Raw genomic sequence first — 110818 nt, 5'->3', positions numbered from 1 at the left:
CGATGATGTTGATCTGGTTCTTGTTCCAGAAGCAGGTCACGGCGGCCGACGTGATCGTGATGCCGCGCTCCTTCTCCTGCTCCATCCAGTCCGTCGTCGACGCGCCGTCGTGGGTCTCGCCGAGCTTGTGGTTGACACCCGTGTAGAACAGGATGCGCTCGGTGGTGGTGGTCTTGCCGGCATCGATGTGCGCCATGATGCCGATGTTGCGGACCTTGCTCAGGTCGGTGAGCACTTCTTGTGCCACGGGGGTTCCTCCGGGATGGTTCAGGAACGAACAGAGAGTGGGAGCGGATGCCGATCGCTCGGCATCCGCTCAGCCCTTTACCAGCGGTAGTGGGCGAAGGCGCGGTTCGACTCGGCCATCTTGTGGGTGTCCTCGCGGCGCTTGACCGCGGCACCCAGGCCGTTCGATGCGTCGAGGATCTCGTTCTGCAGACGCTCGGTCATCGTCTTCTCACGACGGCCCTTCGCGTAGCTGACCAGCCAGCGCAGCGCGAGGGTGTTCGCGCGGTGCGGCTTGACCTCGACGGGAACCTGGTAGGTCGAGCCGCCGACGCGGCGGCTGCGGACCTCGAGGGTCGGGCGCACGTTGTCGAGCGCCTTCTTGAGCGTGGCGACGGCGTCCTGGCCGTTCTTCGCCTCGACACCACGGAGGGCGCCGTAGACGATGGACTCGGCGAGCGACTTCTTGCCGTCGACGAGGATCTTGTTCACCAGCGAGGTGACGATCGGGGCGCCGTAGACCGGGTCGTTGACGACGGGGCGCTTGGGTGCGGGTCCCTTACGAGGCATCTGACTCAGCCCTTCTTCGCGCCGTAGCGGGAACGAGCCTGCTTACGGTTCTTCACTGCCTGGGTGTCGAGCGCACCACGGACGATCTTGTAGCGGACACCGGGGAGGTCCTTCACACGACCGCCGCGGACGAGCACCAGCGAGTGCTCCTGCAGGTTGTGACCCTCACCGGGGATGTACGCGGTCACCTCGGTGCCGTTGCGCAGCTTCACACGAGCGACCTTGCGCATCGCCGAGTTCGGCTTCTTCGGGGTGGTGGTGTACACGCGGGTGCACACGCCGGCCTGCTGCGGGTTCGCCTTCAGGGCGGGCGCCTTGGTCTTCGAGACCTTGGGCGAGCGTCCCTTGCGAACCAACTGCTGAATAGTTGGCACGTTCTCTCCTCATAGTGCTGCACGGTGACAGCGTGATGGGTTTCACATCATGACCCACCGGCTCGACAGAGGAGTCGGGCTTTTGGTGTGATGGGTATGCCGTGGGGGCGAACCGACGGTGCCGGCGCCCTGCGTGCGCGCACAGTCGTGCACACACCCGATCAATTGTAAGGGCGACAGGCCGCGACGGTCAAATGAGCAGGGCGGATGCTGTGCTACGGGGTGTCGGGGTCGAACGGCGAGTCCAGCGCCTCGCTCAGCTCGGCCAGCATCGCCTCGATCTGGGGTTCGACGTACTGCGAGATCGCGGCCTGCACGTGCAGCCGGTGCCGGAGCAGCAGACCGCAGATCTCCCGTCCGACCATGTTCGCGTACTCGTCCGCGAGCGCGACCTCCTGGCGCAGGGCCGCCTTGGCGTCTTCGGTCAGGGGCGGCAGCGGCGGCAGCTCCGCCGCGGCCTCGTCGGCCATGCCCGCCACGGTGAAGAGGAAGGGCGCTCCTGGTACCGGGTCGGGATCGAGCGGCATCCCCTCGTACTCCGGATCCAGCCCCTCGGCCGGCCGATACGCGCGGGAGCGGTTGCGGGCGGCCTGGTGGTCGAGTTCGGACTGCAGCAGCGGCAGGTTGCGCGCCGTGTACTCGGCGACGGCCTGATCGACGATGGCCTTGATGCGCGTGGAGAGCCCGTGCTGCACGCCGTGCGGGACGTTTCCGCCGATGCCGACCGCCGACAGCACCGGCGAGCCGAGGCAGCGCCGACACGGGGCTACCCGCCCGCGGTGCGTGGCCGGCGCCCAGCGCGGCACCCAGCGCAGCCAGGCCTGGACGGCCTGGTCGACCTGGGATTGCAGCGACCTCTCCACGAGTACAGAGTAGGCCGCCACGACGCGAAGCGCTGCTTTCCGCCCGGCGGCGGCGCGTCAATCACTCGGTGTCGTCGCGCTCCCACGGCCAGCGCGGCGTACCAGATCGAGACCGCCGCAGCGCGACGGCGATCCATCCCGCGATGAGCGCCGCGGCGACCAGCACGACGCTGGAGCCCTGGACGACGATCTGGGATGCCGCGGCGACGGCGTGCGCAATGCCCGCTCCCCCGATCTGCGCCGACAGCCACACCGCTGCCAGGTGCGCGAGCGCGGTGCCGACGGCGATCAGCACGACCGCGGCGAACGAGGGGCGATCGCGTCGCAGCACCGGGGTGAGCAGCGCCGCGAACACCGCGATCGCGACGGCCATGCCGATGACTCCTGGCCAGAGCGTGAGCCCCTCGACCGAGATGATGTCGACATCGGCGAAGTACGACAGCATCCCGAGGCCGAGGATGCTGAACGCGCCGAAGCACACCGTGCCGATGACTGCGGCGAGAGACGCAGAGACCCCCTCCGGCGACGGGCCGTGGGGGTCTCTGGTGGTCATGCCGTCACCCTACGCTCAACGAAGGGCCGCGGGACCCGCTTCCAGGGTGCGCTCGTACTCGGCCTGCGCCTCGGCGTTGAGCGCCTTCTTCTTCGCGCCGCTGCGGGCGACCCATGCACCGAACCAGATGGTGAGCTCGCGCGCGAACACGAACGCGGCGATGGCCAGCGGGGCGAGCAGCTGCTCGTTGACCAGCTCGACCGACTCGGTGGCCGTGATGCGCCAGAACGGAGCCTGGAACAGCTGACCGAGGATGTACCCGCCGTACGTGGCGATGGCGACGAGCAGGCCGAGCGTGACCCACTTGCCCCAGCGGGCACGGTTGACGAACGCCCCGAGCAGCCAGAACGAGAGGAAGAACACGACGACCGGCACCCAGAAGGCCCAGGTGGTCAGAGGCTCGAGAGCGGCGGTGCCGATGTTCTCGACCGTCGCCTCGCCGCGCAGGGCGCCGAAGCCGAGGATCGCACCGAGGAAGAGCACGGCGAAGGCGAGTGCCGCCACGAGTCCGACAGCGCCGGCGGTGCCGCGGTTGCCCAGCTCGCGCGGCGGCTCGGGCGCCTGCACGAAGATCGGCTGCGGGGCCGCCGGAGGGGCTACCGGCTCGGCCGGAACGACCCGCGTCTCGGCGGGGGAGCCGGCAGGAGCCGCATACGCGGTGTCGGCGACGGTCGGGTGATGCTCGCGATCGGTGTGGATCACCCGGGTGGCGTCTGCATCGTGGTCGTGCCGGTCGCTGCCGGGCGCGTCGTGGACCGCTGCCGCGTCCCGGTGCGAGTCGTCGCGGTGCGAGTCGTCACGGTCGCGGTCGGCCGCGTCGGCGGCTGCCGCATCGGCGAGGTCGGCGCGACGATCGGCATCCGCGCGCGGGTCGGCGGGGGTGCCGGCCGCGGCGGGTTCGGAGGCGTCGAAGGTGCCGGGATAGTCGCGCTCGGCAGCCGCGAACGCCTCCATGTCGGGGTCGACGGGCTTCGCTGCGGCATCCGTGCTCGAGCCGCCCTCGCGCGCTGCGGCGGCGGCGTCGAGTCCCTCGTTGGCACGGCCGACGACGTGGTCCACGTCGTGGTGCTGCTCGTTCTTGGGAACCTCGGGGTCGCTCATGTGATCGCCTCTCGTGATAGATGCACACCGAGGCTAGCGCCGACGGTGATTCGCGCCGCGCAGGCGTGCCGATGTGTCCGGGATCTCGGTGACCGGTGGGTCCGCGTCATCGCGGTGGCCGGGTCACGGGGGAACCGTGCCGTCGAGCAGGTGACCGACCACGAAGAGCAGCCCGGGTCCCGCCGGAAGCGACAGCCAGAGCAGAGCGCCGACCACGCCCGCGCACAGCAGCCCGACGATCCAGCTGATCGCCAGATTGCGACCTCCCACGCGTGCGGCCATGCTCTCACCGTATGCCTCTCGAGCGCCCCGCCGTGGCATCCGGCCGTCGTGTCCCGCCGACCATCTGCACCCGACGGTGCGAGCCGGGTCGCGACCTACTTGACGGCGCCGGCGGTCAGGCCGCCGACGATGTACTTCTGCAGGCAGAGGAACAGGATCATCACCGGGATCGCCGCCATCACGGCCCCCGCCGAGAAGGCCGACCAGTCGGCGTAGCGCGGGTTCGCGACGAGCTTGGTGAGACCCACGACGAGCGTCTGCTTCTCGGGGTCGATGAGGATGACGCTGGCGATCACGTACTCGTTGACGATGCCGATGAACGAGAGAAGCCCGACCACCGAGAGGATGGGCGCTACCAGCCGCAGGATGATCGTGAAGAAGATCCGAGCGTGCCCTGCGCCGTCGATGCGGGCCGCCTCGTCGATCTCCTTCGGGATCGTGTTGAAGAAGCCGTACATGAGATAGGTGTTCACGCCCAGCGCGCCGCCGAGGTAGACGAGGATCAGGCCGGTGTGCGTGTTCAGCCCGATCGCCGGGAACCAGTCGCCGAGGGTCGACATGAGCATGAACAGCGCGACGACCGCGAGCAGCTGCGGGAACATCTGCACGACGACGACGGTGATCAGCCCGACCCGTCGGCCTGCGAATCGCATGCGCGAGAACGCGTAGGCGGCGCAGGCGCCGATGAACACAGTGAGCAGCCCGGTGACCGTGGCGATGATCAGGGTGTTCAGGAACCACAGCGCGTACGGATTCTGCGGATCGGTGAGGATGCGCACGTAGCTGTCGATGCCGATGGCCGAGAAGAGCTGGTTCGAGCCGGTCAGCGTGCCCTTCGGATTGAGCGATGCCGACAGCACGTACAGCAGCGGGAAGAGCGCGAACACGCTCACCACGATCGCGACGAGGTGGCGCCAGCCGGTGTCGGCGAACCATGCGCCGAAGGAGCGCTTGGACGGTGCGAGGGTCTGGGTGCTCATCAGTTCAGCTCCTCGAGTGCCTTGGTCTTGCGGAAGCTGACGATCGAGATCGTCGCCACCACGATGAAGATGAGGATCGTGAACGCCGAGGCGAGACCGTAGTCGCGCGTCTGCCCGGTGAACGCCACCTTGTACACCATCGAGATCAGGATGTCGGTGTGCCCGACCGGGATCGAGACGTCGGTGAACCGCGGCCCGCCCCTGGTCAGCATGTAGATCAGGTTGAAGTTGTTGAAGTTGAACGCGAACGACGAGATCAGCAGCGGCGCCACGGTCACCAGGAGAAGCGGCAGCTTGATGCGCCGGAAGATCTGCCAGGGGTTGGCGCCGTCCATCACGGCAGCCTCGTTGACGTCCTCCGGGATGCCCTGCAGCGCGCCCATGCAGACGAGGAACATGTACGGGAATCCGAGCCACAGGTTCACGATGAGGATCGACACCTTCGCCAGCGTCGGGTCGGTCAGCCACGGGATCTCGGCTCCGCCGAGGAGCACCTGGTTGATGAAGCCGAAGCTCTCGTTCATCATTCCGGCCCACACCAGCGCCGACAGGAACGCGGGGAAGGCGTACGGCAGGATCATGATGATCCGGTAGGTGTTGCGGAACCGCATGCGGGTGTTGTTGAACACCAGCGCCATCAGCAGCCCCAGGAAGAAGGTGGATGCCACCGAGACGATCGCGAAGACGAAGGTCCACACGGTGACCGAGATCAGCGGCCCGCGGATGGAGGCGTCGGTGACGGCCCGAACGAAGTTGTCGAACCCGACGTTGACCTGCCATCCGGGCAGCAGCTGCTCGCCGTCGTCGGCGGTGAAGGCGCCGGTGCCGGTGTCGGAGTAGACGACGCCGCTGCGCGTGTCGGTGATCGTGTCGGCTGCTGCGTCGTATTCGAGCTGCGAGATGTAGAGGTAGCCGCTCTGCCCGTCGGGGGTGCGCAGGCTGCCGTCGTTGGGGTCGTCGCTGAACGGCACCGAGAGCTTCTCGAGCTCGGATGACAGGCTGAAGACCTCGGCGAGCGGGAGGGTGCGCCAGCCGTCGGTCGCAGTGGCGATGCCGCCGTCGAACTGCGCATCGACCTCGCGCAGCGGCTCGTCGTTCGTGCCGAGCAGCGCGTCGCCGGTGGCGGGGTCGGTCACGAGCAGGCCGTAGACGCCTGCCTGCTCGACGATCTGCACCGGATAGACCGGCGAGTCCTCGACGCGCTCCTGGGCGGATGCGAGAAGCGCGGAGACCGCCTGGGGCTTCGAGCCGTTGTGCCCGGTGCCGTAGTTGGTGAAGCCGATGTAGCCCGTGTAGACCAGTGCGAAGACCTGGAAGACGACCAGGAAGATGATCCCGGGCGTGAGGTACTTCGCGGGCACGCGCCGACGCGAGAAGTAGATGTAGTTCACCGCGGCGGTGACGGCGATGACCACCGCGAGCACCAGCCACTCCTGATTGGCGAAGAGCACGAACGCCGCGTACACGGCGACCGCGTCGACGATCCCCAGCAGGAGGATCTTCAGCAGCATCCAGCCGACCGGCGTCGCGGCCGCCTCGGCGATCTGCGCGGCCTGTCGCTGGCGCTTGGTGGGAGGAGCGGTCTGCTCCATGGTCTCGGTCATCTCTGTTCCCGTTGTCGTCTCGCAGGCTCGATGATGGAGGCGCGCTCGGGGCGGGGCGGTATCCCCCGCCCCGAGCACGCCCGGGCGATCACTTGATCGCTGCGGAGACGTCGTCCGTGAGCTTCTGCCAGGTCGCCTTCGGGTCGGCGCCGTTGATCACGGCCGCCTCGGCGATGCCCCAGTACTGCCAGACCGATCCCATCGCGGGGATCGCGGGCATCGGCACCGCGTCGGCGCCGACGGTCTGGAACCCGGCGATGATCGGGTCGGATGCCGCGGTGTCGGCGGCGGCGGTCAGCGCGGGCAGCACGTTGCCTGCCTTGAACAGCTCGAGCTGCACGTCTTCGGTGCCGATGTAGTTGACGAGGAAGTCGTTCGCGGCGACCTTGTTCTTCGACTCCGAGCTGACGAAGAAGCCCTTGACGCCGGCGAACGGCGAGGCCGCCTCTGCGGTGGGGCTGGGGATCGGATCGATGGCGACGTCGATGCCGGCGTCGACGGCCGCGGCGACGTTCCAGGGCCCGGTCAGCCAGAAGGCTGCGGTGCCGTCGAGGAACTGCTGCTTGGCGATCTCGCCGTCGATGTCGGTGTTCAGCGTGCCGGCCTTGCCCTGTGCGGCCAGCCAGTCGGCGAAGGCGAAGCCGCCCTCGTTGCCGAGCTGGAGATCGGACGCGTCATAGCTTCCCGACGCGTCGGTGCCGAAGACGGGTGCGCCGAAGGCGGTCTGGAACGGGTACAGGTGATACGGGTTGCCCTCGGCACCCTGCTCGACGACGAAGGTGCCCTTCGAGACCATGTCGTCGAAGCTCTTCGGAGCCTCGGGGACGAGCTTCGTGTTGCGCAGCACGGCGATGTTCTCGACCGCGTACGGGAGCATGTAGACGGTGCCGTCGTAGGTGGCCGCCTGAGTCGCGACGGGCAGGTAGCCGTCGGCCGAGTCGCCGAGCTCGATCGGAGCGACGACGCCGTTGGTCGACAGCTCGCCGAGCCAGTCGTGTGCACCCATGACCACGTCGGGACCCTTGCCGGTCGGCGCCTGCTGGATGAAGTCGTCCTTGATGTCGTCGACCGACTTGCCGACGAGATCGACGGTGACGCCGGTCTTCTCCTCATAGGCGTCGGCCGCGCCCTTGAGCGCGTCGACGCGCTCCGCGTCGAGCCAGACGGTGAGCTTGCTGGCCGCGCCCTTGCCCGACGAGTCCTCATCGGCAGTGGGGGTGGACGATGCGCAGCCGCTCAGAGCGATTGCGGACGTGACGGCGAGTGCGCCGAACGCGAGGATGCTTCTCTTGGTCACCTTCATTGGTGCGTACCTCTCTGGATGCGAATGGCCTGCAGGAAACTGCAAGCGCTTACAGTATGCACTCCGTCGAGCACTTCTCGGTAGCGCTGACTGGAAGCGTTTCCAAATCGAGATCGTTCTGCACGCTTGTGGCCTCTTGCACGTCTGGGCGCGGACGTCAAGGCGGAAGACGATGCGGACTGGCGCCCCTAGCTTGGGCAGGGTCACGGCGCCCGAGCCGTGCCGGATTGCGGAGTTCCGATGGACACGATCGACGACGAGGCGACGGCCCCTCTTCTCGACGGACGGTACCGACTCGACGGCTGTGTCGGCCGAGGCGCGACATCAATGGTCTACCGCGCACACGACACGCTGCTGCGCCGCACGGTCGCCATCAAGCTGCTCCGCGCAGACGACGAGACGCCTCTGGAATCCGAGCGCGTCCACAGCGAGACGGCGCTTCTGGCATCCCTCTCCCACCCCTCTCTCGTGGCCCTGTACGACGCGAGTCTCGATCTTCCGCACCCGCGGTACCTGGTGATGGAGTTCGTCGACGGCCCCACGCTCGCCACGCATCTCACCCGGGGCACGCTCACTCGGGGCGAGGCCGCCGCGATCGGCCGCGATCTGGCAGACGCGCTGCGCGTCGTCCACGCCCGCGGCATCGTGCACCGCGACGTCAAGCCGTCGAACGTCCTTCTCGCTCGGGCCGAGGGAGACGCCGGCTGGAACGCGAAGCTCACCGATTTCGGGATCGCCTTCCACCCCGATGAGGCACGGCGCACGTCGCCGGGCATCGCGATCGGAACGGCGGCGTACATGGCTCCGGAGCAGGTCCGCGCCGACCCGATCACCCCGGCAGCGGACATCTACTCGCTCGGACTCGTGCTGCTCGAGTCGCTGACCGGCGAGCCGGCGTTCCCGCGCACCCGTGACGTGCAGACCGCACTGGCGCGACTGATCAGTGAGCCGAGCATCCCGGACGAGCTCGGCGTCGAATGGGTGCGGCTGCTGCGCCGGATGACCAGCAGCGACCCCGACCAGCGGCCGACGGCCGCGCAGGTGGTCGCGGAGGTCTCGGCGCTCTCGGCGGATGCCCGCGACGACACCACCGGCGCGACGCAGGCCCTCCCCGCCGTGTCGCCCCCCGGCGTCTCGATCGCGACCCCCGTCGCGCCGAAGATCGCCTCCGCGACGACCCCGCAGGTGCAGCCGCGCCGGCCCATGCGCCGACGGACGATGGGCGTCTTCGCCGCAGCAGCGGCGGCGGCCACCGTGCTCGCCGGAGCGTGGATGGCCTGGCCGGCCGGCTCCTCGCCCACGCCGAGCGGCACGCCGGCGGTGGTCGCCGAGACTTCCGCGACTCCGACCCCCGCCGCGCCGACCCCGGAGCAGACGACCGTCGCCGACCCGGCGCCCCAGCCCGAGGTGCAGACCGCACAGGTGCAGACAGCGCAGACCAGCACAGGAAACGCGGGGAAGCGCGAAGCGCCGACCGCGAAGAACGAGAACGCCGGTCCCGGCAGGAACTCGGGAAGCGGTCCCGAGACCAACTCCGGCAAGGGCTCCGACTCGAAGGGGAACTCCCAGGGCAAGGGGAAGAACGGGAAGTGATCGCCCCTCTTCCCTGCGCGCAGACGCTCTATGGTGGTAGTCATGGCTGACTCTTCGTTCGACATCGTCTCCAAGGTTGATCACCAGGAGGCGGACAACGCTCTCAACCAGGCGCGCAAAGAGATCGAGCAGCGCTACGACTTCAAGGGCACCGGCGCATCGATCTCGTGGAGTGGCGAGCAGATCGTCATCGTCGCGAACTCCGAGGAGCGCGTCAACGCCGTTCTCGATGTGTTCCAGTCGAAGCTGATCAAGCGCGGCATCTCGCTGAAGAGCCTCGAGTCGGGCGAGCCGGTCGCCAGCGGCAAGGAGTACCGCCTGACCTCGAGCCTGAAGGACGGCATCTCGAGCGAGAACGCGAAGAAGATCGGCAAGATCATCCGCGACGAGGGCCCGAAGGGCGTGAAGAGCCAGATCCAGGGCGACGAGCTGCGCGTGCAGTCGAAGAGCCGCGACGATTTGCAGTCCGTGATCGCGCTGCTCAAGAACAGCGACCTCGACATCGACCTGCAGTTCATCAACTACCGCTGACCGCTGCCGTGCGGCGATCGACGCGCCGCCGTGACGATGTCGGAGTGCGCGGGTAGAATACCGGTGTTACGGGCTGTATGGGGCAGCCGGGGGGCGCTGCGAGGCGCATGGGGAGTGACATCATGGTCGACGTCGAACGACCGTCGCGGAGCGATTCCGCGACGAAGAAGCATCTGCTGTCCGAGGGCCTGTTCCAGCTGATCGGCGAACGCATCGTCAGCGGCCGTCTCGCGCCGGGAACACGCATCCGCGACAGCGATCTGGCCGCCGAGCTGTCTGTCTCGCGCACGCCGGTGCGCGAGGCGCTGCAGCGGCTCGAGCGGATCGGGCTGGTGACGATGTATCCGAGCAGGTACACGGAGGTCTCGGCCGTCACGCCCGACCAGGTCGAGACTGCCCACGTCTTCGCGGGTCTGCAGGCCGGCGTCACCACGCGGCTGGCCTGCCCGCGTCTGACCGCCGATGAGGTCGAGACGGTGTGCGGCTTGATCAGGGCCGTTCCCGCCGAATTGTCCGACCCGGCCGCGACATCGCGCGCACGCCGAGAGGTGATCGTCTTCCTGGGCCGGCGCACAGACAACGCGCTGCAGCAGACGATCATCGACGAGGTCGATCTGGCCCTCGCGCGCGCCTTGTCGACCTACGAGGTGCCCCTCGAGCGGCGCTCCCTGGTCGCCGCCGCCTGCACGGACTTCGAGGACGCGGTGCGAAGCGGCGATCCGGATGCCGCCGAGCAGGCGTGCCGACGCATGTACGACGTCACCTGAGCCGCGCCGTTCAGCGGGTGGCGTGCGCCCATCCCCGCACCCACCGGTCGAGGCGCGCGTAGGCCTCGGTGCGCGCCTCACGCCGGGAGAGGAAGACGTCGTGCAGTGCTCCGTCGATGCGCTCGACGGTCACCGACGGGCCGAGCCGGAGAGCTGCCCGGGCGATGTCGTCGACCACGAGGACGCTGTCTGCCGAGGTCAGCTCGTCCGACCATCGGGTCGGCGGGGCCGAGCGCGCCGAGAGCAGCACGCACACCGGCGCATCGATGGCGAGGCCGCGCGAGACGGCCGCGTGTCCGGCGAGCACCGCGTGCAGCCACCCGGCATGGACGATCATGGCCTGCTCGGGACGCCACAGCGGGTTGATCTCGACCGGATCGTCGGGGTCGGCCGTCTCCCGCTGCGCGCGGCTGTAGAAGCCCAGGTCGATCTGCGGTGCGGCATCCATCGGGCGCAGCCGCGCCTGCAGCTCGACCATCGGCGCGATCGCCGCCCGCGCCGGGGCGAGCTGGAACTCCAGCCACGGCGCATTGAGGATCACGGCGTCGACCTGGCGGGGGTGCCGGGACGCCCAGAGGCTGAGGGTGAGTCCGCCCGTGGAATGGCCGAGCAGCACGAGTCGACGGCCGGTGGCATCGCCCCGCGCACTCAGCGCCGCCTGGATGTCCTCATCGTAAGTGGCGAGGTCCACCACGTATCCCGGCGTCTGCCCCGGCCGCAGGCTGCGGCCGTACTTGCGCAGGTCGAGGGCGAAGAATCGCGCACCCCGATCGGTCCAGTACCGCGCGAGACGCTTCTGGAAGAAGTAGTCCGACCAGCCGTGCACGTACAGCACGTCGACATCGGCCAGCGGGCGTCGATCGCCGCGCAGCGACCACCACGGCGCGGCCGATGGCAGGGCGCGCACCAGCGTCGCGACGACGTCGCCCTCGGCATCCTCCCCCAGCGGCAGCGTCAGCTGCTCGAAGCCCTCCCCGAGGATGTCGGGAACCCACGCGTCCATGCCTTCAACCTAGCGGGGCGGACCACCGCGCATCGCGGAGACCGGGAGCAGCGGGCGTCACTCCCCGCGTGAGACGCGCACCATCTCCTCGCGCGGCACGAGCTTCACGCGGGCGCGCTCCTGCGGCGCCCCGAGCTCGATCTCGTGCGCGTCGAGACGGTGCCAGCCGTCCAGGTCGGTCCACTGCACACCGCGCTCGGCGAGCAGAGCGGGGATCGCGTCGTCGGACGGGTCCTCGGGCTGCCACCACGACCCCTGGTCGTTGATCAGGTGCCGCACGGTCTCCATGGCATCCGACTTGGTGTGGCCGATCAGGCCGACCGGTCCGCGCTTGATCCAGCCGGTGGCGTAGATGCCGGGCACGCGCTGGTTCGACTTGGTCTCGAGCACCTGCCCCTCGCGGTTCGGGATGACGCCGTGCTTCTTGTCGAACGGCACGCCGGGCAGCGGCGAGCCGAAGTAGCCGATCGCACGGTACAGGCCCTGCATGGGCACCTCGCGCAGCTCGCCGGTGCCGACCGCGCCGCCGGCTCCGTCGGACTTCGTGCGCTCGTAGACGAGCGCGGCGACCCGGCCGTTCTCGTCCTTCTTCACCTCGACGGGGCGCGCCCAGAAGTGCAGGTGCAGGCGACGCGATGCGGTGCCGCCTGCGTTGTTCACCGAGTCGAGCTTGCGCCACGACTGCATGATGCGGTCCATCACCATGACCTGCTTGTTGCTCGCGACGGCCTGGCGCGACGCCTCGTCGTAGTCGAAGTCCTCGTCGTAGACGACCATGTCGACATCGCGCAGCTCGCCCAGCTCGCGCAGCTCGAGCGGGGTGAACTTCACCTGCGCGGGCCCGCGGCGGCCGAACACGTGCACGTCGGTGATGCGGCTGGCCTTCAGCCCCTGGTAGACGTTCTCGGGCACCTCGGTGACCAGCAGGTCGTCGGCGTGCTTGGCGAGCATGCGCGCGACGTCGAGGGCGACGTTGCCGTTGCCGATGACGCCGACGGACTCGGCATCCAGACTCCACTCCCGCGGCACATCCGGATGCCCGTCGAACCAGCTGACGTACTCCGCGGCGCCGAACGAGTGATCGGCGTCGATGCCGGGGATGTCGAGCGACGAGTCGCGCACGGCGCCGGTGGCGAAGATCACGGCGTTGTAGTGCCGCTTCAGATCGTCGAGGGTGATGTCGGTGCCGAAGCGCACGTTCCCGAACAGCCGGATGTCGCCGCGGTCGAGCACGTCGCGCAGCGCCGTAATGATGCCCTTGATGCGCGGGTGGTCGGGGGCCACGCCGTAGCGGACGAGGCCGTAGGGGGCGGGCAGCTGCTCGAACAGATCGATGGACACATCGAACTTGCGCTCGGCCTTGAGCAGGAGGTCGGCGGCGTAGATGCCTGCCGGTCCCGCCCCGACGATGGCCAGCTTGAGCTTCGTCATGGGGTTCCTTCCGTCAGCTGCTGCGATCAGCGAGAGTCTCCGCGAACCGGGTCAGCGCGTCGCGCACGGTGCCCTTGGGCAGCGGTTCCAGCGCGGCGATCGCGTCGGTGGTCCAGGTGCGGGCGAGGGTCATGGTCTGCGCGGTGGCCTCGTTGTCGCGCAGCTCGGCGAGCGGCCCGTCGAGCACCGCGGGGTCTGCGCCCTCGGCGATGCGAGCGACACCCTCGTCGATGCGCCGGGCGAGGTCGACGTCGCCGGCAGCGGTGCTCGTCTTCAGGAGCAGCGACGGCATCGTCGGCACGCCGGCGCGAAGGTCGGTGCCGGGCACCTTGCCGGTCTCGCCGGCATCTGCGGAGAGGTCGATCACGTCGTCGAGCAGCTGGAATGCCACGCCGACCTTCTCGCCGTACACCCGCAGCGGCTCTTCGAACTCGGCGGGGGCGTTCGAGAAGATCACGCCGCCCTGCGTGGCCGCCGCGATGAGCGACCCCGTCTTGTCGGCGAGCACCTGGATGTAGAAGTCGATCGGGTCATCGCCCGGCTGCGCGCCGACGGTCTCGTGCAGCTGACCGAGCACCAGGCGCTCGAACGTGTCGGCCTGCAGGCGCATCGCGCGGTCGCCGTAGCGCGACATGATCTGGCTGGCGCGCGAGAAGAGGATGTCGCCGGTGAGGATCGCGACGTTGTTGCCCCACACGGCGTGCGCTGCGGGCACCCCGCGACGGGTGTCGGCGCCGTCCATGACGTCGTCGTGGTAGAGCGAGCCGAGGTGGGTGAGCTCGAGCGCCTTGGCGACGTCGATCACGGCGTCGGTTCCCCCGTCGCCGAGCTGGGCGGTGAGCAGGGTGAGCACCGGGCGGATGCGCTTGCCACCGGCCTCGTAGAGGTAGCGTGCCGCGGCATCCGCGATCGAGTCGGCGACCTTGACCTCCTCGGCGATGCCGGCCTCGACCAGGTCGAGACCCGCCTCGATGCGCGACGCGATGCGGCGCGCGCCTGGACCGAGGAAGATGCGGTCGCTGAAGCCGAGTCGGCTCGCCAGTCGCGTGCCCGGGGTCGCGGGGCTCGAAGTCACGTAGTCAACCCTACCTTCGCGGCGGGGCACGACGGCGCGGGCGCGCGTCCGGATCCGCTCACGCGAGTGCGTCGACGAGGGGTCGGAACTTGACCCGGGTCTCGAGCAGCTCCGCCTCGGGCTCGCTGCCGGCCACGATGCCGGCGCCGGCATAGGCGGTGACCCGGCGGGCGGCGGATGCCCCCTGCGGGGCGTCGCCGAACTGCGCGCAGCGCAGCGCGATCGCCCACTCCCCGTCCCCTGCGGCGTCGATCCAGCCGACCGGCCCTGCGTAGCGGCCGCGGTCGAAGGGCTCGATGCGCCGGATCGCGGCGATGGCGGCATCCGTCGGCGTGCCGGCGACGGCTGCGGTGGGATGCAGTGCGCCGACGAGGTCGAGGGAGGAGGCGCCATCGCTCAGGCGGCCGGCGACGTCGGTGGCGAGATGGAAGAGGTTCGGCAGCTCGAGCACGAAAGGGTCGGCGTCGGCGTCGAGCCCGCTGGTGTGCGGTTCGAGGGCCGCGAGCACGCTCTGCACGGCGAAGCGGTGCTCGGCGAGGTCCTTCCCGCTGGCTGCGAGCGCCGCGGAGGCGGCATGATCCTCGGTCGGGTCGGCACCCCGCGCCGCTGTCCCAGCCAGCACCCGCGCGGTGACCACCCGTTCGTGCGCCGTGACCAGCGTCTCGGGACTCGCGCCGATCAGACCGTCGACAGCGAAGGTCCACGTGTCCGGGTATCCGGTCGCCAGAGCGCGCACGAGGCGGCGCAGGTCGGCGTCGCCCGGTACCGTGCCGGTGAGGTCCCGGGCGAGCACGACCTTCCGGTACGCGCCGTCGGCGATCTCGTCGAGCGCCCGGCGCACGGCATCCTGATAGCCCTGCGGCGTCTGCGCGCCCGGCCCGACGCGCCCTGCCCAGTGCGGGCCGTGAGCGGCAGGCTGCGGGATCGGCGCGAACTCGGCGTCGCCGGCCGGGCGGATGCGGGTGATCCAGCTGCGCCCGTCGCGCAGGCCGATGACGGTCTGCGGGATGACGAGGACGCTGTCCGCCGCCGAGCCCTCGTCGAAGGTCAGGGCGCCGAATCCGACGAGTCCCGTGCCGGGGACGCGCACGGCGTCGTCGATCTCGGCGTTCGCCGCGATCGCGCGCCATGCGTCGGCGATCGCAGCGCTGCGCACGCGCTCGGCCCCTGCCGGTATGCGGATGACGGCCGCGACCCCGTCGCCGGCGGCCACGATCCCCTCGCCGCGGCGCAGCCACGCGAGCGGACGTGCGGCGGAGGTGTGTGCCAGCAGATCCCCGACGGGCGGGATCTCACGGGTCTGCGCGACCAGGCGGGTGCTGCTCACGCATCCAGCCTACCGGCCGTCACCGGTCGAGGCCGAGGGCGATGAGCCGGTCGAGCCACGGATCGACCGTGGCGTCGTCGAACGGGGCGACCTGCGCGAGCACCTGCTGCTCGAGCTCGAGGGTGCGCGCTTCGAGCCGCGTCATGACCTCGGCCGGATAGCCGTAGCGGACGCTGTGCTCCGCCCACTCGTCGCGATCGTCGACGTACGTGCCCTGCTCGTTCAGGCGGCGCACCACGTCGAGGTCCATGTCGATGGCGGTGCTCAGCCGCGGATCATCCGTCCAGCGCACGTCCCACGCGACGTCGATGTAGACCCGCAGGTCGCGCGGGTGACCGCGGTGCACGGTGAGCGCGAAGTCGTGGTGATCTCGCGGCACGAGCGTGACGTTCGGTGACTCGGCGACGAAATCGGCTCCGGGGCGGTGACTGCGCCACCCGATCGGCTGCCCGACCCAGTCGCCCCAGCCGTCGGCGCCCAGATAGACCACGTCGTTCACCCAGTGCGGCGACCCGTCCCACTTGCGCCACTTCATGACCATCGGGGTGCCGGGCTCGGGTCGGTTCGGATTCACCCGGCGAGTCTATGACCGGGTCGGCACGCGCCGGGTCGTGAGGGCATCCGCTCGCTTTAGGATCGAAGCATGGAGCCGAACCGCGCCGATCTCGGCAAGAACCCCTCCCGCGTCAGCGGCATGTTCGACCAGGTCGCGAAGGGATACGACCGCACCAACACGGTGATGACCCTGGGCAACGACGCGCTGTGGCGCGCGGCCACGACCCGCGCGGTCGCGCCGCAGCGGGGCGAGCGGATCCTCGACCTGGCGGCCGGCACGGCATCCTCCTCCGCCTCTCTCGCCGCGAGCGGGGCGCAGGTCGTCGCCGCCGACTTCTCCCCCGGGATGCTGGCCGAGGGCCGCCGCCGGCACGGCCACCTGCACAACATCACCTTCGTCCAGGCGGATGCCACGGATCTGCCCTTCGGCGACGAGGAGTTCGACGCGGTGACGATGTCGTACGGGCTGCGCAACGTGCAGGAGCCGAAGAAGGCGCTGCGCGAGCTGCTGCGCGTCACCAAGCCCGGCGGCCGCATGGTGATCAACGAGTTCTCCACCCCGCCGGGGCGCTTCTTCCGCGGCTTCTACAACTTCTACAACGCGCAGGTGCTGCCGCGGGTCGCGCGCCTCGCCGGCACCAACGGCGACGCCTACGACTACCTGAACGAGTCGATCCGCGACTGGCCCGACCAGGCCACCTTGTCGGCATGGATCCGGGAGGCGGGCTGGACCGACGTCGAGTACCGCAATCTGTCGTTCGGGATCGTCGCGCTGCACCGCGCACGCAAGCCGAAGGCCTGAGCGGCCGGCCTCAGCTCGCCGCGAGGCGCCTCTTCTCGGCCTCGATGTCGAAATCGGCGGCGGGCCACTGCGGATCGATGTCTTCGAGCGCGTCGATGAGCAGCTCCTGCACGGCCAGGCGCGCGTACCACTTGCGATCCGCCGGCACGACGTACCAGGGGGCCTCCGGGGTCGAGGTCCGCTCGAACACGGTCTGATAGGCGGCCATGTAGTCGTCCCAGCGCATCCGCTCGTCGACGTCGCCGGGGTTGTACTTCCAGTGCTTGTCGGATCGCTCCAGCCGCTCCATCAGCCGCTCCTTCTGCTCATCGGGCGAGATGTGCAGCATGACCTTGACGATGCGGGTTCCGGATGCGGCGACGCGGCGCTCGAAATCGACGATCGCCGCGTATCTCCGCTCGATCTCGGCGTGATCGGCGAGGCCGCGCACGCGTGCGATCAGCACGTCCTCGTAGTGCGAGCGGTCGAAGACGCCGATCATGCCCGGGCCGGGCAGCCGCTTCTCGATGCGCCACAGGAAATCGTGCGCGAGCTCCTCGTCGGTGGGCGCCTTGAAGGCAGCGAGGTCGACGCCCTGCGGATCGACACCGCCCACCACGTGCCGCACGATGCCGCCCTTGCCGGCGGTGTCCATCGCCTGCAGCACGAGCAGCACGGCATCGTGGCCGTCACCGATCCGGCTTGCCGCGAACAGCCGCTCCTGCAGCTCGTCGAGACGCTGCTCACGAGCGTCGAGCAGCGCTGTGCCGGTCGTCTTGTCGCCGTCGAACCCCGGATGCGCGTGCGCATCGACCGCGTCGAGAGAGAAGCCCTCGCCGACTTTGAGCAGCTCGGCCGGCTCGGTGGTCCATGCGTGCGTCGCCATGCAGACATCATGCCCCCTGCGAGCCGGAGCGGGCCATGCGCCGCACTGAGCGCCCTTCGACTCGTCGCTGCGCTCCTCGCTCAGGAACCGCCCGCGAGTCGAAGTGTCGGTGGCCTCATCCACAATCGGAGACATGGACACCATCGTTCTCGTCGTCATCGCGGTGATCGCCGCCGCCCTCGCCGGCGCGCTCGGGTTCGTACTCGGCACGCAGCGCGGCCGCTCGGCCGATGCCGGCAGTCAGGCGGAGGCCGCTGCGGCGCTGCTGCGCGTCGCCGCACTCGAGCGGGATGCCGAGGCGCTGCGCGCCGAGACGGCCGCGCGCGTGCAGGAGGAGCGGGCGCTGGCCGATCGTCGGGTCGCCGAGGCACGGCAGCTGGGCGAGCGGGCGGTGGCGGATGCCCGGCGCGAGGCCGAGGAGCGACGGGAGCACGAGCGCGTGGAGCATGCGCGCCGGCTCGCCGAGATGCGTGAGGAGGCGGATGCCGATGTGCTGGCGGAGCGCCGGCGGGCGACCGAGCGGCTGGAAGAGCTGAAGGCCGATCAGAAGCGCCTCGCCGACGAGTTCGATGCGCTGAGCCGGCGGGCGCTGGAGGCGAACACGAAGGCGTTCCTGCAGCAGGCCGAGGAGCGGCTCAAGCGCAGCCAGACCGAAGGCGCGGCCGAGCTGCAGAAGCGTCAGGACGCCGTGCAGCAGCTGATCGAGCCGATCCAGAGGACTCTCGACACGGTGAAGTCCGAGATGACCACCGCCGAGAGGGCGCGACTCGAGGCGCACGCGGCGCTCGCCGAGCAGCTGCAGATCATGCGGCAGTCCTCCGACGCGCTCGGCTCCGAGACCCGGAACCTGGTCAACGCCCTGCGGGCACCTCAGGTGCGCGGCCGCTGGGGCGAGCTGCAGCTGCGGCGCGTGGTCGAGGCGTCGGGCATGGTCAATCACGTCGACTTCGACGAGCAGATGCATCACAGCACCGACGACGGCGCGCTGCGGCCCGACCTGGTCGTGCACCTCGCCGGCGACAAGCGCGTCGTCGTCGACTCGAAGGTCGCGTTCAGCGGCTACCTCGAGGCGATGGAGGCCACCGACGACACCGTGCGCGCGCAGCGGCTGGCGGCGCACGCCCGCCATCTGAAGAAGCACATCGACGACCTCGGAGCCAAGCAGTACTGGGACGTGGTGGCGGGCTCGCCCGAGTTCGTGGTGATGTTCGTGCCGGCCGAGCCGTTCCTCGCCGCAGCACTGGATCAGGACGCCACGCTGTACGAGTACGCGTTGGAGCGCAATGTGATCATCGCGACGCCGTCGACGCTGATCGCGCTGCTGCGCACCGTCGGGCACGCCTGGCGGCAGGATCAGCTGGCGCAGGAGGCGCAGCAGATCTTCGCGGTGGGCAAGGAGCTGCACAAGCGCCTCGGCACGCTGGGCCAGCATCTGGCGAAGCTGGGCCGCAGCCTCAACTCCACGGTCGACGCGTACAACCGGTTCGCCGGCTCGCTCGATCGCAACGTCGTCACCCAGGCGCGACGCTTCAGCGCGCTGCAGGGCCTCGACGACGTGCTCACCGAGACGCAGCCTGTCGAGGCGCAGGCCGTCGCCCCGCAGAAGAGCGACCTGTACGAACTCGAGACCGGCGACGCCGACTCCCCGGCCGGCGAGGAGCGCTTCGCGAGCGTCGACCTGGGCGAGATCACCAGCCGCCTCGAGTGACTGCGTGCCGTGGGCGAGCGCGGCTCAGCGTTCGAGGGGCACCTCGATGATCTGCGGGCCCGAGATCGCTGACGTCAGCGCCTGGTCGAGGGCGGAGCGGGTGCTCACCTGCAGGAACTGCCATCCGTAAGCGGCGGCGAGCTCTGCGAACTGCGCCGCGTGCGGGGTGTAGAACGCCCGGTCGAGGTCGGCCGGCTCGGCGGAGGAGGCGACTTCCAGGCCGTCGAAGATGGTCCCTCCGCGGTCGTTGCCGACGATCACCTGGATGCGCGGGGCCGGTTCGTCAGCGGGCAGCAGCAGGGCGCCCACGTCGTGCAGGAACGCGAGATCGCCGAGCAGCACGCGAGTCACTCCCGGCGCGCCATCGCCCTGACTGGCCAGGGCGATGCCGATGCCCGTCGCCACCGTGCCGTCGATGCCGGCGAGTCCGCGATTGGCGTGCACGGGCACCTTCTTGCCGCCCAGCACCTGGTCGGCCACCCGCACCAGCCGCGACGACCCGAACACGAGACGGTCATGCGGCCAGGTGGCTCGCCACACGGCATCCGCCAGGATCCGGCGATCCACGCGCTGGCGCACGGCCTCCAGCTCGGCGCGCACCGCATCGAGCCGCTCGGCCCTGTCTTCGGAGTACAGCCCCTTCTGATCCGGCGCGGGGGCGCTGAGGTCGATCGCGCTCTCCTGCGAGGCGGTCATCCACTCTCCCAGCCACTGACGGTCGGCCGCGCCGGCCTCGGCACCGACTGCGGCGACCGCTCGGGTGCGGCCGTTCAGATTCAGCGCTTCGCCACCCGCGCGCACGGCGATGACATCGACGTCGGGGCGGGAGAGCAGAGCTGCGACCTCACGGCTGAGGGTGGGATGCCCGAACACCACAACCCGCTCGATGCGCCCGCCCAGCGACTCCTCCTGCAGCAGGGCGCGGTAGCCGTGCACGAGAAGCCGGCCGAAGCGCGCTCCGCTGACGATTTCGGCGATGAGCGGCCAGCTGCCCGCATGCGACAGCTCCTCGGCATCCGCGCCGGCGTCCGCTCCCGCGACGACGATCGTGCGCGGACCCCGCTTCAGCAGCACGGGCTCGGCTGGCGGCGCCGTCGGCGCATCACCGGGCGTCGCCGTGACCTCTGCCGCGGCCGACAGCGGCGCACGCATGGGCAGGTTGAGGTGCACGGGCCCGGCGACCCCGGCCAGACCATCTCCTTCGAGTCCGAGAGCGGCGCGCACAGCCCGCTCGCCGAGTCCGGTCCATGCTGAGATGTCAGACTCCCCGGGCACCTCGGCATCGATGTGCAGGCGCACGAACGGTCCGAAGAGGCCGGGCTGGACGGTCGCCTGATTCGCCGCGACGCCGCGGAGCTCGGGCGGACGGTCGGCCGTCAGCAGCAGCAGCGGGATGCCCGAGTGGAACGCCTCCATCGTCGCGGGAAGCAGATTGCCGGCGGCGGTTCCCGAGGTGCAGAGCACTGCCACGGGAACCCGGCTCTCGCGAGCGATGCCCAGCGCGGTGAATCCGGCCACTCGCTCGTCGATGCGCACGTGCACGCGCAGGGCGCCCGTGCGCGCCAGGGAGGTCGCGGCGAGCGCCAGTGCCTGCGAGCGCGAACCCGGCGAGAGGACGAGATCGCGGACGCCGTGTGCGACCAGCTCGGCGAGCAGCTCTGCCGCTGCATCGCTCGCGGGCGAGCTGCTCACGAGCGCGGATCCGTGCCGTCGGTCTCGTCGTCGAGACGCGCCAGCTCCTCTTCCAGCTGTCGGATCCGGGCATCCTGCTCGGCCGTGCTCATGCGGCGCAGGGCTGCCGGATCATCGTCGGGTCCGGTCACGAAGTCGCTGACCCGCTCGCCGCGGCGCCGGCGCCCGATCCAGAACCACAGGATGCCGCCGATCACTGGCAGCAGCACGACGATCAGCACCCAGAGGCCCTTCGACACCCCGCGGTGCCGGTCGGCGGGCTGCACGGCCACGTCGACGATGCTGAACACCCAGAAGATGACAGCCAGAAAACCGCCGACGATCAGGACACGAGCCATGCCTCCAGTGTAGTTCGCCGACTCATGCCCCGGCCCGGAGAGCGGCGACGCACAGCAGGTGCCTAAACCCCGCTCGTAGACTGTCGGGGTGAAGCTGCCACCCCTCCTCGTCTACACCGTGCTGCGGTTGCTGGCGTTCGTCGTGCCGCTGGGGATCCTGTGGCTGTTCCCCGTGTTCCGCGAGTACTGGTGGCTCGCCGCCCTGTTCGCCGCGCTGATCGGCATGAGCATCTCGCTGCTGTTCCTGCGTGCCCCGCTGTCGCAGGCATCTCGCGAGATCTACGCCAAGCGCAACCGCGACAAGGGCCCGTCGGATGAGGATGCCGAGGACCGACTCGCCGGCGAGTGACCCCGCGGCCCAGACCCTGCCCTCTCAGCCCGCGGATGCGGGGTCGGTGGCCTTGCCGTCGAGCCAGAGCCTGTCTGACGGATCCGCGTGAGCGCTGTCGGAGCCGACGTGCTTCGCGCTGATCTGCGGGCCCTTCGTGATCACGTGCACGAGTGCCATGCCGTAGCCGCGCGAGAGGTCGTAGTCGGCTTTCAGCCATTCGAGGATCGGAGTGGCCTTGGTGCCGGGCCCGAAGCCCTTCGCGGATGCCAGTTCGATGAACTGCCGCGGGGTGAGGCCCGTCTTCGTCTCGATGTTGTCGAGGTACGCCTGAAACGACATGCTGCTCCTTCTGCGACGTAGGGGTGTGCGGATCACTCTTCCGCCGCCGAGGTCGAGTCCCTAGAGTTTCGACGTGGATCGAAACATGCGCCCGGCCGACGCGCCGCCCGAGGGCATCGAGCATCCCGATCATCGGGTCGATTTCCGCCTCAGTCCCGGCGACATCCAGGCTGTGCGCTTCGGCATCTCGCCGGGCCATGAGCTCGCCCATGCCGTGCGGATCCTGCTGCGGCCGGAGCAGCATCCGCTGCAGTGGGGCTGGCTGCGCAGCGTGCGCGAGAAGCTCCCGCGCGAGCCGTTCGCGCTGCTGACACGGGTGATCGGCGCCGATGGCTACATGCCCGACTTCCTCACGACCGCCCCGCGGTGGGACCTGACGCCGGCCGACGAGCTCGCCGCCCTGCGTACGGCGGCGGTTGCGGGCATCCGGGTCGATCTGGCGAAGATGGTGCTGCGTTCGTCGGGCGAGAGCCAGGCGGCTCTGCGCCGCATGCGCGCCGAACCGGAGCGCGCGCGAGCTCTGATCGCCGACGCCTGGGAGCAGGTGTGGGATGCCGTGCTGGCGCCGGTCTGGCCCCAGCTGGAGCGGCTGCTGCGCGCCGACATCGCCGTGCGCGCCCGCACCATCGCGACCGGCGGGATCGCCGCGATGGCCGGCGGGCTGCACCGCACCGTCCGCTGGAGCGACGGCGCCGTGCGCGTGCAGCTGCGGCGGCACAGCGAAGACGTCGACTGCCGCGGCGGCGGGCTCGTACTCGTGCCCTCGGTGATGTCGTCGTGGGGATGCATGGTGATCACCGAACCCCCGGCGCAGCCGGCTCTGTTCTACCCGGCGCGCGGGGTCACGGCGGGGTGGGCGCGGGACGCCGCCGACCTGGCCGACGCCCTCGGCGCGCTGCTCGGTCCCGTGCGCGCCGGGATCCTCCTGCACGCGCACATCGCCCGGACGACGTCGCAGGTCGCCGCTGACGCCGGGATCGCGGCATCCACCGCCTCCCACCATCTCAGGGTGCTGCGTGACGCCGGGCTGATCACGAGCTCGCGGGAGGGCAGCCGGATGTTGCACCTGCGCAGCCCGCTCGGCGAAGCGCTGGTCGGCGCCGCCCTCTGACCGCCGCTCTGCTCGACCTCAGCCGACGAGAGCCCAGTACACCAGGCCCGCGTACGCGAGCGCCGTGAGCGAGGTGAGTGCGAGCGCGGTGACCAGCTCGCGCGGCTGCCGGTACGTCCAGACGATGATGATCGCCACGAGCCCCGCCAGCAGAGCGAGCATGGCCAGCCAGGCGATCGGGTAGAGCAGCGCGATCCACGCGGCGAGCACGAACGGAGTCAGCACGAACAGAGTGAACAGCGCCTGGGTGGCACGCTTGCCGATCAGCACCGTGAGGGTGCGCTTGCCGACCGCGCGGTCCTGGTCGATGTCGCGCAGGTTGTTCGCGAGCAGCACCGCACAGGCGAAGAGCCCGGCAGCGACCGCCACGACCCAGGCGACGACGGGCAGCTGCTGCACCTGCACCCAGGTGGTGCCGAGGGTCGCGACCAGACCGAAGAACACGAAGACGAAGAGCTCCCCCATCGCGTTGTAGCCGTACGGGCGCTTCCCGCCGGTGTAGAACCACGCGGCGACGATGCACAGGGCACCGATGATCAGCATCCACCACTGCTGCGATCGGATGACGATCGTGAGGCCGACCAGCGCCGCCAGGGCGAAGAAGACGAGGGCGACCGTGAGCACCCGTCTCGCGGGGACACGCCCGGAGGCGGTCAGGCGGGCGGGACCGACGCGGTCGGCGTCGGTGCCGCGGATGCCGTCGCTGTAGTCGTTGGCGAAGTTCACGCCGATCTGCAGCAGCACCGCCACGGCCAGGCAGGCGAGCGCGATGACCCAGTGGAAGAGGTGGTCGACGGTCTGCGCCGCGCCGGTGCCGAGCACGACCGGGGCGACGGCCAGCGGCAGGGTGCGCAGACGGGCGGCGCCGATCCAGTCCTTCGCGGTCACCGGCGCGAGGGCGAGCACCGGGCGCTTCGCCGGGTTTCCGCTGGGGCGGCGCCGCTGCTGCGGACGGCGCTTCTTCGTCTTCTTGGAGGATCCTGCCACGGCAGAGATCCTACTGTCCGCGCCTCTGCCCGCCGCCGCTTCCCGCGATCAGGCGGGACTGACGATCGGCCGGCGCTCGTAGAAGGTCTGCAGCACGACGGTGGTGCGGGTGCGGACGTTGGCCGCGATGCGGATGTCGCGGACGAGCTGCTCGAGAGCGCGGGGAGAGGCCACCCGCACGAACAGCATGTAGGCGGCGTCGCCCGCGATCGAATGGCACGCCTCGATCGCGCTGAGGTGCTCGAGCAGCTCGGGGGCGTTGTCGGGCTGCGCGGGATCGAGTGGGGTGATCTCGATGAAGGCCGACAGCGGCGCCCCCACCTGCTCGGGGTCGAGCACCGCCTGGTAGCCCGCGATCACCCCGCGCGACTCGAGTCGCTTGAGCCTCGACTGCACCGCAGACGTCGACAGCCCCACCGCCTCGGAGAGCTGGGCCAGAGTGGCGCGCCCGTCGCGGGAGACGGCGGCGAGGATCGCGTGATCGACAGCATCATCCATAGATGGAATAATAGAGGTGAAGCATGCCCGTCACCGGAAAATTTCCGGCCTGTTACCTGATCGGAGGGTTCGATGTCCACCATCACCAGCGCCACCCAGAGCATCATCGGCGAGCCCGAGGTCGTGGAAGACGCATCGACCGCCGAGCACAGCGCCGCCTGGACGCTGCTGAAGGACGCCGCGATCGCGATGCGCCCGCTGCAGATCAAGGACGGCTCGATCCCGAACGCCGACGACCGCGAGGCTGCGGCCGGTCACGTGGCGGCGATCATCTCGGGCATCCGGGCCCTCGCCCCCGCCTTCCCACACGACGCGGCCTACCTCGACGCCCTCGTCGTCGACTTCCAGCGCTGGGCCGACGACGGCTTCGGCGTGCCCGACTTCCTCGACTCCCTGGTCGCCTTCCAGCCCCAGCAGCACCGCATCGACGGCATCCGTCACCTCGTCGTCTTCCCGATGTACACGCAGAACGGGTCGAGCGACCGCCTCGTCGAGGCGCTCATCGTCGAGACGATCTGGCCGGAGTTCATCGCCGAGCTCGAGGCCGGCGACTACGGCAACAAGCTGTTCGTCTCGCTGCGACTCGTCGACTTCACCCCCGGCTACGACACCAACTCGGCCGTGCTGTTCCCCGAGACCGTCGCGATGCGCGAGATCCCCTCATTCACCTGGGGCGCGATCTTCCAGGACCGTGAGGCCGCGCGGTACCGCCGCGTCGTGCGCGCGGCATCCGAGATCACCAACCTCGACCTGCCCGAGCGCGCGAAGGCGATGCTCGACGACCAGCAGATGACCGAGAAGACATTCGTGATGTGGGACATCATCCACGACCGCACCCACATGCGCGGTGACCTGCCGTTCGATCCGTTCATGATCAAGCAGCGGATGCCGTTCTTCCTCTACTCGCTCGAGGAGATGCGCTGCGACATGACCGCGTTCCGCGAGTCGGTGAAGATCGAGCGCGCGTTCGACGCCCGCATCGCCGCCGGTGAGACCCTCACCGAGACCGAGCAGGAGATGCACGACTACGCGCACCTCGTGCAGTACGCGGTGATCTTCGACCGCATCTTCCGCTTCGCGATCACCGGCACCCGGGTGCGCAACTACGACGCGGTCGGCGGTCAGCTGCTGTTCGCGTGGCTGCACCAGCGCGGCGTGCTGCACTGGACCGACACGGCTCTCGCCTTCGACTGGGACAACGTGCCGGACGCGGTCGTCGCCCTCGGAGACGCGATCGACGACCTGTACTGGCACTCCATCGACCGCCCGAAGGTGGCGCACTGGCTGGCCGCGTACGAGCTGGTCCGCGGCACGCTCACCCCGCACCCCGCCTCGCAGTGGGCTCGCGGCCTGTCGGACGAGATCCTCGCCGGTGCCCCCAAGGGCTACACGGACGCCGTGATGGACGACGAGTTCCCGCTGTCGATGTTCTTCGAGACGCTCGACAAGAAGATGAAGCCGGTCATCGAGTCGACCGTGGGCATCCGCGGCACCGACGACTGACACTCATCGGAGTGGGCGGGAGACTCTCCAGCACGGATGTCTGCGCCGAATACGGATGTCGGCGCAGACCGGCGTGATCCGCCGACATCCGTGCATTCTGCCGAAATCTGTGCACGAGAAGGAGCGACTCATGAGCATCCACCGCACCGTCGTCCTCGCCGGCGCCACCAGCGAGGCGGGACTCGCCGCCGCCACGGCGCTGATCGCAGCGGGCGCCCGGGTGATCGCCACCGGCCGCTCGGAGGAGCGACTCGCCGCGCTTCGGGATGCCGGGGCGCAGACCGAGATCGCCGACGCCACCTCGTTCGACGAGATGAACGCCCTGGCAGAGAGGCTCGGCCCCGTCGACGCGGTGATCCCGCTCGTCGGCGGCTGGCGCGGCGGAGGCGGACTTGCGGGGCAGAGCGATGCCGACTTCGACGCACTGCTGCCCGCTCTGCAGGCGGTGCGCGCGACGAGCCGCGCGTTCGATGCGGCGATCAAGGCGTCGGATGCCGGTCGCTTCGCGATCGTCTCGTCGACGGTGGTCACCCGCCCCCTTGCAGGCGGGGCGAACTACGCGGCCATGAAGGCCGCAAGCGAGGCATGGACGCGGGCGGTCGCGCAGGGCTACGCCAAGGCGGCACGGGATGCCGGTGATGATCTGCGCGCGGCATCCGTCGTGTTCCGCGCTGAAGGCGCTCTGCAGGCCGACGCCCTGTCGCGGGCAGTGGTTGCGCTGTGGGATGAGGATGCCGCCGCGCTGAATGACACGGTCATCGCGCTGAGCTGAACCGGCGACCCCGGCACGCCGTGTCGCTCACGCCCGTTCCTCGGCATCGACCGGCGCAGGCTCGGGCCCAGGCTCGGCCGCCCGGGCGTACAGCTCGGTGAGCCGGCGGTAGGAGCGGGTGAAGAACGCCATCCCCGCCGCGACGACCATGATCAGACCGGCGAATAGGCAGATCAGCGCGATGCCGCGCGCCTCGCCCTCTCCCAGCAGCCAGCCCCACTGCATCCGCCCCGCGTCACTGCGCATGTACGGGATGATCAGGAACTCGGCGAGCGGCGCGATCAGGAACGCGGTCACCGGAGCGGCCGCCGCTTCGACCGCCTGCGCCATGCCGAAGACACGACCCTGCCTGGAGTACGGGACCACCTTCTGGATCACGGTCTGCTCGGCCGCCTCGACGGGCGGCACCATCATCATGTACAGCCACATGCCGACCACGAACAGCGGCCACCACTCGCGCACCATGAACACCGCCCCGAGCACGCCCATGCCGGCCACGACCAGCAGCATGGTGCGCACCGGGCGGCGGCCGAGCCCGAACTTCGCAACCAGCCCGCCGCCGATGAGGAACCCGGTGGAGGCGAACGCGAGCACGATGCCCCACATCTGGGCGGAGAAGAGGGTGAGCCCGTACGGGTCCATCAGCGCCAGGTAGACGCCGCCGATGAGGTTGTTGAAGGTGGAGAAGATGATCAGGGCGAACAGACCGGGAGCCGCCCGGATGGCCTTGAGGCTGCCGTGGAAGTCGAGTGCGCTCGGGGCGTCGAGATCGGGCTGCGGCTGCTCTTCGGGGATGCGGATGACGAGCAGGTGGGCGAAGGTCAGCCCCATGGCGACGATCGAGATGACCAGGGTCCAGCCCATGCCGAGGAAGCCGATCGACAGACCCGAGAACACGCTGGTGATGAGGAACGCGATGCCCTGCACCGTGCCAACCAGGCCGTTCGCATTGGCGTGCTTCTCTTCGAGGATCAGCAGCGTGACGGTCGTCGACAGGGCGATGCTGCGCAGCTGCTCGACGACGCCGCCGACGAGGATGATCAGCGCGAACGCCCAGAACCACGGCCCGGTGATGTCGAGCAGCGCGGTCTCGGGCTGCCATAGGTACAGCACCCCTGCGGCGCCGAACGCGACGGCGGAGACCACACTCGAGATCACCATGACCGTGTGCTTGCGGTAGCGGTCGACGATGGTGCCGAACACCATCGAGAAGAACGCGATGAGCAGCATGTACGCGCCGCCGATGACACCGGTGGCGAGCACCGACTCGGTCTCGATGTAGACCCAGAAGGTGAGCGCGAACCAGAGGAAGCTGGTCGTCACGTTGGCGATCAGCGTGTTGACGAGCACGTTCGTGAAAGCCCGCGTCTTCGCCGTTTCGCTCACGCGATCGAGGGTAATCCGCACCACCGACATCCGACAGGGGTGGCTCCGGATCTGCATACCCTGCCGACCACTAAAATCAGACGGTGAGCACTCTGCATGACACCGCCGTCCGCGGCTTCGCATCCGACAACTACTCCGGCATCCACCCCGAGGTGCTGGCCGCGATCGCCGCCGCGAACGGCGGCCACCAGATCGCATACGGCGAAGACCAGTACACCGAGCGCCTGCAGCAGGTCATCCGCGGTCACTTCGGCGAGAGCGCCCAGGCGTTCCCGGTCTTCAACGGCACCGGCGCGAACGTCACCGGCCTGCAGTCGATGCTGCCCCGCTGGGGGGCGGTGATCTCGGCGTCCACCGCCCACATCAATGTCGACGAGGGCGGTGCCCCCGAGCGCATCGGCGGCTTCAAGCTGCTCACCGTGCCCACCGGCGACGGCAAGCTCACCCCCGAGCTCGTCGACCGCGAGGCCTGGGGCTGGGGCGACGAGCACCGCGCGCAGCCGCTGGTGGTGTCGATCACCCAGTCGACCGAGCTCGGCACTCTCTATACGGTCGACGAGATCAAGGCCCTCGCCGACCACGCGCACGAGCGCGGGATGAAGCTGCACCTCGACGGCGCACGCATCTCGAACGCGGCTGCAGCCCTCGACGTGCCGCTCAGCGCCTTCACCACCGACGCCGGCGTCGATGTGCTCAGCTTCGGCGGCACGAAGAACGGGGCGATGCTCGGTGAGGCGATCGTGGTGCTGAATCCGGATGCCGCCGACGGCCTGCTGTACAGCCGCAAGTTCAACATGCAGCTGTCGTCGAAGATGCGCTTCGTGTCGGCGCAGCTGATCGCCCTGCTCGATGGGGATCTGTGGCTGCGCAACGCCCGGCACTCGAACGCGATGGCTCAGCGGCTGCGCACCGAGGTCGAGCACGGCATCGCCGACGGGAGCATCAAGGGCGTCGGCTTCACGCAGCCCACGCAGTCGAACGGCGTGTTCGCGACGCTGCCCGACGGCGTCGCCGACCGTCTGCGCGAGAAGTTCCGCTTCTACGACTGGGATGCCGCGCGCAACGAGGTGCGCTGGATGTGCTCGTTCGACACCCAGGAGTCCGACGTCGACGCGTTCGTCGCCGAGCTGTCGCGCCTGACGACCGCCTGACCTGCTCTCGGCCCGTCGCCGAGACCCCGTCTTATTGCCGAGACCCCGTGCTGTTGACGTCCACAGCACGGGGTCTCGGCGATAACTGGGGGGTGTCGGTCGCCGAGATGGCTGTCAATGGGCATCCGGATGCCCGGGACCGAGCCTCACGCGGCGGGCGAGCCCATCCACTCGCGATACGCGTCGACCGTGAACGGGCGGCCGAGGAAGGCCTCGACCAGGTCAGCGGCATCGCGTCGGCCGCCGGGTTCGAGGATCTCGCGGCGGTAGCGCGACGCCGAATCCGCGTCGAGCAGCCCGGTGAATCCGGTGAGCAGATCGCGCGCGATCACGAGGCTCCACTGGTACGTGTAGTAGCACGATCCGTAGCCCGTGAGGTGGCCGAACGACGCGTACGAGTGCGTGCCGGGCAAGGTGCGCACGGGCGTCGAGACCTCGTACCAGTGGTCGGTCGCCGTGGCGAGATCTGCGGGCCGGTCCATGTGCAGGTGATACGAGACGCGGGCGTGCCCGAGCTGCGTGCGCACCAGCAGTGCGCGACCGAATGCCTCCGCCTCCCGCATCCGCTCGACCAGCGCGGCAGGGATCGGCTCGCCCGAGTCGTCGGTTGCGAAGGAGGCCAGCACCTCGGCATCCCACACCCACTCCTCGAGCATCTGGCTGGGCGCCTCGACGAAATCCCACTCGGTGGCGACACCCGAGAACGGCGCCCACTTCTGATCGCCGCCGAGGATGTCATGCACGAGGTGCCCGAACTCGTGGAAGAACGTCTGCACCTCACGGTGCTCCATGAGCCCGCGCGGGAAGTTGCACACCAGCGACGCCTCGGGCAGCACCCGCCCTCGCACGCCCGGTGCGAGGGGGAAGCAGGCGGCGTGGTTGAACTTGCCCTCGCGCGGGTGCAGATCGAGATGGATGCGTCCGATCCGCTCACCCGCACGGATCACGTCGTACGAGCGCACGTCACTGTGCCAGGTCGGCACGTCGACGGGCTCGTACTCGACGTCGAACAGCCGGCCGGTCGTCGACAGCAGCCCGCCGAGCACGCGCTCGAAGTCGAGGTAGCGGCGCACCTCCTGCGCGTCGACCGCAAAGCGCTCTTCGTGCAGGCGGTTCAGGAGGTAGTGCTGGTCGGCGTTGGTCACCTCGGTCGCTTCGGGATGCTCTTCGCGCAGCCGCTCGAGAAGCATGCCGTACTCGGTGTCGGCCGCAGCGCGGGTGGCCTCGTCGACCTCCGCCAGGAATGAGGCGACCCGGGCAGCGGATCCCGCCATGCGGTCTTCGGTCTCGTAGTCGGCCCAGCTGGCATAGCCGAGCATCTCGGCGTGCTGCTGGCGCACCTGCAGCAGCTCGGCGAGCACGGGGTCGTTCTCGGGCCAGGCGAGCTCGCTGCGCGCGACGCGCAGAGCCGTGCGGGTTGCGCGGTCGCGGGCGTAGTTCATCACGGCCATGACATCGAGGTTGTCGGTCGAGACCGCGACGAGGCCATCGTCGCCGACAGGCCGACCGGCGAGGAAGTCGTCGGGAAGGCCGGCGAGATCCTCTGGCGCGACCCGGATCTCCCGCCGTCCCTCGCGGATGTTGCGGGCGAACGTGACGCCGAGGTCGGTCTCGCGGGCGGCGAACTCCCTCAGGCGCGCGCGGGTCTCGGCATCCCGGTCGGCTCCGCCGCGACGGAAGTCACGCTGGATCCGCTCCAGCAGACGCGCGGCGTCGGCGTCGAGACCGGTCGCGTCGGCGGCGGCGAAGACGGCCGCGAGCTCGGCATCCGTCATCAGCTCGGCGTCTTTCGCCTGCGAAGCGGCGGTGCGCGACTCGGCGCCCTCGCGCACCGCGCGGTCGGGGTGCACCTCGGCGAGCACCTCGGCCTCGCTGTGCGCGCTGCGCAGCGCGATCTGCAGGTCGTTCCACAGGTGCAGGATCTCGAGCGCGCTGCGCGAGCCGCCGTCCTTCAGACGGGCGACGATCTCGTCGACCTGCGCGAGGCGCTCGTCGGTGCGGGTGGTCGCGAAGGCGAGCCAGTCGTCAGATGCGGCGGGGAAGGCGATGGGGTCGGTCACCCGACCGAGCCTAACCGCGCGGCGCGTTCGGGGCGGGCCTGGCGTCTTCGCCCCTGCTCATCATCGCCGCCCCTGCTGATTCACGTGAATCAGCAGGGGCGGGGCAGCTCAGCAGGGCCGAGGACGGTCGGGTCAGAGCGCCGACTCGGCCAGCCACTCGGCATCGGCGCCGCGGTGGTCATCGTCCATGAACTCTTCGGGCACGCTCTCGAGCACGCGGTGCCACGATTCTGCTCGGGCGACGGCGGCGAGCCGGTGAGCTGCCGGCAGCGCGGCGCGCAGCTCGGCCATCGGCGCGAGGTCGCTCCACACCTCGAGCGCAGCGTCGGCGATGGCGAGCACGCGCGGATCGCTCTCGGAGGCGTGGATCGAGTTCGCGTAGACCGCGAGCGGGATGCGCAGGGCCGCCAGCGGGCTGGATGCCACGGCATCGCCGAAATCGAAGAAGCGCGCTCCGTGCTCGCCGACGAAGGCGTTCGCGTCGTGAAGATCGTTGTGATTCAGGGCCAGCGGCAGGCCGAGCGCCGCGATCTGGTCTCCCGCCGCGCCGACGACGTCGACGGCCGCATCCGCACCCGCGCGGAGGTCGGCGGGGATGCGCCATTCATCACGCGCGCGGGTCAGGTGATCGCGGATGCCCGCGGGGTCGAGCACCGTTAGATTCATCTCGACGAGCATGGGAACCGAGGCGCGGGCCAGCAGCATCGCATCGTGCAGCAGCGTCTCCCATCCGACGGCGGCACCCGCGGCGAGCGCTTCGCGCCAGGTTCGGCCCGCGTCGCGGGTGAGCAGCAGGTCGCGATCCTCGTCGAGCGCGACGGGCTCGACGAGGAGGTCCGGCGCGATCCGCGAGAGCACCGAGACGACGCGCGCCTCGTGCTGCTGGCCCGGGCAGTTCTGCTTCGCGTAGAAGGTGCCGTTGTCGGCATCCACCCGCCAGACACCCGACCACGGGCGGTCCTTGACCCGCACGAGAGAGCGCACCGCACCGGTGTGCGGCGCGATCCACTCGCGCAGGTCGCGCTCGAACTCGGGGCTCTGCCAGACCTCGGGCGTCCAGTTCATCTCAGCGCAGCAGACCGAGGTGCGCGAGGGCTTGGCGGATCAGCGTGCCGCGACCGCCCTCGAGATCCGCCGCGAGCGCATCGGAGGCGGCTTCCTCGGGTGAGAACCAGGTGACCTCGAGGGCATCCTGCCTCGGTTCGCACGTACCGGTCACCGGCACCACGAAGGCGAGCGAGACGGCGTGCTGGCGGTCGTCGTGGAAGGCGCTCACGCCGGGGATCGGGAAGTACTCGGCCACGGCGAACGGCGCGGGCGACGCGGGCAGCAGCGGGAACGCCATCGGGCCGAGATCGTTCTCGACGTGCCGGAACAGCGCGTCGCGGATGGTCTCTCCGTACCGCACGCGACCGGACACGATTGTGCGAGTGATCTCACCGAGCGGCGTGGAGCGCAGCAGCACGCCGATCGAGGTGACCTGTCCCGACCCGTCGGTGATGACGGGGACCGCCTCGACGTACAGCATGGGCAGGCGCCGTCGCGCCTCCTCAAGCTCGATGTCGGAGAGCCAGCCCGGGTTCGCGTCGACCGGCCGCGCGCCGTCGAAGCCGAAGTCGTCGTCGGGCTCGGGGCCGGGATCAGGAGTGCGCACCGCCATGGCTCATTTCTACCAGCGTCGGGGCGATCGACCGCACGTCGATGCGATCGATTCCGCCGACGTCCGAGGCGGCTGGCAGGATGGCCTCGTGACAGTCTCGATCGATCCGTCCGTGACCCTGTGGTCGCCCGAACCGCGCGAGGGCAAGCCTCTTCTCGTGCTGCTGCACGGCTACGGGGCCGACGAACGCGACCTGTTCGGGCTGATCCCCTACCTGCCCGAGGGCATCGCGGTCGCGGCCGTCGGCGCTCCGCTCACACCGCCCTGGCCGATGCCGGGCCGGTCGTGGTACGCGATCGATTCGCTGACCACTCGGGATGCCGTGGGCATCACCACGGCGGCCGAGGCGCTGCTCGCATGGCTCGCCGAGGCTGCGGCCGACGCGAGCTCGGTGGCGCTTCTCGGGTTCTCCCAGGGCGCGGCCGTCTCGCTGCAGGCGCTGCGTCTGCAGCCATCGCGGATCGACGCGGTCGTGGCGTTGAGCGGGTACGCCGCCGTGGGCGAGCTGCCGAACGACGCTGTGCTGCAGGAGCAGCGTCCACCGGTGTTCTGGGGACGCGGAACACACGACGATGTGATCCCGGCCGGCCTGGTCGAGCACACCGCCCAGTGGCTGCCGGCGCACTCCGAGCTCTCCGGACGCGTCTACCAGGGACTCACCCACTCCATCTCTGAGCAGGAGCTCACCGACGTGCACGTCTTCCTGTCGCAGTGGAAGGACTCGGTCGAGAAGAAGACCGCGTGAGCGCGACACGCCCGGGTTGCGCTTCTTCGCGAGGCGGGGGTAATCTCGCAGAGTCCTGTCCGCCGTGTCTGGAAGTCCCTTGATCTGATTCGTCGCCTCTCCGCGTAACTCATCCACGCGCTGATCCGACGAACCCGCCTTCCGGCAGGACCCGCTCCGAATTCGAGCCCCTCTTCGGGCTCTTCGATCCGACGTCGTCCGACGTCTCTCGCGAAGCCCTCTTCGTCGGCATCCGCGCACCCCACTTCCGGGAGTCGCTCATGTCATCACCGAACATCTTCACCACCGCCGCCGTCACGCTCGACCGGGTCTCCTTCGCCTGGCCAGACGGCTCCATCGCTCTCGACGCCGTCAGCGGCTCGTTCGGATCCGGTCGCACCGGGCTCGTCGGGCGCAACGGTGCCGGCAAGTCGACGCTGCTGCACCTGATCGCGGGCGAGCTGTCCCCGGCATCCGGGCAGATCCTGCGCTCCGACGAGGTCGCCCACCTGCCGCAGCGTCTCACCCTCGAGACGGATCGACGGGTCGCCGACCTGCTCGGGATCGCCGCTCCGCTCGACGCGGTGCGCGCGATCACCGCGGGCGACGTCGACCGCGCGCACTTCGACGCCGTTGGCGACGACTGGGACATCGAGGCTCGAGCCGAGGCATCCCTCGCCGAAGCCGGACTCGACCCGTCGTTCCTCGACCGCACCGTCGGAGAGCTGTCGGGCGGCGAGGCCGTGCTCGTCGCGGTCGCGGGCATCCGGCTTCGTCGTGCCGCGATCACGCTGCTCGACGAACCCACCAACAATCTCGACCGCGAGGCGCGGCTGCGACTCGCCGACATGGTGCGCACGTGGAAGGGCGCGCTCATCGTGGTCAGCCACGACGTGTCGCTGCTCGAGCTCATGGACGACACCGCGGAGATCTACGGCAGCGAGCTGAGCGTGTTCGGCGGACCTTACTCGCAGTGGCGAGCGTGGCTGGATGCCGAGCAGGGCGCAGCTCGCCAGGCCGAGCGCGATGCGGCGCAGGCGTATCGGAAGGAGAAGCGGCAGCGCATCGAGGCCGAGGCGAAGCTCGCCACCCGTGCGCAGATGGGCCGCAAGGCGTTCGATGAGAAGCGCATGCCGAAGATCATCGCGAACGGCCGCAAGATGGCCGCGCAGGTGTCGGCCGGCAGGCTGCGCAACGAGGTGCGCGGCAAGGAGGACGCCGCGCATCAGGCCCTCGACGCGGCCGGTCGTCGCGTTCGCGATGACGACACCATGAGGATCGACCTGCCCGATCCCGAGCTGTCGGCGTCGCGGCGCATCGCCACCATCGGCGACGGGGAGCGGTCGTGGATCGTGCAGGGGCCGGAGCGGGTGGCCCTGGTCGGCCGCAACGGGGTCGGCAAGACCACGCTGCTGCGCCGGCTGGTGGCATCCGGGGCTGACAACTCCGGAGATCGGGGCGGATCTGACCAGGAATCAGCTGTCCCGGCGCAGATCCGGCCGATTCTCCGGAGTTCCGACGCGCACACCGACCGCATCGGGTACCTCTCGCAGCGGGTCGACGGGCTCGACGATCGGGCCTCGGTGGTGCAGAACATCGCGGTGGCGGCGCCGCACGTGCCGGACAGGGAGCTGCGCAACCGGCTGGCACGGTTCCTGATCCGCGGAGCGACCATGGATCGGGCCGTCGGCGATCTCTCAGGTGGCGAGCGGTTCCGGGTCGCGCTGGCGAAGGTGCTGCTCGCCGAGCCGGCGCCGCACCTGGTCATGCTCGACGAGCCGACCAACAACCTCGACCTCGACACCGTCGACCAGCTGGTCGAGGCACTGCGTGCCTACCGCGGAGCCGTGCTGATCGTCAGCCATGACGATCAGTTCCTGGAACGGCTGGGACTGGATCTCACCCTCGAGCTGGATGCCGAGGGCCGGTTCAGCGAGGTCGGCTGAGGACCCGGCCTGCGGCGCGGAGGGCGGCCGGGACACCCCCGGCCGTCCTCCCGCCCTCCGCTCAGCTGCGCCGGCTCGAGCGCATCGCCCGCTTGTGCTCGATCGACGGATCCGCGGCGAGCGCCGCATACTCCTCGGAGTCGCGCGGGAACATCGCGACGCGGCCCTGCTCGTCGTGGTGCGTGCCCCAGCCATAGCGCTTGCTCAGCGGCGACGCGCGCAGGCAGGCCTGACCCTTCGAGAAGAACTCGGCCCTGGCATCCGCATCAGCCGGGTCGATGCCCTTGCGCAGCGCGTGCGTCTCGAACAGCAGGTCGTCTGAGGTGCGCGTGTACGGCTCGTCGCTGAGCAGCCGGTAGTGCAGGGCGGCGATCGAGAGGTTCTCGGCGATCGGAGGCTCGACGCCGTACTCGACTGGACAGTCGTCGCTGACCTCGATGAACGTGTTGACGTAGTTCGTCGTGTGCGTCATGCGGCCAGCATCCCCTACCCCTCCGACCTTGTCGAGAGCAAGGCAGGGCTCGATGTCGGAAGGTGGCGTCAAGATGGAGGGATGAGCGATGTGCTCGACAGATTCACGCCCGCGACGCAGGACTGGTTCCGCGGGGCGTTCGACGCGCCCACTCCCGCGCAGGCGGGTGCGTGGGACGCGATCTCCGCCGGGCGCAACGCCCTCGTCGTCGCGCCGACCGGGTCGGGCAAGACGCTGTCGGCCTTCCTGTGGGCGATCGACAGCGTGTTCCGCGAGCGGACGTCCGGTTCGGGCGAGACTCCGGATGCCACTGAGCGGGCCTCGCGCACCCGCGTGCTCTACATTTCTCCCCTGAAGGCGCTGGGCGTCGACGTCGAGCGCAACCTGCGCTCACCGCTGACCGGGATCGGGCAGTCGGCGCGGCGCCTCGGCGTCGCGGCACCCGAGATCACCGTCGGCGTGCGCTCGGGCGACACCACCTCGAGCGACCGGCGGAAGCTCGTCAGCGACCCGCCCGACATCCTCATCACCACCCCCGAGTCGCTGTACCTCATGCTCACCAGCCGGGCCGGCGAGACCCTGCAGAACGTGCACACGGTGATCATCGACGAGGTGCACGCGGTCGCCGCGACCAAGCGCGGCGCGCACCTCGCCGTCAGCCTCGAACGGCTCGACGCGCTGCGCACCGCGCGTGGTGCCGAAGGCCCGGCACAGCGGATCGGCCTGTCGGCGACCGTGCGGCCCATCGATGAGGTGGCGCGATTCCTGGGCGGATCCGCGCCGGTCGACATCGTCGCGCCGCGCGCGGTGAAGACGTTCGAGCTCGGCGTGGTCGTGCCGATCGACGACATGCGCAACCCCCCTCCGCCGCCCGGTGCGGCGGCGATGCCCGACGAGCCGGCCGAGTACACCGAGATCACCGGATCGGTGTGGCCGCACGTCGAGGAGGCGATCGTCGACAAGGTGCTCGAGAACCGCTCGACCATCGTGTTCGCCAACTCCCGCCGCCTCGCCGAGCGGCTCACCGGTCGGCTGAACGAGATCTACGCCGAGCGCATCGGGGTGCCGGTTCCAGAACCCGTGGCAGCGCCGGCGGCGATGATGGCACAGGCGGGCGCCACGGCCGGCGCCGAGCCGGTGCTCGCCAAGGCCCACCACGGCTCGGTGTCGAAGGAGCAGCGGGCGATCGTCGAAGACGAGCTGAAGTCGGGCGCGCTGCGCTGCGTCGTCGCGACGAGCAGCCTCGAGCTCGGCATCGACATGGGCGCGGTCGACATGGTCATCCAGGTCGAGGCACCGCCATCGGCGGCCTCCGGCCTGCAGCGCGTCGGCCGCGCCGGGCACCAGGTCGGCGAGATCAGCAGGGCATCCCTCTTCCCCAAGCACCGCGGCGACGTGCTGCACACCGCGATCGTCACCGAGCGGATGCTCGCCGGGCAGATCGAGGCGATCGCCGTGCCGCGGAACCCGCTCGACATCCTCGCGCAGCAGACCGTCGCGGCGTGCGCGCTCGACTCGATCTCGGTCGAGGAGTGGTTCGAGACCGTGCGGCGCAGCGCCCCCTTCCAGACGCTTCCCCGCTCGGCGTACGAGGCCACCCTCGATCTGCTGGCCGGCAAGTATCCGTCGGACGAGTTCGCCGAGCTGCGCCCGCGCGTGGTCTGGGATCGGGATGCCGGGACGCTGACCGGCCGGCCCGGGGCGCAGCGCATCGCCGTGACCAGCGGAGGCACCATCCCCGACCGCGGGCTGTTCGGCGTCTTCGTCGCGGGAGAGACCACCGGCGCGCGCGTCGGCGAACTCGACGAGGAGATGGTCTACGAGTCCCGGGTCGGCGACGTCTTCACGCTCGGCACCACCAGCTGGCGCATCGCCGAAATCACCCACGATCGCGTGAACGTCCTGCCCGCGTACGGACAGCCGGGCAAGGTGCCGTTCTGGCACGGTGACGGCATCGGCCGCCCGTTCGAGCTGGGTGAGGCCCTCGGCCGGTTCTCGCGCGAGGTGTCGACCGCCGAGCCCGCGAAGGCGCAGCAGCGTCTCATCGACGCGGGTCTCGACGAGCGGGCCCGGGACAACCTGATGGGCTACCTCACCGAGCAGCGTGAGGCCACCGGCACCCTGCCCACCGACCGCACGCTCACGGTCGAGCGCGGCCGCGACGAGGTCGGCGACTGGCGGATCATCCTGCATTCCCCGTACGGCATGAAGGTTCATGCGCCATGGGCGCTGGCGTTGAACGCGCGGGTGCGCGAGCGGCTCGGCGTCGAGGGCTCGGCTGTGGCGAGCGACGACGGCATCATCGTGAGGATCCCGGATGCCGACGCGCAGCCCCCCGGAGCCGAGCTGTTCGTCTTCGACCCCGACGAGCTCGAGCAGATCGTCACCGCTGAGGTGGGCGGATCGGCGCTGTTCGCCTCGCGCTTCCGCGAGTGCGCAGCCCGCGCGCTGCTGATGCCGCGGATGAATCCGAACAAGCGCACACCGCTGTGGCAGCAGCGGCAGCGCTCGGCGCAGCTGCTCGAGGTCGCGCGGCGGCACCCGACCTTCCCGGTGATCCTCGAGACGCTGCGCGAGGTGCTGCAGGACGTCTACGACCTGCCCTCGCTGCGCCGCCTCATCACCGACATCGCCGAGCGCCGCGTCCGCCTCGTCGAGACCGAGCCGGCGCAGCCATCGCCCTACGCCCGCGACCTGCTGTTCGGCTACGTCGGCGCCTTCATGTACGAGGGGGACTCTCCGCTCGCCGAACGACGTGCCGCCGCGCTGTCGGTCGACCCGGCGCTGCTGGGCGAGCTGCTCGGCACGGTCGAGATGCGCGAGCTGCTCGACCCCGACGTCATCGCCCAGTTCGAACGAGAGGCCCAGCGCCTCGACCCGCAGCGCCGCGTTCGCGGGGTGGAGGGTGTCGCCGACCTGCTGCGGATGCTCGGACCGCTGGACGCCGAGGATGTGGCGCTCAGGCTCGAGGGCGTCGCGACAGCCGCCGGAGACGGTGCCGGGCACGAGACGTCGTCCGCGGCGCCCGACGATGCCGCCGCCCTCCTCGCCGAGCTGATCGCCGCTCGCCGCGCCATTCCGGTCACCATCGCCGGCCGGTCACGGGTCGCCGTGATCGAAGATGCCGGTCGGCTGCGCGATGCGCTGGGTGTGGCGCTGCCCACGGGCATCCCGGTCGCGTTCCTCGACCCGGTGGCCGACCCGCTCGGCGATCTCGTCTCGCGTCACGCGCGCACGCACGGGCCGTTCACGACCGAGGACGTCGCGGCTCGCTTCGGTATCGGTGCGGCGGTCGCCAGGCACACCCTGCAGCGTCTGGAGTCGGCGGGACGGCTGACGAGCGGCTTCTTCCTGCCGGCGGCGACCGCGGCCGTCGACGGGTCGAAGGAGTGGTGCGACGTCGAGGTGCTGCGCCGCCTGCGGATGCGCTCTCTCGCGGCGATCCGCGGCAGCGTCGAGCCGGTCAGCCCGCAGGCGTACGCGCGCTTCCTGCCCGACTGGCAGCACCTCACCCGGCCGACGGAGGGCGTCGACGGAGTGCTGAGCGTGATCGAGCAGTTCGCCGGGGTGCCGATCCCCGCGAGCGCCTGGGAGTCGCTCGTGCTGCCCGGCCGTGTTCGCGACTACTCCCCCGCGCTGCTCGACGAGCTCACGGCCTCCGGCGAGGTCGTGTGGTCGGGGCACGGCTCGCTGCCGGGTCGCGACGGGTGGATCTCGCTGCACCCGGCCGATCTCGCCCCCTTCACCCTCCCCGTGCCCGAGGAGTCGCCCGCCGCGGGATCACTGGAGGAGAGGGTGCTCGACGTGCTGAGGTTGAGCGGCGCGTCGTTCGCCGGCGCGCTCAAGGCGATGACGGGCGCCGAGAACCAGCAGTCGGTGCTCGAGGCGCTCTGGTCGCTGGCCTGGCAGGGGCACATCACCAACGACACGTTCGCGCCCGTCCGCGCCCTCATCGCCGGCGGTTCGCAAGCGCACAAGACCGCACGCCGCGCCCCGCGCACGCGCACCTATCGGGGCATCTCGCTCGCCCGGCCGTCGACTCAGCCGTCCACGGCCGGAGCGGGCGGCCGCTGGGCGGTGCTTCCGGAGACAGACCCGGATGCCGCACGGCGCGCGACCGTCACGGCGGGGCTGCTGCTCGACCGGTACGGCGTCGTCACCCGCGGCGCGGTGCAGGCCGAGGGCGTGCCGGGCGGCTTCGCGCAGGTGTACCGCGTGCTCGCCGGGTTCGAGGAGGCCGGGCACTGCCGCCGCGGGTACGTGATCGAGAAGCTGGGTGCGGCGCAGTTCGCGGCGTCCACCACCGTCGACCGGCTGCGCACCTTCGCCGGCCTGTCCGACCCGCCCCCGCTCAAGGCCGTGACCCTGGCCGCCACCGACCCGGCCAATCCCTACGGCGCCGCCCTGGCCTGGCCGCGTCTCGAAGCCGTCTCGCACCGTCCCGGCCGCAAGGCCGGCGGTCTGGTCGTGCTGGTCGACGGCGAGCTCGTGCTGTACCTCGAGCGGGGCGGCCGCACGGTGCTCGCCTTCGACGATGACGCCGATGTGCTGCGCGCTGCGGCCGCCGACCTCGTCGCCACGTCGCGAGCGCGGCGGCTGGAGACGCTCACCGTCGAGAAGATCAACGGCGAGGGCGTCTACGGCACTCCGTTCGCTCTTGCACTGCAGGAGGCCGGGTTCGTGGCGACGCCGCGCGGGTACGCTCTGCGCAAGGCGGTCTGATTGACTTCACGCATGATCAGCGAGTTCTTCACCGGCATCCGATACCTCGGGCGGGGGTTCGGGTACTGGAGGCGCCGACCCGGACTCATGATGCTCGGACTCGTGCCGGGTCTGATCGCGCTCGCTCTGCTCGCCGCCGTGATCATCCCGCTGCTGCTGAACCTCGGCGGCATAACCGCCTGGGCGACGCCGTTCGCCGACGGGTGGGATCCGTTCTGGCGGGATGCCCTGCGCACAGCGCTCGGCGTGGTGTCCGCCATCGCCGTGCTCGCCCTCGCGAGCGTCACCTTCACGGCCCTGACCCTGCTGATCGGCGACCCGTTCTACCAGCGCATCTGGCGCGCGATCGAGACCGACCTCGGCGGCGACGTGCCGGAGGGCGACGGCGGGTTCCTCGTGGCGCTCGGCGAGAGCATCCGCCTGATCGTCCTCGGCGCGCTCGTCGCGCTGCTCGCCCTCGTGATCGGATTCATCCCGCTGGTCGGGGCGCTGCTCGCCGCCGTGACCGGCGTGCTGCTGACCGGCCGCCTGCTCGCCCGCGAGCTCACCGGCCGCGCGCTCAACGCCCGCGACATCCCCAGCGGCGAGCGCTCCCGCCTGTTCGCCGGGCGGCGTGCGCGGCTGCTGGGCTTCGGCGCCGCCGCGCAGCTGTGCTTCATGGTTCCGCTCGGCGCGGTGTTCATCATGCCGACAGCGGTGGCGGGGGCCACGGTGCTGGCGCGAGATCTGCTGCACGATCGCTCGAGGCCGGCGGTGCCCCATGCCTGAGGGCGACACGATCTATCGGGCGGCGCACCGTCTCGATGCCGCCCTGCGCGATCAGCCAGTGACGCGCTTCGATCTGCGTGTGCCGCGTCTGGCGACCGCCGACCTCACCGGGCAGATCGTGCACGAGGTCGCGCCTCGGGGCAAGCACCTGCTGATGCGCATCGGCGAGTACACCCTGCATTCCCATCTGCGCATGGACGGCGCCTGGTTCATCTACCGGCCGGGTGACAAGTGGCGGCACCCGGCGTTCAAGGTGCGCGCGATCGTGGGCACCGCCGAGCACGAGGCGGTGGGCGTCGACATCGCGGAGGTCAAGCTCGTACCCACCCGCAACGAGGGTGAGCTGGTCGATCATCTGGGGCCCGACCCGCTCGCCGAGGACTGGGACCGTGACGAGGCGATCCGGCGGCTGAGCGCCGACACCCGCGAGATCCATGTCGCGCTGCTCGATCAGCGCAACGTCGCCGGGTTCGGCAATGAGTACGCGGCTGAGCTGCTGTTCCTGCGCGGTATCCGGCCCGAGACCCCCACGCCGGATGTCGACGTCGCCGCCCTGATCGACCTCGGCGTGCGCACAATCCGCGCCAACCGCGACCGGATGGACCGCACCTTCACCGGTGACGCACGCCGGGGTTTCACCGACTGGGTGTACGGCCGCGCCGGGCGCTCGTGCCGACGCTGCGGCACGCCCATCCGCAAAGGCGAGCTGGGGGCCGACCCGACCCGCGAGCGCATCACGTTCTGGTGCCCGAACTGCCAGCGGTGAGCTAATCCCTAACGGGGAATGAATCAAGCCCCCTCCCGGTTGTACATATATCCGGAAGACTCCGGAACACGGGAGGAAACGTGGGCAAGAACTACATCGATATCGAGGACGACCAGGGCGCGACGCTGCGATACCGCAAGCACGTCAACGGACGCGGACTCGTCGCGCACGGCGCGAAGGTGCATCCGAAGGCTCTCATCGAAGCCGGCGCCTATGTCGAACCTGGCGCGCGCGTGGGTGCCGGAGCGCGGATCGCGCGCGGCGCCTGGGTGGAACCGGATGCCGTGATCGGCGAGAACGCGCGGATCGACGCGCACGCGCACATCGGAGCCGGCGCGGCCGTCGGGGAAGGCGCCTGGATCGGCGTCCGCACCGAGATCGGCGCAGGAGCGCAGGTCGCGCGGGGAACCCGCATCGGGCACGACGAGAGCGTCGCCCCTGGCCTCACGGTCATCACAGACCGAAAGGGACTCTGGCTGGCAGCCTGAGCCGCTCACCCGAAGAGCCCGCCCCTCGAGGCGGGCTCTTCGTCGTCTGCGGCGCTCTCGGATCGCATGCCGCCGCGTTCTAAAAGAGGCTACTATCGGAATTAGAGTCACCATCCGCTGACGACGAGACGCTCTTCCTCAGAGAGGCATCATGGACTTCTCCGCACGAGCCTCGAGCATCGGCGCCCTCGCCGACGAGACCCGACGGGCGCTCTACGAGCACGTCGTCGGCCAGCTCGATGCGGTCCCGCGCGAGGCGGCCGCCACCGCCGTCGGCGTGCCCGCGCACATCGCGCGCTTCCACCTCGACAAGCTCGTCGAGGCCGGTCTTCTCGAGACCGAGTTCCGCCGCCTCAGCGGTCGCTCGGGGCCCGGCGCCGGTCGCCCCTCCAAGCTGTACCGGCGTGCGAGCGGGACGGTGAGCGTGTCGCTCCCCGAGCGTCGCTACGACCTGGTGGGGCACGTGCTCGCGGGGGCGATCGAGCGCGCCGGCGGCGGGTTGCCCCTGCGACAGGCCCTCGCCGAGGTGGCGCACGAAGAGGGACGCTCGATCGCAGCATCCGCCCCGCACGTGCTCGGCGACGATAACGGATCCGTGCGCCTGACCGAGGTGCTGACCGCGCAGGGTTACGAGCCGCACAGCGAATCCGACGAGGGCGGCGAGGCGGTCATCCTCGCCAACTGCCCGTTCGACTCCCTCGCCCGCGATCACACCGAGCTGATCTGCTCGGCCAACCTCTCGCTCGTCAGCGGTGTGGTCGAGGGGCTCGGCTGCACGCGCCTGCGCGCGCACGGCGAACCGCACATCGGGCGGTGCTGCGTGGCGATCCGCCCCCGGCCGTGACGAGGCGACGGGTACGCTGAACCGGTGAAGAACGACCGGCGCCGCGCACCCAAGGGCGGCAGGCCGCGCCCGGCGAAGACCACGAAGGCTGCGCAGAAGGGTGCTCAGAAGCCCGCGGCCAAGCGCACGCCTCGCCCTTCCCCGCAGCCTTCGCCCACCCCGCCGATCGATGAGACGCCGCGCACGTTCCGTCTCGGGGTCATCCCCGGTGCCACACCGGGCAAGTGGGTGGATGCCTGGAAGGAGCGGATGCCGCACGTCGACATCGAGCTCGTGCCCATCTCGGTCGCCGGCCAGCGCCCGGCCCTCGACGGACTCGACGCGGCGCTCGTGCGCCTGCCGCTCGACGACCGCGACGACCTGCACGTGATCCCGCTCTACGACGAGGTGCCTGTGGTCGTGGCATCCGCCGACTCGTTCCTCATGGCGACCGATCGGCTCACCGCCGACGACCTCGCAGACCAGGTGCTGATCACGCCCGCCGACGACGTGCTCGGCCCGCTCGACCTGCCCACCCGGGCGCCGGAGTTCCCGACCATCGCCACCACCGCCGACGCGGTCGCGACGGTGGCCTCGGGCGTCGGCATCCTGGTCGTGCCGATGTCGCTCGCTCGGCTGCACCAGCGCAAGGACGCCGACTACCGGCCGCTGCTCGGCGGACGCACGTCGACCGTCGCGCTCGCCTGGCCGCGTGAGAAGACGACTCCCGACGTCGAGACGTTCGTCGGCATCGTGCGCGGACGCACCGCGAACTCCTCACGGTGACCTCCGCCCTCCGGAGAGGGCGGAGGTCACCGTCGTGAGCTGGTCAGGCCGCCGCTCGATGAGACATCTCAGCGGTGACGGCCAGGGCATCGCCTGAGACGTCAACCCGCACCCGACCGCCGTCGACGAGCTCTCCCGTCACGAACAGGTCTGCGACGCGGTCGTCGACCTCTCGCTGGATGAGACGGCGCAGCGGCCGCGCACCGTACTCCGGCTCGTACCCGTGCTCGCCGAGCCATTCGACCGCGGCGTCGGTGACGTCGAGCGAGACATCGCGAGCCGTCAGGCGCTGGGCGGTGGCCCGCAGCATGAGCCGTACGATCCGGCCCAGCTCGTCGCGTCCGAGCTTCTGGAACAGCACGATCTCGTCGATGCGGTTCAGGAACTCGGGCCGCATCGCCTCACGCAGCCTGCCCATCACCCGGGCTCGGAGGTCGTCGAGCGAGGCGAAGCCGTTGGCCGACGCGTCCTGCGAGGCCACGAAACCGAGGGCTCCTGTGCGCGAGGCCAGGAACTCCGAGCCGATGTTCGAGGTCATCACGATCACCGTGTTGCGGAAGTCGACCGTGCGCCCCTGCCCGTCGGTGAGGCGTCCGTCGTCGAGCACCTGCAGCAGCAGGTTGAACACGTCGGGGTGGGCCTTCTCGATCTCGTCGAACAGCACGATCGAGTAGGGGTTGCGGCGCACCCGCTCGGTGAGCTGACCGGCCTCGTCGTAACCCACGTAGCCCGGAGGAGCCCCGAGCAGGCGCGACACGGTGTGCCGCTCGCCGAACTCGCTCATGTCGAAGCGGATCACGGCGTTCTCGTCATCGAAGAGGCGGTCGGCGAGAGCCTTGGCCAGCTCCGTCTTGCCCACACCGGTCGGGCCGAGGAAGAGGAAGGATCCGACGGGCCTGCGGGCATCGCCCATTCCCGTGCGGCTGCGTCGCACGGCTCGGGCCACCGCGGTGACCGCGTCGTCCTGGCCGATCACTCGGGCGTGCAGATCAGCCTCGAGGTTGCCGAGCCGCTCGCGCTCGCTCTCGGTGAGGCGGCTCACCGGGATCCCGGTGGCCCTGGACACCACGGCGGCGATCTGCGACTCGTCGACGACGGCCTCGGTGGCCGGCGTGGTCGCCGCAGGTGTGCCCGCGGCGTCGATCCGGCTCTGCACGGCGGCGATCTCGTCGCGGATGCGCGAGGCCTCCTCGTAGTGCTCCGCGGCCACCGCCGCGTTCTTCCGCGATTCGAGCTCGGCGAGCTCGGCGAAGAGCTTGTCGATGTCGGGCACGACGCCCAGGCGCAGCCTCAGCCGCGCGCCCGCCTGGTCGATCAGGTCGATCGCCTTATCGGGCAGCACCCTGTCGGGCAGGTAGCGCGCGCTGAGCTCCACCGCAGCACGCACGGCGTCGCCGGTGTAGGTCACGCTGTGGTGCTGCTGATAGGCGGGCAGCAGCCCCTCGAGGATCAGCACGGCGTCGTCGATCGAGGGCTCGGTCACCTTCACGGGCTGGAAGCGGCGCTCGAGCGCAGGATCCTTCTCGATGCGCCGGTACTCGCCGAGTGTGGTGGCGCCGACGAGGTGCAGGTCGCCGCGGGCCAGGCGCGGCTTGAGGATGTTGCCCGCGTCCATGCCGCCGTCACCGGATCCACCGGCGCCGACGACGGTGTGCACCTCGTCGATGAAGACGATGATCTCGCCCTTGTGCGCGGCGATCTCGTCCATCGTCTTCGTCAGTCGCTCTTCGAAGTCGCCGCGGTAGCGGGTGCCCGAGAGCATCGCGGGCAGGTCGAGCGCGATCACCCGGCGGTCGGCGAGCTGTGCGGGCACGGTGTTCTCGACGATCGCGCGGGCGAGTCCCTCGACGATCGCGGTCTTGCCGACGCCGGCCTCGCCGATCAGCACAGGGTTGTTCTTCGTGCGGCGGCTGAGGATCTCGATGGTCTGCTCGATCTCGTCGGCGCGGCCGATCACGGGATCGAGTTCGCCGGCGCGAGCGCGCGCCGTGAGGTCGAGCCCGTATTGGTCGAGCATGGGGGTGGCGGATGCCTGTTCGGCGGGCGCCTCCTCGGTGTCGACGCCTGCGGCGACTGGCTCGCGCAGGCTCTGTGTGAGGGCCTCCGGGGTGACGCCGGCGCGTGCGAGGATCTGACCGGCCGGCACGTCCTGCCCCAGAACGAGCGCGAAGAACAGGTGCTCGGGGTCGATGTAGGTCGCGCCCGACGAGCGAGCCACCTGGTACGAGTGGAACAGCGCACGGCTGGCGCTCGGCGTGATGGTCGCAGCACTCAGGGCCGCCGGCTCTGCGGGCACGGGCAGACCCGCGTCGACGGCCGCCACGATGACCTGCGGGTCGACGCCGATGTGGCGGATGGCCTGCGCCACCGTGTCGTCCTCCACGATCACCCGCAGCACGTGCAGCGAGTCGAGGTCGGTCTGCCCGCGCTCGAGCGCGAACCGGCCGGCACGCTGCAGGATCTGCTGCGTGCGCGCGGTGAGGAACCGGGCGAGGTCGATCGAACGGGCCTGCCGGTTGCGTTCACCCGCGAGATAACGGGCCAGGAACTCGTCGAAAGATCCCGGACCCGCGTCATTGAAGTCGTTGGGCATTACCTTTCCTCTCAAAGTTGAGCGCACTTCTATCAACTTCAACATTCGATGATGATCGATATTCCCGACCGTCGTCAAACCGGCCCAATAGACTCGGCCCATGTCTTCCGTGCTGTACGTGTGCGTCCGCCCCGAGCGCAGCGCGGCCGACGCCGAGCATCGCTCATTCCGGCGCGGACTCGGGCTGGGCATGCTCGACCGCATCGACCTGCTGCACGCGTCGCTCGAGACGGCGGAGTGGGAGCAGTACGAGGGCTTCGTGATCGGCGGGTCGCCGTTCAACGTCACGGATGCCGAGAAGGGCGAGCACCAGCGCGCGGTCGAGCACGACCTCGAGCGCATCGCAGCGCGCGCGCTCGACGGCCAGGCGACGGCCCTGTTCACCTGCTACGGCATCGGCGTGGTGACGCGGATGCTGGGCGGGCGGGTGCACACCGCACAGCCCGAGCAGGCGAGCGCGACGGCCGTGCACCTCACCGAGCCCGGCGCGGAGGATCGGCTGTTCGGGCCCAGCGCGCCGAGCCTGTCGGTGTTCACCGCGCACAAGGAGTCCGCGGCAGAGACGCCGCCCGGCGCGGTGCTGCTCGCCACGAACCAGGCCTGCACCGTGCAGGCGTACCGCGCCGGCGAGCGGCTGTACGCCACGCAGTTCCACCCCGAGGCCTCACCGCAGGACTTCGCCGACCGGATGGCCGTGTATCGGGCATCCGGATACTTCGACCCTCGCGAGTACGACGCGACCGAGCGCGCGGTGCTCTCGGCATCCGTCGACGGAGACGACCTGCTCGCCCGCTTCCCGCGCCTGATCGGCGGCTGAGCTCAGGAGCCGAGCGCGAGCGCGATGCGCTCGTCGAGATAGCCGCGCAGCGGCACGAGCGCACCGCCCGGCGACCAGCGCACGCTCGGCAGCCCGTCGACCAGAGCGAGCGGGCCGGATGCCCCACCGGCGTCCACCGCCGCGACGTCGAGCTCCTGCCATCCGACGTGCACCACCTCGCCCTCCGCGAAGCCTCCCCGCCGCGCCTGCGCCCGCCGTTCGGCTCGCGCGCGCGCCGACTCGGCCGTGTACCCGCGACGCACCTCTTCGGCAGCGCGAACGATCTCCGCCGTCGACAGCACGCCGTCGTCGGTGAGCAGCAGCACGCCGAGATGCCAGGCGGCACCTGCCCGCACGATGCGGTCGGCGCGCCACCGCGAGGTGCGCTCGCGGCCGAGCGCCTCGCGCGGCACGGTCGACAGCCGCGCACGTGCATCACGCAGCAGATCCTCAGTCGCACCCATCCGACCAGGGTAACGATTGGGCGCCGCCGCCAGGATGCGGGCAGAATCGACTGACACCCCAGCTCAGGAGCATCCATGCCGCAGACCGACACCGCACGCCTTCTCATCGCCTGCGACGACCAGCCCGGCATCGTCGCCGCCGTCGCCGGAGTGCTGGCGTCGCACGGCGCGAACATCATCTCCCTCGACCAGCACTCCACCGACGAGGAGGGCGGCCGGTTCTTCCAGCGCACGGTCATCCACCTCGACGGCCTCGCCGCGAAGCGGCCCGAGCTCGAGGCGTCGATCGCCGAGGTCGCCGACCGCTTCGGCATGGAGTGGTCGCTGCACGACACCTCGAAGCGCAAGCGCGTCGCGATCTTCGTGTCGAAGTACGATCACTGCCTGATGGAGCTGCTGTGGCGCACCCAGCGCGGTGAGCTCGACATCGACGTGACGATGGTCATCTCGAACCACCCCGACCTCGCCGAGTCGGTGCGCTCGTTCGGGGTGCCGTTCATGCACATCCCCTCCGGCGACAAGGCCGCGATGGAGGCGCGGCAGCTCGAGCTGCTGCAGGGCAACGTCGACCTGGTCGTGCTCGCCCGGTACATGCAGATCCTCACCGATGAGTTCATCGAGCGTCTGGGCGCCCCGGTGATCAACATCCACCACTCATTCCTGCCGGCGTTCATCGGCGCGAACCCGTACGCGCGGGCGAAGGACCGCGGGGTGAAGCTGATCGGCGCGACCGCGCATTACGCGACCGCCGATCTCGACGAGGGCCCGATCATCGAGCAGGACGTCACGCGGGTCACGCACGCCGAATCGGCCGCCGAGCTGCAGCGGCGCGGCGCCGACGTCGAGCGCTACGTGCTCGCACGGGCGGTGAAGTGGCACGCCGAGGACCGCGTGATCGTGCACGGCCGCTCCACCGTCATCCTCTGACGACGAGCGGCGCGCTCAAGCAGGAATCCCCGCCACCAGCTCGGCGAACACCTCCGCCGCGGTGCGGCCACGGGCGAGCGGCGCCGACTGTCCCAGCCACAGCGACTGCAGGTCGCCCATGCCGCGCTCACCGGCGACGGCGCGGAAGCGACCGGTCAGCCAGTTCTGCGCGGGGAACGGGGCGATGGCTCCGGATGCCTCGATCTCGCGGACCGCACGAGTCGACGCCCCGCGGGACAGGCGTCCGCTCATCGCACGGGTGAGCACGCTCTCATCAGCCGCGGTCGAGCGGATGGCTGTGCGATGCGCGTCGTTGGCAGCCGACTCGGCAGTGGCGAGGAACGACGTGCCTACCTGCACCCCCGACGCTCCGAGCGCGAACGCTGCCGCGACGCCGCGCCGATCGGCGATGCCGCCGGCGGCGATGACCGGCACGTGCACAGCATCCGCCACCTGCGGCAGCAGAGAGAAGAGCCCGACCAGCGACTGCTCCGCGGGGCGCAGGAACGACACTCGGTGACCGGCGGCTTCCATGCCGGTGGCGACGACGGCGTCCACACCGCCGGCCTCGAGGGCACGCGCCTCGGCGACCGTCGTCGCGGTGCCGATGACCCGGATGCCGCGGCGGTGCGCCTCGTCGACCAGCTCCTCCGACGGCACCCCGAAGACCACGCTGATCGCGGCCGGCGCCGCCTGCCAGATCGCGTCGAGCTGTTCCTCCAGGCTCGGCAGATACCGGTCCGGGCGCGCCGGAGGCTCGATGCCCACTTCGTCGAAGAAGTCGGAGAGGGCTGCCGCGTACCTCTCGTGGTCGCCGCCGGGTGTGACCTCGTCACCCGTCGGCAGCCAGATGTTCAGAGCGAACGGAGCGTCGGTCGCTGCTCGCAGCGCTGCCGCCGTGTCGCGGATGCGTGAGCCGTCGTAGCCGTACAGCCCGTACGAGCCGAGCCCGCCCGCCTCGCTCACCGCGGCGGTCAGGTCGACTGACGAGAGACCACCGAACGGCGCGAGGACGACAGGATGCCGGATGCCGAGCAGGTCGCGCAGATCAGTCATGCTCTGAGGCTACGCCCCGCATCCGGGCGTGTTTCATCCGCGGAGCGGTGGCCGTCCGGGGATCGGCGAGGGCTTCTGCGCCCTGTTCGACGCGTTGGCGACCGCGAGGTCGAGTGCCTCGAAGAGCTGACGGAAGCCGCGGAACCGCGTGGTGCGCGGGCAGGGCGTTCGCAGCCACAGCACGTCGAGCACGCCGGTCGGCGAGCGGTCGACGTAGGCGATCAGGCAGTCGGCGTCCGCCTGGCGCCGCGCCGGGTCGCAGATGCGCCAGCTGTCCCTGCCCAGCGGCGTGAGTTCCCAGTCCCCGTGCGGGGTGGCTGGTATGGGGTCGTCGATCATGACAGTCACAGCGCCTTACCTCCTGTCACCGCGAGCACCGTGCCCGAGGTGTACGAAGACTCGGCTGCGGCCAGGTACACGTACGCTCCGGCGAGCTCGGCCGGCTGACCGGCCCTGCCCAGCGGAGTGTCGCTGCCGAACTGCTCGACCTTCGTGTCATCCCAGCCGGTGGCCGGGATGAGTGGGGTCCAGATGGGCCCCGGTGCGACGGCGTTGACGCGGATGCCGCGCTCCCCCGCCTCCGATGCCAGTGCCTTGACGAAAGCGACCTGGGCCGCCTTCGTCATGGCGTAGTCGATCAGGCCCGGCGAGGGCTGGTAGGCCTGAATCGAAGCGGTGACGATGATGCTGGCGCCGTCTTCGAGGTGCGGATACGCCGCCCGCGCGGTGAACAGCGTGCCGAGGATGTTCGTGTCGAACACCCGGCGCATCTCGTCGGTCTGCAGATTCTCGAAGCCGTCGATGTCGTGCTGATAAGCAGCGTTCAGCACCAGGATGTCGAGGCCGCCCAGAGCCTCCCGGGCGCGGGTGACTGCTTCTTCGGCGAACTGCTCGTCGCGCAGATCGCCCGCGATGCTGAGCCCCTGTCGGCCCGCGTCGGTGATCTGAGCCACGGTGTCATCGGCATCCTGCTGCTCCTCCGGCATGTGCACGATGGCGACATCCGCCCCTTCCCGAGCGAAGGCGATCGCGACGGCCCGGCCGATGCCGGAGTCGCCACCGGTGATGAGTGCACGGCGCCCGGCGAGCCTGTCGTGTCCCTGGTAGCTCGACTCTCCGTGGTCGGGCTCGGGTGCGGTCTCACCGGTGAGGCCGGGCTGGGTCTGCTGCTGACCCGGGAAGCTGTCGTCGTGGTGCTGGTGGCGAGGATCTGGGGTGGTGTCGCTCATCGTGCGCCTCTCTGCAGTTTCGATGGGGAGTGCCGGCACGGGTGCCAGTGTGCCCACTCTCCCCCGCCGCGACGCCGCCGACCAGGGGGTTGACAGTTCGTCACGGCGAGCGCACGCGCGAGGGTGACCCCAGCGGCACCCTGTCAAGGGGCGTGCCGCGGGCGGTCGGGTCGACCACGCTGGTATCACGACGAAAGGACGAAGCCATGAGCAACGAGTACATGAGCACAGCGGACGCTGCCACCTCGGAGAATTCCACGAACACCGCGAACCCCGACCCCTCCGAGCACCTGCGCACGCACCGTCACGACGTACCCGCCGCCGACGCGGCGGTCGCGGGCCGGCCCGACCTGCAGCCCGACTCCCAGGGCGACGACCCGCTCGAGGCGGAACTCGGCGAGGACGGTCAGGGCGACCTGGCCGAGGGCGACGGACGCCAGCACTCCGGCGACGCACCCGACGACCTGCGCACCGAAGCGCCTTCCGGCGACGTGCACGAGCAGCGCTGACGTCAGGTAGCGCTGCCCGGGCGCGGTGACCACGCCGATCGGGAAGCGGGTGCGTGCCAGGGCGGCACCGAGCCTCGACCACGCGTGCGCGGACTCCCCCTGCGAGTTCAGCCACGGCGCGAGGTGATCGGAGCGCATCGCCTCGTCGAAGCCGATGCGCTCGGCGTGCGCGATGTCGCGCAGAAGCGCGGTCGACCGGGCGAACGGGGTTGACCGGGCGAACGGGGTTGACCGGGCTGTCAGCCGTGTGCTGACCGCGAGCGATCAGCCCTCGAGGCCGGCGTTCGGGTCGTCCGGCGGCTCGGGCACCATGTGCAGGCCCGAGGGCGTGTTCGCGGTGTAGGCGAGAGCCTCGATCCAGGCGCGGTTGATCGCGGGCTGGCGGCTGCCGAAGTACTTGAACACGAGCGAGCTGCTCGGCTGCACCCACACCGTCGTGCGCCCGCCGCCGACGCTCGCGTCCTCGCGCCAGCTGAACGGGAACGGCTCACCACGGCGCAGCTTCGCCGTCATGACCAGTTGCAGGTGGGTCAGGGCGCGGTCCTCGATCTCGGTCTTGACCGAGCCCTCATAAACGAACTTTCCCAAGGAAACGCACCTCTCAGACATCCGGACCAGCTCTGGCATCTGCCGACGGCCTGGGGATAGCTTAGTCAGATGGGCATGCTCTTCTACGGCGCCAGCCCCGATCCCATCGAGATCGAGGACCGCGCGCTCGCTCACCTGAAGGTCGTCATCGCGATGAAGCTGCGACGCAACGAGTCGTTCACTCTGTCGTGGCAGCATCCGCATCTCGACCCGACCGGCCGCTCCACGATCTGGCTGCACCCGTCCATCCCGCTGCGGTTCGTCTTCGACGAACCGGAGACGCCGCCGCTGAGCACCGAGTGGATCACGGCGCTGGCGAACTCCGCCAGCAGCACCGGCGGCCTGTGCCTCCTGCCCGAGGATCTCGAGGACTGAGGTCGGGCCGTCACTCCGATTCCTGCGCCGACACGGTGTGCGGCAATCCGGTGGGCTTCGACTCCGACGACCCGCGCTGGCGCAGGAGCCATCCCCACTCCGGATGCTCGCGGCGAAGCGCACCGAGGGGAACGGGCTTGGCGGGCAGTGCTCGACCTGTCAACCCCATTCAGCACGGAGCAGCCGCTGTCTACCGTCGAGACAAGCGGATCGAGACAGGTGAAGACGGCAGCGGGAGAGGAACGGGACGATGACCCGGACGCGAGACATCATGACACCCAACGCGCAGTGCATCGGCGAGAACGATTCACTCTCGATAGCCGCCGAGAGGATGCGGGAACTGGACGTCGGTGCGCTTCCGATCTGCGGTGAGGACGGACGCCTGAAGGGGATGCTGACCGATCGCGACATCGTCGTGAAGGCGGTCGCCACAGGCCTCAACCCCGAGACGACGAACGCCGGCCGTCTCGCCAACGGAGTTCCGGTGATGGTCTCCCCCGATGACGACATCGACCGCGTGCTCGCCCTGATGCGCGAGCACCGCATCCGTCGCGTGCCCGTGCTCGAGGAGCACCGCCTGGTCGGCATGATCAGCCAGGCTGACATCGCCCGTCATCTGGAGCCGTCCACCACCGGCGAGACCGTGGAGGTCATCTCTCGATGACCCGCCCGCCCGCGGAGATCCACCACACCCTCGACCACCCTGACCACGTTCACAGAGGAGGACCCATGTCCGAGCAGACCGACGGCACGACCCCGGCCAGCAGCGCCCCGCCGATCGACGACAAGGTCGAGCAGATCCGAAAGGCCGATGGCGAGCAGCCCACGACGACCCACGCCGAGCGGGGCGCGGGCGACCCGCACCTGCGCATCACCAGCCCCGAGGAGGACCGCACGGTCTTCGCGCTGCGCGACGAGCGCGTGACGATCGGCTCGGGTGCCGACTGCTCGCTGGTGATCCCCGGTGCAGACGCCGTGCACGCCACGATCCTGCACGACGAGCGCGACGAGTACGTGCTGACCCTGCACGGCGCCGGCGAGATGAACGCGAATCCGACGCCGGCCGAGACCGGCGGATCGGGTGATCGCAGTGAGATCCTGCGCACGGGCGCCCGTTTCACGGTGGCCGGCTGGACGCTCGTGTTCGGCCGAGCGGAGTTCGCCGACCACGGTCGTCCGTTCGGTGGCCGCGAGGGAGGCGAGCTCGACGACCAGCCGCCGCAGCCCGCCCGTCCCGAGGACGCCGCCGGTGAAAGCGACCGGCAGCACGGCGATCTCGAGGTCAAGGACGGCTGAGACCCCCGGAGGGTGCGAAGGGCGAGGGGGCGACTGCCCTCTCGCCCTTCGTGTGTCCGCGCGCGTGTCCGCGCGCGGTGCCAGTGATAACGTCGGGCGGGAAGGAGGGGCGATGATCGACGCGATCGGGATGATGCTGCGAACGCTGCTCGTGGCGCTCGGCGCCGTGCCCCTTCCCGATGGGCTCGCCGCCGGCGGGATGCTCGGCATCGCCGCCGTCCTCGTCGCGACGACCGTGCTCGTGATCGTCCTCGCCGTGCTGATGCCCCGTTTCGGCATCCGCTCGACGCCGCACCCGCGGCGCGCGATCAGCGTGTCGGCGCTGGTCGCACAGAGCGATCCGGATGCCGACGGGCACCCGCGTCCGCGAGCGCCGGGAGTCGTGCCCGCCACCTGATCCGTCCTCTCACTCGAGGGTCGGGTCCGTGGCTGCCGGCCGACACCCATCCTCTCTGCGAACGGACGTTCATGGACCTCTTCGCCCTCCCTCCGCTGACCCTTCTTCTCGACTCCACATACTCCGCCCTGCTCTCCCTCTCGACCGCCCTCGAACCCGTCGCGGGTTCGGTCTCTGCCGCGCTGGCGGTGATGCTGGTGACCGTCGGGGTGCGCGCGGCGCTCATCCCCGTCGGTGTGTCCCAGGCCAGAGCCGAGCAGATGCGCGCTCGCCTCGCTCCGCGCCTGCGCGCCCTCCAGCAGCGCCATGGCAGAGACCGCGAGCGCTTGCAGCGCGAGACGATGGCGCTGTACCGCAACGAGCAGGCGTCGCCGCTGGCCGGCTGCCTTCCGCTTATCGTGCAGGCTGCAGTCGTCGGCGTCCTGTACACCCTGTTCCTGCGCCCCGAGATCGCCGGGCATCCGAACATGCTGCTCGCGCACGACCTGTTCGGCGCTCGCCTCGGCGACTCCCTGCTCGCGGCGATCGGCGCCGGCCTGGACGTGCAGACCGCCGTCGTGTGGGCGGTGGTGCTCGTGCTGATCGTGGTCGTCGCCGACATCACCCGCCGCGTGTTCCGCCCTCAGGTTCCGGCGGAGGGGCCTCTGGCCACTCCGGGCATGCTGGGCACGATGAACGCCCTGCACTACCTGACCGCGGTCTTCGCGTTGTTCGTGCCGCTGGCCGCGGCTCTCTACCTCGTGATCACCGTCACCTGGACGCTCGCGCAGCGGTGGGTGCTGCGACGGCGCTATCCGCTGCCGGCCGCCTGACGGCACGGTCCGCGCTCTCATCGGCCGGGCGGTGCCAGCGCTCGTGACACCGCCCGGGGTCGGCGCCAGTCGCGTTCCCGGTCCCACCAGGCGGGGCCGCGGATCTCGGGCACGCCATCGATCATGCGGATGTCCCATTCGCTGGAGTCGATGGTGTGGTGATGGAACCAGCAGAGCGTGACGCCGTTGTCGGTGTGCGTAGGTCCCCCGCGGGCGTGCTCGCGAACGTGGTGCACTTCGCACCAGGTGGCAGGAACATGGCATCCGGGAATCACGCACTCCCGATCGCGGAGGGCGATCGCCCGACGCTGGTGGGCGGTGAAGATGCGGTCGCTGACGCCGATGCCGATGATGCGGCCGTTCTCGTCGAAGAGCACGCGCTGCACCCCGCCACCGCATGCGGTGTGGTTCGCCACGCTGAGCGACACCGGCTCATCGACGCCGTCGACGTGCGCCCAGCCCGAGCCCCTCGAAAGGTCTTCGGCCGTGACCGAGACCACGAGCGTCGGGGCGGCACCGCCCAGCATCGGCACATCATCGTGCCGGGCGGCGATGCCGAGCACGGCGGCGAGCGTGTCGTGCTGCTTCTGCGCCCGGGTGCGGGAGTCGAGTGGAACGAGCCCCTCCCACTCGGTGTCGAACTCGTCGGTGTCGAACTCGCCATCGCTGGGGGCGAAATGCACACCCGGAAGCGGAGGGCCGTCGACCCGCGGCGAGAGGTACGCGTCGAACAGCCGCTGCAGCTGGCCGGCGACCTCGGGCAGCAGCGCCCCGCGGATCGGCACGACGCCGTCGCGCGTCGTGCCGAGCGTGACCGCCCGCTCGCGCATCGCCCGATCGCGGGCGGGCTCGGCGCCGTCGGGATCGAGGAAAGTGACGATCGCACGCGAGAGGATGCCGAGATCCTCCGGAGTCGCGGGCGGGCCGAACCCATCCGCCGGGTCGCCGCCTGCGTGCGCCGCGAGCTCGGAATCCGCCCGCAGGCGATCGACGTCGGTGATCCGGGGGCCGGCCTGTTCGACCGGGCCCGTGGCCGCCAGCATCCCGCCGACGCCGATCCGGCCATCGAGCATCGCGTCGCGCAGCGCCGGCCACCGCGCGGGAAGTGGTGCACCCGAGGTCACGTCGGTGCGCCGGCGAACCGCGGCCGACACCTTGATGGTGCGAGCCGCGTCTCTCGCATCAACGCCGAGCACCCGCTGCAGCAGCTCGTTGGCATTGCGGCACCCCTCTCGAGTCGTCAGACGCTCGTCGCGAAGACCCAGGGAACGCGCCTCGAGCTCGGCGACCGTCTCGATCACCACGGCATCGAGACGACGCTGGACCTCGCCTGCCGCCTGCAGCGCGGCCATGATCTGGTCGTCGGAGAGACCGGGGATCGCATCGGCGCCGACGACGTCGCCGAGCAGTGCGGCGAGGTCTTCGGCGACCTCTCCGAGCACTGCGGCGATGCTGTTCATACCTTCATTCAACAGGGGGCCACCGACATTGCGCGGCCCCTTTCTCCCCAGGTCAGGATTGCTTTCGTCGTGGGCGGCAGGACCGGCCCGATGTCTCCCGGCGACGCCGGATCAGGGCGGGCCGATTAGGCTCGTGACCATGCCCGCCGTCTCCGCAGCCCACACGCATGCCGCCGATCTGGCCGACTTCGTCGCCGCCTCGCCGTCGAGCTATCACGCCGCCGAAGAGGTCGCCCGACGACTCGAAGCGGCCGGATTCACTCGCCTCGATGAGACCGCGGAATGGCCGGCTCAGGCCGGCGGACGCTTCGTCGTCGTCCGCGACGGCGCGGCGATCGCATGGGCCGTGCCGACGGATGCCGTGCCCACGACGCCCGTGAACGTGCTCGGCGCGCACACCGACTCCCCCGGCTTCAAGCTCAAGCCGAAGCCGACCACCGGTTCGCGCGGATGGCTGCAGGCCGCTGTCGAGGTGTACGGCGGACCGCTGCTGAACTCGTGGCTCGACCGCGAGCTGCGCCTAGCCGGGCGCCTCGCCCTCGCCGACGGTCGCGTCGTGCTGGCCGCGACCGGACCGCTCCTTCGCCTGCCGCAGCTCGCGATCCATCTCGACCGCGGCGTGAACGACGGTCTCGCGCTCGACAAGCAGACCGGCACGCAGCCGGTGTGGGGCCTCGGCGACGCCGAGTCCGCCGACATCCTCGCCGAGCTCGCGGCATCCGCGGGGGTCGACGCGGCCGACATCCGCGGCTTCGATGCGGTGGTGGCGGATGCCGCGCGCGGCGCCGTCTTCGGCAAGGACGGCGCGTTCTTCGCGTCGGGCCGCCTGGACGACCTTGCTTCGGTGCACGCCGGAGTGGTCGCGCTGATCGAGGCGACGGCCGCGTCGACCGGGCCGCAGACCGCGATCCCGGTCCTTGCCGCCTTCGATCATGAGGAGCTCGGCTCCGAGTCGCGCTCGGGCGCCGCCGGCCCCTTCCTCGAAGACGTACTGGTGCGGGTGTACGCCTCTCTCGGCGCGGATGCCACCGAGCAGCGCCGCGCGTTCGCCGCGTCGTGGCACCTGTCGAGCGACGTCGGCCACTCGGTGCACCCGAACTACGCGCACCGGCACGACCCGATCGTGCAGCCCGTGCTCGGCTCCGGCCCGATCCTGAAGATCAACGCCAACCAGCGCTACGCCACCGACGCGGTGGGCGCTGCGGCGTGGGCGACGTGGTGCGAGGCGGCGGGTGTGCGCTCGCAGGAGTTCGTGTCGAACAACACTGTCCCGTGCGGGTCGACGATCGGCCCGATCACGGCGACACGTCTCGGCATCAGGACGGTCGATGTGGGCATCCCGATCCTGTCGATGCACTCCGCCCGTGAACTCGCCGGCGTGAGCGACCTCTACGACCTGTCGCGCGTCGCGCGGGCATTCTTCGCCGGCTGAGTACGGAGAGTCCGGCTGCCGCTCAGAGGAGTTCGGCGACCAGCTTCTCTATGCGCGAGCGGATCTCGTCGCGGATCGGGCGCACCGCGTCGATGCCCTGCCCGGCCGGGTCGTCGAGCTTCCAGTCCTCGTAGCGCTTGCCGGGGAAGAACGGGCAGGCGTCGCCGCAGCCCATCGTGATCACGACGTCCGACGCCCGCACGGCCTCGGTCGTGAGCACCTTGGGCTGCTCAGCCGTGATGTCGATCCCGAGTTCGCCCATCGCCTCGACGGCGATCGGGTTGATCTGATCCGCCGGCATCGATCCGGCGGAGCGCACCTCGATGCGGTCGCCGGCGATGTCGCGCAGGAATCCGGCGGCCATCTGCGACCGCCCCGCGTTGTGCACGCAGACGAAGAGGACGGAGGGTGTGGTCTCGCTGTCCGGCATAGGAGCTCCTGAGCGGGTGAAGGGGTTGCGGGGTCAGCCTACGTGACGGTCGCCGCGAACCCGCCAAGACGGCGAGCCCGCGGCGACGCATCGAGAGAGCGCGTCAGCAGCACTCCGCGACGCAGGTTCCGTCATCGAGGATCTCGCAGCAGTCGTCCATCTCGCGCCTCCTTTCATCGATGATCATCAATATCTGGCATTGCCCATCGTCGCGCACATATTGACGTTCGTCAATATCTCGTTCACAATCGATTCGTGCCCACCTCAGAGCTGATCCCGCTGCGCGACCTTCGCTCCTGCTGCGCGCCGCTCACCCGCGTGCCGATTTCGGTCGAGAACGCAGAATCGCTGGCATCCTCACTCAAGGCTCTCGCCGACCCCGCCCGCCTCCGTCTGATCTCGATGATCGCCGCCCACGCCGACGGCGAGGCCTGCGTGTGCGATCTGACCGAACCTCTTGGCCTGAGTCAGCCGACGGTCTCCCACCATCTCCGGGTGCTGGTCTCGGCGGGATTCCTCGAGCGTGAGAAACGGGGCACCTGGGCGTACTTCCGGCTCGCCGACGGAGCCATCGACGCCGTCACGCAGCTGCTCGGCCGCTGAGCGCCGCGCTTTCGCCCGCGACGGCGGCCGCGGTGCCAGGATGAGGGCATGACCGACATCACGTCGCCCGCACTCATCGAGCGAGCGGGCATCGAGATCATCCCCGAGTCGCAGCGCACCGCGAGGCCTCGCGACCTGTTCTGGCCCTGGTTCGCCGCCAACGTCTCGGTGTTCGGGATGTCGTACGGGTCGTTCGTGCTCGGCTTCGGCATCTCGTTCTGGCAGGCGACGCTCGTCTCGATCGTCGGCATCGTGGTCTCGTTCCTGCTGTGCGGGCTCATCGCGATCGCCGGCAAGCGGGGCTCGGCGCCGACCATGGTGCTCTCGCGCGCCGCCTTCGGGGTGCACGGACAGAAGGTGCCCGGCATCGTCTCGTGGCTCACCTCGATCGGCTGGGAGACGTTTCTGGCGATCATGGCGGTGCTCGCCACGGCCACCGTCATCACCCAGCTCGGCGGCCCGGGTGACAGCGTCGCCCTGAAGATCATCGCCACCGTCGTCGTCGCGGCGCTCATCGTCGCCGCCTCAGTGCTCGGTTACCACACGATCATGAAGATGCAGTCGGTGCTCACCTGGGTCACCGGCGCCGTCACGATCCTCTACATCATCCTCGCGAGCAGCCGGGTCGACATGGGCGCGGTCCTGTCGATCCCCGATGGGAGCATCGGTGCGGTCATCGGCGCGCTGGTGATGGTCATGACCGGGTTCGGACTGGGCTGGATCAACATCGCCGCCGACTGGTCCCGGTACCAGAAGCGCACCGCCTCCGACGGCGCGATCGTCTTCTGGAACACCTTCGGCGGAGCGATCGCCCCAGTGATCTTGGTCATCTTCGGACTGCTGCTCGGCGGCTCCGACGCGCAGCTGATGGAAGCCGTCGGCGCCGACCCGATCGGCGCACTCGCCGGCATCCTGCCGATCTGGGTTCTCGTGCCGTTCCTGCTGACCGCAGTGCTCGCCCTGGTCTCCGGCGCCGTGCTCGGCATCTACTCGTCGGGCCTCACGCTGATCAGCCTCGGCATCCGCATCCCCCGTCCTGCGGCCGCCGGGATCGACGGCGTCATCCTCACGCTCGGCACCATCTACGTGGTGTTCTTCGCCGCCGACTTCCTGGGGCCGTTCCAGTCGTTCCTCATCACGCTGGGCGTGCCGCTGGCCTCGTGGGCCGGCATCCTGATCGCCGACATCCTGCGGCGCCGTCGCGACTACGACGAGGCGGCGCTGTTCGACCCGCACGGCCGGTACGGCGCCTGGGACTGGACCTCGATCGTCACGATGGCCGTCGCCTCGATCATCGGCTGGGGCTTCGTGGTCAACCTGTTCGCCGACGACGCCGCCTGGAACAACTGGCAGGGCTACCTCCTCCCGCTCATCGGCGGCACGGACGGCGAATGGGCCTATGCGAACCTCGGGGTCTTCTTCGCCCTGGTGCTCTCGTTCGTCATCACCTGGTTCGCCCGCGCGGCGCGGATCCGTCGGCAGGAGCAGGCATGACGGATGGCTGGCTGGTCGTCATCGATCCGCAGAACATCTTCGCCTCGCCCGAGTCGCCGTGGGGGTCGCCGTTCTTCGAGGAGGCGATGCAGAACATCCGGCGTCTCGCCGCGCGCTTCGGCGAGCGGGTGCTGGTGACCAGATGGATGCCGACCGCCGATCGCTCCACGTCGTGGGGCGAGTACTTCGCGGCGTGGCCCTTCGCCGACCAGCCGCCGACCGATCGGCTGTTCGATCTGGTTCCGGCCGCCGCGTCGCTGTCGGTGCACCCGACGCTCGACCTCCCCACCTTCGGCAAGTGGGGCGGCGAGCTCGAGGCGATCGTCGGCCGCGGCGCGTCCGTCGTGCTCGCCGGCGTCTCCACCGACTGCTGCGTGCTCTCGACGGCTCTCGCCGCGGCGGATGCCGGTGCGCGCCTCACCGTCGCGACCGATGCGTGCGCGGGATCGACCGCCGAGAACCACGCTGCAGCCCTGCACGTGATGGGGCTGTACCCGCCGCAGATCGCGCTGGCGACGACCGCGGAGATCCTGGCCTGAGTCAGCGCCAGGCGTGCACGGGCTCGCCCGCGTGCATCCGCTCGAGGTAGTCGCCGAGCATCCCGTGCAGCGCCTGCGAACGCGACTCGCCCGCCGCCTCGCGAGCAGCCACCTGCGAGCGCTGCCAGGTGGCCCCGTTGCGGCCGGTCAGGCAGCGCTGCTCGATGATGCCCAGGTAGCGGTCGCGCACCTCGGCGCTCACGCCATAGGCATCCAGTCCCTCGGCGGCGAGCGGCAGCAGTCGGCGCAGCACCAGCTCGCGCGGTCCCACCCAGCCGAGCTCGGGCCAGTACAGCTGCGCATCGATGCCCTGCCGCGCGGCCGCGTGCAGATTCTCGTGCGCGGCGTCGAAAGTCATCTGGCTCCACAGCGGGCGGTCACTGTGCGCGAGCGAGTGCAGCAGCCCGTAGTAGAACGCGGTGTCGGCGAGGGCGTCGGCCATCGACGGCGCGGCCGGCAGCACCCGATTCTCGAGGCGCAGGTGGCACCCGCCGTCCTGCGTGTCGTAGATGGGCCGGTTCCAGCGATAGACGGTGCCGTTGTGCATGCGCAGCTCGCTGAGGTCGGGAGCGGTGCCCGACCTCAGCGTTTCCAGCGGATCCTGGTCGGAGCACTCCGGCAGCAGCGCCGGGAAGTAGCGGGAGTTCTCTTCGAAGAGGTCGAAGATCGAGGTGATCCATCGCTCGCCGAACCACACCCGCGGGCGCACGCCCTGGTTCTTCAGCTCATGCGAACGAGTGTCAGTTGCCTGCTCGAACATCGGGATGCGCGTCTCGTGCCAGAGCGCTCGCCCGGCGAAGAACGGGGAGTTGGCGGCCAGCGCGACCTGCACGCCGGCGATGGCCTGGGCCGCGTTCCAGTGCGCCGCGAACTCCTCGGGCTTGACCTGCAGGTGCAGCTGCGTCGAGGTGCACGCGGCCTCCGGCAGGATCGTGTCGCAGACCAGGTCGAGGTCCTCGGGCTCCGCATCGTCGGTGAGGGGCACCCCGTCGAGCCGCAGCTCGATGTCCTCTCCGCGCGCCGCGAGGATCTGCTGGCCGAGCAGCTTGTAGCGCGGCTCCCTCGAGAGCCAGCGCTCGGTGAAGTGCGTCTCGTCAAGGGTGGGCAGCATGCCGATCATCGCCAGGTCGCTGCCGGCGCTGTGCGCGCGCCCATCCGCCGCCGCGAAGGCCGAGCTCAGCACCTTCTCGAGCTCGGCGAGGCTGTCGCCGCCGAGGGGACGTGGGGCGACGTTGATCTCGACGTTGAACCGCCCGAGCTCGGTCTGGAACGCGGGGTTCGCGATGGCATCCAGCACCTGCTCGTTGGTCATCGCGGGGTTGCGGTCGCCGTCGACGAGGTTCAGCTCGATCTCGAGCCCCAGCTGCGGCTGCGACGCCTCCTCGAACCAGCCCTCGCCGAGCATGATCTCGAGCGCCTCCAGCCCTCGCTGCACCTGTTCGCGGAATCGCGCGCGGTCCTGTCGAGTGAAGCGCCGTGCCCTGATGCTGTCTCCCATGCAGGGAGGATATCGATCCGACCTGCGACATCCCCCGCCCGAACGCGCCCCTTGTCACGCGGGCGGTGATGATGCTAGCGGTCTGATTTCATGATTGTGACGACCGGCACGAAACTGATACATTCGCACGATGGCCACCGGCGACAACGAACGCATCCTCGAAGACGGCATCGTCACCGACCTCAAGGATCGGATGACGTACGGCTCGTATCTCCACCTGGACCGGCTGCTCAGCGCCCAGCATCCGGTCTCCCAGCCCGAGCACCACGACGAGATGCTGTTCATCATCCAGCACCAGACGACCGAGCTGTGGCTCAAGCTCGTGCAGCACGAGCTGGGCACGGCCCGCGACCGCCTGGCCGCCGATGACCTGCGCTCGGCGCTCAAGCACATCGCCCGCGTGAAGCACATCCAGGAGGTGCTGACCCAGCAGTGGTCGGTGCTCGCCACGCTGACTCCCACCGAGTACGCCGAGTTCCGCGGCGATCTCGGCAACTCCTCCGGCTTCCAGTCGGTGCAGTACCGGGCGGTCGAGTTCGCGCTCGGCAACAAGAACGAGCGCATGCTCGGCGTCTTCCGCGATCACCCCGAGAACCTCGCCATGCTCACCGCCGAGTGGGAGCGCCCCACGCTGTACGACGAATTCCTGCGCTATGCGGCACGGCGCGGGCTGCCCATCCCCGCCGCGGTGCTCGAGCGCGATGTGCGTCAGCCCTACCGCGAGCATCCCGAGCTCGTGAACGCCATCCGCGAGATCTACGAGAATCCGCACGAGCACTGGGATCTCTACGAGGCCTGTGAGGAGCTCGTCGACGTCGAGGACAACTTCCAGTTCTGGCGCTTCCGGCACCTGCGCACCGTCACCCGCACGATCGGCATGAAGGTCGGCACGGGCGGTTCGAGCGGTGTGAGCTTCCTCCAGCGGGCACTGGATCTGACGTTCTTCCCCGAGCTCTACAGCGTGCGCACCGAGATCGGCCGCTGAGTGCGGGCGGTCACCTTCTTCGACGGCGAGCGGATGCGCGAAGGCACCCTCGACGTGACCGGCGAGCGCGTCGTTCTGCACGCAGGCGCCGCGCCGGCCGGTACTCGCCCTCTCGACGGGCTGGTCACGGGCCTGTTCACCGACCACCACGTGCACCTGCAGCTGGTCGACCACACCCTGCTGGCGCCGTCGCGGCTCGGGCGCGTGATCGATCTGGGTGCGGATCCGGACTGGGTCGCCGAGGCGCCTGGCCCGACGGTCGTCGAGTATGCGGGGCCGTTCCTCACCGCGCCGGGCGGGTACCCGTCGGATCGCGCGTGGGCTCCGCCGGGCTCGGTGCGGGAGATCGCGGATGCGGCGGATGCGGCGCGCACGGTCGATGAGCTCGCCGCGGCGGGCGTCTCGCTGATCAAGGTCGTCGCGCACAGCGACCCGGGCCCCGTGCTCGGCGACGACGCCTTGCGCGCGGTCGTGCATCAGGCCGCCGTGCACCGCCTGCCTGTCGTCGCCCATGCTGAGGGCGCCGGTCAGGCGCAGCGCGCCGTGCGGCTCGGCGCCACCCGCCTCGCGCACGCGCCGTTCAGCGAGCGGCTGAGCGAGGCCGAGATCGCGGCGCAGGCGGCATCCGCCTCGTGGATCTCCACCCTGGCCATCCACGACGACGACACCCTCGCCGTCGCCCTCGACAACGCGCGCCGCTTCCTCGCCGCCGGCGGCGAGCTGCTCTACGGCACCGACATGGGCAACGGTGCCACACCCGTCGACCTGCGCGAGGCCGAGATCGACGCCCTGCGCGCAGCCGGCCTCGACGGAGTCGACCTCCTGGCCGCCCTCTCCCCCGCCGACCCGCTCGACGCGGGCCCCCTTCTGCTTCTTCCCGACGGCGACCCGAACCGGGCTCGCCGCCTGATCGCAGCCGACATCGACATCACGGAGTTGTGACATGACCGACCTCACCGCCGACCTGCTCACCGAGGCCCGCAAGCTCGACCAGGCCGATCCGCTCGCGCACCACCTCGCCGCGTTCGCCGACGCCCCCGGTGTGACCGCCTACCTCGACGGCAACTCGCTCGGGCGCCCGCTGCGCGATCTGCCCGAGAAGGCGGCGGCCTTCATCCGCGACGACTGGGGCACCCGCCTGATCCGCTCATGGGACGAGCAGTGGATGCAGCTGCCGATGCAGCTGGGCGACCGCATCGGCGCCGTCACCCTGGGGGCGGCTGCCGGCCAGACCGTCGTCGCCGACTCCACGAGCGTGATGCTGTACAAGCTCATGCGCGCCGGCGTCGCGGCGCGCCCCGGACGCGACGAGATCGTCATCGAGGCCGGCAACTTCCCCACCGACCGCTTCATCGCCGCCGGCATCGCCGACGAGACCGGAGCGACGCTGCGCTGGGTCGAGCCCGACCCGATCACCGGTGTGACGGCCGGGCAGGTCGCCGCGGCCGTGTCCGAGCGCACCGCGCTCGTCGTGCTCAGCCACGTCGACTATCGCTCAGGATCTCTCGCGGACATGCCGTCGATCACCCGGGTGGTCAAGGACGCCGGAGCCCTGATGCTGTGGGACCTCTGCCACTCGGCCGGCGTCGTGCCGATGCAGCTCGACGACTGGGGCGTCGACATGGCGGTCGGCTGCACGTACAAGTACCTGAACGGCGGGCCCGGCTCACCGGCGTTCGGCTACCTGCGCGCCGAGCACCACGGCACGGTGCTGCAGCCGATCCACGGGTGGTGGGGCGCAGCCGACATCTTCGCGATGGGACCGGAGTACGCGCCGGTGCACGGCATCCGCCAGCTGCTCAGCGGCACCCCGCCGGTGCTGTCGATGCTCGCGATGCAGGGCATGCTCGACCTCATCGATGCGGAGGGCATCACCGCCCTGCGGGTGAAGTCGATCACGCTGACCGAGTTCGCCATCCGCGCCTACGACGCCCTGCTCGCACCGCTGGGCGTGCGGCTGCTCTCGCCACGCGAGGCATCACGCCGCGGGGGTCACGTGACGATCGGCCACGACTCGTTCCAAGAGGTCACGCAGCAGCTGTGGACCGACGGGGTGATCCCCGACTTCCGCTTCCCCGACGGCATCCGTCTCGGCCTGTCGCCGCTGAGCACCTCGCACGAAGAGACGCTGCGTGGTGTGATCGCCGTGCGCGACGCGCTTCAGCCATGACCGGCAGCGGGTCGGTCGTGCTCGACGACATCGACGCGCGTCCGGGCAGCACCACCTCGCTGCTGCGCACCCTGATCGGCCTGTACCTGCGCCCGCTGGGCGGGTGCATCACCCCCGCTGCGCTCGTGCGGCTGGCCGGGGACCTCGGCATACCCGCGGCCCGGGCGCGCACCGCGATCACCCGGCTCAAGCAGCGAGGCCTGCTGGTGGCCGCCCCCGACGGCGCTCTCGAGCTCAACCCCGCCGCGCTGCCGATGCTCGAGCGCGGCGATCGGCGCATCTTCGCCGTGCGGACCATGGCCGCGGGCGACGAGTGGATGCTCGTCTCGGCGACCATCCCCGAGACCCGCCGCGACCTCCGCCACCAGCTGCGCCGCCGCCTGCAGTTCCTCGGGGCGGGCGCGGTGTCGGCCGGGCTGTGGATCCTGCCCGGGCAGCTGGAAGACGAGGTCGAGCAGCTGCTGGCCGAGCTGGATGCCCGCGCCTTCGCCACCGTGTTCCGCACGACCGATCCGAAGCCCGCCGACCCGCTTCCGATCGCAGCGGCGCGGTGGTGGGACCTGGCGGCGCTGCGCACCGAGCACGAGCGGTTCCAGGCGTCCCTCGGCGACCTCGACGAGACCGAGCCGTTCGCCGCCTACGTGCGCCTCATCGACAGCTGGCGGGTGCTGCCCTACATCGATCCGGGATTGCCTCGATCGCTGCTGCCCGACGACTGGCCCGGTGAGCGCAGCGTGCAGGAGTTCGCACGCCTGTCGTCCGACCTCGCGCCCGGGGCACTCGCCCACGCGCGCGGCGCCGTCGGGTGAAGCTGACAGGATCGAGGCATGAAGAACTCCGTCAAGGCCGTCATCCTCACCGGCGGCCTGGTCATGGTGCTGCTGATCGGCCTGCTCGTGTGGGCCGTCGCGCAGCGCGCCGAGTCCGAGAGCGACCCGAAGCCGCAGGTGCTGCGCGAGGAGTCGCACGTGCTCGATGACGGCGGCCCCGACGCGGTGACCGTGGTGGAGTTCCTCGACTTCGAATGCGAGGCGTGCGCGGCGCTGCATCCGGTGGTGGAGGAGCTGCGGCAGGAGTACGACGGGCAGATCACCTACGCGGTGCGATACTTCCCGCTGGCCGGCCACGTGAACTCGATGAACGCTGCGCTCGCCGCCGAGGCCGCCGCACAGCAGGGCGAGTTCGAGGCGATGTATCAGCGGCTCTTCGAGACGCAGGTCGAGTGGGGCGGCGCCGCCGAACCGACTCCGTCGGTGTTCCGCGCTCTGGCAGAGGAGCTCGGTCTCGACATGACCGCCTACGACGAGGCCGTGGAAGACCCCGCGACCGCCGACCGCGTGCGGCGCGACCGGGCGGAGGGCACCTTCCTCGGTGTCGAGGGCACGCCCGCGTTCTTCGTGGACGGGCAGTCGGTCACGGTCGCCGAGCCGGGCGACCTCGAGAAGGCGATCGTCGAGGCGCAGACGCGCTGACGCGCTGACGGAGGGAGCGCGAGCCCCTTCGGTCAGCGGATGTCAGCCGAGCCCGCGCACGAACGCCTCGACATGCTCGCGCAGGCGAAGCATCCGCATCTCGCGCGCGAGCTCTCGGTCATACCCCTCGTAGGCGAGGGGTGGCAGCCGACGCACGTTGGCCGAGCAGCCGAAGTTCTCGCAGATCAGCGTGCCGATCGTGTCGCCGTTGCGACCTGCCGCGCCGGCTTTGCGTGCCGAGAAGAACTGCACGTCGTTGCGCAGAGTGACGTCTTCGCACCACGAGCACTGCGCGCGTCTGCGGGTGCGCTGCTCGGTGCGCTGCAGCAGGATGCCGACGGGGGCGCCGTCGACCTCTGCGACCACGTACGCCCGCCGGGGCAGCTTCGGGTCGAACCAGCCGAGATAGTCGAGCCGGTCGAAATCGATCTCGTTGAACTCGGGCGGGAGAGTGAGCGAGGACGCCTCCTTGCGGGAGGCGTTGCGGAAGGACGCGCGGATGGCGCGCTCGTCGATGGGACGCATGAGAGAGCTTTCTGGTCGAGGAGCCGAGGGTGATCGGCGAGGGCTGCGGGCATCCTTCAGATCGGATGCCCGACATCGTGAGGCCCCGGTGACGGGAGTTCCGCCGCCGGAGCGATCTCAGCCTCTGCCGTCGGCGCGGGACGCGCCGACGATCACCTCTCGCGCCGAAACGGCGCACTCTGCAGACAACACGGCGTCCAGTGTACGCGGCAGCGCACGCCGCCCATGTTTCGTCCCGTGTCGGCTTTCGTCGACGGGCAGCGGGGCGGGAACGTACTCTCGGTGCAACCGATCGTGAGGAGACCTACCGTGAACACGCCGCCGACCCGCCTTTCGCCCTTCGAGGTGCGTGAGCGTGCGGCGTGCATGTGCGACCACGGCGACGTCTGCTCCTCGTACGCCCCGGGCCACGCCCTGCATCTGATCCAGGCGCGGATGGCGTCGGCCACCCCGCTGAGCTGGCTGGACGCCGTCGTCGAGACGGCGGATGCGGCATCCGGCGTCCTGCGGCTGCGCACCCTCGACGGCGACGAGCTCTCGGTCTGGAGCGCGGGCGGAGCAGCCCTCGAGGCGCCCGCCGGCACCCCGGTTGCGCTGCACGCGGCCTACGACGTGCTGGCCGTCGGCCGAGTGCTGTACAACGTCGCGCGCTGACCCGCGCGCCGGAGCGGGTCGGTCAGGAGGCGGACTTCTTCATCATGTCGCGCACCGACATGCACGCGTCCATGCACGCTTTGCAGGCCTGAGCGCACATACGGCAGACGTCGCTGTTCTCAGCATGCTGCATGCACTCGTCCATGCACATGCTGCACATCGCGATGCACGCGTCGAGCATCGACATCATCACCGGTGCGGTCATGCCCTGCATCCGCATCATGGTGCGCATCATCGTGCCGCACATGTCGGCGCAGTTCATGCACGAGACGCTGCAGTCCATCATCTGCGTCGAACAAATCGTGCACGCCTGCTCGCACGCGGCGCACGCATCCATGCACGCCTGCAGCACCGACATGTCCATCATCTCCATGCCGGAGGACTTCATCTCCGCCGCCATCGCGTCCATCATCATCGAATCCATGGCTCGCACCGCCTTCGTCTTCGGCTCACGCCGGGTCTGAGACGGGGCAGGTCGTCCCGCCTGCGGCCAAGGGTACGCCTGCACGTGCCGCGCGTCGACCCGCGGGAGTAGGGTCACCGTGTGCCAACCTTCACGCCCCAGCAGCGCCTGGTCGTCGCGGTCGCGGTGCTGGCCTCGTTCGTGACCTTCCTCGACGGCACGGTGGTCACGGTCGCCCTGCCGGCGATCAGCCGCGAGCTGGGCGGCGGCATCGTCACGCAGCAGTGGGTGGTCGACGCCTATCTGATCACGCTGAGCGCCCTGATCCTGCTCGCAGGGTCACTGTCGGATGCCTATGGGCGCGTGCGCGTGATGCGCATCGGGCTCATCGCCTTCGGCATCGCGTCGATCGCGGTGGCCGCCGCTCCCGACCCGCTCGTGCTGATCGTCGCGCGCGCGGCGCAGGGCGCAGCGGGCGCCCTGCTCGTGCCGAGCTCGCTGGCGCTGATCACCGCCACCATGCGCGGCGAGCTGCAGTCGCGGGCCATCGGGGTGTGGACGGCGTTCACCACCGCCGCGCAGCTGGTCGGCCCGCTGATGGGAGGCCTGTTCGTCGATCTGCTCTCGTGGCGGTTCGTGTTCGTCATCAACGTGCTGCCGATCGCGGTGAACCTCGTGCTGCTGGCCCGGCTGCACCTGCCCGAGCACGAGCGCGACGTGCGTGTCGACTGGGTGAGCGGCATCCTGTGCGCCCTGGGGCTGGGTGCACTCGTGTTCGCCCTGATCGAGCAGGAGAGACTGGGCTGGGCGACGCCGGCGATCTGGATGCCCGGCGCCGGCGGCATCCTGATGCTCGCCCTCTTCCTGTGGCGCCAGTCGCGGTCGCCGCACCCGCTGCTGCCGTTGTCGATGTTGGGGGTGCGCAACTTCGGCTGGGGCAACATCTCGACGCTCTTCATCTACGCCGCGCTCTCGTTGAACGGGTTCGTGATCGGCGTGTACCTGCAGCAGGGCCCGGGGCTCAGCGCCACCGCCGCGGGGCTCGCGAGCCTGCCGATCACGGTGCTGATGATTCTGCTGTCATCGCGCGCCGGCGCCTGGGCGGGTCGGCTCGGGCCGCGCCTGTTCATGACCGCCGGTCCCCTGCTGATGGCCGTCGGCGCATTGCTGCTGCTCACGGTCGGTCGGGACTTCGACTACTGGTGGCAGGTGCTGCCGTCGATGATCGTGCTCGGGCTCGGGCTCGCCCTGACCGTCGCGCCGCTCACCTCTGCGATCCTCGGCGCGATCGACGAGCGCCGCAGCGGCATCGCGTCGGCGGTGAACAATGCCGTCTCGCGGGTGGCGGGGCTGCTGGTGGTCGCGCTGCTGTCGACCATCGTCGGCGGCTCGCTCGACCTCGACGGGTTCCACAGTGCGGCGATCGTCACCGCCGGGCTGTTCGCCGCCGGCGGGGTCGTCTCGTGGATCGGCATCCGCCGCAATCCCGCCGAGCCCGCCGACTGACCGGACGACGCGGCGAGCGCAACCCCTCGCGCCGGATGCCCGTGGCGTGATGTGCTGATCCCATGATGCGCATGGGCAGGACACGGCGACGGCGAGCGACGAGGCACGATCGTCCCGCATCGCCCGCGTTCGTGGCATCCGGCCTCTGCTACGGCGCCAACTGCGCCCTCGGCACCGCCGTCGCGACCCGACTGATCGACACGAGGCGATTCCGCTGGGTGCACCACGCGCTCTACATCGCGACCGTGTCGACGACGCTCCTCGCCCTGGTCGTCGGCGTCTTTCGCGATCGGCGGGCGGCGATCGCCGTCGCCCCCGCACTCGCCCCGCTCGCGGTCATCCCGTACGCGGGCACGCACACCCGTCGGCATCCCGCCATCGCCCTCACCGCCGCGCCGTTCATCGCCGCCGGCATCGTCACCTCCCGCCGATAGGAGCACCATGGAATTCCTCGACGTCGTCCGCCGCCGCAAGACCACGAACGGGCCGTTCCTTCCCGACCCGGTCAGCGAAGAGCACCAGCGGCTGCTGATCGAGGCGGCCAGCCGCGCACCCTCGCAGCTGAACAGCCAGCCGTGGCGCTTCGTCGTGATCGAGCAGCGGGAGACGATCGAGCGCATCGCGCAGATCTCGGGCGAGAGCATGACCGAGGTGATGTCGAACGGCACCTTCTTCGAGCGGTACAAGCCGTACTTCCGCTTCAGCGAGGCCGAGATGGAGCAGAAGCGCAGCGGCATGCTGTTCGACAAGCTGCCCGCGTTGCTGCGGCCGTTCACGAGCCAGGTGTTCACCTCGCGCGGGCAGAAGCTGATGAACTCGCTCGGCGTCCCGAAGACGCTCGGCGCCGAGAACGCGAAGCTCGTCGCAGGCTCGCCCCTGCTGCTCGGCGTGATGCTCGACCGCAGCGAGTACCGCCCCGGCGAGCTGTCGTCGTTCTACTCGGTGTTCAGCATGGGCGCGGCGATGGAGAACGTGTGGCTGACGACGGTCGAGCTGGGCATGGGCATCCAGTTCATCTCGTTCCCGATGGAGGCTCCGGGCCGGTGGGACGAGATCATCGAGCTGCTGCACGTGCCCGACGACCTCGAGCTGATGGCGGTGTACCGTCTGGGGTACCTGCCTCCCGAGCAGCGCCGACCCGCGATCGACTGGTCGAGCTCGCAGCGCAAGCTGCCCTCGCAGTTCGTGTTCCGCGAGACATGCCAGACGCCGCAGCAGGGCTGGGACGGGTGACGGTCGTGGCGGACGACGCGCTGATCGGCCCCGTCGACGCCCCCGACCTCCACGTGATGACCTTCAACGTCCGACGGGCGGTGGAGGGTCGACTGCGACCGCACGCCGACCGCTGGTCGACACGCGCGCCGGCGGTGCACGCGCTGCTCGCCACCGAACGACCCACCATCCTGGGGCTGCAGGAGGTGCGCCCCCGGGTGGTGCCGCTGCTGCGCGGCGCTCTGGGAGACGGGTATCGAATGCTCGGTCGCGGCCGTCGTCGCGACGGCGGAGGCGAGGGCACACCGCTGTTCTTCGACGAGCGACGGCTGCAGCTGCGCGACGGCGGGCAGCGGGCGCTGTCGGATGAGCCGATGCGCGCGGGCTCGACGGGGTGGGGCAACGTGCTGCCGCGCACGCTGGTCTGGGCCGAGTTCGTCGACCGCACGACGGGGCGCCGGCTGCTGGCCGTGAACACGCACCTCGATCACCTGTCCGCTCGCTCCCGGCTGCGATCGGCCGATGCGATCCGCCGGTTCGTCGCCGAGCGCGCCCTGCCCGCGGTGGTGCTGGGCGATCTGAACGCCGGCGACGCCTCTACGACGGTGCGGCGGCTTCTCGAGTCCGGTGTCCTCGCCGACGCCTGGCCGGCGGCGGCTCTGCGCCGCAGCGCGCGGTGGGGCACGTACGCCGGGTACCGTCCGCCCCGCGACGGCGGTCGCCGGTTGGACTGGGTGCTGGTGACACCCGGGATCGACGTGCGCGCGGTGGCGGTCAACGACCGGCGTCCGGTGGGACGATGGCCTTCCGACCACCTTCCCGTGCAGGCGGTCGTGCGAGTGAGCGAGAAGGGGCGAGCGTGAAAGAGGACTTCCTGCGTCCGCCGCGCACGACGGCGGAGTGGGCGGCGGACGCCCTGCGCCTGATCGGAGTGCTCGGCATGATCATCGCGGCGCTGCGGCTTCAGGCCACGGATGCCGGGATCGCCGCGCTGGCGCTGCCCGCGCTCATGCTGCCCCGGATGCTGGGTATGCGCGCCTGGTTCGACGTGCTCGCCTGCGCGGTGGTGCTCGCCGCCACGTGGAGCAACATCTTCGAGCTCTACACCGCCATCCGCCACTGGGACCTGCTGATGCACTTCGCCGGCACCGCAGTGCTCGCCGTCATCGGCGCGGTGATCCTCGACCGGTGCCGCATCGCCGCGGTCACCGGGCGCGACGTTCCGCGGCGGGCGCCGCTGGTGCTGCTGCCGCTGATCGCTCTCGCGCTCAGCGCGGTGTGGGAGATGATCGAGTGGTTCGGCGCGGAGTACATCAGCGACGCGATACACGTCGGGTACCGCGACACGATCGGCGACATGATCCTCGGGGGGATCGGCGGCGTGGTCGCCGGAGTGCTCCTGACCCGGGCATCCGTCGAGCGACGGGATGCCGTGCAACGCGATCTCGCCGCATCCGACCTCGTCGGCGGATGATACCCGCGCACAGCGCTCCCGTCACGGCCCTGCCGCAGGTCGGTCGGATGCGATGTGATCGCGACATGACTCATCACGACGGAAACCCGGACGAGCACCACCACGACGCGGCCGCCGACGCCGCCCAGGCCGCCGACGGAGCGCACGGCAACCCCCAGCCGGCGGGCGAAGCGGCGCCCGACGGCCAGTTCGACAGCCAGGAGATGCCGACCACCGACGGCGAGCCGGCTGCCGACGACGACTCGGCCGCCGCAGCCGGCGCCGAATCCCAGGAGGAGGGCGATGCCGCGATGCGCGCGGCCGAAGAAGCCACGAAGAACGACTGATCCCGGACGATCTGCGCAGGGGCCGCTCGCATGACCGACTCCACCGACCTCGACGCCGTCGCCGCCGAGCTGTACGCCGGGCCGCCGGACGCCTTCATCGCGACACGCAACGCGCGCGCGTCGCAGGCCGGCGACCCGGAGCTCGCGGCGGCGATCCGAGCGCTGCGCAAACCCAGCGTGGCGGCGTGGGTGGTCGACCTCTTCGCTCGCGAGCGCAGCGCGCGGCTCGGCCAGGCGCTGCAGCTCGCCGCCGAGTTGCGCGAGGCGCAGGAGGATCTCGACGCCGCCGCACTGTCCGCGCTGGGCCGACAGCGCAGGGCGCTGACCGGGCAGCTCGCGACCGAGGCCGCATCGCTCGCCACCGCGCAGGGGGCGCGCGTCACGGATGCCACGCTCGAAGCCGTGCGGCAGACCATCTCGGCGGCGTTCTTCGACCCAGATGCGGCGGCAGCCGTGGCATCCGGACGCCTGGTGCGCGACCTCGCCCCGACCCGCTCGTTCGATCTCGACGACGTGGTCGGCGGCGGCCGCCCGCCCGCGTTCTCATCCCCCGCTCCGGCCGACGACGAGCTCGCCGCGCGACGGGATCGGCGCCGGGCCGAACAGGCCGTTCGGGACGCGGAGAAGTCGCTGGAGCGCGCACAGCGAGCGGCCGAGAAGGCGGATCGGGATGCGCGTTCAGCGCAGGGCCGCTCGGAACAGCTCGCCGCGCGAATCGCGGAGGTCGAGAAGGAGCTGTCCCGTTTGCGCGGCGATCGGGAGCAGGCGGAGCGGGACGCGGCTGCAGCCGAGCGCTCGCGGGACTCCGCCGCGGCCGCACTCGCCGAGGCGCAGGCGCAGCTCCACGCTCTGCGAGCCGAGTGAGGTGCGCAGACTTACACCGTAAGTCTATACATTGCAAGGGGCCTGGCCAGCGGGACGACCCGGGCTTAGACATGGGGCACCGATCCACCGATCGGTCCGCGAAAAGGAGCACTCATGTCGGACAATTTCGAGACGACCAGCCCGAGCGGTTCGGGAACGCCCCCGTACGACGCGGGCACACAGCCGTACGGTACGCCGCAGCCCTCGGGCACATCCGCGCAGCCGACGGACTCGCACGGAAAGGTTGATGCCGCCAAGCACGAGGCATCCGATCTGAAGGACAGCGCAGCCGGCCACGCGAAGGATGTGCTGCACGCCGCGAAGGACGAGGCCTCGTCGGTGGTCGGCGAGGCCAAGATGCAGGCCAAGGACCTGTACGCGCAGACGCAGCGGGAGCTGCGCGACCAGGCGAACACGCAGCAGCAGCGACTCGCAACGGGCCTGCGCTCGGTCGGCGACGACCTGGAGTCGATGGCGACGAACTCGAGCGGCACCGGCATCGCCGCCGATCTCGTGCAGCAGGCGTCCAGTCGGGTGTCGGCTGCGGCGTCCTGGCTCGGCGAGCGCGATCCGGGCTCGGTGCTGAACGAGGTCAAGCGCTATGCGCGCCGCAAGCCGGGCACGTTCATCCTCGCGGCGGCCATCGGAGGGGTGGTCATCGGCCGGCTGACCAGGGCGCTGGCATCCGATCACTCCGATCATTCCGCAGCATCCGGCCAGAGGAGGCCGGCGATGCAGACACCGCCCGCACCTCCCGCGCCACCGGCACCGCCGGCACCTCCCGTGCCGCCGATGACGCAGGTGCACCCGGACCACACGACGCCCACTCCGGTCGGCGGTCCGTCAGCAGCGGGGGCCGAGCCGCCGCTGTACACCGAGACCCGTTCGTCCCGAGCGGATGCCAGTGGGGAGGGCGGCTATGACCGACCCCACACCGTCTGAGCAGAAGGCGGCGTCGACGTCTCTCGGCGAGCTTCTCGGTGAGGTGTCACGCGACATCTCGACCCTGATGCGGCAGGAGGTCGCGCTGGCGAAGGCCGAGCTCAAGGAATCGGCCGCGAAGTCGGCCAAGGGCGCAGGCCTCATGGGCGCGGCGGGCTACGGCGCACTGATGGCCGTGTTCTTCCTGTCGATGGCGCTCTGGTGGGCGCTGGGCACCCTGGTCGGCGGCGGCTGGTCGGGGGTCATCGTCGCCGTGATCTGGGGGGTGATCGCCCTGATCCTCTTCCTGATCGGACGCGAGAAGCTGCAGGAGGTCGACGGAGCACCGCAGACCGTGGAAACCCTCAAGGAGATCCCGGAAACGCTGAAACGAAATGAGGAGAACCGATGAGCAATTCAGCCGATGAGATCCGCTCCGACATCGAGCGGACCCGTCAGGACCTCGGCATGGACGTCGACGCCCTGGCAGACAAGGTGACCCCGTCGAAAATCGTCGATCGCCAGATGGGCAAGGTGCGCGGCGCGTTCGGCTCGATGCGCGACCGGGTGATGGGCGCCGCCGACGACGCAGGCTCGTCGATGGCGGACGCCGGCGCGCATGCAGGCGACGTGAAGGATCGCGTCGTCGCCAAGGCCGAGGGCAATCCGCTCGCGGTGGGCCTGATCGCGTTCGGCGCCGGCCTCGTGCTGGCCTCCCTCTTCCCCGCGTCGACGAAGGAGAAGGAGATCGCGTCGAACGTGAAGGACCAGGCGCAGCCGCTGATCGATGAGGCCACCGACGTCGCGAAGGACATCGGCGAGCATCTGAAGGAGCCGCTGGCCGCGTCGGTCGACTCGGTCAAGGCATCCGCCCAGGACTCGGCCACCGCGGTCAAGGACGAAGCGCAGTACGCCGCGAACGAGGTGAAGCACGACGCGCAGGACGCACGTGACAACGTCGCGAACAGCTGACGTGCGAACAGCTGAGGCGGGGGTCCTCTCGGGGCCTCCGCCTCTCGCTGTCAGCGCTCGCGGGCGAGGCTGCTCTCGAGACGGTCGAGAAGCGTCTCGAGAGCGGCCTCGAACTCGTCCTGGCTGCGGTCCTCGCTGAGCCGCTCCCGCAGGCGGAACACCTCCGGCGCGCGGCTCGCGAGGTCTTCCGCACGCCGGTCGGGCGTCGCGTCCGGCAGCGGTGCCGCCACCTCGTCGTGCGCGGCGGCCTCGAGCAGCAGGTGCCCGAGCAGGAAGCTCGAGAACGAGCGGTACGTCGCGACGGCCTGCGCGTCGCTGAAGCCCCGTTCGAGCAGGCCGGCGAGGAAGGCGTCGACCACCTCCACGCTGCGCAGCGGGGGTCGCAGCCAGGGCGCGGTGGGATTGCGCGAGGCGACGAGAGGGAAGGCTCGCGGATGCTCGATCGCGATCCGGCGCATCCGATGGGCGAGCGCCTGCAGGAACCCCTGCCAGTGCTCCGCGACGTCGTCGTCGAGCGTGCTCATGAGATCGCCGGTGAGCAGGCCGACCACACCCTCGAGCAGATCCTCCCGGCCGTCGACGTACCGGTAGAGCGACATCGCCTCGACCTCGAGGGTGTGCGCCAGAGAGCGCATCGAGAGGGCGTGCAGGCCGGACTCGTCGATCTGCGCGAGCGCGGCGGCGACGATCGATTCGCGGGTGAGGCCACGCCCCCGCGAGCCGGCGCGCGATGAGTCCTGCGGCAGCTCGGGCACGTGCTGATCCTATCGCCGGCGGCGTCCCCAGCGTCAGACCGTGCGGATCGGCTGCTCGTGCACGGCCGTGCTGAGATGGGTGCCGTTGAGCTCGAGGTAGAGCTGGCGCTCGGTGACCGAGACGGTCATGGTGTTGCGACGGGCGAGCGCGGCGGCGGCATCGTCGAGGAACCCCGCATCGAAGCTGTGCAGCACGATGGCATCCGCCTCGTGGATCGTCTTGCCCGCCCAGTTCGCGATCACCTTCGCCGGGTCGCGGTAGGTGTACACCGCTGTGCGCTCGGCGAGCTTGCTGCCGTAGTGCAGGCGCGTCGCGTCCGGTGCGCCGACCTCGATCCACGCCGTGACGCGGCCGGTGAGGTCGCGCACGAGCACGGCCGGCTCATCGGTCGCCGCAACGCCCTCGGTGAACGCGATGCCCTCGTCGTACTCGAGGCAGTACGCCAGCAGCCGGGTCAGCATGTACGCGTCGGTCTCGGAGGGATGCCGGGCCACGCGCAGCGTCAGATCGTTGTACACCCCGCGGTCGACGTCGGCCAGCTGCACGTCGAAGGTGTGGATCGTCGCGCCGGCAGCCATGACTCGAGCTTACGCGGGCCTCGTGGCGAGTGATCGAGTGCAACCCGCCCGGCGCCGCGCTCGAGTCGTGCCCCGCGCCCTCCCGAGTCGAGAATGGACGGATGGAGAGAACCCGCGCCGTCGATCTGCCCGTACTGTACTTCGGCACCCCGGTCGCGCTGATCACCACGATCGGCCCCGACGGAGTGTCGAACATCAGCCCGATATCGTCGGCATGGGCGCTGGGCGACCGGTACATGCTCGGTCTCGGGTCCGAGGGCAAGGCGCTGGAGAACCTCCGGCACGTCGGCGAGCTCGTGATCAACCTGCCCTCGCCGAACCTGGTGGGGGCCGTCGAAGCCATCGCGCCGACGACCGGTCGCACGCCCGTCCCCGAGGAGAAGAGGCCGGCGTACCGCCACGAGTCCGACAAGTGGAGCCTGGGCGGCTTCACTGCAGTCACCTCCGAAGTCGTCCGGCCTTCGCGGATCGGCGAGTGCCCGGTGCAGATCGAAGCGCGCGTGGCGCAGTTCGCGCAGATGGGCGGGGGCGATGCCGTCGCCGTGGAGGCAGAGGTGCTTCGCGTGCACGCGCACGAGAGCATCCTCAGAGAGGGAGGCCCCGACCGCGTCGACACGCAGAAGTGGCAGCCGCTGTACTACAGCTTCCGCCACTACTTCGGTCAGGGACCGCACGTCGGCTCGAACTTCCGCGCGCGAGTCCTCGACTCGGCCGCCGGCTGAGCGCGGATTCGGGCCGTGCTCGCCGCCGGGGGCTCATGTAAGAGCGGCCGCCGCGATCCCTCTCCCCTGTGCTTACCGGATGCTCGCCGCGAACGATGGGAGACCCCGCTTCTGATCGCAGCAGGCGTCAGCGTTTCGTGAGGTAAGCGCTATGCACCCAGCCGGTCTTTCCGGCGTACGTCACCTTGCGCCAGGCGCCGCTCGAGGCGAGGACCTGGCCGACGCTCTTGCCCTTCGGGATCCGCAGCAGCGCCTTCTTGCTCGTGGACGCCGTGGGCCGGAGGTTCAGCGCCGTCGTGGTGGTGTAGGTGGCCGGCTTCGGCGCCGCGGCCGGCGCCTTCGCGATCGTGAGGTAGTCCTTGTGCACCCAGCCGGTCTTGCCGCCGTATGTCACCTTTCGCCAGGCGCCGCTCGACGCGAGGAGCGGACCGACGCTCTTGCCCTTCGGGATCCGCAGCAGCGCAGCCTTGCTCGTGGACGCCGTGGGCCGCAGGTTCAGCGCCGTCGTCGTCGTGTACGTGATCGCTGATGAGGAGCTTCCGGCGCGGACCGGAGCCGGCTTCGGAGGCGTCGTCGGAGTCGGCTTCGGGGTTGCCGTCGGAGCCGGCTTCGGGGTTGCCGTCGGAGTCGGCTTCGGGGTCGTGACGACAGGGCGAGTCGGGGTGAGCAGCCAGTTCGCGATCCATCCGCTGCGCGTGCCCGCTGCAACAGGCAGGAATGAGTTGGAGACCTTGCCCGGCGCCGCCGTGACCATGGTGCCGGCGGCGAGGTTCGCGACGACCGCCGTCGCGGTCGATGCGCCTGCCCGCAGGTTCACTGCTCCGGTCGTGTAGTAGGTGCAGGTGCTGGGTGCCGCCTTCGCGGCGATCGCGCTCGCCTGCTTGGCCAGGTCGACGCCGCGGGTCTTCAGCCAGGGGACCGGGTCGAGCTGCCTGCTCCCGCCCGCCGAGCGCTCCCAGAGCTCCAGATGCAGATGCGGGCCGGTGGAGTTTCCGCTCATGCCCACCGAGCTGATCCGCTGCCCGGCTGCCACGACCTGGCCGACCTTGACGTGGGTCGTCGCCGACCAGATGTGCATGTACCTGGTCGAGTAGGCGACCTTGCCGACGGTGTGCGTGACGTCGATGTACCCGTTCACCGAGCTCGATCCCGAGACGGTGGCGGTGACGACCCCCGCCGCGACGGCGTAGATCGGTGAGCCGCTCTTCGTCGCCAGGTCGACGCCGCCGTGCGACGTCGAGGCGCCGGGCATCGGCATGCAGCGTGGACCCTGCCATGCCGAGACGGTATACGACTTCGCGGCGAGCGGCATCACGAAGGCTGTCGCCGCGGGTGCGGCGGGGGCCGCCGCGGCCCGGGATACGGAGACGGGCGCTGATGCGGAAACGGGCACGGCAGCTGTCGCGGCCGCCGGAGACAGCAGCGCGATCCCCAGTGCCATCGCGGTCGACAGGGCCAGCGCATGACGTGGTCTGATTCTCATGATTCTCCGGTCGGACGGCGTGGTCGGGCGCACTGTTCATGACACTAGCGGTGCGGTCGGATCCATGGCCAGCGGCGACTGGAAGGCGGGCGCTCGCAGCTGGTGCATCCGGCCTGAATGTAGTCATCTGACATGTGCTATGTTACATGCGTGCCACGGCACCTCCGTGACCGCTCGCCCGTCGAAGATGCGGGCATCCGACCGAGAATCAAGGACGACTCTATGGCCCACAAGAAGCTGTCCCCTCTGGCTCCCCTCATCGTCGCCTCAGCTTTCGCGCTCGTGCTCAGCGGCTGCTCGAGCGCCGGCGGCGGTGGCGGCGACGCCGGCGAACCGCAGACCGGCGGCACCCTCAAGGTGCTCTCCAACGGCGACACCGATCGCATCGATCCGCAGCTGATCGCGTACGTGCCCTCGAACAGCATCACGCGCGTCATCTCCCGCTCGCTGCTCAGCTACGAGGCGTCCAACGATGCCGAGACGCGCTCGAAGCTCGTCGGCGACCTCGCCACCGAGGTCCCCAAGCCGACCGATGACGGACTGACCTACACCATCACGCTGCGCGACGGCGCCACCTGGGATGCGCCCGACGGCGCCCGCCCGATCGTCTCGGAAGACGTCGAGCGCGGCATCAAGCGCATCTGCAACCCGCACATCGGTGCCGCCCTTGGCAGCTACTTCATCACGCTCATCGACGGCATGGCGCAGTTCTGCGACGGCTTCGCCGGCGTCGCCCCCGAGGTCGGTGCGATGAAGGAGTACATCGAGGCCAACGACATCACCGGAATCGAGACGCCCGACGACAAGACCGTCGTATTCCGCCTCACCGAGCCGGCATCCGACTTCACGTCCATGCTCAGCCTGACGACCGCCAACCCGGCCCCCGTCGAGGTGCTGGACTACCTCCCCGACTCGCCGGAGTACCGCAACAACTTCATCTCGTCGGGCCCGTACACGATCGACGAGCACAAGCCCGACGTGAAGCTCACCCTCACACGAAACAAGTCGTGGGACGCGAAGAGCGACCCGCTGCGCAAGGCGTACGTCGACAGCATCGAGATGACGATGGGCGTGGAGGTGGATGCCGCCATGCAGCAGCTCCAGGCGGGCTCCGCCGACATGCTGTTCGACATCCAGCCGGGACCTGCGAACATCCAGCAGCTCACCGCCGCGAATGACGAGAAGTTCTCGACCCTCGAGAACGGCGGGGTCGACCAGTTCATGTGGATCAACACCAAGACCGACAACAACGGCGGCGCGCTGCAGAAGCTCGAGGTGCGCCAGGCCCTGCAGTACGCGATCGACAAGAGCGCCGTCGTGCAGGTCATGGGCGGTACCGATATCGCCACGGTCACGAACGGCATCTTCGGACCCGGGATCAACGGGTACGAGGAGTACTCGCCGTACGGCGACAAGAGCGGGAAGGCCGACCCGGAGAAGGCGAAGGAGCTGCTCGCGAAGGCCGGCGTGCAGAACCTCACTCTGAAGTTCCCCTACCGCAACCTCGGCTCGCAGCCCGACATCGCCCAGACCGTGCAGGCGAGCCTCGAGAAGGCCGGCATCACCGTCGAGCTCTTCCCCGTCCCGCCCACCGACTACTACGCGAACTTCATGACCAACCGTGAGAACGCGTCCGGAGGCGAATGGGACATCGCGCTGGTCGGCTGGTCGCCGGACTGGGTCGGCGGTGCCGCGCGCAGCGTGTACCAGCCGCAGTTCACCTTCGACGGGACGCCGCAGGCGTACAACTACGTCGACTACAACAACGACGAGGCGAACGCCCTGGCCGACCAGGCTCTGGCGGCCAGCACGCCCGAAGAGGCCGCCAAGCTGTGGCACCAGGTCGACCAGACGGTCATGAAGGACTCGCCCATCGTCAGCATCGCGGCGAAGAAGAAGGCCAACTACCACTCGGCGCGTGTGCAGAACTTCTCGATCTACGCTCTCGCGCAGAACGGCGACTGGGCCAACGTCTGGCTGACGAAGTAGCCGCTGCTCGACCTGCTGCTGCGGCGCGACCCGCTCGCGCCGCAGCAGCCCCCACTCGGAAGAGAAGAGAACGAATGCCCATTCTCGAGGTGTCCCATCTGAGGGTCGACATCCCCACCGAGGGCGGCGACGTGCACGCTGTGAAGGACGTCTCGTTCGACGTCGCCGAGGGCGAGTTCTTCGGCATCGTCGGCGAGTCCGGCTCGGGTAAGTCGGTGCTCGTGCAGTCGGTGATGGGTCTCATCCCGAAGGCGCGCACCTCCGGCGCGGTGCGCTTCCAGGGCGAGGACCTGCTGACACTCGACCCCGAGCGGCTGCGCCGCAAGCGCGGGCGCGAGATCAGCATGATCTTCCAGGACCCGCTGTCCAGCCTGCATCCGCAGTACACCGTCGGATGGCAGATCGTCGAGCAGATCCGCGCACACGAGAACGTCTCCCGCCAAGCGGCGAAGGCGCGCGCGATCCAGCTGCTCGACAAGGTGCACATCAGCGATGCGGCATCGCGGTTCGACGCCTACCCGCACCAGTTCTCCGGCGGCATGCGTCAGCGCGTGATGATCGCCATGAGCCTCTCGCTCGATCCGGCGCTGATCATCGCGGATGAGCCGACCACCGCGCTCGACTCCACCGTGCAGGCGCAGATCCTGCAGCTCCTCGGTGAGATGAAGCAGGACTTCGGGGCGACGGTGCTGATGATCAGCCACGACCTCAGCGTGATGGCGAGTGTCGCTGACCGCGTCATGGTGATGTACCGCGGCGAGCAGGTCGAGGTCGGCACGAGTGATGAGGTGCTGCGCCGCCCACGAGAGCCGTACACGCGCGACCTGATCGCGTCGTCGGCCTTCACGCAGAGCGAGCGTCGGGCTCCGCTCGGTCAGCTCGCCGAGGCCGCCCCAGGCGATGCCGCTCCAGACGCGGCCGGTCCGGTTACGGCTGCACCGATCGCCGAGGTGTCGGATGTCAGCGTCTCGTTCTCGGCGCGGCGCGGCGTCGAGCGCAAGGTTCTCGACGGCATCAGCCTCGAGGTGCGCCGCGGCGAGACGCTGGGCCTGGTTGGCGAGAGCGGATGCGGCAAGACCACGCTCGCCCGCACGATCGCCGGCCTCGTACCGCCGTCGGAGGGCGCCGTGCGCTTCGACGGCACCGACCTGCGCACCCTCAACGGTGCGCAGTGGCGGCGGATGCGCCAGCGCGTGCAGGTGGTCTTCCAGGACCCCTTCTCATCGCTCAACCCCAAACGCCGCGTCGGATCGATCATCGGCGACCCGCTGCGCATCCACGGCGTTGGCACCCCACGCGAACGCGAACGCCGCGTCCTCGAGCTGCTCGAGCAGGTCGGCCTCGACCCCGACCACTACAACCGCTTCCCCGCCCAGTTCTCGGGCGGGCAGCGTCAGCGGATCGGGATCGCGCGCGCCATCGCGCTCAACCCCGATCTGATCATCCTCGATGAGCCTGTCTCGGCGCTCGATGTCACGGTGCAGGCCCAGGTGCTGCAGCTGCTCGACGACCTGCAGCGCGAGCTCGGGCTGACCTATCTGTTCATCTCGCACGACCTCGCCGTCGTCCGTCACATGTGCGACCGCATCGCCGTGATGGAGCACGGGCGCATCATCGAGCTCGGCGAGGCCGAGACCATCTACGACGCGCCGCAGCAGCCGTTCACGAAGAAGCTGCTGGCCGCGGCGTTCCTCGGCGCGCTCAGCGATGCCGGTGACCCCACCCCGTCGGAGGCGCACGCATGAGCCCGTTCTCGAAAGAGACCCTGACCCTGCTCATCCCATCCAAGGGCGCCGCCGACGCGGCATCCGGGGTGAAGAGCTCGTGGCAGCTCACCCTCCGCCGGCTGCGCCGTGACCCGGCCAGCGTGGGCTCGGCCGTCGTCATCGTGCTCATCGTCGTCTTCGCCCTCGGCGCGCCCCTGATCGCGCAGTGGACCGGACACGGTCCCACCGAGCAGTTCCGCGAGACCGGGCTGTCGCCCGCCGGCATGCCCGTGCCCCCGAACGGCGAGTTCCTGCTGGGCACCGACCAGCTCGGCCGCGACCTGCTGGTGCGGCTCGCCTACGGCGCCCAGGTGTCGCTGCTGGTCGGCGTGGTCGCGTCGCTGGCGGCCTCGGCGATCGGCATCCTGATCGGGATGACCGCCGGCTTCTTCGGCGGGGTGGTCGACACGGTGCTCAGCCGCGTCATCGACCTGGTGATGAGCGTGCCGTTCCTGCTCGTGGCGATCGCCACGGTGTCGGTGCTCGGGCCCAGCCTGCAGCTGTCGATCTCGGTGATCGTGTTCTTCAGCTGGGCGGGCCTGGCCCGCGTGATCCGCGGGCAGGTGCTCGCGCTGCGCGAGCGGGAGTTCATCGAGACGGCCCGCTCGCTCGGTCAGTCCCCCATCGCCACGATGTTCCGCGACGTGCTGCCGAACCTGGTCGTGCCGATCGTGGTGTACACGACGCTGATGATCCCCGCCGCCATCGTGTTCGAGGCCACGCTGTCGTTCCTGGGCCTCGGCACCGTGCCGCCCACGCCCAGCTGGGGCAACATGCTCGCCGACGCCTCCAACGGATCGATGTACATCGTCGCTCCATGGATGGTGCTCGTGCCGGGCCTCGCCCTGCTGGCGCTGACCCTCACGTTCAACCTCGTCGGCGACGGTCTTCGCGACGCGCTCGATCCGTCCTCTGCGAAGGGAGCGCGGGCATGATCCGCTTCCTGCTGTCGCGCATCGGGTTCGGCCTGCTGGTGCTGTTCCTGCTCAGCGTGTTCATCTTCGTGCTGTTCTACGTGACGCCCTCCGACCCGGCGCGGATCATCGCCGGCGACAAGGCGACTGAGGCGCTCATGGCGCAGATCCGGGCGAACCTCGGCCTCGACAAGCCGATCTGGGAGCAGTACCTCATCTTCATCGGCAACCTGCTGCAGGGCGATCTCGGCTTCTCGTACCGCTCGAGCCTGCCTGTCGCCGATCTCGTACTGGCACGGATCCCCGCGACCATGTCGCTGGTCTTCGGCGCGGTGGTCCTGTGGCTCGCGATCGGCATCCCGATCGGCATCGCCTCGGCCAAGCGTCCGGGCAGCGTCCGCGACCGCCTGGGTCAGGGGTTCGCGCTGGCCGGCATCAGCTTCCCCACCTTCGTGCTGGGCATGCTGGCGCTGTACCTGCTGTACTACCTGCCCACCCGCTTCGGGGTGAACCTGTTCCCGCCGTCGGGGTACGTGCCCTTCGCGACCGACCCTCTGCAGTGGGCGTGGCACCTGGCGCTGCCGTGGCTGACCCTCGCGATGGTCACGGCGGCGGTGTACGCGCGGCTCACCCGCGGGCAGATGCTCGACGTGCTCGGCGAGGACTATGTGCGCACCGCACGGGCGAAGGGACTCACCGAGCGGCGAGTGATCTACGTGCACGCCTTCCGCAGCGCCATGCCGCCGCTGGTCACCCAGCTCGGCATCGACATCGGGCTGCTGCTGGGTGGTGTGATCGTGATCGAGCAGGTCTTCGGCCTGCAGGGCGTCGGGGCGCTCGCGGTGACCAGCGTCGCCATGCAGGATCGACCGGTCGTGATCGCCGTCGTGCTGCTCGGCGGACTGTTCGTCGTGCTCTCGAACCTCATCGTCGACCTCTTCTACGCGCTGCTCGACTCCCGGGTCCGCACCCGGGCGCAGTGACACGGGAGAGGGCGCGGTGGCCGCGGGCGCCGCGCCACCGGACCCGGCCGCTCCGGGCAGACTGGATCGGTGCCTGCGAACAGCCGGCATCCCCCATCGGAAGGCAAGGTGACCTGCGTGACCTCTGACAGCGCGTACTTCGTCGGCAAGGACATCGTGGCCCGCGACGTGTGGACCACCGTGCCCCTCGACTGGAACGACCCCGACGGCGAGACCATCGAGATCTTCGCCCGTGAGTTCGTCGCCGCCGAGCGCCGCCACGACGACCTGCCGCTGCTGCTGCACCTGCAGGGCGGTCCCGGCGGCAAGGGCGTGCGACCGGTCGGTCGGGGCGACTGGGTCGCCGCCGCACTGTCGCGCTTCCGGCTCATCGTGCCCGACCAGCGCGGCACCGGCCGGTCGACGCCACTGTCGGGGTCGCGGTTCGCCGAGATGCCGGCCGAGGAGGCCGCGCGGCGGCTGTCGCTGCACCGGGCGGACTCGATCGTGCGCGACTTCGAGGCGCTGCGCGCCGCACACTACGGCGGGCGCCGCTGGTGGACGATCGGCCAGAGCTACGGCGGCTTCCTCACACTGCACTACCTCTCCGCCTTCCCCGAGGCCATCGTCGCCTCCGCGGTCGCGGGCGGGCTCCCCTCGCTCGATCCGGACCCCGCCGAGGTCTACCGGCGGACTTTCCCGCGCGTGGTGGAGAAGAACCGGCAGTTCCGTGAGCGCGCCCCGCACCTCGCCGAGCGCATCGCGCGGGTCGCGGACACCCTGCAGGCGCAGGACGTCCGCCTCGCCGACGGCGACCGCCTCACCGTGCGCCGCCTGCAGACCCTGGGCTTCGACTTCGGCATGGGACCGGGGTTCGACCGGGTGCACTGGCTGCTCGACGAGGCGTTCAGCGACCGGGCCGAGACCCGGCTGAGCGACACCTTCCTCGCCTCGGTGGGCGCGGCCACCGCGTTCGCCGGCAACCCGCTGTTCATCGCCCTGCAGGAGAGCATCTACGGCGCAGGGCCGACGGGCTGGGCGGCGCAGCGCGAGCGGGAACGGCACCCGGAGTTCGACGAGGGTGCGCGGCCGGTGCTGTTCACCGGCGAGATGGTGTTCTCCTGGATGTTCGACGAGGTCCGTGCGCTGCGCGGCTTCCGAGCCGGAGTCGAGCTGCTCGCCGGACGGGAATGGCCGATCGAGCTGTACGACACCGCGCGGCTCGGCGCGAACCAGGTACCCGTCGAGGCGGTGGTGTACTTCGACGACATGTACGTCGACGCCGGACTCTCCCTCGACACCGCGGCCCGCGTGGGCGGACTGCATGCCTGGGTCACCAACGAGCACGAGCACGACGGCATCGTCATGGACGGCGTCGCCGAGCGGCTGTTCACCGCACTCGAATGGCGCCTCGGCGGGCGCGGCGGCGAACGATCCTGACCCGGCCGGTGCGCCATCCGCACCTATCCCCCGCCCGAAGACCCTCTGGAGACAGCATGAGCAATCACCACCACCACCAGCCGGCCGGCTACGGCGCCGAGGTGCACGTCGTCGACTGGGAGAGCGGCATCCCGAACGCCCGTTCCGACTCGCAGGATCCACGGATGCCGTCACTCGCGGCCGCCCCGGGCTTCACCGACTGGATGAGGACCGGCTGGGGTGATGCCGACCGCACGCCGCGGGTGGAGCCCGGCGCTGCGCAGGCGGCCGCCCGTCACCGCGAGCGCCTCTCGACCGCCCTTCCGGGTCGCACCCTCGTCGTCGCCGCGGGGCGCACACACGCGCGGCTGAACGACTTCTTCTTCGAGTTCCGCGCACACAGCGACTTCCTCTGGCTGGTGGGCTTCGGTGTGGAGGACGGGGTGCTCGTGCTCACCCCCCGTGCCGGAGGACATGACGCGACGCTGTACATCATCCCGCCCGCGCGTCCCGGCGCCGCCGCCTTCCACGCCGACCCCACCCACGGCGAGCTCTGGGTCGGTCCGCTCGCCGGCACCGCCGAGCTGGCCGACGCCTTGGACCTGCGCGTACGCGAGCTGGACGAGCTGACTGTGGCCGATGACGCACTCATCGCGGGCAGTGCGGTCGTGGGCGCCGTGCCCGGTCGGCAGCTGGGCGGCCGAGCACGCTCAGCCGAGCTCGCCCAGATGCTCTCCGCGCTGCGAATGCAGAAGGACGCGTGGGAGCTCGCCGAGCTGCGCGCGGCCGTGCAGCACACCGTCGAGGGATTCGCCCAGGTGCGCCGAGAGATCCCCCACGCCGTGCAGCACGGCGGCGAGCGCTGGCTGCAGGGGACCTTCGACCGGCACGCCCGCACGGTCGGCCAGGCCCCCGGGTACGCGAGCATCGTCGGCTCGGGAGCGAATGCGCCCATCCTGCACTGGGTGCGCGCCGACAGCCCGGTCGATCCCGAAGCGCTGCTGCTGCTGGACATGGGAGTGGAGAACCGCAGTGGATACACCGCCGATGTGACGCGAACGCTCCCGGCGAGCGGACGCTTCACCACGGCGCAGCGCGAGGTGCACGATCTGGTCGAGCGCTCGCACCGCGCCGGGCTCGCCGCGGTGGCACCCGGTCGCGACTGGCGCGATTTCCACGTGGCCTGCATGGAGGTGCTCGCACAGGGGCTCTCCGACTGGGGGCTGCTGCCGGTCTCCGTCGACGAGGCTCTCGCCGCGGACGGTCAGCACCACCGTCGCTACATCGTGTGCGGCGTCGGGCACCACCTCGGTCTCGACGTGCACGACTGCGGGGCATCCTCGTACGCGCAGTACTTCGAAGCGTCGATGCAGCCGGGCATGGCGCTCACTGTCGAGCCCGGACTCTACTTCCACGCCTGGGACGAGACTGTCCCTCCGGAGCTGCGCGGCATCGGCGTGCGCATCGAAGACGACGTCGTGGTGACCGACAGCGGGATCGAGGTGCTCAGCGACGCCCTGCCGATCGATTCCGCCGGGTTGGAGCGCTGGATGGCTTCCGTGCTGTAATATGTTACATATGACCAACGGCTTCAGCGCCGCGAAAGCTGGAAAGGAACAAAGATGTCTCAGAAGGCTCCCTGGCATGGCGTGATCGTCGCATCCGCCCTGCCGTTCAAGGACGACCTCTCGGTCGACTACGACCGATTCGCCGATCACGTGCGCTTCCTCGCCGACAACGGCTGCGACGGGATCGCGCCGAACGGCTCGCTGGGTGAATACCAGAACCTGAGCGAGCAGGAGCGCGCGAAGGTGATCGAGGTCGCCGTTGACGCCGCCCCCGAGGGCTTCTCGGTGATGGCGGGCGTCGGCGCGTACGGTGCGCTGCAGTCGGCGCACTGGGCCGAGCAGGCCGCGAAGGCCGGCGCGGACTGCGTCATGCTGCTGCCCCCGAACACCTACCGGGCGAACCGTGAGCAGGTGAAGCACCACTACGCCACCGTCGCAGCGGTGGGCCTGCCCATCGTGGGCTACAACAACCCCATCGACACCAAGGTCGACCTCGTGCCCGACCTGATCGCCGAGATCCACGAGGCCGGCCACATGGTGGGCGTGAAGGAGTTCACCGGCGACCCCCGGCGCATCTACGAGATCAAGGAGCTCGCTCCCGACATCGACATCCTCATCGGCACCGACGACAGCGTTCTCGAGGTCGGCATCGCGGGAGCCGTCGGCTGGGTGGCCGGCTACCCCAACGCCATCCCGCAGGCCACCGTCGAGCTGTTCCGCCTGTCCACCTCGGGAGACGTGCGCGACCTCGAGCGCGCCAAGGTGATCTACCGCGACCTGCACAAGCTGCTGCGCTGGGACACCAAGACGGAGTTCGTCGAATCCATCAAGCTCTCGATGGACGTGCTCGGCCTGTACGGCGGCCCCTGCCGCCCGCCGCGCCTGCCCCTTCCGAAGGACGTCGCCGACCGCATCGTCGCCGACACCGAAGAGGCCGCCGCCAAGGGCTACGGCAAGTGATCCGCGCCGTGGATGCGCAGGCGGCGTGCTGTCGCCGCGCATCCACGGCATCCGGTAGTTTCGTAGGCAGTGCCATGCCGCATGGCACTGCCTACGCTTCTTGATCGGTGGTCGTTCATGACACTCCCCTCCGTCGTCACTCCCCTGCAGCCGGTGATGAACCTGCGGGAGCGCGTGGAGGTGGCGCTCGAGGCGGCGATCCGCGCCGGCGAGATGGCCCCTGGCGAGCTCTTCTCGGCGCCCGCGCTCGCCGCCCGATTCAACGTCTCGGCCACGCCCGTGCGCGAAGCGATGCTGAACCTCGAGAAGCTCGGCTTCGTCGAGGCGGTGCGCAACAAGGGATTCCGCGTGACCGAGGTGCGCGATGACGAGGTGGCGAACATCGTCGCGGTGCGGCGGCTGCTCGAGCCGCCGGTGATGCGCGAGCTGGCGGGGAAGATCCCGGCGGATGCCATCGAGAAGCTGCGCGCGACGGCGGATGCCATCGTCGACGGCGCTTCCAGCGGAGACCTCACCACCTACCTCGAGGCCGACCGCGCCTTCCACGAGGCCATCAACGTGCACAGCGGCAACCCGCGCCTGGCCGCGCTCATCTCGCAGCTGCGCAAGGAGACCCGTCTTCCTGGCCTCGCCGGCCTGCTGGCCACCGAGCAGCTGTCGCGCTCGGCGGCTGAGCACCACGAGCTGCTGGATCTGCTCGCCCGAGGCGACGGCGAGCGCGCTGAGCGACTCATGCACCAGCACATCGGTCACGTCATCGGCTGGTGGGCCGGGCGGCCCGAAGCCGGCAGCTGACGCCTCGGGTCCGCTGGCGAGTCATACGTGCGAGGTACACGGATACCTCGCACGCACGACGCGGTGCGGATCCGATGCGACGAGGCTGGAAGCATGAACGCACGCCCAGCCCTCGCCGTTTCCGCTCTGATCGCCGCATTGGGGTTCTCCCTGACCGGATGCGCAGTGTACGAGGATCTCGTCCACCAGCAGTCCACGCACACTTTCGACGGCCTCACTGCGTTCCGCGCGGAGGCCGAGGTCGATGCGCCGTGGATCCCCTCGGACGCCACCGACATCACCGTGCGCACCTCGACGTCGGAGAGCTCCGACGACGCCGTCATCCTGCTCACCGGTGACTTCGCTCTCGCCGGCGACTGCGCGGATGTGGAGCGGCGCTCCGCTCCGGTGTGGACACTCGACGGCGCACCGGACCCGTACGCGGCGAAGACCGTCTTCGCCTGCGGCGACTGGGGTGTGATCCCTGCCGACCACGGCTGGTTCGGCTGGACGCCGAACTCCGACGCGGAGCGCGCGGACGCACGGGGGAAGTGACCCGTCGGCGAAATGCGCACCGTCTGGTCGCACACCCCTCACGAATACGCGAAAACCCCCGATTTCTCGGGGGTTCTCATGGCGGTGACGGTGGGATTTGAACCCACGGTAGGGGGTTACCCTACACAACTTTTCGAGAGTTGCACCTTCGGCCGCTCGGACACGTCACCGTCGTCCAGCTTACGACATGCGCCGTCGCTGCGCGAATCGACCGCGACCCCGGCACCGAACGGGCATAACGCGTGACATATTACTAATTTGAACCTAGATTGGGAGCATGCCCGACGTCATCGCCGATCTCGCCCTGGTCAACGCGCAGCTGCTCTCGGAGCGGGTGAGCATGTCCGCCGCCATCGCGGCCGTGCAGAGCACGCTGCGAGACGGTTTCGACCCCGAGCACGACCTCGCTCGGCAGATCCTCGACGTCCCCAACGGGCAGCTGCTGCTCATGCCCGCCGCAGCGGGCGGCGCCGTGGGGCAGAAGTTCGCCACGGTCGCGCCCGGTAACCCAGAGCGGGGTCTCGAGCGCATCCAGGGCGTCTACATCCTCGTCGACGGCCAGACCCTCGCCCCCACCGCCATCCTCGACGGCACCGCGCTGACGAGCCTGCGCACCCCGGCGGTGTCCGCCGCCTGCGCGGACGTGCTCGCCGGCGAGAGCGCCGGCGACCTCGTCGTCATCGGCACCGGACCGCAGTCGATCCGTCACGTCGAGGCATTCGCGGCGATCCGCCCGCTGCGCTCGGTGCGCATCATCGGGCGGGATGCGGGGCGCGCGGCATCCGCCGTCGAGGCCTCCCGCTCCTACGCACCCGACGCCGACATGCGCGCAGGCACCTTCGACGACATCGCGGCCGCCGACCTCATCGTGTGCGCGACCACGGCATCCGCTCCCCTGTTCCCCTCCGCGTCGGTGCGCGACGACGCGACGATCGTCGCGATCGGCTCGCACGAGCCCGACCGCACCGAACTCGACCCTGCGCTCGTGGGCCGATCGCAGGTCGTCGTGGAGAGCCGTCGGGTCGCGGCATCCGAGGCCGGTGACGTGATCGTCGCCGTCGAGGCGGGGATGCTGCGCCTCGAGGACATCGTGACCATGCACGAGCTGTTCACCGGCGCGACCACCGCTACGACCGACCGCCCGCGGATCGTCAAGACGTGCGGCATGGGGTGGCAGGATCTCGCCGTCGCCCGGCTGGCCGTCTGAACGCCGGACGCGGAACCACCCGAGCATCGAAGGAGAACGCATGCAGTGGACCACGGACGACTGGCACACCGCCGGCGAGCCGTTCCGCATCGTCGAGGACGTGCCCACCCACGGCGACACGGTCGCCGAGCGCCGCGTCGAGGCGATCAGCGGTGAAGCGGATGCCATCCGGCGGTTCCTCTGCCTCGAGCCGCGCGGCCACGACGACATGTACGGCGGGTTCATCACCCCTCCCGACGACACGGGCGCCGACTTCGGGGTGCTGTTCTGGCACAAGGACGGCTTCTCGACGGCGTGCGGGCACGGCACCATCGCCCTCGGCGCCTGGGCGGTGCGCACCGGCCGAGTCCCGTCCGACCCCGACGGCGAGACGGCGGTGACGATCGACGTTCCGAGTGGACGCGTGCAGGCGCTGGTGCGCCAGAGCGCAGGGCGCATCGACGAGATCGTCTTCCGCAACGTCGAATCCCGGGTGCTCGCCCGCGGCATCCCGCTGCGCACGTCGCGCGGCGACGTCGAGGTCGACCTCGTCTTCGGCGGCGCGATCTACGCGACGCTGCCCGCCTCGGCCGTTGCGCTCGAGGTGGCCCCGGCGCACACCACCGACCTCATCGCGATCGGCCGCGAGATCAAGTGGGCGCTCAACGAGCATCCGGCCGCGCAGCTCGACGACGCCCGCCTCTCGGGGGTCTACGGCACCATCCTGTTCGACGATCTCGGGCGCACCGACGCGGGTCCCCACCAGCGCAACGTGACCGTGTTCGCCGACGGCGAGGTCGACCGCAGCCCGTGCGGCTCGGGCACTGCGGCGCGAGTGGCGCTGCTCGCGGCGACCGGAGAGCTGGCCGATGACGAGACGCTCACGCACGACTCGATCATCGGCACCCGCTTCCTCGCGCGCGTCGCAGAGCGCACGGCGGAGGGGGTCATCCCCGAAGTCCGCGGCATGGCGCACCGGGTCGGCACCTGCACGTTCGAACTCGACGAGAACGACCCCGTCGCCGACGGCTTCAGCCTGCGCTGACCGAGAGAACCGAGGAGACATGAGCATGTCCGCACCCGCAGCACCCCTGACGATCACCGGCGCCCAGATCTGGGACGGCGAGCGCTTCGAGCGCCGCGACCTGCACTTCGCCGAGGGAAGGGTGTGCGAACGCCCGCAGCCCGACGCCGACGTGGTCGACGGCGCCGACCTCTGGGTCGTGCCCGGACTCATCGACGCGCACTTCCACGCCTACGCCACGAGCATGGACGGCTTCGAGAACGAGCGGGGCCCGCTCAGCTATGCCGCACTCAACGGCGCGCGCCGGCTCGCGCGGGCGCTGCAGCGGGGCCTCACCACCGTGCGCGACGTCGCGGGCGGCGACATCGGGCTGGCTCAGGCGATCGATGCCGGGCTCTTCCCTTCCCCTCGGTACCACTTCACCGGCCCGGCGCTCAGCCAGACCGGCGGGCACGGCGATCCGCGCGCGGCCCACGTGGACGTGTGCTTCTCGCACGGGCACATGTGCGAGGTCGTCGACGGCGTCGACGCCCTGCGTGTCGCCGTGCGCGAGCGGCTGCGCACCGGCGCACACGCGATCAAGGTGATGGCATCCGGCGGCGTGTTCTCGCTGACCGACCCGATCCGCGTCCCGCAGTACTCGGTCGACGAGCTGCGCGCCGTGGTCGACGAGGCCACCCGCCGCGGCAGCTACGTCGCCGCACACGCCTACTCGTCCGAGGCCGTGCAGCACGCGGTGCGCGCCGGCATCCGATCGATCGAACACGGCAACCTCATCGATGAGGCGACGGCCGAGATGATGGCCGAGGCGGGTGCTTTCCTCGTGCCCACCCTGGCCGCGTACGACGCGATGGACCGCCGCGGCGCCGAGATCGGGCTGAACGCGGTCTCCCTCGCGAAGAACGCCGAGGTGCTGACGAAGGGGCAGGATGCCGTGCGGCTCGCCCACGCCGCCGGCGTGCGGGTCGGCTTCGGCAGCGACCTGATGGGTGACCTCGAAGACGACCAGCTCGCCGGGGTGCGTCTGCAGGTCGAGGCCAGCGGTGCCGCCAGGACACTGCAGTCGATGACCGTCGTGAACGCCGAGCTGATCGGGGATACCGCGCTGGGACACCTGCGACCGGGCGCGTACGGGGACGCCGTGCTGCTGGCATCCGACCCGCTCGCCGACCCCTCGACGCTGTGGCGCGAGGACGCACGCCTCGGCGTCATCCGCTCCGGCGTCCGCATCTGACCACGCAGCCGACGACAGCCACGGTTCAGCGACACCCCATCCAACGCCGAGACCCCCACGTGCGCCTGCGCACACGTGGGGGTCTCGGCGTAAGGCGGGTCTCAGCTGAGAGGCGAGACCAGGCCGGTCGGGTCAGCGGGCGAATGAGCCCCACTCGCGCGAGCGACCGGCCTCGCTGCGCTGCTGCGGCACATTCCACGGGTTGTCGTCGCGCAGCGGTGCGGGCAGCAGCTCCTGCGGGGCGCCCTGGTAGGCCACGCCGCGCAGGAAGCGGGTGATCGCGGCGGTGCCGACGCTGGTGGCATCGGTCGTGGTCGCCGGGTACGGGCCTCCGTGCTGCATGGCGGGCGTCACCGAGACGCCGGTGGGCCACCCGCCGAACAGCACGCGTCCGCTCGTCTGTGCGAGGGCGTCGACCAGCGAGGCGAGCGAGCCGTCGGAGAGCTCGTCGGCGCGGGCGTGCAGCGTCGAGGTGAGGTTGCCGGGGAACAGCTCGACGTGCAGCTGCGGCAGCGCATCCCGGTCGCCGTACTGCACGATCACCGACAGCGGTCCGAATGACTCTTCGAGCAGAGCCTCGCGGTTCGCCATCAGGGTGTCGACGCCGACGGTCACCACGGTCGGGGTGGCGTAGGTCTGCCCGGCGTCATCCGTGCGCACCTCGCCCTCCGACAGCACGGTCACCCCGTCAGCGCCCAGCACGTCGTCACGACGCTGCGAGAAGGCGCGCCCGATGCCCGGGTTCAGCAGCCGGTGCTCGTCGACGGCGCCGGCGGCATCCGTCACCGCACCCAGATCCGACCCCTCCGGCACGAACAGGAACCCGGGCTTGGTGCACAGCTGCCCCGCCGAGCCCGACACCGAGGTGACGAACGCCTCGAGCAGTGCGGAATCGGCGTAGGTCGCGTAGACCGGATTCACGCTGCCGAGCTCGCCGTAGAACGGGATCGGCACGGGCCGGGATGCGGCGATGTCGGCCAGCATGCGGCCGACGTGCGTCGATCCGGTGAACGCCCCGGCGCGGATGCGCTCGTCCTTCAGCAGCGCGACGCCGTTCTCCTGCCCGCTGATCAGCTGGAAGGTCCCCTCGGGTATCCCCGCGCCCTCGAGGGCCGCGGCGACGATCTCGGCGGTGCGCCGCGACAGCTCCGGATGCCCGGAGTGCGCCTTCACCACCACGGGGCATCCCGCCGCGAGTCCGGCGGCCGAGTCGCCGCCCGCGACCGAGAACGCGAACGGGAAGTTCGATGCGGCGAAGTTCAGCACCGGGCCGACCGGCTCCAGCATCCGGCGCAGGTCCGGCCGCGGACCGATGACGTAGTCGGGGTCGGCTGCGTCGATGCGCACATCGAGGTAGCCGCCGTCGACGATGGTGTCGGCGAACAGGCGCAGCTGCCAGGCCGTGCGTCGCAGCTCGCCGGCCAGCCGCGCCTCGGTGAGGCCGGTCTCGCGCATCGCGATCTCGATCAGCTCGGGCGCTGCGCTCTCCAGCGCCTCGGCGACCGCGACCAGAGCCGCACCGCGCTCGCGGGGGCTGGTGCGGGCGAACGGGCGGGCGGCGGCGGCCGCGGTTGCGGCGACGGCGTCGATGGGCTTCTCTGTCACTGTTCTCTCCTCGTCTCGATGTCTGTCTGCGGTGTCCGCGCTGCGGTCAGAACACGAACCCCTCGGGGAACGGGTCGTCCGGGTCGAGCAGATACTGCCCGAGTCCGGTCACCCAAGCGCGTCCGGTGATGGTGGGCACCACCGCGGGGCGGTCTCCCACGCGCGTCTCGGCCACCAGCGTGCCGGTGAACTCGGTGCCGATGAACGACTCGTTCACGAACGGCACGTTCAGGTCGAGCTCGCCCCTCGCGTGCAGCTCGGCCATGCGGGCGCTGGTGCCGGTGCCACAGGGCGAGCGGTCGAACCAGCCCGGGTGGATCGCCATCGCATGACGGGATCGCACGGCATCCGAACCGGGGGCGATGAACTCGACGTGGTGCACGTGGTCGGCGCCGCGCAGCACCGGATGCACGGGCGGAGCCTGGGTGTTGATGGCATCCATGATCGCGAGTCCGGCGGCGAGGATGTCGTCCTGCCGGGCGCGGTCGAAAGGCAGCCCCACCTGCTCGAGGTCGACGAGCGCGTAGTAGTTGCCGCCGAACGCGACCGAGTAGCTGATCTCGCCGATGCCCGGCACGTCGATGCGCTCGTCGAGGCGGTCGACGAAGCTCGGCACGTTCTCGATGGTGACGTCGACGGCCCGGCCGTCCTCCACGCGCACCCGCGCGATGACCAGGCCGGCGGGGACGTCGAGGCGGATCTCGGTGACCGGCTCGGTGACCTCGACCATGCCCGTCTCGACGAGCACCGTCGCCGCCCCAATGGTGCCGTGCCCGCACATCGGCAGGAACCCGGATGCCTCGATGAACACGATGCCCCAGTCGGCGTCGTCCCGCGCCGGCGGCTGCAGCAGCACACCGGACATGGCGGCGTGACCGCGCGGCTCGTTCATGAGGAAGCCGCGCAGCCCGTCGAGATGCTCCATCGCGTACAGGCGGCGATCGTTCATGGTCGCGCCGGGGATGCGTCCCACCCCACCGGTGACGACGCGCGTGGGCATCCCCTCGGTGTGCGAGTCCACGGCCTGGATCGTTCGACGCGCGCGCATCAGATACCTCCTGTGATTGTGGTCTTCGTGTCGGCGAGCGCGGCGAGCTCTCCGATCCGCACCGACGACAGCACGGGACGTCGATCGAGACTGAAGCTCGTCCCCAGCACGTCCTCCACACTGCGGCCGCAGGTGCGGCCCTGGCAGGCGCCCAGCCCCGCACGCGTGGACAGCCGCATGGCGCGCGACGACGCGGCCGAGTACTCGTCGATGCGCGCCTTGGGCACGCTCTCGCAGCGACAGATGATGGTGTCCTCCTCGAGCCAGCTCGTCCATCCGCGTCCGATGCGGTGCACGTCCAGCCGAGCGGCGAACGCCCGCATCCGTCTCCGAGCGGCGAGCGGCGCCCGCCAGCGGGCGTCCGTGTCGGGCACCCCGGCGGCGGCGAGTCCGGCGATCTCGCCCTCGGCGAGCGCGGCATCTGCACCGCCGATCCCGGTGATCTCGCCCGCGGCGTAGACGCCGGCGACGGTCGTGCCCTGATCATCACCGACGCGCACGAATCGGTCGGAGCCGATCTCGCAGCCGAACTGGATCGCCGCCTCGAGCCGCGGCGTGAATCCGTGCCCGAGGGCGACCGAGTCGCACTCGACGATCCGCTCGGTTCCGGCGATCGGACGCCAGTCGGCGTCGATCCGCTGCACGGTCACCGCTTCCACCGCGGCCTCGCCGTGGATGCGGGTGACCGCGCTGCCGAAGCGGTACGGCGTGCGATGCCGCGCCAGCGAGAAGAGGTACGCGCCGAGCTCTCCGGCCTTGCCGGTGGCCGCGGTGAGCTCCCACGCACGAGCGCCCCAGCCGCGCATCATCCGTCCTGCCGCGGTCGCCTCGACGACCTCGGCGACCTCGCCGCCCATCAGCGCCACACTCTGCGCGACCGGCAGCAGGAACGGACCGGCGCCGGCGACCACGGTGCGCGCACCGGGTGCGAGCCCGTCGCGTTTGGCCAGCGCCTGCGCGGCGCCCGCGGAGGTGACGCCGGGAAGCGTCCACCCCGGCACGGGCAGGATGCGATCGTGCGCGCCGGTGGCGACGACGACGGCATCCGCCTCGATGGTCTCCGCGCGCCGGTTCGCGGCATCGGCGGGGCCGATCAGCACGTGCGCACGCAGCGGTGGGCCGGCCTCGACGCGCCACACGCTCGCCGACGACACCACCCGCACGTCGCGCAGGCGACCACGCAGGTCTGCGAATCGGCGGCGCTGATGCTGCAGGCGCTCGTCGGTGAGGGTGGGGTGATGGCGCCAGAACTGGCCGCCCACGCGCTCGCCCTCGTCGACGATCACCACGTCGGCGCCGGCATCCGCGGCGGCGGCCGCTGCTGCCAGACCGGCGGGACCGGCACCGATGATCATCACCCGGGGTGCGCTGGCGCTCATGCGCGACTCTCCCTCTCGATCACATCGCCGTCGCAGGCGGTGCGCTGGCAGGCGCGCACGCCCTCGACGCCGTTGATGGTGAGCACGCAGTCCTGACAGACCCCGATGCCGCAGAAGATGCCGCGTTCACCGCCGTCGGCAGTGCGCCACGTGCGATGTCCGTGCGCGAGCAGCACGCCCGCGATGCTCTGGCCGTCACGCCCTTCGAGCTCGTCGCCGTCGAACCGGATCCGCACGGTCATGCCGCGGCTCCCTGCAGAGTGGCGCGCGAGGGCAGGAAGGGCGTCGGGTCCAAGGGCGCCGGGACGCCGAGCACGGCGTGCGCGATGAGCGCCCCGGTCGTGGGCGCCAGGCCGATGCCGGCGCCCTCGTGACCGGCCGCGTGGAACAGTCCCTGCACGCGTGCGTCGGCACCGATCGCGGGCAGGTGGTCGGGCGCGTACGGGCGGAAGCCGAAGTAGGTGCGCAGCAGCATCGTGTCACGCAGGAAGGGGAACAGCCGACTCGCCTTCGCGGCGATCTCGGCGAGCGGCGCGAGCAGGCCGTCCTCCGAGAATCCGACGCGCTCGCGGCTCGAGCCGATCAGCACCGTGCCGGCGGGGGTGGATTCGACCACGGTCGACGTCTGCAGCGCGGCATCCGCAGACCCGACCGCGCCCACATAGTCGGCGTCGTACACCTTGTGGAACACACGCTGCGGCATCGCGGTGGTCACCAGGATCGTGCCGCGACGCGGGCGGATGTCGAGCTCCGCGCCGAACAGCGCGGCGATCTCCCCTGCCCACGGCCCCGCGCAGTTCACCACGGCGTCAGCGTCGATGCGCCCGGTCGGAGTGCGCACACCACGCACCCGTCCGGCTTCGACGACCGCGCCGGTGACCTCGGTCACGTGCAGCTGCGCCCCGAGGTGACGTGCGCGGGCGAGCATGGCCTGCGCGGCGAGGCTGGGCTGCACCTGGGCGTCGTCGGGGTAGTGCACGCCGACGGCGATCTCGGGGGCGAGATGCGGTTCGGCGGCGCGCAGCGCCGCGACATCGAGCACGTCGGCCCGGATGCCCATCTCGCGCTGCGCGGCGGCGAAGCCCTGCAGCGCCTCCGCTCCCGGGGGGAATGCGACGACGATCCCGCCCTTCGCCTCGAACTCGGTCGCCGGCTGACCGGGCACGCGCTCCGCATCGAGCCGTTCGGCGAGCTCGCGCCACGCCCGGTTGGCTTCGACGGCCATGACCGCTTCGGCTCCCGGCTGCTTGTCGGAGACGAGGATGTTGCCCTCGCAGCGACTCGAAGTCTCGCTGGCCACCCCGGTGCGGTCGAGCACCGTCACCTCGGCGCCGGCCTCGGTCAGGCTCAGCGCGCACGCGGCGCCAACGGCGCCGGCTCCGATCACGATGATCCGCATCGATCACACCTCCTCGACCAGCTTAGTGCAATGTCACATGCTCACAATGCTTCTCAGCCCCCGAGATAGGCGTCGATCACCCGGGCATCCGCGGCGAGTTCCGCCGCCGGACCCGACAGCGTGGTCTGACCGCTTTCGACGACGTACGCGCGGTCGGCGATCCTCAGCGCCGCGCGGGCGTTCTGCTCGACCAGCAGCACCGTGGTGCCCTGGGCGTTGACTGCCTGGATCGTCTCCATGACCTGCTTGACCACCAGGGGCGCGAGTCCCATCGACGGCTCGTCGAGCAGCAGCAGCTTCGGTCCGCCGATGATCGCCCGTCCGATCGCGACCATCTGCTGCTCGCCGCCCGAGAGCGTGCCACCCTGCTGACGGCGCCGCTCGGCCAGCCGTGGCATCAGCGCGTACACCTGCTCGACACGCTGGCCGATGAGCTTCGCGTCGCGCACGGTGTATCCGCCCAGCAGCAGGTTCTCGTGCACGGTCATGGTCGAGAAGATGCGTCGACCCTCCGGCACGTGGATGAGCCCCGCCGCGACGATGTCCCAGGGCTTGGCTGTGGCGAGATCCATCTCACCCCAGCGCACGGCGCCCGACTTCGGGCGCACGAGCCCCGAGAGCATGTTCATCGTCGTCGACTTGCCGGCGCCGTTGTTGCCCAGCAGGCAGACGATCTCACCCTCCTGCACCTCGAAGCTCAGACCTCGCAGGGCGTGCACGCGACCGTAGTAGACGTCGGCCGCATCGACTGTCAGCGTGCTCACGACCGGCCCCCCTTGCGGGTGCGACCCGGTCGGGCAGGATCGAGCGATGACAGGTTCACGGTGCCGGTCTGCAGCTTGGTGTCATCGAGTGCCTCGTCTTCGACGCCGAGGTACGCCTCGATGACCACCGGATCGTGCTTGATCTGCTCGGGCGTGCCCACCGCGATCTCCTTGCCGTAGTTGAGCACCACGATGCGCTCGGCGAGCTCCATGATCAGGCCCATGTCGTGCTCGATCAGCACGACGGCGACGCCGAGGTCGCGGATGCGGCGGATCAGCTGCATCAGGCCCTGCTTCTCGTTGAAGTTCAGCCCGGCCGCCGGTTCGTCCAGCAGCAGCAGCTTCGGCCCGGTGGCGAGGGCGCGAGCGATCTCGACGCGGCGCTGCTCGCCGTAGGGCAGCTGCGTGACGTAGAGGTTCTCGTCGCCGGTGAAGCCGACGAAGTCCAGCCATCCTCGGGCCTGCTCGGCGCACTCCGCCTCGGCACGCCGGTACCCGGGCGTGTGCAGCAGCGTCGCCCAGAACCCTTCGCGCAGGTTGGCGTGCATGGCCGTCTTGACGTTGTCGAGCACGCTGAGCTCGCGGAACAGCCGCAGGTTCTGGAACGTGCGCGCCATGCCCCACTTCGTCACCCGCGAGGGCAGGACGCGGTAGAAGCCGAAACTCTGCAGCAGGTCGACCAGGCGCAGGGTGCGGAAGATCCCGGGCGCCTCACGCACGATGTCCTTGCCGTCGAAGACCACGGATCCGGATGTCGGCAGGTAGAACGCCGAGATGCAGTTGAACGCACTGGTCTTGCCGGCACCGTTGGGCCCGATCACCGCGAGGATCTCCCCCGCCTCGACCGAGAAGCTCAGCCCGTCGACGGCCTTCACGCCACCGAACTGCAGGCGCAGGTCCTTGACCTCCAGCAGCGCACTCATCGGCTCTCCTCGCCTTCCACGGTCTCGAGGTCCTCATTGGCCGGCGAGGGTGGCACCGCCATGAACCCGGCCGTCGCCGGCGGCACCGGCCTGCGCTTCTTCAGCCAGGGCAGCACCGCGGTCGCGGGCCAGAGCCCTGAGGGACGGAACAGCATCACCACCACGAGCAGCACACCGAAGATGAGGAAGCGCCACTCGGCGAAGTCGCGCAGCAGCTCGGGGGCGAGCGAGACGAACAGCGCGCCGATGATCACACCCGGAGTCGAGCCCATGCCGCCGAGCACCACCGCCATGAGGATGAGCGCGGAGTACAGGAACATGAAGCTGTTCGGGCTGATCGCCGACAGGTGCGTCGCCATGAGCTGCCCGGCGAGACCGGCCCAGACCGCGCCGATGATGTACGCCATGATCTTCGCGATGTAGGTGTTGATGCCCATCGCCTCGGCGGCGTCCTCATCGTCGCGCACGGCCTTCCACGCCCTGCCCAGTCGCCCGCGGGCGAGGCGCCCGGCACCGATCACGCCCACGAGCACGACCACCGCGGCCACGAAGTAGTAGAACACCACGCGCTGCGGGAACTCCAGTCCGAACAGGGTGAAGCCGTCGGCGAAGCTCCAGTCGCCGAAGTGCCAGGTGGGGATGCCGTGGATGCCCGAGGGCCCGCCGGTGATGTCGAGGTTGTTCGCGGTGATCCGGATGATCTCACCGAACCCGAGCGTGACGATGGCGAGGTAGTCGCTGCGCAGCCGCAGCGTGGGCGCGCCGATGATGATGCCGGCGATGATGCACGCCAGCACCGTGGCGGGCAGGGCCGCCCACATCGGCCAGCCGAGCACCGTGGTGAAGATCCCCGAGGTGTAGGCGCCCACGGCGAAGAAGGCGATGTAGCCCAGGTCGAGCAGTCCGGCGTAGCCGACGACGACGTTGAGCCCCATGCACAGCATGATGTAGATCAGCGCGCTCGTCGCGATCGACATGGTGTAGCGGGACGCGTCGAGGAACGGCAGCACGATCAGCAGCACGACGCTGATCGCGCCCAGTGCGCGCAGGAATCCGGTGTTCGACGAGAGGATGCCGGCCGGCGTGGCCGGGCGGTCGAACAGCGGAGACGGCGCGCCCAGAGCGGCTCTGTCTCGGAATGCGGAGCGGGACATGTCACATCCTCTCGACGACACGGGCGCCGAGCAGCCCGGTCGGTTTGAAGGTGAGGAACAGGATGAGGAAGGCGAACGAGAACACGTCTCGCCATTCGCCGCCGAACCACGCCGAGCCGAACGACTCGAGCAACCCGAGCAGCAGACCGCCGAGCATGGCGCCGTAGAGATTGCCGATGCCGCCGATGACGGCCGCGGTGAACGCCTTCAGACCGATGATGAATCCCATCAGGAAGTCGATCGAGCCGTAGTAGGCACCGGCCATCACGCCGGCCGCGCCCGCGAGCGCCGAGCCGATGAAGAACACGGTCGCGATCACGCGGTTGACGTTGATGCCCATCAGCTGCGCGCCCTGCGGGTCGAGGGCGATCGCGCGCATGGCCCGGCCCTGGCGTGTGCGCTCGACGATGTGCGCGAGCACGAGCATGAGTGCAGCGGCGATCACCACGAGCACGATCTGCGCGGCGGTGATGCGCATGCCGGCGAACGCGAAGCCCGACGACTCCAGGCGCACCGGGAAGGCCTCGGGATTGGGGCCGAAGATCTGGCGCACGGCGTACTCGAGAGTGAACGAGACGCCGATGGCCGTGATCAGCACGGCCAGGCGCGGGCTCTTGCGCAGCGGCCGGTAGGCGATGCGCTCGATGCCGACGCCGATGAGACCGGTGGTCACCATCGACAGCAGCATGATGACCAGCAGCAGCGGGATCGACGACTCGTTCGAGATCCCGAAGGCCGACATGGTGGCGAAGCCGGCGAAGGCGCCGAGCATGTAGATGTCGCCGTGCGCGAAGTTCAGCAGCTTGATGATCCCGTAGACCATGCTGTAGCCGAGCGCGACGAGGGCGTAGAACGAGCCGACGATGAGGCCGTTCCAGATGAGTTGCATCACTGCGGATGTCCTTGCTCGTCAGGGGCGGGAAGAGGCGCGCCGGGTGGAAGCCCGGGGCGGATGCCGGACGACACCGACGGGCGGGGCGGCTCGCACCGCCCCGCCGCGCCGATCTCAGCCCTGCAGGTCGTCCTTGAGCACGAAGCTGCCGCTGGCGGGGTCGATGCTCACGATCACGAAGCCGCCGCCCGACAGGGTGTGGTCCTCGGTGAAGGTCAGCGGGCCGGCGAAGGTCTCGAAGTCCTTCAGTCCCTCGAGGGCCGCGACGACCTTGTCGAAGTCGGTGCTGTCGGCCTCGTCGATCGCCTCCGCGACCACCCGCACGGCGTCGTACGACTGCGTGGAGTACGGGCCGGGCTTGCCCCCGGCCAGCTTCTCGTAGTCGGCGATCCACTTGTCAGCACCCTGGATCATGTCGGGAGTCTGGGTGAAGGTGCCGACCACGTTCTCGGTGTAGCCCTTGCCGGCGATCTCGGCGAACTTCGCGTCGACCGAGCCGTCGCCCACGAGGAACGCGCCCTCATAGCCGGCGTCGGTGGCCTGGCGGACGATCAGGCCGCCCTCCTGGTAGTACCCGGTCCAGTAGACGAGGTCGGGCTTCGCCGAGGCGAGCTGAGTGGCCACGGCCGAGTAGTCGTTCTCGCCCGGGGTGACGGTCGCCTCGAACGAGACGGTGAGGCCGGCATCCTTCGCCTGCTGCACGAACGAACTGGCGAGGTCGGCGGAGTACGCCGTTGCATCGTCGATCGCCGCGACGGTCTTCGCGCCGATCTTCTCGGCGTACGTCACCGCGGCCTTGGCCTGCTGGGTGCCGGTGCCGTTGATGAGGAACACGCCGGGCAGCTGCTGCTTGACGAGCTCGTTCGAGTTGGCGGCGGGGATGACCATGGGGATGCCGGCCTCGTCGAAGATCGGCAGCGTCGGCAGGGTGGCTCCCGAGCAGTAGCCGCCGACCGAGGCGACCACGCCGTTGGTGACGAGCTTGTTCGCGGCCGCGACCGATGCGGTGGCGTCGCAGGCGTCGTCCTCGACGACGAGCTCCAGCTTGCGGTCGTCGATGCCGCCGTCGGCGTTGATCTCGTCGATCGCCAGCTGCGCGCCGTTCTTCATGTAGTCCCCGAAAGCGGATTCGCTGCCCGAGAACGGCGCCAGCATTCCGAGCTTGATGGGCCCGTCGGACTCGCCGCCGTCGTTGCCGTCGCCGGCCCCGAGGCCGCCGGAGCACCCGGCGGTGATGATGATCGCGCCTACAGCGGCGACGAGGGAGAGAGTGCGTCGCAGACGCGGAGTGCGGGTATGCATGATGGTCCTCCTGGATGCCTCATTGCATTTGCCATCGGATAGTACGTGACACATTACTGCTGAGGTGGCCAGAAAGGAATGTCCGAGATCAATCCGTGACCGAGCCGCTTCGAGCGGCCGATCAGCGCTCGTCGCGCCCGCTCCACACGCCTCCGACGTGCCCGATATGCCGGCGCATGAGCGCCTCCGCTCCCTCGCCGTCGCCGGCGACCAGCAGATCGACCAGCTGCGCATGTTCGAGGGCGGTGGGCACGAGCGCGTCGGTCTCCACCAGATGCGCCAGCCCCACCAGGCGGGTCTGCTGACGAAGTTCTCGCACCACGTCGAGGAGTGTGTGGTTGCCTGCCATCGCGAGGACTCGCAGATGGAATGCGGTGTCCGCGGCCAGGAACTCCGCGAACAGCCCCGCTCGTCCTGCCTCGACGATGCGGTCGGCAAGCGCGCGCAGCTCGGCGACCGCGTCATCGTCGAGGGTGCCGGCGATGCGGCGCATGGGCGGCGCCTCGAGCAGTACTCGCACCTCGCACAGCTCGTTGAGCTCGTCTTGCGAGACCTCCGTGACGGCGAATCCGCGATTGCGGATGGGACTGAGGAAGCCGCGGCGGGTGAGGTTGAGCATCGCCTCGCGCACCGGGGTGGCACTGACTCCGAAGTCACTCGCCAGACGCGGGACGCTCAGCACATGTCCCGGCGGGATCTCCCCGGCGACGATGCGCGCTGAGAGCTGGTTCTCGATCTGCTCGCGCAGGTTCTCGGTGGGAGCGAGCGGCGCGGCGAAATCGCGCAGAGCATCCTGCAGCATCATGGCGACACCCTACCCGCCGCCGCGGGGACAGCGACTGCGTATTTACCCGGCCGCGCCCGAGTCGCCGCATGCGGGCGCGGCCTAGGATGGCCCTGAGAACGGATGCCGGAACGGAGACCGCGATGGGATTCCTCACCTCCCCCGCACTGAGCGAGACGGGCTATGTCGTGCTCGACCGCCACGATCAGTCCGGCGACCCCGCTGAGTGGCGCGACCTCGAGTACGTCGGCTGGCGCTCGTCGGGCATCACCCGCTTCGCACCACTGGCGAGCCATGCCGGTGACATCGAGTGCAACGGATTCTGGAATCACACTCCCCCGCGCACCGACAAGGACGGCGTGTGGATCCCCTCTCAGGTCGAGAAGGCGCCGACGCTGCAGGCGCGCGCGCTCGAGCCCGGTGCGAACGTCGGCCGCTGCCGTGTCATCGAGCTGCAGCCCAACACCTACGCCGATGCGATCTACAACCTGCACCAGGACGACAACAACCGGCTCAACACCGAGGGCACCGGCTGGGTGGTGCGCGCCTGGCTGAATCTGACGGATGACCCCGACTCGCTGCTGATCCTGCGATCCGACCGCTTCGACCCGTCGACCGAGATCCGGCTGCCGCTGCCCGCGGGCTCTCGCATCGTCGTCGACACCCAGCGCTTCTGGCATGCCGTGTGGCATCGCGGCCCCGAACCGCGCTACGCGCTCATCTGCTCGTGGACCTCAGGGCCCGAGCTCGACGCGTACTTCGAAGCAGGCAACGCCGACCCGCATCCGGCATCCGTCGCCCTGCCCGCCGCCCTCGTCGCCGACGCGCAGGCCGAGATGCACCGGCGCATCGAAGAGCGCCGTCAGGCGTTCGAGGCGCACGGCATCGTGATGGAGCCGACCGAGTCGCTGTACAGCTGAGCTGTCCGTCAGGCGGGATCAGGCCGTGAGCCGCAACTGAACCGTGCACTCCTCGGGCCGCCGCGTGGCCTGCACGCACTCGGCGGCGATGGGTCCGCCGGCCTGGGTCAGCACGCCCTGCATGAGCCCCAGGTGCACCTGGCAGAGCATCGGGCGGTGCTCGGGAGAGCTCGCGGCGTGCGGGCACGGCGTGAGCTCGACGGTCATCCGGCTCTCGTCGACGATCGGCTCGAAGCCGCTCTCCTCGAGGTGCTCGACGAGGGCGTCGAGCTGATAGGTGGCCTCGCGCCCCAGCTCGGAGTCCGGTTCGGCGAGGATGCGCCGCATCACATCGCCGCGACGCGCCGCCTCGGCGACCTTCTCACGGGCGATCGGGCTCGACGCGTCCGGGGTTCCGGTCGCGGCGCTGTAGAGGGTGCGGGGGCGACCGCGGGTGGTGCGGTGCTCGGTCGTCTGGATGACGTAGCCGCCCTCGATCAGCCGCTGCAGGTGCTCGCGCACGGTGTTCGCGTGCAGACCGGTCGCCTCGCACAGCTCGCCGATCGTGCGCTCGGGTCGCTGCTGCACGAGGTGCAGGATGCGCACGCGCGAGTAGCTGGAGATCGGCCCGTACGCGACCGCAGTGGTGGTCATGCTTCCATGTTCGCAGAGCCGTGTTCGGCGCACGTGGGACCGGGCCGTGAATAATCCCCCCACGCGGTCCCGGCCTGCGTCGCGGATAGTGTGGAGGGCATGATCGCCGCCGCCGTCCTCACCGTCTCCGACCGCTCGTCGGCCGGAGCACGGCCCGACTCGGCCGGTCCCGTCGCCGTCAGCGCGCTGCGTGAGGCCGGCTTCGACTGCGACGACGCCACGATCGTGCCCGACGGGGCGGATGCCGTGGAGCATACTCTGCGCGAGCTGCTCGCTTCAGGCATCCGGTTCATCATCACCAGCGGCGGCACCGGCATCAGCCCGCGCGACGAGACCCCGGAGGGCACCGCCCGGGTGCTCGAAAGGCAGATCCCCGGCATCGCCGAGGAGCTGCGCCGCGCAGGGCTCGCCGCCACCCCCGCGTCGATGCTGACGCGCGGGCTCGCCGGTGTCGTCGGCAACGCCCTGATCGTCAATCTGCCCGGCTCACCCAAGGCGGTCGCCGAGGGCATGCCGATCGTGCTCTCAGTCGCGACGCACGTGCTGAGTCAGCTCCACGGAGAGGATCACTCATGACCGTCCGCCTCGCGCGCATCACCGAGCAGGCGCTGTCGCTCGACGAGCACATCGCCGCCGTCGACAGCCGCACCGCCGGCGCCGTCACGACGTTCGTCGGTCGCGTCCGCGACCACGACCCGGATGCCTCCGACGCCGTCGTCGCACTCGAGTACACCTCGCATCCGGATGCCGAGCCGACCCTGCACCGCATCGCCGAGGCCGCCGCCGAGGGCACGGATGCCGTGGTCGCGGTCAGCCATCGCGTCGGCCGGCTCGGCGTCGGCGAGGCGGCCGTCGCGATCGCTGTCGCATCGTCGCACCGCGATGAGGCGTTCACCGTGTGCCGTGAGGTCATCGAGGCGATCAAGCGCGAGCTTCCGGTCTGGAAGCGTCAGGTCGAGGCCGACGGCACGACCGCCTGGAAGGGGATCGGCGGCTGACGCCACCCACGCGCGACGAAGCCGGGCCGGCTCAGCCTCCGGCGAACGGCGGGAGCACGTCGACGGTGCTCGCTGCGGCGAGTGCGAAGTCGTCGTCGACCCGCGCACCGTCGACCAGCACCGCGCATCGGGGCAGGATGCCGGTGAGCGCGGGGTGCTCGGCGAGCAGCTCCTGCTTGAGCACGCCGACGGTCGCCGCATCCGATCTCAGCGCGTCGTGCCCGACCGCCTCCTGCGCCGCGGCGAAGAACCGCACGGTCGTCGTGGTCTCTGTCGTCGTCATCTCAGGACTCCTTCCAGCCGCCGGCCAGCTCGACCACCGCGGCGACGGCCTCGCGCACCTGCTCGGGGGTTCCACCCGCGCGGCCGGCGACGAGGCCGGCTACGAAGGCGCTGAAGGGCGCCGCGGGTCGTGCCACCCCGTTCGCGACATCGCGCGCCAGGTCGAGGATGAGGGCGACCGGCACGTCGTCGGCGGCGAGCCCGAACCGCTCGCGCAGGGCGAGCGCCCACTCGTCGAGCGCCTCGGGCGGCAGGGTGCGGGATGCGTCGCTCACGGTTCCTCCTCGAATGCGGCGCGCACGCGCGCCAGGTCCGCCGGGGTGTCGACGTCGGCGGTGATGCCGTCGTCGTCTGCCAGCCAGGCTATCTCGAGCCCGCCCAGCAGGGCGCGGCAGGAGGCGCCGGTGAGTGCGTCGCCGAGGTCGCGCATCGCGTCTCTCAGGGCCGAGGCGCGGTAGGCACCGGCGAGCCACTGCGGCCGATCCCCGGCACGGAAGACGACCGCGTCGCCGGCGTCGCCGGCTACGGCGGAGGCCAGTCGTGTGGCCACTGCGTCGGCATGCGGGAGGTCGCCGGCGAGCACGAGCATCCACTCCGGTGCCCGGTCATCGGCCGCGTCGTCGAGCGCTTCAATGGCCGCGGCGATCGCAGCGGCCGGCCCGGAGAAGGGCGGATCCTCCTGAACCCACCGCACGGGCGCGGCCGGGTCGAGCTCGGGCCCCACGGCGATGATCGGCGCGCATCCGGCATCCCTCGCCGCCGTCACGACCCGCGAGAGCAGCGTCTGCCCGCCCACCTCGATCAGCGGCTTGACCCCGCCACCCAGACGGGTCGCGCGCCCGCCGACGAGCAGGATCGCACCGAGCCGGGGCGTGGTCATTCGCCGGGCCGACGCCACGAGCCGCTGCGCCCCCCCTCCTTCGCGGTGATGCGCAGGTGCTCTATCGAGGCCGACTTGTCGACGCCCTTGATCATGTCGATGACCGAGAGCGCGGCGACCGAGACCGCGGTCAGCGCCTCCATCTCGACCCCGGTGCGGTCGGCGGTGCGCACGGTGGCCTCGATGCGAACGCCCTCATCCTCGATCTCGAGGTCGACGACGGCGCCGTGCACGCCGATGACGTGAGCGAGGGGCAGCAGCTCGGGCGTGCGCTTGGCGGCCTGGATGCCCGCGATGCGCGACACCGCGAGCACATCACCCTTGGGCACCGACCCGTCGCGCAGCAGCTCGACGGTCGAGGCGGCGCAGCGCACGAAGCCCTTGGCCGTCGCGGCGCGCACGGTCGGGATCTTGTCGGTGACGTCGACCATTCGGGCGTGGCCGGCGGAATCGAGGTGGGTGAAGGTCATCACAGCTCCATGACGTCGATGAGATCGCCGGCGGAGACCTGCTCCACCTCGGCGGGGACGATCGCGTAGGCCTCGGCGGCGCCGAGCCCCACACTGAGGTGCGAGCCCGATCCGCCGGCGGTGGCCGGACGCACGGTCGGGCGGGCGGGGTCGCTGCGGTCGATCACCGCGGGCAGGTATTGACGCCGACCCAGCGGTGTGCGCCACTCGACCGCCGCCGGCAGACGCAGACCGCGCCGGTGGATGCCGTCTCTTCCCTGCATGCGCAGCAGGGCCGGACGCACGAAGACCTCGAACGACACCGCGGCGCTCACGGGGTTGCCGGGCAGGCCGAACAGCAGCATCCCGCCCATTGCGCCGAAGCCCTGCGGCTTGCCGGGCTGCATGGCGATCTTCGTGAACTCCATGGCATCTCCGAGGCTCTGCTTGACGACCTCGTACGCCCCGGCGCTGACACCGCCCGAGAAGACGATGACGTCGGCGTCCAGCCGGCGCGCCTCGGCGACCGCCTCGGCCGGGCCGTCGCCCTCGTCGTCGACGACGCGACGCAGCACCACGTCCGTCCCGGCTTCCGCGGCGAGCCCCGCGAGCAGGATGCCGTTCGACTCGGGGATCTGACCGCGCTGCAGGGGCGTGCCCGGTGCGACGAGCTCGGAG

At 70.2% G+C, this 110818-nt stretch carries 119 protein-coding genes and 1 tRNA gene (2 of these 120 running past the window's edge); 63 read left to right on the top strand and 57 right to left on the bottom strand.

Features of this window, described 5'->3' with window-relative positions; all coding sequences use genetic code 11:
- The 10 genes from fusA to V2S04_RS03470 form a co-directional block, all read right to left on the bottom strand.
- A protein-coding gene (fusA, locus tag V2S04_RS03515) for an elongation factor G (protein WP_099194576.1) crosses the window boundary here: on the bottom strand, window positions 1–247 show its start. 1868 nt of this gene lie to the left of the window's left edge; the window shows 247 of its 2115 coding nt (coding positions 1–247); the start codon lies at window positions 245–247; the stop codon falls past the left edge of the window.
- Between the two features lie 77 nt (window positions 248–324).
- Window positions 325–795, bottom strand: coding sequence for a 30S ribosomal protein S7 (rpsG, locus tag V2S04_RS03510; protein ID WP_017201608.1), 471 nt, complete (start codon window positions 793–795; stop codon window positions 325–327).
- A gap of 5 nt (window positions 796–800) precedes the next feature.
- Window positions 801–1169 carry a 30S ribosomal protein S12 gene (gene rpsL / locus V2S04_RS03505; protein WP_018171438.1) on the bottom strand — a complete coding sequence of 123 codons (369 nt, stop codon included), beginning with the start codon at window positions 1167–1169 and terminating at the stop codon, window positions 801–803.
- 215 nt (window positions 1170–1384) lie between these two features.
- Complete coding sequence (locus tag V2S04_RS03500) at window positions 1385–2032, bottom strand: spermidine/putrescine ABC transporter substrate-binding protein (protein WP_413637111.1); 648 nt, start codon at window positions 2030–2032, stop codon at window positions 1385–1387.
- Window positions 2033–2093: 61 nt separating this feature from the next.
- Entirely contained in the window at window positions 2094–2585 is a 492-nt protein-coding gene (locus V2S04_RS03495; protein WP_413637110.1) for a hypothetical protein, read from the bottom strand.
- 15 nt (window positions 2586–2600) lie between these two features.
- Window positions 2601–3686 carry an ABC transporter gene (locus tag V2S04_RS03490; protein ID WP_413637109.1) on the bottom strand — a complete coding sequence of 362 codons (1086 nt, stop codon included), beginning with the start codon at window positions 3684–3686 and terminating at the stop codon, window positions 2601–2603.
- Window positions 3687–3809: 123 nt separating this feature from the next.
- Window positions 3810–3968, bottom strand: a complete 159-nt coding sequence (locus V2S04_RS03485; RefSeq protein ID WP_181417655.1) for a hypothetical protein — start codon at window positions 3966–3968, stop codon at window positions 3810–3812.
- A 95-nt stretch (window positions 3969–4063) separates the two neighbouring features.
- Entirely contained in the window at window positions 4064–4948 is an 885-nt protein-coding gene (locus V2S04_RS03480) for a sugar ABC transporter permease (RefSeq protein WP_271639497.1), read from the bottom strand.
- On the bottom strand, window positions 4948–6552 hold the full coding sequence (gene malF, locus V2S04_RS03475) for a maltose ABC transporter permease MalF (RefSeq protein ID WP_413637108.1): 1605 nt from the start codon (window positions 6550–6552) through the stop codon (window positions 4948–4950). Before malF ends, V2S04_RS03480 begins: the two co-directional genes overlap by 1 nt.
- 88 nt (window positions 6553–6640) lie before the next feature.
- Window positions 6641–7855, bottom strand: coding sequence for an extracellular solute-binding protein (locus V2S04_RS03470; protein ID WP_413637107.1), 1215 nt, complete (start codon window positions 7853–7855; stop codon window positions 6641–6643).
- Window positions 7856–8095: 240 nt separating this feature from the next.
- On the opposite strand from V2S04_RS03470, the gene V2S04_RS03465 reads away from it, so the two are divergent.
- The 3 genes from V2S04_RS03465 to V2S04_RS03455 all read left to right on the top strand — a co-directional run bounded on the left by V2S04_RS03465 (window position 8096) and on the right by V2S04_RS03455 (window position 10746).
- On the top strand, window positions 8096–9448 hold the full coding sequence (locus V2S04_RS03465; RefSeq protein WP_413637106.1) for a serine/threonine-protein kinase: 1353 nt from the start codon (window positions 8096–8098) through the stop codon (window positions 9446–9448).
- A 42-nt stretch (window positions 9449–9490) separates the two neighbouring features.
- On the top strand, window positions 9491–9979 hold the full coding sequence (locus V2S04_RS03460) for a YajQ family cyclic di-GMP-binding protein (RefSeq protein ID WP_413637105.1): 489 nt from the start codon (window positions 9491–9493) through the stop codon (window positions 9977–9979).
- Window positions 9980–10101: 122 nt separating this feature from the next.
- Window positions 10102–10746: a GntR family transcriptional regulator gene (locus tag V2S04_RS03455; RefSeq protein WP_413637104.1), complete on the top strand. Its 645-nt coding sequence runs from the start codon at window positions 10102–10104 to the stop codon at window positions 10744–10746.
- Window positions 10747–10756: 10 nt separating this feature from the next.
- Here V2S04_RS03455 and V2S04_RS03450 read toward each other — a convergent pair whose 3' ends face one another.
- Genes V2S04_RS03450 through V2S04_RS03430 form a run of 5 tightly spaced genes read right to left on the bottom strand, consistent with a single transcriptional unit; the run spans window position 10757 to window position 16156 of the window.
- Complete coding sequence (locus V2S04_RS03450) at window positions 10757–11749, bottom strand: alpha/beta hydrolase (RefSeq protein ID WP_413637103.1); 993 nt, start codon at window positions 11747–11749, stop codon at window positions 10757–10759.
- Window positions 11750–11806: 57 nt separating this feature from the next.
- Window positions 11807–13180, bottom strand: a complete 1374-nt coding sequence (locus V2S04_RS03445) for an FAD-dependent oxidoreductase (protein ID WP_413637102.1) — start codon at window positions 13178–13180, stop codon at window positions 11807–11809.
- A 13-nt stretch (window positions 13181–13193) separates the two neighbouring features.
- Window positions 13194–14255, bottom strand: a complete 1062-nt coding sequence (locus V2S04_RS03440) for a polyprenyl synthetase family protein (protein WP_413637101.1) — start codon at window positions 14253–14255, stop codon at window positions 13194–13196.
- Between the two features lie 58 nt (window positions 14256–14313).
- The gene (locus V2S04_RS03435; RefSeq protein WP_413637100.1) at window positions 14314–15582 is read right to left on the bottom strand and encodes an isochorismate synthase; all 1269 of its coding nucleotides are present in this window, start codon (window positions 15580–15582) and stop codon (window positions 14314–14316) included.
- A gap of 19 nt (window positions 15583–15601) precedes the next feature.
- On the bottom strand, window positions 15602–16156 hold the full coding sequence (locus V2S04_RS03430; RefSeq protein WP_413637099.1) for a DUF402 domain-containing protein: 555 nt from the start codon (window positions 16154–16156) through the stop codon (window positions 15602–15604).
- Between the two features lie 69 nt (window positions 16157–16225).
- Here V2S04_RS03430 and ubiE point away from each other — a divergent pair, with 69 nt between their 5' ends.
- Window positions 16226–16939, top strand: a complete 714-nt coding sequence (gene ubiE / locus V2S04_RS03425) for a bifunctional demethylmenaquinone methyltransferase/2-methoxy-6-polyprenyl-1,4-benzoquinol methylase UbiE (protein WP_413637098.1) — start codon at window positions 16226–16228, stop codon at window positions 16937–16939.
- A 10-nt stretch (window positions 16940–16949) separates the two neighbouring features.
- Here ubiE and V2S04_RS03420 read toward each other — a convergent pair whose 3' ends face one another.
- On the bottom strand, window positions 16950–17804 hold the full coding sequence (locus V2S04_RS03420) for a polyphosphate kinase 2 family protein (RefSeq protein WP_413637097.1): 855 nt from the start codon (window positions 17802–17804) through the stop codon (window positions 16950–16952).
- A gap of 133 nt (window positions 17805–17937) precedes the next feature.
- Here V2S04_RS03420 and rmuC point away from each other — a divergent pair, with 133 nt between their 5' ends.
- On the top strand, window positions 17938–19512 hold the full coding sequence (gene rmuC / locus V2S04_RS03415) for a DNA recombination protein RmuC (protein ID WP_413637096.1): 1575 nt from the start codon (window positions 17938–17940) through the stop codon (window positions 19510–19512).
- 24 nt (window positions 19513–19536) lie between these two features.
- Here the strand turns inward: rmuC and menD are convergent, their stop codons facing one another.
- The gene (menD, locus tag V2S04_RS03410; protein WP_413637095.1) at window positions 19537–21204 is read right to left on the bottom strand and encodes a 2-succinyl-5-enolpyruvyl-6-hydroxy-3-cyclohexene-1-carboxylic-acid synthase; all 1668 of its coding nucleotides are present in this window, start codon (window positions 21202–21204) and stop codon (window positions 19537–19539) included.
- Complete coding sequence (locus V2S04_RS03405) at window positions 21201–21542, bottom strand: PLDc N-terminal domain-containing protein (protein ID WP_340086185.1); 342 nt, start codon at window positions 21540–21542, stop codon at window positions 21201–21203. The genes menD and V2S04_RS03405 overlap by 4 nt, the downstream gene beginning before the upstream one ends.
- Window positions 21543–21630: 88 nt before the next feature.
- Between V2S04_RS03405 and V2S04_RS03400 the strand changes: the two genes are divergently transcribed.
- Window positions 21631–21891 (top strand): DUF4229 domain-containing protein, encoded by a 261-nt coding sequence (locus V2S04_RS03400; RefSeq protein ID WP_413637094.1) that lies wholly within the window; start codon window positions 21631–21633, stop codon window positions 21889–21891.
- A gap of 24 nt (window positions 21892–21915) precedes the next feature.
- On the opposite strand, the gene V2S04_RS03395 is transcribed toward V2S04_RS03400, so the two are convergent.
- Window positions 21916–22212 (bottom strand): DUF4287 domain-containing protein, encoded by a 297-nt coding sequence (locus V2S04_RS03395; protein WP_413637093.1) that lies wholly within the window; start codon window positions 22210–22212, stop codon window positions 21916–21918.
- Between the two features lie 73 nt (window positions 22213–22285).
- On the opposite strand from V2S04_RS03395, the gene V2S04_RS03390 reads away from it, so the two are divergent.
- The gene (locus V2S04_RS03390; protein WP_413637092.1) at window positions 22286–23323 is read left to right on the top strand and encodes a DUF5937 family protein; all 1038 of its coding nucleotides are present in this window, start codon (window positions 22286–22288) and stop codon (window positions 23321–23323) included.
- Window positions 23324–23341: 18 nt separating this feature from the next.
- On the opposite strand, the gene V2S04_RS03385 is transcribed toward V2S04_RS03390, so the two are convergent.
- Together V2S04_RS03385 and V2S04_RS03380 are read right to left on the bottom strand one after the other, a co-directional pair.
- Window positions 23342–24310 (bottom strand): 1,4-dihydroxy-2-naphthoate polyprenyltransferase, encoded by a 969-nt coding sequence (locus V2S04_RS03385; protein ID WP_413637091.1) that lies wholly within the window; start codon window positions 24308–24310, stop codon window positions 23342–23344.
- Between the two features lie 48 nt (window positions 24311–24358).
- Window positions 24359–24808, bottom strand: a complete 450-nt coding sequence (locus V2S04_RS03380) for an Lrp/AsnC family transcriptional regulator (protein WP_099196615.1) — start codon at window positions 24806–24808, stop codon at window positions 24359–24361.
- A 72-nt stretch (window positions 24809–24880) separates the two neighbouring features.
- Between V2S04_RS03380 and V2S04_RS03375 the strand changes: the two genes are divergently transcribed.
- Window positions 24881–26311 (top strand): DUF6421 family protein, encoded by a 1431-nt coding sequence (locus V2S04_RS03375; protein ID WP_413637090.1) that lies wholly within the window; start codon window positions 24881–24883, stop codon window positions 26309–26311.
- A 130-nt stretch (window positions 26312–26441) separates the two neighbouring features.
- Entirely contained in the window at window positions 26442–27083 is a 642-nt protein-coding gene (locus V2S04_RS03370; protein WP_413637089.1) for an SDR family NAD(P)-dependent oxidoreductase, read from the top strand.
- Between the two features lie 27 nt (window positions 27084–27110).
- Here the strand turns inward: V2S04_RS03370 and V2S04_RS03365 are convergent, their stop codons facing one another.
- Window positions 27111–28469 (bottom strand): MFS transporter, encoded by a 1359-nt coding sequence (locus V2S04_RS03365; RefSeq protein ID WP_413637088.1) that lies wholly within the window; start codon window positions 28467–28469, stop codon window positions 27111–27113.
- 83 nt (window positions 28470–28552) lie between these two features.
- Here V2S04_RS03365 and V2S04_RS03360 point away from each other — a divergent pair, with 83 nt between their 5' ends.
- Window positions 28553–29620 carry a threonine aldolase family protein gene (locus tag V2S04_RS03360; protein ID WP_413637087.1) on the top strand — a complete coding sequence of 356 codons (1068 nt, stop codon included), beginning with the start codon at window positions 28553–28555 and terminating at the stop codon, window positions 29618–29620.
- Window positions 29621–29766: 146 nt separating this feature from the next.
- Here V2S04_RS03360 and V2S04_RS03355 read toward each other — a convergent pair whose 3' ends face one another.
- From V2S04_RS03355 to V2S04_RS03345, 3 genes are all read right to left on the bottom strand, one after another.
- Window positions 29767–31680 (bottom strand): M3 family metallopeptidase, encoded by a 1914-nt coding sequence (locus V2S04_RS03355; protein WP_413637086.1) that lies wholly within the window; start codon window positions 31678–31680, stop codon window positions 29767–29769.
- Between the two features lie 132 nt (window positions 31681–31812).
- On the bottom strand, window positions 31813–32745 hold the full coding sequence (locus V2S04_RS03350) for a hypothetical protein (RefSeq protein ID WP_413637085.1): 933 nt from the start codon (window positions 32743–32745) through the stop codon (window positions 31813–31815).
- A gap of 1 nt (window position 32746) precedes the next feature.
- On the bottom strand, window positions 32747–33340 hold the full coding sequence (locus tag V2S04_RS03345; RefSeq protein WP_071641561.1) for an NUDIX hydrolase family protein: 594 nt from the start codon (window positions 33338–33340) through the stop codon (window positions 32747–32749).
- A gap of 88 nt (window positions 33341–33428) precedes the next feature.
- Here V2S04_RS03345 and V2S04_RS03340 point away from each other — a divergent pair, with 88 nt between their 5' ends.
- A complete protein-coding gene (locus V2S04_RS03340; protein WP_413637084.1) occupies window positions 33429–34085 on the top strand; it encodes an alpha/beta hydrolase in 657 nt (218 codons plus the stop codon).
- Between the two features lie 260 nt (window positions 34086–34345).
- Complete coding sequence (locus tag V2S04_RS03335; RefSeq protein WP_413637083.1) at window positions 34346–36010, top strand: ABC-F family ATP-binding cassette domain-containing protein; 1665 nt, start codon at window positions 34346–34348, stop codon at window positions 36008–36010.
- A 61-nt stretch (window positions 36011–36071) separates the two neighbouring features.
- On the opposite strand, the gene V2S04_RS03330 is transcribed toward V2S04_RS03335, so the two are convergent.
- Window positions 36072–36482 carry a DUF6157 family protein gene (locus tag V2S04_RS03330; RefSeq protein WP_313480074.1) on the bottom strand — a complete coding sequence of 137 codons (411 nt, stop codon included), beginning with the start codon at window positions 36480–36482 and terminating at the stop codon, window positions 36072–36074.
- Between the two features lie 81 nt (window positions 36483–36563).
- Here V2S04_RS03330 and V2S04_RS03325 point away from each other — a divergent pair, with 81 nt between their 5' ends.
- The 6 genes from V2S04_RS03325 (at window position 36564) to V2S04_RS03300 (ending at window position 44835) form a co-directional block, all read left to right on the top strand.
- Entirely contained in the window at window positions 36564–41204 is a 4641-nt protein-coding gene (locus V2S04_RS03325; RefSeq protein WP_413637082.1) for an ATP-dependent helicase, read from the top strand.
- 12 nt (window positions 41205–41216) lie between these two features.
- Entirely contained in the window at window positions 41217–41972 is a 756-nt protein-coding gene (locus V2S04_RS03320; RefSeq protein ID WP_413637081.1) for an EI24 domain-containing protein, read from the top strand.
- A complete protein-coding gene (locus V2S04_RS03315; protein WP_413637080.1) occupies window positions 41965–42738 on the top strand; it encodes a DNA-formamidopyrimidine glycosylase family protein in 774 nt (257 codons plus the stop codon). Before V2S04_RS03320 ends, V2S04_RS03315 begins: the two co-directional genes overlap by 8 nt.
- A gap of 80 nt (window positions 42739–42818) precedes the next feature.
- On the top strand, window positions 42819–43226 hold the full coding sequence (locus V2S04_RS03310; RefSeq protein ID WP_413637079.1) for a transferase: 408 nt from the start codon (window positions 42819–42821) through the stop codon (window positions 43224–43226).
- A gap of 151 nt (window positions 43227–43377) precedes the next feature.
- Entirely contained in the window at window positions 43378–44070 is a 693-nt protein-coding gene (locus V2S04_RS03305; RefSeq protein ID WP_413637078.1) for a helix-turn-helix transcriptional regulator, read from the top strand.
- 24 nt (window positions 44071–44094) lie between these two features.
- Window positions 44095–44835 (top strand): LysR substrate-binding domain-containing protein, encoded by a 741-nt coding sequence (locus tag V2S04_RS03300; RefSeq protein ID WP_413637077.1) that lies wholly within the window; start codon window positions 44095–44097, stop codon window positions 44833–44835.
- A gap of 43 nt (window positions 44836–44878) precedes the next feature.
- Here the strand turns inward: V2S04_RS03300 and V2S04_RS03295 are convergent, their stop codons facing one another.
- A complete protein-coding gene (locus tag V2S04_RS03295; RefSeq protein WP_413637076.1) occupies window positions 44879–47428 on the bottom strand; it encodes an ATP-dependent Clp protease ATP-binding subunit in 2550 nt (849 codons plus the stop codon).
- Between the two features lie 100 nt (window positions 47429–47528).
- On the opposite strand from V2S04_RS03295, the gene V2S04_RS03290 reads away from it, so the two are divergent.
- On the top strand, window positions 47529–48245 hold the full coding sequence (locus tag V2S04_RS03290; protein ID WP_413637075.1) for a glutamine amidotransferase-related protein: 717 nt from the start codon (window positions 47529–47531) through the stop codon (window positions 48243–48245).
- 2 nt (window positions 48246–48247) lie between these two features.
- On the opposite strand, the gene V2S04_RS03285 is transcribed toward V2S04_RS03290, so the two are convergent.
- Window positions 48248–48709 (bottom strand): glutaminase, encoded by a 462-nt coding sequence (locus tag V2S04_RS03285; RefSeq protein ID WP_413637074.1) that lies wholly within the window; start codon window positions 48707–48709, stop codon window positions 48248–48250.
- Between the two features lie 75 nt (window positions 48710–48784).
- On the opposite strand from V2S04_RS03285, the gene purU reads away from it, so the two are divergent.
- A complete protein-coding gene (gene purU, locus V2S04_RS03280) occupies window positions 48785–49636 on the top strand; it encodes a formyltetrahydrofolate deformylase (protein WP_413637073.1) in 852 nt (283 codons plus the stop codon).
- Window positions 49637–49651: 15 nt separating this feature from the next.
- Here purU and V2S04_RS03275 read toward each other — a convergent pair whose 3' ends face one another.
- From V2S04_RS03275 to V2S04_RS03265, 3 genes are read right to left on the bottom strand one after another with little or no spacing between them, the layout of a single operon-like run.
- Window positions 49652–50692, bottom strand: a complete 1041-nt coding sequence (locus V2S04_RS03275; RefSeq protein WP_413637072.1) for an NAD(P)H-dependent flavin oxidoreductase — start codon at window positions 50690–50692, stop codon at window positions 49652–49654.
- Window positions 50693–50725: 33 nt separating this feature from the next.
- Window positions 50726–51040, bottom strand: coding sequence for a hypothetical protein (locus V2S04_RS03270; RefSeq protein WP_413637071.1), 315 nt, complete (start codon window positions 51038–51040; stop codon window positions 50726–50728).
- Window positions 51037–51921 carry an SDR family oxidoreductase gene (locus tag V2S04_RS03265; protein WP_413637070.1) on the bottom strand — a complete coding sequence of 295 codons (885 nt, stop codon included), beginning with the start codon at window positions 51919–51921 and terminating at the stop codon, window positions 51037–51039. The genes V2S04_RS03270 and V2S04_RS03265 overlap by 4 nt, the downstream gene beginning before the upstream one ends.
- Before the next feature lie 206 nt (window positions 51922–52127).
- On the opposite strand from V2S04_RS03265, the gene V2S04_RS03260 reads away from it, so the two are divergent.
- Window positions 52128–52430: a hypothetical protein gene (locus V2S04_RS03260; RefSeq protein ID WP_413637069.1), complete on the top strand. Its 303-nt coding sequence runs from the start codon at window positions 52128–52130 to the stop codon at window positions 52428–52430.
- 264 nt (window positions 52431–52694) lie between these two features.
- Here the strand turns inward: V2S04_RS03260 and V2S04_RS03255 are convergent, their stop codons facing one another.
- Entirely contained in the window at window positions 52695–53018 is a 324-nt protein-coding gene (locus V2S04_RS03255; protein WP_099195304.1) for an ATP-dependent DNA ligase, read from the bottom strand.
- A gap of 69 nt (window positions 53019–53087) precedes the next feature.
- On the opposite strand from V2S04_RS03255, the gene V2S04_RS03250 reads away from it, so the two are divergent.
- The 5 genes from V2S04_RS03250 (at window position 53088) to V2S04_RS03230 (ending at window position 55898) form a co-directional block, all read left to right on the top strand.
- Complete coding sequence (locus V2S04_RS03250; RefSeq protein ID WP_413637068.1) at window positions 53088–53393, top strand: hypothetical protein; 306 nt, start codon at window positions 53088–53090, stop codon at window positions 53391–53393.
- 250 nt (window positions 53394–53643) lie between these two features.
- The gene (locus V2S04_RS03245) at window positions 53644–54057 is read left to right on the top strand and encodes a CBS domain-containing protein (protein WP_413637067.1); all 414 of its coding nucleotides are present in this window, start codon (window positions 53644–53646) and stop codon (window positions 54055–54057) included.
- A gap of 65 nt (window positions 54058–54122) precedes the next feature.
- Window positions 54123–54689 carry an FHA domain-containing protein gene (locus V2S04_RS03240; RefSeq protein ID WP_413637066.1) on the top strand — a complete coding sequence of 189 codons (567 nt, stop codon included), beginning with the start codon at window positions 54123–54125 and terminating at the stop codon, window positions 54687–54689.
- Between the two features lie 112 nt (window positions 54690–54801).
- A complete protein-coding gene (locus V2S04_RS03235) occupies window positions 54802–55086 on the top strand; it encodes a DUF6412 domain-containing protein (protein WP_413637065.1) in 285 nt (94 codons plus the stop codon).
- A gap of 71 nt (window positions 55087–55157) precedes the next feature.
- Entirely contained in the window at window positions 55158–55898 is a 741-nt protein-coding gene (locus V2S04_RS03230) for a YidC/Oxa1 family membrane protein insertase (RefSeq protein WP_413637064.1), read from the top strand.
- A gap of 17 nt (window positions 55899–55915) precedes the next feature.
- On the opposite strand, the gene V2S04_RS03225 is transcribed toward V2S04_RS03230, so the two are convergent.
- Window positions 55916–57358, bottom strand: coding sequence for a DUF222 domain-containing protein (locus tag V2S04_RS03225; protein WP_413637063.1), 1443 nt, complete (start codon window positions 57356–57358; stop codon window positions 55916–55918).
- Window positions 57359–57497: 139 nt separating this feature from the next.
- Between V2S04_RS03225 and V2S04_RS03220 the strand changes: the two genes are divergently transcribed.
- A complete protein-coding gene (locus V2S04_RS03220) occupies window positions 57498–58790 on the top strand; it encodes a M18 family aminopeptidase (protein WP_413637062.1) in 1293 nt (430 codons plus the stop codon).
- Between the two features lie 22 nt (window positions 58791–58812).
- Here V2S04_RS03220 and V2S04_RS03215 read toward each other — a convergent pair whose 3' ends face one another.
- Window positions 58813–59220, bottom strand: coding sequence for an arsenate reductase ArsC (locus V2S04_RS03215; RefSeq protein ID WP_413637061.1), 408 nt, complete (start codon window positions 59218–59220; stop codon window positions 58813–58815).
- 255 nt (window positions 59221–59475) lie between these two features.
- Here V2S04_RS03215 and V2S04_RS03210 point away from each other — a divergent pair, with 255 nt between their 5' ends.
- Genes V2S04_RS03210 through V2S04_RS03200 form a run of 3 tightly spaced genes read left to right on the top strand, consistent with a single transcriptional unit; the run spans window position 59476 to window position 61856 of the window.
- The gene (locus V2S04_RS03210; RefSeq protein ID WP_099195296.1) at window positions 59476–59823 is read left to right on the top strand and encodes an ArsR/SmtB family transcription factor; all 348 of its coding nucleotides are present in this window, start codon (window positions 59476–59478) and stop codon (window positions 59821–59823) included.
- Between the two features lie 48 nt (window positions 59824–59871).
- Window positions 59872–61317 carry a purine-cytosine permease family protein gene (locus V2S04_RS03205; protein ID WP_413637060.1) on the top strand — a complete coding sequence of 482 codons (1446 nt, stop codon included), beginning with the start codon at window positions 59872–59874 and terminating at the stop codon, window positions 61315–61317.
- Window positions 61314–61856, top strand: coding sequence for a cysteine hydrolase family protein (locus tag V2S04_RS03200; RefSeq protein WP_413637059.1), 543 nt, complete (start codon window positions 61314–61316; stop codon window positions 61854–61856). Before V2S04_RS03205 ends, V2S04_RS03200 begins: the two co-directional genes overlap by 4 nt.
- Window position 61857: 1 nt before the next feature.
- On the opposite strand, the gene V2S04_RS03195 is transcribed toward V2S04_RS03200, so the two are convergent.
- Complete coding sequence (locus V2S04_RS03195) at window positions 61858–63354, bottom strand: glutamate-cysteine ligase family protein (RefSeq protein WP_413637058.1); 1497 nt, start codon at window positions 63352–63354, stop codon at window positions 61858–61860.
- A gap of 130 nt (window positions 63355–63484) precedes the next feature.
- Here V2S04_RS03195 and kynA point away from each other — a divergent pair, with 130 nt between their 5' ends.
- The 5 genes from kynA to V2S04_RS03170 are packed head-to-tail and all read left to right on the top strand — an operon-like array spanning window position 63485 to window position 67981.
- Window positions 63485–64339 (top strand): tryptophan 2,3-dioxygenase, encoded by an 855-nt coding sequence (gene kynA, locus V2S04_RS03190; protein WP_413637057.1) that lies wholly within the window; start codon window positions 63485–63487, stop codon window positions 64337–64339.
- Between the two features lie 33 nt (window positions 64340–64372).
- Window positions 64373–65281: a hydrolase gene (locus V2S04_RS03185; RefSeq protein WP_413637056.1), complete on the top strand. Its 909-nt coding sequence runs from the start codon at window positions 64373–64375 to the stop codon at window positions 65279–65281.
- 1 nt (window position 65282) lies between these two features.
- Window positions 65283–66509 (top strand): kynureninase, encoded by a 1227-nt coding sequence (locus V2S04_RS03180; RefSeq protein ID WP_413637055.1) that lies wholly within the window; start codon window positions 65283–65285, stop codon window positions 66507–66509.
- Window positions 66506–67318 (top strand): PaaX family transcriptional regulator C-terminal domain-containing protein, encoded by an 813-nt coding sequence (locus V2S04_RS03175; protein WP_413637054.1) that lies wholly within the window; start codon window positions 66506–66508, stop codon window positions 67316–67318. The genes V2S04_RS03180 and V2S04_RS03175 overlap by 4 nt, the downstream gene beginning before the upstream one ends.
- 18 nt (window positions 67319–67336) lie before the next feature.
- Window positions 67337–67981 carry a DsbA family protein gene (locus tag V2S04_RS03170; protein ID WP_413637053.1) on the top strand — a complete coding sequence of 215 codons (645 nt, stop codon included), beginning with the start codon at window positions 67337–67339 and terminating at the stop codon, window positions 67979–67981.
- 42 nt (window positions 67982–68023) lie between these two features.
- On the opposite strand, the gene V2S04_RS03165 is transcribed toward V2S04_RS03170, so the two are convergent.
- Window positions 68024–68506 carry an FBP domain-containing protein gene (locus tag V2S04_RS03165; protein WP_413637052.1) on the bottom strand — a complete coding sequence of 161 codons (483 nt, stop codon included), beginning with the start codon at window positions 68504–68506 and terminating at the stop codon, window positions 68024–68026.
- Between the two features lie 309 nt (window positions 68507–68815).
- Here V2S04_RS03165 and V2S04_RS03160 point away from each other — a divergent pair, with 309 nt between their 5' ends.
- From V2S04_RS03160 to V2S04_RS03105, 12 genes are all read left to right on the top strand, one after another.
- Window positions 68816–69160, top strand: coding sequence for a hypothetical protein (locus tag V2S04_RS03160; RefSeq protein ID WP_413637051.1), 345 nt, complete (start codon window positions 68816–68818; stop codon window positions 69158–69160).
- Window positions 69161–69291: 131 nt separating this feature from the next.
- Window positions 69292–69624 (top strand): hypothetical protein, encoded by a 333-nt coding sequence (locus tag V2S04_RS03155; protein WP_413637050.1) that lies wholly within the window; start codon window positions 69292–69294, stop codon window positions 69622–69624.
- Window positions 69625–69704: 80 nt separating this feature from the next.
- Entirely contained in the window at window positions 69705–71069 is a 1365-nt protein-coding gene (locus V2S04_RS03150) for an MFS transporter (protein WP_413637049.1), read from the top strand.
- Window positions 71070–71140: 71 nt separating this feature from the next.
- Window positions 71141–71503 carry a hypothetical protein gene (locus tag V2S04_RS03145; RefSeq protein ID WP_413637048.1) on the top strand — a complete coding sequence of 121 codons (363 nt, stop codon included), beginning with the start codon at window positions 71141–71143 and terminating at the stop codon, window positions 71501–71503.
- A gap of 7 nt (window positions 71504–71510) precedes the next feature.
- Window positions 71511–72302, top strand: a complete 792-nt coding sequence (locus V2S04_RS03140; protein WP_413637047.1) for a nitroreductase family protein — start codon at window positions 71511–71513, stop codon at window positions 72300–72302.
- Window positions 72269–73144, top strand: a complete 876-nt coding sequence (locus V2S04_RS03135; RefSeq protein ID WP_413637046.1) for an endonuclease/exonuclease/phosphatase family protein — start codon at window positions 72269–72271, stop codon at window positions 73142–73144. The genes V2S04_RS03140 and V2S04_RS03135 overlap by 34 nt, the downstream gene beginning before the upstream one ends.
- Complete coding sequence (locus tag V2S04_RS03130; RefSeq protein ID WP_413637045.1) at window positions 73141–73755, top strand: hypothetical protein; 615 nt, start codon at window positions 73141–73143, stop codon at window positions 73753–73755. The genes V2S04_RS03135 and V2S04_RS03130 overlap by 4 nt, the downstream gene beginning before the upstream one ends.
- A 65-nt stretch (window positions 73756–73820) precedes the next feature.
- Window positions 73821–74081: a hypothetical protein gene (locus tag V2S04_RS03125; RefSeq protein WP_413637044.1), complete on the top strand. Its 261-nt coding sequence runs from the start codon at window positions 73821–73823 to the stop codon at window positions 74079–74081.
- A gap of 30 nt (window positions 74082–74111) precedes the next feature.
- Window positions 74112–74945 carry a transposase gene (locus V2S04_RS03120; protein ID WP_413637043.1) on the top strand — a complete coding sequence of 278 codons (834 nt, stop codon included), beginning with the start codon at window positions 74112–74114 and terminating at the stop codon, window positions 74943–74945.
- Window positions 74946–75059: 114 nt separating this feature from the next.
- Window positions 75060–75887, top strand: coding sequence for a hypothetical protein (locus tag V2S04_RS03115; RefSeq protein WP_413637042.1), 828 nt, complete (start codon window positions 75060–75062; stop codon window positions 75885–75887).
- The gene (locus V2S04_RS03110) at window positions 75865–76278 is read left to right on the top strand and encodes a phage holin family protein (RefSeq protein ID WP_413637041.1); all 414 of its coding nucleotides are present in this window, start codon (window positions 75865–75867) and stop codon (window positions 76276–76278) included. Before V2S04_RS03115 ends, V2S04_RS03110 begins: the two co-directional genes overlap by 23 nt.
- Window positions 76275–76838 (top strand): DUF3618 domain-containing protein, encoded by a 564-nt coding sequence (locus V2S04_RS03105; protein ID WP_340086131.1) that lies wholly within the window; start codon window positions 76275–76277, stop codon window positions 76836–76838. Before V2S04_RS03110 ends, V2S04_RS03105 begins: the two co-directional genes overlap by 4 nt.
- 50 nt (window positions 76839–76888) lie before the next feature.
- Here the strand turns inward: V2S04_RS03105 and V2S04_RS03100 are convergent, their stop codons facing one another.
- Together V2S04_RS03100 and V2S04_RS03095 are read right to left on the bottom strand one after the other, a co-directional pair.
- Window positions 76889–77593: a TetR/AcrR family transcriptional regulator gene (locus V2S04_RS03100; RefSeq protein WP_413637040.1), complete on the bottom strand. Its 705-nt coding sequence runs from the start codon at window positions 77591–77593 to the stop codon at window positions 76889–76891.
- A 33-nt stretch (window positions 77594–77626) separates the two neighbouring features.
- Window positions 77627–78172: a YaeQ family protein gene (locus V2S04_RS03095; RefSeq protein ID WP_413637039.1), complete on the bottom strand. Its 546-nt coding sequence runs from the start codon at window positions 78170–78172 to the stop codon at window positions 77627–77629.
- Between the two features lie 101 nt (window positions 78173–78273).
- Between V2S04_RS03095 and V2S04_RS03090 the strand changes: the two genes are divergently transcribed.
- Window positions 78274–78894: a flavin reductase family protein gene (locus V2S04_RS03090; protein WP_413637038.1), complete on the top strand. Its 621-nt coding sequence runs from the start codon at window positions 78274–78276 to the stop codon at window positions 78892–78894.
- A 127-nt stretch (window positions 78895–79021) separates the two neighbouring features.
- On the opposite strand, the gene V2S04_RS03085 is transcribed toward V2S04_RS03090, so the two are convergent.
- Window positions 79022–80377, bottom strand: a complete 1356-nt coding sequence (locus tag V2S04_RS03085) for an SH3 domain-containing protein (protein WP_413637037.1) — start codon at window positions 80375–80377, stop codon at window positions 79022–79024.
- 222 nt (window positions 80378–80599) lie between these two features.
- On the opposite strand from V2S04_RS03085, the gene V2S04_RS03080 reads away from it, so the two are divergent.
- From V2S04_RS03080 to V2S04_RS03040, 9 genes are all read left to right on the top strand, one after another.
- Window positions 80600–82366, top strand: a complete 1767-nt coding sequence (locus tag V2S04_RS03080; RefSeq protein WP_413637036.1) for an ABC transporter substrate-binding protein — start codon at window positions 80600–80602, stop codon at window positions 82364–82366.
- A 74-nt stretch (window positions 82367–82440) separates the two neighbouring features.
- Entirely contained in the window at window positions 82441–84111 is a 1671-nt protein-coding gene (locus V2S04_RS03075) for an ABC transporter ATP-binding protein (RefSeq protein WP_413637035.1), read from the top strand.
- Window positions 84108–85067, top strand: coding sequence for an ABC transporter permease (locus V2S04_RS03070; RefSeq protein ID WP_413637034.1), 960 nt, complete (start codon window positions 84108–84110; stop codon window positions 85065–85067). Before V2S04_RS03075 ends, V2S04_RS03070 begins: the two co-directional genes overlap by 4 nt.
- On the top strand, window positions 85064–86029 hold the full coding sequence (locus tag V2S04_RS03065) for an ABC transporter permease (protein WP_099196616.1): 966 nt from the start codon (window positions 85064–85066) through the stop codon (window positions 86027–86029). The genes V2S04_RS03070 and V2S04_RS03065 overlap by 4 nt, the downstream gene beginning before the upstream one ends.
- Before the next feature lie 117 nt (window positions 86030–86146).
- Window positions 86147–87448 carry an alpha/beta fold hydrolase gene (locus V2S04_RS03060; protein WP_413637033.1) on the top strand — a complete coding sequence of 434 codons (1302 nt, stop codon included), beginning with the start codon at window positions 86147–86149 and terminating at the stop codon, window positions 87446–87448.
- Between the two features lie 56 nt (window positions 87449–87504).
- Window positions 87505–88995 carry an aminopeptidase P family protein gene (locus tag V2S04_RS03055; RefSeq protein ID WP_413637032.1) on the top strand — a complete coding sequence of 497 codons (1491 nt, stop codon included), beginning with the start codon at window positions 87505–87507 and terminating at the stop codon, window positions 88993–88995.
- Window positions 88996–89049: 54 nt separating this feature from the next.
- Window positions 89050–89955 (top strand): dihydrodipicolinate synthase family protein, encoded by a 906-nt coding sequence (locus V2S04_RS03050; protein WP_099195817.1) that lies wholly within the window; start codon window positions 89050–89052, stop codon window positions 89953–89955.
- A gap of 117 nt (window positions 89956–90072) precedes the next feature.
- Window positions 90073–90750, top strand: a complete 678-nt coding sequence (locus V2S04_RS03045) for a GntR family transcriptional regulator (RefSeq protein WP_413637031.1) — start codon at window positions 90073–90075, stop codon at window positions 90748–90750.
- 93 nt (window positions 90751–90843) lie between these two features.
- Window positions 90844–91284, top strand: a complete 441-nt coding sequence (locus tag V2S04_RS03040) for a hypothetical protein (RefSeq protein WP_413637030.1) — start codon at window positions 90844–90846, stop codon at window positions 91282–91284.
- Between the two features lie 79 nt (window positions 91285–91363).
- On the opposite strand, the gene V2S04_RS03035 is transcribed toward V2S04_RS03040, so the two are convergent.
- Window positions 91364–91454 (bottom strand) — tRNA-Ser (locus tag V2S04_RS03035).
- A 107-nt stretch (window positions 91455–91561) separates the two neighbouring features.
- Between V2S04_RS03035 and V2S04_RS03030 the strand changes: the two genes are divergently transcribed.
- Genes V2S04_RS03030 through V2S04_RS03020 form a run of 3 tightly spaced genes read left to right on the top strand, consistent with a single transcriptional unit; the run spans window position 91562 to window position 94728 of the window.
- Window positions 91562–92491: an ornithine cyclodeaminase family protein gene (locus V2S04_RS03030; RefSeq protein ID WP_413637029.1), complete on the top strand. Its 930-nt coding sequence runs from the start codon at window positions 91562–91564 to the stop codon at window positions 92489–92491.
- A 40-nt stretch (window positions 92492–92531) separates the two neighbouring features.
- Window positions 92532–93515: a proline racemase family protein gene (locus tag V2S04_RS03025; RefSeq protein WP_413637028.1), complete on the top strand. Its 984-nt coding sequence runs from the start codon at window positions 92532–92534 to the stop codon at window positions 93513–93515.
- Between the two features lie 25 nt (window positions 93516–93540).
- Window positions 93541–94728, top strand: coding sequence for an amidohydrolase family protein (locus V2S04_RS03020; RefSeq protein WP_413637027.1), 1188 nt, complete (start codon window positions 93541–93543; stop codon window positions 94726–94728).
- A 132-nt stretch (window positions 94729–94860) separates the two neighbouring features.
- Here the strand turns inward: V2S04_RS03020 and V2S04_RS03015 are convergent, their stop codons facing one another.
- The 11 genes from V2S04_RS03015 to V2S04_RS02965 form a co-directional block, all read right to left on the bottom strand.
- Window positions 94861–96333, bottom strand: a complete 1473-nt coding sequence (locus V2S04_RS03015) for an aldehyde dehydrogenase (NADP(+)) (RefSeq protein WP_413637026.1) — start codon at window positions 96331–96333, stop codon at window positions 94861–94863.
- A gap of 46 nt (window positions 96334–96379) precedes the next feature.
- The gene (locus V2S04_RS03010) at window positions 96380–97381 is read right to left on the bottom strand and encodes a proline racemase family protein (protein WP_271639404.1); all 1002 of its coding nucleotides are present in this window, start codon (window positions 97379–97381) and stop codon (window positions 96380–96382) included.
- Entirely contained in the window at window positions 97381–98760 is a 1380-nt protein-coding gene (locus tag V2S04_RS03005) for an FAD-dependent oxidoreductase (protein WP_413637025.1), read from the bottom strand. Before V2S04_RS03005 ends, V2S04_RS03010 begins: the two co-directional genes overlap by 1 nt.
- A complete protein-coding gene (locus V2S04_RS03000; protein ID WP_413637024.1) occupies window positions 98757–99002 on the bottom strand; it encodes a (2Fe-2S)-binding protein in 246 nt (81 codons plus the stop codon). Before V2S04_RS03000 ends, V2S04_RS03005 begins: the two co-directional genes overlap by 4 nt.
- Entirely contained in the window at window positions 98999–100159 is a 1161-nt protein-coding gene (locus V2S04_RS02995; protein ID WP_413637023.1) for an NAD(P)/FAD-dependent oxidoreductase, read from the bottom strand. The genes V2S04_RS03000 and V2S04_RS02995 overlap by 4 nt, the downstream gene beginning before the upstream one ends.
- A gap of 53 nt (window positions 100160–100212) precedes the next feature.
- Window positions 100213–100923: an ABC transporter ATP-binding protein gene (locus V2S04_RS02990; protein ID WP_340086114.1), complete on the bottom strand. Its 711-nt coding sequence runs from the start codon at window positions 100921–100923 to the stop codon at window positions 100213–100215.
- Entirely contained in the window at window positions 100920–101846 is a 927-nt protein-coding gene (locus V2S04_RS02985; protein ID WP_099195808.1) for an ABC transporter ATP-binding protein, read from the bottom strand. Before V2S04_RS02985 ends, V2S04_RS02990 begins: the two co-directional genes overlap by 4 nt.
- Window positions 101843–103000 (bottom strand): branched-chain amino acid ABC transporter permease, encoded by a 1158-nt coding sequence (locus V2S04_RS02980; RefSeq protein ID WP_413637022.1) that lies wholly within the window; start codon window positions 102998–103000, stop codon window positions 101843–101845. Before V2S04_RS02980 ends, V2S04_RS02985 begins: the two co-directional genes overlap by 4 nt.
- Window position 103001: 1 nt before the next feature.
- A complete protein-coding gene (locus V2S04_RS02975) occupies window positions 103002–103889 on the bottom strand; it encodes an ABC transporter permease subunit (RefSeq protein WP_181417792.1) in 888 nt (295 codons plus the stop codon).
- A 117-nt stretch (window positions 103890–104006) separates the two neighbouring features.
- Entirely contained in the window at window positions 104007–105194 is a 1188-nt protein-coding gene (locus V2S04_RS02970; protein WP_413637021.1) for a branched-chain amino acid ABC transporter substrate-binding protein, read from the bottom strand.
- Between the two features lie 121 nt (window positions 105195–105315).
- Complete coding sequence (locus V2S04_RS02965) at window positions 105316–105999, bottom strand: GntR family transcriptional regulator (RefSeq protein WP_413637020.1); 684 nt, start codon at window positions 105997–105999, stop codon at window positions 105316–105318.
- 122 nt (window positions 106000–106121) lie between these two features.
- Between V2S04_RS02965 and V2S04_RS02960 the strand changes: the two genes are divergently transcribed.
- The gene (locus V2S04_RS02960; protein ID WP_413637019.1) at window positions 106122–106898 is read left to right on the top strand and encodes a hypothetical protein; all 777 of its coding nucleotides are present in this window, start codon (window positions 106122–106124) and stop codon (window positions 106896–106898) included.
- Window positions 106899–106916: 18 nt separating this feature from the next.
- Here V2S04_RS02960 and V2S04_RS02955 read toward each other — a convergent pair whose 3' ends face one another.
- A complete protein-coding gene (locus V2S04_RS02955) occupies window positions 106917–107531 on the bottom strand; it encodes a helix-turn-helix transcriptional regulator (RefSeq protein ID WP_413637018.1) in 615 nt (204 codons plus the stop codon).
- A 99-nt stretch (window positions 107532–107630) separates the two neighbouring features.
- Here V2S04_RS02955 and V2S04_RS02950 point away from each other — a divergent pair, with 99 nt between their 5' ends.
- Window positions 107631–108107, top strand: a complete 477-nt coding sequence (locus tag V2S04_RS02950; RefSeq protein ID WP_413637017.1) for a MogA/MoaB family molybdenum cofactor biosynthesis protein — start codon at window positions 107631–107633, stop codon at window positions 108105–108107.
- Window positions 108104–108529: a molybdenum cofactor biosynthesis protein MoaE gene (locus tag V2S04_RS02945; protein ID WP_099196910.1), complete on the top strand. Its 426-nt coding sequence runs from the start codon at window positions 108104–108106 to the stop codon at window positions 108527–108529. The genes V2S04_RS02950 and V2S04_RS02945 overlap by 4 nt, the downstream gene beginning before the upstream one ends.
- Before the next feature lie 31 nt (window positions 108530–108560).
- Here the strand turns inward: V2S04_RS02945 and V2S04_RS02940 are convergent, their stop codons facing one another.
- The 5 genes in view from V2S04_RS02940 to glp are tightly spaced (at most 1 nt apart) and all read right to left on the bottom strand, a layout consistent with a single transcriptional unit that may run on beyond the window.
- Window positions 108561–108812, bottom strand: coding sequence for a MoaD/ThiS family protein (locus V2S04_RS02940; RefSeq protein WP_413637016.1), 252 nt, complete (start codon window positions 108810–108812; stop codon window positions 108561–108563).
- A 1-nt stretch (window position 108813) separates the two neighbouring features.
- Window positions 108814–109086 (bottom strand): DUF6457 domain-containing protein, encoded by a 273-nt coding sequence (locus V2S04_RS02935; RefSeq protein ID WP_413637015.1) that lies wholly within the window; start codon window positions 109084–109086, stop codon window positions 108814–108816.
- A complete protein-coding gene (locus V2S04_RS02930; protein ID WP_413637014.1) occupies window positions 109083–109691 on the bottom strand; it encodes a molybdenum cofactor guanylyltransferase in 609 nt (202 codons plus the stop codon). The genes V2S04_RS02935 and V2S04_RS02930 overlap by 4 nt, the downstream gene beginning before the upstream one ends.
- Window positions 109688–110161: a cyclic pyranopterin monophosphate synthase MoaC gene (gene moaC, locus V2S04_RS02925; protein WP_413637013.1), complete on the bottom strand. Its 474-nt coding sequence runs from the start codon at window positions 110159–110161 to the stop codon at window positions 109688–109690. Before moaC ends, V2S04_RS02930 begins: the two co-directional genes overlap by 4 nt.
- Window positions 110161–110818, bottom strand: the 3' portion of a protein-coding gene (gene glp, locus V2S04_RS02920) for a gephyrin-like molybdotransferase Glp (RefSeq protein WP_413637012.1). The gene runs 566 nt beyond the window's last position; only the last 658 of its 1224 coding nucleotides appear in the window; its start codon lies beyond the right edge, outside the window; the stop codon is at window positions 110161–110163. The genes moaC and glp overlap by 1 nt, the downstream gene beginning before the upstream one ends.

This window comes from Microbacterium sp. OR21 (assembly GCF_047306785.1).
Classification (GTDB): Bacteria; Actinomycetota; Actinomycetes; order Actinomycetales; family Microbacteriaceae; genus Microbacterium; species Microbacterium esteraromaticum_E.
Note: the sequence above shows the minus strand (reverse complement) of the source record. Positions and strands in the feature narration are given on the sequence as shown.

Bases quoted from the DNA above. Each gene is read 5' to 3' on its own strand.
- rpsG (WP_017201608.1), bottom strand. From the start codon at position 795: ATGCCTCGTAAGGGACCCGCACCCAAGCGCCCCGTCGTCAACGACCCG.
- V2S04_RS03495 (WP_413637110.1), bottom strand. From the start codon at position 2,585: ATGACCACCAGAGACCCCCACGGCCCGTCGCCGGAGGGGGTCTCTGCG.
- V2S04_RS03490 (WP_413637109.1), bottom strand. From the start codon at position 3,686: ATGAGCGACCCCGAGGTTCCCAAGAACGAGCAGCACCACGACGTGGAC.
- V2S04_RS03485 (WP_181417655.1), bottom strand. From the start codon at position 3,968: ATGGCCGCACGCGTGGGAGGTCGCAATCTGGCGATCAGCTGGATCGTC.
- V2S04_RS03480 (WP_271639497.1), bottom strand. From the start codon at position 4,948: ATGAGCACCCAGACCCTCGCACCGTCCAAGCGCTCCTTCGGCGCATGG.
- malF (WP_413637108.1), bottom strand. From the start codon at position 6,552: ATGACCGAGACCATGGAGCAGACCGCTCCTCCCACCAAGCGCCAGCGA.
- V2S04_RS03470 (WP_413637107.1), bottom strand. From the start codon at position 7,855: ATGAAGGTGACCAAGAGAAGCATCCTCGCGTTCGGCGCACTCGCCGTC.
- V2S04_RS03465 (WP_413637106.1), top strand. From the start codon at position 8,096: ATGGACACGATCGACGACGAGGCGACGGCCCCTCTTCTCGACGGACGG.
- V2S04_RS03460 (WP_413637105.1), top strand. From the start codon at position 9,491: ATGGCTGACTCTTCGTTCGACATCGTCTCCAAGGTTGATCACCAGGAG.
- V2S04_RS03455 (WP_413637104.1), top strand. From the start codon at position 10,102: ATGGTCGACGTCGAACGACCGTCGCGGAGCGATTCCGCGACGAAGAAG.
- V2S04_RS03450 (WP_413637103.1), bottom strand. From the start codon at position 11,749: ATGGACGCGTGGGTTCCCGACATCCTCGGGGAGGGCTTCGAGCAGCTG.
- V2S04_RS03445 (WP_413637102.1), bottom strand. From the start codon at position 13,180: ATGACGAAGCTCAAGCTGGCCATCGTCGGGGCGGGACCGGCAGGCATC.
- ubiE (WP_413637098.1), top strand. From the start codon at position 16,226: ATGGAGCCGAACCGCGCCGATCTCGGCAAGAACCCCTCCCGCGTCAGC.
- V2S04_RS03420 (WP_413637097.1), bottom strand. From the start codon at position 17,804: ATGGCGACGCACGCATGGACCACCGAGCCGGCCGAGCTGCTCAAAGTC.
- rmuC (WP_413637096.1), top strand. From the start codon at position 17,938: ATGGACACCATCGTTCTCGTCGTCATCGCGGTGATCGCCGCCGCCCTC.
- V2S04_RS03405 (WP_340086185.1), bottom strand. From the start codon at position 21,542: ATGGCTCGTGTCCTGATCGTCGGCGGTTTTCTGGCTGTCATCTTCTGG.
- V2S04_RS03395 (WP_413637093.1), bottom strand. From the start codon at position 22,212: ATGTCGTTTCAGGCGTACCTCGACAACATCGAGACGAAGACGGGCCTC.
- V2S04_RS03380 (WP_099196615.1), bottom strand. From the start codon at position 24,808: ATGGATGATGCTGTCGATCACGCGATCCTCGCCGCCGTCTCCCGCGAC.
- V2S04_RS03375 (WP_413637090.1), top strand. From the start codon at position 24,881: ATGTCCACCATCACCAGCGCCACCCAGAGCATCATCGGCGAGCCCGAG.
- V2S04_RS03370 (WP_413637089.1), top strand. From the start codon at position 26,442: ATGAGCATCCACCGCACCGTCGTCCTCGCCGGCGCCACCAGCGAGGCG.
- V2S04_RS03350 (WP_413637085.1), bottom strand. From the start codon at position 32,745: ATGAACTGGACGCCCGAGGTCTGGCAGAGCCCCGAGTTCGAGCGCGAC.
- V2S04_RS03345 (WP_071641561.1), bottom strand. From the start codon at position 33,340: ATGGCGGTGCGCACTCCTGATCCCGGCCCCGAGCCCGACGACGACTTC.
- V2S04_RS03335 (WP_413637083.1), top strand. From the start codon at position 34,346: ATGTCATCACCGAACATCTTCACCACCGCCGCCGTCACGCTCGACCGG.
- V2S04_RS03330 (WP_313480074.1), bottom strand. From the start codon at position 36,482: ATGACGCACACGACGAACTACGTCAACACGTTCATCGAGGTCAGCGAC.
- V2S04_RS03325 (WP_413637082.1), top strand. From the start codon at position 36,564: ATGAGCGATGTGCTCGACAGATTCACGCCCGCGACGCAGGACTGGTTC.
- V2S04_RS03320 (WP_413637081.1), top strand. From the start codon at position 41,217: ATGATCAGCGAGTTCTTCACCGGCATCCGATACCTCGGGCGGGGGTTC.
- V2S04_RS03315 (WP_413637080.1), top strand. From the start codon at position 41,965: ATGCCTGAGGGCGACACGATCTATCGGGCGGCGCACCGTCTCGATGCC.
- V2S04_RS03305 (WP_413637078.1), top strand. From the start codon at position 43,378: ATGGACTTCTCCGCACGAGCCTCGAGCATCGGCGCCCTCGCCGACGAG.
- V2S04_RS03295 (WP_413637076.1), bottom strand. From the start codon at position 47,428: ATGCCCAACGACTTCAATGACGCGGGTCCGGGATCTTTCGACGAGTTC.
- V2S04_RS03290 (WP_413637075.1), top strand. From the start codon at position 47,529: ATGTCTTCCGTGCTGTACGTGTGCGTCCGCCCCGAGCGCAGCGCGGCC.
- V2S04_RS03285 (WP_413637074.1), bottom strand. From the start codon at position 48,709: ATGGGTGCGACTGAGGATCTGCTGCGTGATGCACGTGCGCGGCTGTCG.
- purU (WP_413637073.1), top strand. From the start codon at position 48,785: ATGCCGCAGACCGACACCGCACGCCTTCTCATCGCCTGCGACGACCAG.
- V2S04_RS03275 (WP_413637072.1), bottom strand. From the start codon at position 50,692: ATGACTGATCTGCGCGACCTGCTCGGCATCCGGCATCCTGTCGTCCTC.
- V2S04_RS03265 (WP_413637070.1), bottom strand. From the start codon at position 51,921: ATGAGCGACACCACCCCAGATCCTCGCCACCAGCACCACGACGACAGC.
- V2S04_RS03260 (WP_413637069.1), top strand. From the start codon at position 52,128: ATGAGCAACGAGTACATGAGCACAGCGGACGCTGCCACCTCGGAGAAT.
- V2S04_RS03250 (WP_413637068.1), top strand. From the start codon at position 53,088: ATGGGCATGCTCTTCTACGGCGCCAGCCCCGATCCCATCGAGATCGAG.
- V2S04_RS03245 (WP_413637067.1), top strand. From the start codon at position 53,644: ATGACCCGGACGCGAGACATCATGACACCCAACGCGCAGTGCATCGGC.
- V2S04_RS03240 (WP_413637066.1), top strand. From the start codon at position 54,123: ATGTCCGAGCAGACCGACGGCACGACCCCGGCCAGCAGCGCCCCGCCG.
- V2S04_RS03235 (WP_413637065.1), top strand. From the start codon at position 54,802: ATGATCGACGCGATCGGGATGATGCTGCGAACGCTGCTCGTGGCGCTC.
- V2S04_RS03230 (WP_413637064.1), top strand. From the start codon at position 55,158: ATGGACCTCTTCGCCCTCCCTCCGCTGACCCTTCTTCTCGACTCCACA.
- V2S04_RS03225 (WP_413637063.1), bottom strand. From the start codon at position 57,358: ATGAACAGCATCGCCGCAGTGCTCGGAGAGGTCGCCGAAGACCTCGCC.
- V2S04_RS03220 (WP_413637062.1), top strand. From the start codon at position 57,498: ATGCCCGCCGTCTCCGCAGCCCACACGCATGCCGCCGATCTGGCCGAC.
- V2S04_RS03215 (WP_413637061.1), bottom strand. From the start codon at position 59,220: ATGCCGGACAGCGAGACCACACCCTCCGTCCTCTTCGTCTGCGTGCAC.
- V2S04_RS03205 (WP_413637060.1), top strand. From the start codon at position 59,872: ATGACCGACATCACGTCGCCCGCACTCATCGAGCGAGCGGGCATCGAG.
- V2S04_RS03200 (WP_413637059.1), top strand. From the start codon at position 61,314: ATGACGGATGGCTGGCTGGTCGTCATCGATCCGCAGAACATCTTCGCC.
- V2S04_RS03195 (WP_413637058.1), bottom strand. From the start codon at position 63,354: ATGGGAGACAGCATCAGGGCACGGCGCTTCACTCGACAGGACCGCGCG.
- kynA (WP_413637057.1), top strand. From the start codon at position 63,485: ATGGCCACCGGCGACAACGAACGCATCCTCGAAGACGGCATCGTCACC.
- V2S04_RS03185 (WP_413637056.1), top strand. From the start codon at position 64,373: ATGCGCGAAGGCACCCTCGACGTGACCGGCGAGCGCGTCGTTCTGCAC.
- V2S04_RS03180 (WP_413637055.1), top strand. From the start codon at position 65,283: ATGACCGACCTCACCGCCGACCTGCTCACCGAGGCCCGCAAGCTCGAC.
- V2S04_RS03175 (WP_413637054.1), top strand. From the start codon at position 66,506: ATGACCGGCAGCGGGTCGGTCGTGCTCGACGACATCGACGCGCGTCCG.
- V2S04_RS03170 (WP_413637053.1), top strand. From the start codon at position 67,337: ATGAAGAACTCCGTCAAGGCCGTCATCCTCACCGGCGGCCTGGTCATG.
- V2S04_RS03165 (WP_413637052.1), bottom strand. From the start codon at position 68,506: ATGCGTCCCATCGACGAGCGCGCCATCCGCGCGTCCTTCCGCAACGCC.
- V2S04_RS03155 (WP_413637050.1), top strand. From the start codon at position 69,292: ATGCACTCGTCCATGCACATGCTGCACATCGCGATGCACGCGTCGAGC.
- V2S04_RS03145 (WP_413637048.1), top strand. From the start codon at position 71,141: ATGGGCAGGACACGGCGACGGCGAGCGACGAGGCACGATCGTCCCGCA.
- V2S04_RS03140 (WP_413637047.1), top strand. From the start codon at position 71,511: ATGGAATTCCTCGACGTCGTCCGCCGCCGCAAGACCACGAACGGGCCG.
- V2S04_RS03135 (WP_413637046.1), top strand. From the start codon at position 72,269: ATGCCAGACGCCGCAGCAGGGCTGGGACGGGTGACGGTCGTGGCGGAC.
- V2S04_RS03125 (WP_413637044.1), top strand. From the start codon at position 73,821: ATGACTCATCACGACGGAAACCCGGACGAGCACCACCACGACGCGGCC.
- V2S04_RS03120 (WP_413637043.1), top strand. From the start codon at position 74,112: ATGACCGACTCCACCGACCTCGACGCCGTCGCCGCCGAGCTGTACGCC.
- V2S04_RS03115 (WP_413637042.1), top strand. From the start codon at position 75,060: ATGTCGGACAATTTCGAGACGACCAGCCCGAGCGGTTCGGGAACGCCC.
- V2S04_RS03110 (WP_413637041.1), top strand. From the start codon at position 75,865: ATGACCGACCCCACACCGTCTGAGCAGAAGGCGGCGTCGACGTCTCTC.
- V2S04_RS03105 (WP_340086131.1), top strand. From the start codon at position 76,275: ATGAGCAATTCAGCCGATGAGATCCGCTCCGACATCGAGCGGACCCGT.
- V2S04_RS03095 (WP_413637039.1), bottom strand. From the start codon at position 78,172: ATGGCTGCCGGCGCGACGATCCACACCTTCGACGTGCAGCTGGCCGAC.
- V2S04_RS03090 (WP_413637038.1), top strand. From the start codon at position 78,274: ATGGAGAGAACCCGCGCCGTCGATCTGCCCGTACTGTACTTCGGCACC.
- V2S04_RS03085 (WP_413637037.1), bottom strand. From the start codon at position 80,377: ATGAGAATCAGACCACGTCATGCGCTGGCCCTGTCGACCGCGATGGCA.
- V2S04_RS03080 (WP_413637036.1), top strand. From the start codon at position 80,600: ATGGCCCACAAGAAGCTGTCCCCTCTGGCTCCCCTCATCGTCGCCTCA.
- V2S04_RS03075 (WP_413637035.1), top strand. From the start codon at position 82,441: ATGCCCATTCTCGAGGTGTCCCATCTGAGGGTCGACATCCCCACCGAG.
- V2S04_RS03070 (WP_413637034.1), top strand. From the start codon at position 84,108: ATGAGCCCGTTCTCGAAAGAGACCCTGACCCTGCTCATCCCATCCAAG.
- V2S04_RS03065 (WP_099196616.1), top strand. From the start codon at position 85,064: ATGATCCGCTTCCTGCTGTCGCGCATCGGGTTCGGCCTGCTGGTGCTG.
- V2S04_RS03055 (WP_413637032.1), top strand. From the start codon at position 87,505: ATGAGCAATCACCACCACCACCAGCCGGCCGGCTACGGCGCCGAGGTG.
- V2S04_RS03050 (WP_099195817.1), top strand. From the start codon at position 89,050: ATGTCTCAGAAGGCTCCCTGGCATGGCGTGATCGTCGCATCCGCCCTG.
- V2S04_RS03045 (WP_413637031.1), top strand. From the start codon at position 90,073: ATGACACTCCCCTCCGTCGTCACTCCCCTGCAGCCGGTGATGAACCTG.
- V2S04_RS03040 (WP_413637030.1), top strand. From the start codon at position 90,844: ATGAACGCACGCCCAGCCCTCGCCGTTTCCGCTCTGATCGCCGCATTG.
- V2S04_RS03030 (WP_413637029.1), top strand. From the start codon at position 91,562: ATGCCCGACGTCATCGCCGATCTCGCCCTGGTCAACGCGCAGCTGCTC.
- V2S04_RS03025 (WP_413637028.1), top strand. From the start codon at position 92,532: ATGCAGTGGACCACGGACGACTGGCACACCGCCGGCGAGCCGTTCCGC.
- V2S04_RS03020 (WP_413637027.1), top strand. From the start codon at position 93,541: ATGTCCGCACCCGCAGCACCCCTGACGATCACCGGCGCCCAGATCTGG.
- V2S04_RS03010 (WP_271639404.1), bottom strand. From the start codon at position 97,381: ATGCGCGCGCGTCGAACGATCCAGGCCGTGGACTCGCACACCGAGGGG.
- V2S04_RS03005 (WP_413637025.1), bottom strand. From the start codon at position 98,760: ATGAGCGCCAGCGCACCCCGGGTGATGATCATCGGTGCCGGTCCCGCC.
- V2S04_RS03000 (WP_413637024.1), bottom strand. From the start codon at position 99,002: ATGACCGTGCGGATCCGGTTCGACGGCGACGAGCTCGAAGGGCGTGAC.
- V2S04_RS02995 (WP_413637023.1), bottom strand. From the start codon at position 100,159: ATGCGGATCATCGTGATCGGAGCCGGCGCCGTTGGCGCCGCGTGCGCG.
- V2S04_RS02985 (WP_099195808.1), bottom strand. From the start codon at position 101,846: ATGAGTGCGCTGCTGGAGGTCAAGGACCTGCGCCTGCAGTTCGGTGGC.
- V2S04_RS02980 (WP_413637022.1), bottom strand. From the start codon at position 103,000: ATGTCCCGCTCCGCATTCCGAGACAGAGCCGCTCTGGGCGCGCCGTCT.
- V2S04_RS02975 (WP_181417792.1), bottom strand. From the start codon at position 103,889: ATGCAACTCATCTGGAACGGCCTCATCGTCGGCTCGTTCTACGCCCTC.
- V2S04_RS02970 (WP_413637021.1), bottom strand. From the start codon at position 105,194: ATGCATACCCGCACTCCGCGTCTGCGACGCACTCTCTCCCTCGTCGCC.
- V2S04_RS02965 (WP_413637020.1), bottom strand. From the start codon at position 105,999: ATGATGCTGCAGGATGCTCTGCGCGATTTCGCCGCGCCGCTCGCTCCC.
- V2S04_RS02960 (WP_413637019.1), top strand. From the start codon at position 106,122: ATGGGATTCCTCACCTCCCCCGCACTGAGCGAGACGGGCTATGTCGTG.
- V2S04_RS02955 (WP_413637018.1), bottom strand. From the start codon at position 107,531: ATGACCACCACTGCGGTCGCGTACGGGCCGATCTCCAGCTACTCGCGC.
- V2S04_RS02950 (WP_413637017.1), top strand. From the start codon at position 107,631: ATGATCGCCGCCGCCGTCCTCACCGTCTCCGACCGCTCGTCGGCCGGA.
- V2S04_RS02945 (WP_099196910.1), top strand. From the start codon at position 108,104: ATGACCGTCCGCCTCGCGCGCATCACCGAGCAGGCGCTGTCGCTCGAC.
- V2S04_RS02940 (WP_413637016.1), bottom strand. From the start codon at position 108,812: ATGACGACGACAGAGACCACGACGACCGTGCGGTTCTTCGCCGCGGCG.
- V2S04_RS02930 (WP_413637014.1), bottom strand. From the start codon at position 109,691: ATGACCACGCCCCGGCTCGGTGCGATCCTGCTCGTCGGCGGGCGCGCG.
- moaC (WP_413637013.1), bottom strand. From the start codon at position 110,161: ATGACCTTCACCCACCTCGATTCCGCCGGCCACGCCCGAATGGTCGAC.